At 60.8% G+C, this 112,496-nt stretch carries 112 protein-coding genes, 2 pseudogenes and 1 riboswitch (2 of these 115 running past the window's edge); of the genes and pseudogenes, 56 read left to right on the top strand and 58 right to left on the bottom strand.

Going from position 1 to position 112,496, the window contains the following annotated elements; genetic code table 11:
* The 4 genes in view from atpA to DSOUD_RS17565 are tightly spaced (at most 59 nt apart) and all read left to right on the top strand, a layout consistent with a single transcriptional unit that may run on beyond the window.
* A protein-coding gene (gene atpA, locus DSOUD_RS17580) for a F0F1 ATP synthase subunit alpha (RefSeq protein WP_053552222.1) crosses the window boundary here: on the top strand, positions 1 to 648 show its 3' end. The gene continues 864 nt to the left of window position 1, outside the view; the window shows 648 of its 1,512 coding nt (coding positions 865-1,512); its start codon lies off the left edge, out of view; it ends in the stop codon at positions 646 to 648.
* Between the two features lie 23 nt (positions 649 to 671).
* Positions 672 to 1,538 (top strand): ATP synthase F1 subunit gamma, encoded by an 867-nt coding sequence (gene atpG / locus DSOUD_RS17575; RefSeq protein WP_053552221.1) that lies wholly within the window; start codon positions 672 to 674, stop codon positions 1,536 to 1,538.
* Positions 1,539 to 1,597: 59 nt separating this feature from the next.
* Positions 1,598 to 3,004, top strand: coding sequence for a F0F1 ATP synthase subunit beta (gene atpD, locus DSOUD_RS17570; RefSeq protein ID WP_053552220.1), 1,407 nt, complete (start codon positions 1,598 to 1,600; stop codon positions 3,002 to 3,004).
* A gap of 58 nt (positions 3,005 to 3,062) precedes the next feature.
* The gene (locus DSOUD_RS17565) at positions 3,063 to 3,485 is read left to right on the top strand and encodes a F0F1 ATP synthase subunit epsilon (RefSeq protein ID WP_053552219.1); all 423 of its coding nucleotides are present in this window, start codon (positions 3,063 to 3,065) and stop codon (positions 3,483 to 3,485) included.
* A gap of 136 nt (positions 3,486 to 3,621) precedes the next feature.
* On the opposite strand, the gene DSOUD_RS17560 is transcribed toward DSOUD_RS17565, so the two are convergent.
* Entirely contained in the window at positions 3,622 to 4,347 is a 726-nt protein-coding gene (locus DSOUD_RS17560; RefSeq protein WP_053552218.1) for a FadR/GntR family transcriptional regulator, read from the bottom strand.
* Positions 4,348 to 4,449: 102 nt separating this feature from the next.
* Between DSOUD_RS17560 and dinB the strand changes: the two genes are divergently transcribed.
* Positions 4,450 to 5,649, top strand: a complete 1,200-nt coding sequence (dinB, locus tag DSOUD_RS17555; protein ID WP_053552217.1) for a DNA polymerase IV — start codon at positions 4,450 to 4,452, stop codon at positions 5,647 to 5,649.
* A 114-nt stretch (positions 5,650 to 5,763) separates the two neighbouring features.
* Here dinB and DSOUD_RS17550 read toward each other — a convergent pair whose 3' ends face one another.
* Entirely contained in the window at positions 5,764 to 6,777 is a 1,014-nt protein-coding gene (locus DSOUD_RS17550; RefSeq protein ID WP_053552216.1) for a potassium channel family protein, read from the bottom strand.
* A gap of 160 nt (positions 6,778 to 6,937) precedes the next feature.
* Between DSOUD_RS17550 and DSOUD_RS17545 the strand changes: the two genes are divergently transcribed.
* Positions 6,938 to 7,648, top strand: a complete 711-nt coding sequence (locus tag DSOUD_RS17545) for a GntR family transcriptional regulator (RefSeq protein ID WP_053552215.1) — start codon at positions 6,938 to 6,940, stop codon at positions 7,646 to 7,648.
* 87 nt (positions 7,649 to 7,735) lie between these two features.
* On the opposite strand, the gene DSOUD_RS17540 is transcribed toward DSOUD_RS17545, so the two are convergent.
* Positions 7,736 to 10,126 (bottom strand): penicillin-binding protein 1A, encoded by a 2,391-nt coding sequence (locus DSOUD_RS17540; protein WP_053552214.1) that lies wholly within the window; start codon positions 10,124 to 10,126, stop codon positions 7,736 to 7,738.
* A gap of 203 nt (positions 10,127 to 10,329) precedes the next feature.
* Here DSOUD_RS17540 and DSOUD_RS17535 point away from each other — a divergent pair, with 203 nt between their 5' ends.
* From DSOUD_RS17535 to DSOUD_RS17515, 5 genes are all read left to right on the top strand, one after another.
* Entirely contained in the window at positions 10,330 to 10,653 is a 324-nt protein-coding gene (locus DSOUD_RS17535; protein ID WP_053552213.1) for a hypothetical protein, read from the top strand.
* A gap of 83 nt (positions 10,654 to 10,736) precedes the next feature.
* A complete protein-coding gene (gene pyk / locus DSOUD_RS17530; RefSeq protein ID WP_053552212.1) occupies positions 10,737 to 12,185 on the top strand; it encodes a pyruvate kinase in 1,449 nt (482 codons plus the stop codon).
* 47 nt (positions 12,186 to 12,232) lie between these two features.
* Entirely contained in the window at positions 12,233 to 12,913 is a 681-nt protein-coding gene (gene queC, locus DSOUD_RS17525; RefSeq protein WP_053552211.1) for a 7-cyano-7-deazaguanine synthase QueC, read from the top strand.
* Between the two features lie 54 nt (positions 12,914 to 12,967).
* Positions 12,968 to 13,747 (top strand): GTP cyclohydrolase FolE2, encoded by a 780-nt coding sequence (gene folE2 / locus DSOUD_RS17520; protein WP_053552210.1) that lies wholly within the window; start codon positions 12,968 to 12,970, stop codon positions 13,745 to 13,747.
* A 46-nt stretch (positions 13,748 to 13,793) separates the two neighbouring features.
* Entirely contained in the window at positions 13,794 to 14,498 is a 705-nt protein-coding gene (locus tag DSOUD_RS17515) for a TIGR04282 family arsenosugar biosynthesis glycosyltransferase (protein ID WP_053552209.1), read from the top strand.
* Here DSOUD_RS17515 and DSOUD_RS17510 read toward each other — a convergent pair.
* Positions 14,452 to 15,174 carry a hypothetical protein gene (locus tag DSOUD_RS17510; RefSeq protein ID WP_053552208.1) on the bottom strand — a complete coding sequence of 241 codons (723 nt, stop codon included), beginning with the start codon at positions 15,172 to 15,174 and terminating at the stop codon, positions 14,452 to 14,454. The genes DSOUD_RS17515 and DSOUD_RS17510 overlap by 47 nt on opposite strands.
* Before the next feature lie 22 nt (positions 15,175 to 15,196).
* Positions 15,197 to 16,405, bottom strand: a complete 1,209-nt coding sequence (gene ilvA / locus DSOUD_RS17505) for a threonine ammonia-lyase (RefSeq protein WP_053552207.1) — start codon at positions 16,403 to 16,405, stop codon at positions 15,197 to 15,199.
* Positions 16,406 to 16,579: 174 nt separating this feature from the next.
* On the opposite strand from ilvA, the gene tolQ reads away from it, so the two are divergent.
* The 23 genes from tolQ (at position 16,580) to DSOUD_RS17390 (ending at position 37,299) form a co-directional block, all read left to right on the top strand.
* Positions 16,580 to 17,248 carry a protein TolQ gene (gene tolQ / locus DSOUD_RS17500; protein ID WP_053552206.1) on the top strand — a complete coding sequence of 223 codons (669 nt, stop codon included), beginning with the start codon at positions 16,580 to 16,582 and terminating at the stop codon, positions 17,246 to 17,248.
* On the top strand, positions 17,249 to 17,671 hold the full coding sequence (gene tolR / locus DSOUD_RS17495) for a protein TolR (RefSeq protein WP_053552205.1): 423 nt from the start codon (positions 17,249 to 17,251) through the stop codon (positions 17,669 to 17,671).
* A 36-nt stretch (positions 17,672 to 17,707) separates the two neighbouring features.
* Positions 17,708 to 18,511, top strand: a complete 804-nt coding sequence (locus DSOUD_RS17490; RefSeq protein WP_053552204.1) for a TonB C-terminal domain-containing protein — start codon at positions 17,708 to 17,710, stop codon at positions 18,509 to 18,511.
* A gap of 1 nt (position 18,512) precedes the next feature.
* Positions 18,513 to 19,805, top strand: a complete 1,293-nt coding sequence (gene tolB, locus DSOUD_RS17485) for a Tol-Pal system beta propeller repeat protein TolB (protein WP_053552203.1) — start codon at positions 18,513 to 18,515, stop codon at positions 19,803 to 19,805.
* Positions 19,806 to 19,917: 112 nt separating this feature from the next.
* Positions 19,918 to 20,457 carry a peptidoglycan-associated lipoprotein Pal gene (gene pal, locus DSOUD_RS17480; protein WP_082351368.1) on the top strand — a complete coding sequence of 180 codons (540 nt, stop codon included), beginning with the start codon at positions 19,918 to 19,920 and terminating at the stop codon, positions 20,455 to 20,457.
* Positions 20,458 to 20,539: 82 nt separating this feature from the next.
* The gene (gene ybgF, locus DSOUD_RS17475; RefSeq protein ID WP_053552202.1) at positions 20,540 to 21,322 is read left to right on the top strand and encodes a tol-pal system protein YbgF; all 783 of its coding nucleotides are present in this window, start codon (positions 20,540 to 20,542) and stop codon (positions 21,320 to 21,322) included.
* Positions 21,323 to 21,474: 152 nt separating this feature from the next.
* Positions 21,475 to 22,254: an NRDE family protein gene (locus DSOUD_RS17470; RefSeq protein ID WP_053552201.1), complete on the top strand. Its 780-nt coding sequence runs from the start codon at positions 21,475 to 21,477 to the stop codon at positions 22,252 to 22,254.
* A 185-nt stretch (positions 22,255 to 22,439) separates the two neighbouring features.
* Positions 22,440 to 24,788 carry an endopeptidase La gene (gene lon / locus DSOUD_RS17465; protein WP_053552200.1) on the top strand — a complete coding sequence of 783 codons (2,349 nt, stop codon included), beginning with the start codon at positions 22,440 to 22,442 and terminating at the stop codon, positions 24,786 to 24,788.
* Positions 24,785 to 25,795, top strand: a complete 1,011-nt coding sequence (thiL, locus tag DSOUD_RS17460) for a thiamine-phosphate kinase (RefSeq protein ID WP_053552199.1) — start codon at positions 24,785 to 24,787, stop codon at positions 25,793 to 25,795. The genes lon and thiL overlap by 4 nt, the downstream gene beginning before the upstream one ends.
* A 54-nt stretch (positions 25,796 to 25,849) precedes the next feature.
* Positions 25,850 to 26,701 carry a CheR family methyltransferase gene (locus tag DSOUD_RS17455; RefSeq protein ID WP_053552198.1) on the top strand — a complete coding sequence of 284 codons (852 nt, stop codon included), beginning with the start codon at positions 25,850 to 25,852 and terminating at the stop codon, positions 26,699 to 26,701.
* A gap of 92 nt (positions 26,702 to 26,793) precedes the next feature.
* Entirely contained in the window at positions 26,794 to 28,065 is a 1,272-nt protein-coding gene (locus DSOUD_RS17450; RefSeq protein WP_053552197.1) for a methyl-accepting chemotaxis protein, read from the top strand.
* Positions 28,066 to 28,072: 7 nt separating this feature from the next.
* Positions 28,073 to 28,489, top strand: coding sequence for a chemotaxis protein CheW (locus tag DSOUD_RS17445; RefSeq protein ID WP_053552196.1), 417 nt, complete (start codon positions 28,073 to 28,075; stop codon positions 28,487 to 28,489).
* A 21-nt stretch (positions 28,490 to 28,510) separates the two neighbouring features.
* Positions 28,511 to 28,879 carry a response regulator gene (locus DSOUD_RS17440; protein ID WP_053552195.1) on the top strand — a complete coding sequence of 123 codons (369 nt, stop codon included), beginning with the start codon at positions 28,511 to 28,513 and terminating at the stop codon, positions 28,877 to 28,879.
* Between the two features lie 60 nt (positions 28,880 to 28,939).
* Positions 28,940 to 30,856, top strand: coding sequence for a chemotaxis protein CheA (locus DSOUD_RS17435; RefSeq protein ID WP_053552194.1), 1,917 nt, complete (start codon positions 28,940 to 28,942; stop codon positions 30,854 to 30,856).
* Positions 30,853 to 31,473: a chemotaxis protein CheC gene (locus DSOUD_RS17430; RefSeq protein ID WP_053552193.1), complete on the top strand. Its 621-nt coding sequence runs from the start codon at positions 30,853 to 30,855 to the stop codon at positions 31,471 to 31,473. Before DSOUD_RS17435 ends, DSOUD_RS17430 begins: the two co-directional genes overlap by 4 nt.
* Positions 31,470 to 31,961: a chemotaxis protein CheD gene (locus tag DSOUD_RS17425; RefSeq protein WP_053552192.1), complete on the top strand. Its 492-nt coding sequence runs from the start codon at positions 31,470 to 31,472 to the stop codon at positions 31,959 to 31,961. Before DSOUD_RS17430 ends, DSOUD_RS17425 begins: the two co-directional genes overlap by 4 nt.
* An 18-nt stretch (positions 31,962 to 31,979) precedes the next feature.
* Positions 31,980 to 32,768, top strand: coding sequence for a LolA family protein (locus DSOUD_RS17420; RefSeq protein WP_053552191.1), 789 nt, complete (start codon positions 31,980 to 31,982; stop codon positions 32,766 to 32,768).
* A gap of 131 nt (positions 32,769 to 32,899) precedes the next feature.
* A complete protein-coding gene (locus DSOUD_RS17415; RefSeq protein WP_053552190.1) occupies positions 32,900 to 33,385 on the top strand; it encodes a YajQ family cyclic di-GMP-binding protein in 486 nt (161 codons plus the stop codon).
* A 58-nt stretch (positions 33,386 to 33,443) separates the two neighbouring features.
* On the top strand, positions 33,444 to 34,802 hold the full coding sequence (gene rimO, locus DSOUD_RS17410) for a 30S ribosomal protein S12 methylthiotransferase RimO (protein ID WP_053552189.1): 1,359 nt from the start codon (positions 33,444 to 33,446) through the stop codon (positions 34,800 to 34,802).
* A complete protein-coding gene (locus DSOUD_RS17405) occupies positions 34,799 to 35,842 on the top strand; it encodes an FAD:protein FMN transferase (protein WP_053552188.1) in 1,044 nt (347 codons plus the stop codon). Before rimO ends, DSOUD_RS17405 begins: the two co-directional genes overlap by 4 nt.
* Positions 35,833 to 36,225, top strand: a complete 393-nt coding sequence (locus tag DSOUD_RS17400) for a NusG domain II-containing protein (protein ID WP_053552187.1) — start codon at positions 35,833 to 35,835, stop codon at positions 36,223 to 36,225. Before DSOUD_RS17405 ends, DSOUD_RS17400 begins: the two co-directional genes overlap by 10 nt.
* A complete protein-coding gene (locus tag DSOUD_RS17395) occupies positions 36,197 to 36,811 on the top strand; it encodes a Gx transporter family protein (RefSeq protein ID WP_082351363.1) in 615 nt (204 codons plus the stop codon). Before DSOUD_RS17400 ends, DSOUD_RS17395 begins: the two co-directional genes overlap by 29 nt.
* On the top strand, positions 36,808 to 37,299 hold the full coding sequence (locus DSOUD_RS17390) for a hypothetical protein (protein ID WP_053552186.1): 492 nt from the start codon (positions 36,808 to 36,810) through the stop codon (positions 37,297 to 37,299). The genes DSOUD_RS17395 and DSOUD_RS17390 overlap by 4 nt, the downstream gene beginning before the upstream one ends.
* Here DSOUD_RS17390 and hslO read toward each other — a convergent pair.
* Positions 37,257 to 38,123, bottom strand: coding sequence for an Hsp33 family molecular chaperone HslO (gene hslO, locus DSOUD_RS17385; protein WP_053552185.1), 867 nt, complete (start codon positions 38,121 to 38,123; stop codon positions 37,257 to 37,259). The genes DSOUD_RS17390 and hslO overlap by 43 nt on opposite strands.
* Positions 38,124 to 38,266: 143 nt before the next feature.
* Between hslO and DSOUD_RS17380 the strand changes: the two genes are divergently transcribed.
* A complete protein-coding gene (locus tag DSOUD_RS17380) occupies positions 38,267 to 39,265 on the top strand; it encodes a sugar nucleotidyltransferase (RefSeq protein WP_053552184.1) in 999 nt (332 codons plus the stop codon).
* On the opposite strand, the gene DSOUD_RS17375 is transcribed toward DSOUD_RS17380, so the two are convergent.
* Both DSOUD_RS17375 and DSOUD_RS17370 read right to left on the bottom strand, forming a co-directional pair.
* Entirely contained in the window at positions 39,243 to 40,415 is a 1,173-nt protein-coding gene (locus tag DSOUD_RS17375) for a M20 family metallopeptidase (protein ID WP_053552183.1), read from the bottom strand. The two genes, DSOUD_RS17380 and DSOUD_RS17375, sit on opposite strands and share 23 nt — an antisense overlap.
* On the bottom strand, positions 40,412 to 40,879 hold the full coding sequence (locus tag DSOUD_RS17370) for a GNAT family N-acetyltransferase (protein WP_053552445.1): 468 nt from the start codon (positions 40,877 to 40,879) through the stop codon (positions 40,412 to 40,414). The genes DSOUD_RS17375 and DSOUD_RS17370 overlap by 4 nt, the downstream gene beginning before the upstream one ends.
* 194 nt (positions 40,880 to 41,073) lie before the next feature.
* On the opposite strand from DSOUD_RS17370, the gene DSOUD_RS17365 reads away from it, so the two are divergent.
* From DSOUD_RS17365 to DSOUD_RS17345, 5 genes are all read left to right on the top strand, one after another.
* Positions 41,074 to 42,669 (top strand): DUF445 family protein, encoded by a 1,596-nt coding sequence (locus DSOUD_RS17365; protein WP_053552182.1) that lies wholly within the window; start codon positions 41,074 to 41,076, stop codon positions 42,667 to 42,669.
* A gap of 108 nt (positions 42,670 to 42,777) precedes the next feature.
* On the top strand, positions 42,778 to 43,893 hold the full coding sequence (locus DSOUD_RS17360; RefSeq protein WP_053550358.1) for an IS110 family RNA-guided transposase: 1,116 nt from the start codon (positions 42,778 to 42,780) through the stop codon (positions 43,891 to 43,893).
* A 603-nt stretch (positions 43,894 to 44,496) separates the two neighbouring features.
* Positions 44,497 to 47,007 carry a glycogen/starch/alpha-glucan phosphorylase gene (locus tag DSOUD_RS17355; RefSeq protein WP_053552181.1) on the top strand — a complete coding sequence of 837 codons (2,511 nt, stop codon included), beginning with the start codon at positions 44,497 to 44,499 and terminating at the stop codon, positions 47,005 to 47,007.
* Between the two features lie 138 nt (positions 47,008 to 47,145).
* On the top strand, positions 47,146 to 48,018 hold the full coding sequence (locus DSOUD_RS17350) for a response regulator (protein ID WP_053552180.1): 873 nt from the start codon (positions 47,146 to 47,148) through the stop codon (positions 48,016 to 48,018).
* A 105-nt stretch (positions 48,019 to 48,123) separates the two neighbouring features.
* The gene (locus DSOUD_RS17345; protein WP_053552444.1) at positions 48,124 to 49,008 is read left to right on the top strand and encodes an ATP-binding protein; all 885 of its coding nucleotides are present in this window, start codon (positions 48,124 to 48,126) and stop codon (positions 49,006 to 49,008) included.
* Between the two features lie 12 nt (positions 49,009 to 49,020).
* On the opposite strand, the gene DSOUD_RS17340 is transcribed toward DSOUD_RS17345, so the two are convergent.
* From DSOUD_RS17340 to DSOUD_RS17330, 3 genes are all read right to left on the bottom strand, one after another.
* On the bottom strand, positions 49,021 to 49,551 hold the full coding sequence (locus DSOUD_RS17340; RefSeq protein ID WP_053552179.1) for a permease: 531 nt from the start codon (positions 49,549 to 49,551) through the stop codon (positions 49,021 to 49,023).
* Positions 49,548 to 50,030: a permease gene (locus tag DSOUD_RS17335; RefSeq protein WP_053552178.1), complete on the bottom strand. Its 483-nt coding sequence runs from the start codon at positions 50,028 to 50,030 to the stop codon at positions 49,548 to 49,550. The genes DSOUD_RS17340 and DSOUD_RS17335 overlap by 4 nt, the downstream gene beginning before the upstream one ends.
* A gap of 74 nt (positions 50,031 to 50,104) precedes the next feature.
* Positions 50,105 to 50,338: a hypothetical protein gene (locus DSOUD_RS17330; protein WP_053552177.1), complete on the bottom strand. Its 234-nt coding sequence runs from the start codon at positions 50,336 to 50,338 to the stop codon at positions 50,105 to 50,107.
* 170 nt (positions 50,339 to 50,508) lie between these two features.
* On the opposite strand from DSOUD_RS17330, the gene DSOUD_RS17325 reads away from it, so the two are divergent.
* Both DSOUD_RS17325 and DSOUD_RS19105 read left to right on the top strand, forming a co-directional pair.
* Positions 50,509 to 51,186 (top strand): YkgJ family cysteine cluster protein, encoded by a 678-nt coding sequence (locus tag DSOUD_RS17325; RefSeq protein ID WP_053552176.1) that lies wholly within the window; start codon positions 50,509 to 50,511, stop codon positions 51,184 to 51,186.
* 78 nt (positions 51,187 to 51,264) lie between these two features.
* Positions 51,265 to 51,552, top strand: coding sequence for a HesB/IscA family protein (locus DSOUD_RS19105; protein ID WP_341475713.1), 288 nt, complete (start codon positions 51,265 to 51,267; stop codon positions 51,550 to 51,552).
* An 81-nt stretch (positions 51,553 to 51,633) separates the two neighbouring features.
* On the opposite strand, the gene DSOUD_RS17320 is transcribed toward DSOUD_RS19105, so the two are convergent.
* The 12 genes from DSOUD_RS17320 to DSOUD_RS18645 all read right to left on the bottom strand — a co-directional run bounded on the left by DSOUD_RS17320 (position 51,634) and on the right by DSOUD_RS18645 (position 65,827).
* Positions 51,634 to 52,203 carry a LemA family protein gene (locus DSOUD_RS17320; protein WP_053552175.1) on the bottom strand — a complete coding sequence of 190 codons (570 nt, stop codon included), beginning with the start codon at positions 52,201 to 52,203 and terminating at the stop codon, positions 51,634 to 51,636.
* A 44-nt stretch (positions 52,204 to 52,247) separates the two neighbouring features.
* Positions 52,248 to 54,272, bottom strand: a complete 2,025-nt coding sequence (locus DSOUD_RS17315; RefSeq protein WP_053552174.1) for a GIDE domain-containing protein — start codon at positions 54,270 to 54,272, stop codon at positions 52,248 to 52,250.
* Positions 54,273 to 54,300: 28 nt separating this feature from the next.
* A complete protein-coding gene (locus tag DSOUD_RS17310; RefSeq protein ID WP_053552173.1) occupies positions 54,301 to 56,682 on the bottom strand; it encodes a peptidase U32 family protein in 2,382 nt (793 codons plus the stop codon).
* Between the two features lie 305 nt (positions 56,683 to 56,987).
* Entirely contained in the window at positions 56,988 to 57,674 is a 687-nt protein-coding gene (gene radC, locus DSOUD_RS17305; RefSeq protein WP_053552172.1) for a RadC family protein, read from the bottom strand.
* Positions 57,675 to 57,824: 150 nt separating this feature from the next.
* Entirely contained in the window at positions 57,825 to 58,169 is a 345-nt protein-coding gene (locus DSOUD_RS17300; RefSeq protein WP_053552171.1) for a hypothetical protein, read from the bottom strand.
* Positions 58,156 to 58,653 carry a ferritin-like domain-containing protein gene (locus tag DSOUD_RS17295; RefSeq protein WP_053552170.1) on the bottom strand — a complete coding sequence of 166 codons (498 nt, stop codon included), beginning with the start codon at positions 58,651 to 58,653 and terminating at the stop codon, positions 58,156 to 58,158. The genes DSOUD_RS17300 and DSOUD_RS17295 overlap by 14 nt, the downstream gene beginning before the upstream one ends.
* 171 nt (positions 58,654 to 58,824) lie before the next feature.
* A complete protein-coding gene (locus DSOUD_RS17290; RefSeq protein WP_053552169.1) occupies positions 58,825 to 60,138 on the bottom strand; it encodes a M23 family metallopeptidase in 1,314 nt (437 codons plus the stop codon).
* A 117-nt stretch (positions 60,139 to 60,255) separates the two neighbouring features.
* On the bottom strand, positions 60,256 to 60,954 hold the full coding sequence (locus DSOUD_RS17285) for an SDR family oxidoreductase (RefSeq protein WP_053552168.1): 699 nt from the start codon (positions 60,952 to 60,954) through the stop codon (positions 60,256 to 60,258).
* A 105-nt stretch (positions 60,955 to 61,059) separates the two neighbouring features.
* The gene (locus DSOUD_RS17280) at positions 61,060 to 61,278 is read right to left on the bottom strand and encodes a dodecin (protein ID WP_053552167.1); all 219 of its coding nucleotides are present in this window, start codon (positions 61,276 to 61,278) and stop codon (positions 61,060 to 61,062) included.
* A gap of 77 nt (positions 61,279 to 61,355) precedes the next feature.
* Positions 61,356 to 62,231, bottom strand: a complete 876-nt coding sequence (locus DSOUD_RS17275) for an SDR family oxidoreductase (RefSeq protein WP_053552166.1) — start codon at positions 62,229 to 62,231, stop codon at positions 61,356 to 61,358.
* Positions 62,232 to 62,365: 134 nt separating this feature from the next.
* A complete protein-coding gene (pepN, locus tag DSOUD_RS17270) occupies positions 62,366 to 65,002 on the bottom strand; it encodes an aminopeptidase N (RefSeq protein WP_053552165.1) in 2,637 nt (878 codons plus the stop codon).
* A gap of 327 nt (positions 65,003 to 65,329) precedes the next feature.
* The gene (locus DSOUD_RS18645) at positions 65,330 to 65,827 is read right to left on the bottom strand and encodes a DUF4388 domain-containing protein (RefSeq protein ID WP_053552164.1); all 498 of its coding nucleotides are present in this window, start codon (positions 65,825 to 65,827) and stop codon (positions 65,330 to 65,332) included.
* A gap of 172 nt (positions 65,828 to 65,999) precedes the next feature.
* Between DSOUD_RS18645 and DSOUD_RS17260 the strand changes: the two genes are divergently transcribed.
* On the top strand, positions 66,000 to 66,521 hold the full coding sequence (locus DSOUD_RS17260) for a C40 family peptidase (protein WP_053552163.1): 522 nt from the start codon (positions 66,000 to 66,002) through the stop codon (positions 66,519 to 66,521).
* 298 nt (positions 66,522 to 66,819) lie between these two features.
* Here the strand turns inward: DSOUD_RS17260 and DSOUD_RS17255 are convergent, their stop codons facing one another.
* On the bottom strand, positions 66,820 to 67,170 hold the full coding sequence (locus DSOUD_RS17255; protein WP_053552162.1) for a hypothetical protein: 351 nt from the start codon (positions 67,168 to 67,170) through the stop codon (positions 66,820 to 66,822).
* Positions 67,171 to 67,410: 240 nt separating this feature from the next.
* Between DSOUD_RS17255 and DSOUD_RS17250 the strand changes: the two genes are divergently transcribed.
* Complete coding sequence (locus DSOUD_RS17250; RefSeq protein WP_053552161.1) at positions 67,411 to 68,136, top strand: response regulator; 726 nt, start codon at positions 67,411 to 67,413, stop codon at positions 68,134 to 68,136.
* Positions 68,137 to 68,235: 99 nt separating this feature from the next.
* Here DSOUD_RS17250 and DSOUD_RS17245 read toward each other — a convergent pair whose 3' ends face one another.
* The 3 genes from DSOUD_RS17245 to DSOUD_RS17235 form a co-directional block, all read right to left on the bottom strand.
* Complete coding sequence (locus DSOUD_RS17245; protein WP_053552160.1) at positions 68,236 to 69,132, bottom strand: patatin-like phospholipase family protein; 897 nt, start codon at positions 69,130 to 69,132, stop codon at positions 68,236 to 68,238.
* A 139-nt stretch (positions 69,133 to 69,271) separates the two neighbouring features.
* Complete coding sequence (locus tag DSOUD_RS17240) at positions 69,272 to 70,408, bottom strand: HD-GYP domain-containing protein (RefSeq protein WP_053552159.1); 1,137 nt, start codon at positions 70,406 to 70,408, stop codon at positions 69,272 to 69,274.
* Positions 70,405 to 72,591, bottom strand: coding sequence for a HEAT repeat domain-containing protein (locus tag DSOUD_RS17235; protein WP_053552158.1), 2,187 nt, complete (start codon positions 72,589 to 72,591; stop codon positions 70,405 to 70,407). The genes DSOUD_RS17240 and DSOUD_RS17235 overlap by 4 nt, the downstream gene beginning before the upstream one ends.
* A gap of 355 nt (positions 72,592 to 72,946) precedes the next feature.
* On the opposite strand from DSOUD_RS17235, the gene DSOUD_RS17230 reads away from it, so the two are divergent.
* Together DSOUD_RS17230 and DSOUD_RS17225 are read left to right on the top strand one after the other, a co-directional pair.
* Complete coding sequence (locus DSOUD_RS17230) at positions 72,947 to 74,317, top strand: HD domain-containing phosphohydrolase (RefSeq protein WP_053552157.1); 1,371 nt, start codon at positions 72,947 to 72,949, stop codon at positions 74,315 to 74,317.
* Positions 74,314 to 74,901, top strand: coding sequence for a hypothetical protein (locus tag DSOUD_RS17225; protein ID WP_053552156.1), 588 nt, complete (start codon positions 74,314 to 74,316; stop codon positions 74,899 to 74,901). Before DSOUD_RS17230 ends, DSOUD_RS17225 begins: the two co-directional genes overlap by 4 nt.
* A gap of 15 nt (positions 74,902 to 74,916) precedes the next feature.
* Here the strand turns inward: DSOUD_RS17225 and DSOUD_RS17220 are convergent, their stop codons facing one another.
* Complete coding sequence (locus tag DSOUD_RS17220; protein WP_053552155.1) at positions 74,917 to 77,703, bottom strand: phosphoenolpyruvate carboxylase; 2,787 nt, start codon at positions 77,701 to 77,703, stop codon at positions 74,917 to 74,919.
* Positions 77,704 to 77,803: 100 nt separating this feature from the next.
* Here DSOUD_RS17220 and DSOUD_RS17215 point away from each other — a divergent pair, with 100 nt between their 5' ends.
* The 3 genes from DSOUD_RS17215 to DSOUD_RS17205 all read left to right on the top strand — a co-directional run bounded on the left by DSOUD_RS17215 (position 77,804) and on the right by DSOUD_RS17205 (position 80,538).
* Positions 77,804 to 78,562 (top strand): glucose 1-dehydrogenase, encoded by a 759-nt coding sequence (locus DSOUD_RS17215; RefSeq protein ID WP_053552154.1) that lies wholly within the window; start codon positions 77,804 to 77,806, stop codon positions 78,560 to 78,562.
* Between the two features lie 310 nt (positions 78,563 to 78,872).
* Complete coding sequence (locus DSOUD_RS17210) at positions 78,873 to 79,679, top strand: hypothetical protein (protein WP_053552153.1); 807 nt, start codon at positions 78,873 to 78,875, stop codon at positions 79,677 to 79,679.
* A gap of 67 nt (positions 79,680 to 79,746) precedes the next feature.
* Positions 79,747 to 80,538 carry a hypothetical protein gene (locus tag DSOUD_RS17205; protein WP_157671917.1) on the top strand — a complete coding sequence of 264 codons (792 nt, stop codon included), beginning with the start codon at positions 79,747 to 79,749 and terminating at the stop codon, positions 80,536 to 80,538.
* Between the two features lie 204 nt (positions 80,539 to 80,742).
* Here DSOUD_RS17205 and DSOUD_RS17200 read toward each other — a convergent pair whose 3' ends face one another.
* Positions 80,743 to 82,224, bottom strand: coding sequence for a B12-binding domain-containing radical SAM protein (locus DSOUD_RS17200; RefSeq protein ID WP_053552443.1), 1,482 nt, complete (start codon positions 82,222 to 82,224; stop codon positions 80,743 to 80,745).
* 347 nt (positions 82,225 to 82,571) lie between these two features.
* Here DSOUD_RS17200 and DSOUD_RS17195 point away from each other — a divergent pair, with 347 nt between their 5' ends.
* The 3 genes from DSOUD_RS17195 (at position 82,572) to DSOUD_RS17190 (ending at position 84,514) form a co-directional block, all read left to right on the top strand.
* Complete coding sequence (locus DSOUD_RS17195) at positions 82,572 to 82,772, top strand: cold-shock protein (RefSeq protein WP_053552151.1); 201 nt, start codon at positions 82,572 to 82,574, stop codon at positions 82,770 to 82,772.
* 138 nt (positions 82,773 to 82,910) lie between these two features.
* Complete coding sequence (locus tag DSOUD_RS18755; protein WP_198300338.1) at positions 82,911 to 83,072, top strand: hypothetical protein; 162 nt, start codon at positions 82,911 to 82,913, stop codon at positions 83,070 to 83,072.
* Between the two features lie 359 nt (positions 83,073 to 83,431).
* On the top strand, positions 83,432 to 84,514 hold the full coding sequence (locus tag DSOUD_RS17190; protein WP_053552150.1) for a GTP pyrophosphokinase: 1,083 nt from the start codon (positions 83,432 to 83,434) through the stop codon (positions 84,512 to 84,514).
* Between the two features lie 95 nt (positions 84,515 to 84,609).
* Here the strand turns inward: DSOUD_RS17190 and DSOUD_RS17185 are convergent, their stop codons facing one another.
* Positions 84,610 to 84,822, bottom strand: coding sequence for a hypothetical protein (locus tag DSOUD_RS17185; RefSeq protein ID WP_053552149.1), 213 nt, complete (start codon positions 84,820 to 84,822; stop codon positions 84,610 to 84,612).
* Between the two features lie 84 nt (positions 84,823 to 84,906).
* Positions 84,907 to 85,311, bottom strand: coding sequence for a hypothetical protein (locus DSOUD_RS17180; RefSeq protein WP_053552148.1), 405 nt, complete (start codon positions 85,309 to 85,311; stop codon positions 84,907 to 84,909).
* 464 nt (positions 85,312 to 85,775) lie between these two features.
* On the opposite strand from DSOUD_RS17180, the gene DSOUD_RS17175 reads away from it, so the two are divergent.
* Positions 85,776 to 86,069: a c-type cytochrome gene (locus tag DSOUD_RS17175; RefSeq protein ID WP_157671916.1), complete on the top strand. Its 294-nt coding sequence runs from the start codon at positions 85,776 to 85,778 to the stop codon at positions 86,067 to 86,069.
* 57 nt (positions 86,070 to 86,126) lie between these two features.
* On the opposite strand, the gene DSOUD_RS17170 is transcribed toward DSOUD_RS17175, so the two are convergent.
* Positions 86,127 to 86,381, bottom strand: a complete 255-nt coding sequence (locus tag DSOUD_RS17170) for a hypothetical protein (protein WP_053552146.1) — start codon at positions 86,379 to 86,381, stop codon at positions 86,127 to 86,129.
* Positions 86,382 to 86,750: 369 nt separating this feature from the next.
* Positions 86,751 to 87,155: a MauE/DoxX family redox-associated membrane protein gene (locus tag DSOUD_RS17165; RefSeq protein ID WP_053552145.1), complete on the bottom strand. Its 405-nt coding sequence runs from the start codon at positions 87,153 to 87,155 to the stop codon at positions 86,751 to 86,753.
* 380 nt (positions 87,156 to 87,535) lie between these two features.
* Here DSOUD_RS17165 and DSOUD_RS18750 point away from each other — a divergent pair, with 380 nt between their 5' ends.
* Positions 87,536 to 87,739, top strand: a complete 204-nt coding sequence (locus tag DSOUD_RS18750; RefSeq protein ID WP_198300337.1) for a hypothetical protein — start codon at positions 87,536 to 87,538, stop codon at positions 87,737 to 87,739.
* Positions 87,740 to 87,756: 17 nt separating this feature from the next.
* Entirely contained in the window at positions 87,757 to 89,523 is a 1,767-nt protein-coding gene (locus DSOUD_RS17160; RefSeq protein WP_198300336.1) for a MopE-related protein, read from the top strand.
* Between the two features lie 198 nt (positions 89,524 to 89,721).
* Here DSOUD_RS17160 and DSOUD_RS17155 read toward each other — a convergent pair whose 3' ends face one another.
* The 15 genes and pseudogenes from DSOUD_RS17155 to DSOUD_RS19220 form a co-directional block, all read right to left on the bottom strand.
* Complete coding sequence (locus tag DSOUD_RS17155) at positions 89,722 to 90,468, bottom strand: SAM-dependent methyltransferase (protein WP_053552143.1); 747 nt, start codon at positions 90,466 to 90,468, stop codon at positions 89,722 to 89,724.
* Between the two features lie 1,369 nt (positions 90,469 to 91,837).
* The gene (locus DSOUD_RS17150; RefSeq protein ID WP_053552142.1) at positions 91,838 to 92,116 is read right to left on the bottom strand and encodes a hypothetical protein; all 279 of its coding nucleotides are present in this window, start codon (positions 92,114 to 92,116) and stop codon (positions 91,838 to 91,840) included.
* A gap of 774 nt (positions 92,117 to 92,890) precedes the next feature.
* Positions 92,891 to 94,003 (bottom strand): HEAT repeat domain-containing protein, encoded by a 1,113-nt coding sequence (locus tag DSOUD_RS17145; RefSeq protein WP_053552141.1) that lies wholly within the window; start codon positions 94,001 to 94,003, stop codon positions 92,891 to 92,893.
* A 117-nt stretch (positions 94,004 to 94,120) separates the two neighbouring features.
* A complete protein-coding gene (locus DSOUD_RS17140) occupies positions 94,121 to 94,603 on the bottom strand; it encodes a transposase (protein ID WP_232426468.1) in 483 nt (160 codons plus the stop codon).
* A gap of 66 nt (positions 94,604 to 94,669) precedes the next feature.
* Positions 94,670 to 95,704 (bottom strand): tyrosine-type recombinase/integrase, encoded by a 1,035-nt coding sequence (locus tag DSOUD_RS17135; RefSeq protein WP_053550355.1) that lies wholly within the window; start codon positions 95,702 to 95,704, stop codon positions 94,670 to 94,672.
* Positions 95,701 to 96,342, bottom strand: a complete 642-nt coding sequence (locus DSOUD_RS17130; protein ID WP_269745876.1) for a tyrosine-type recombinase/integrase — start codon at positions 96,340 to 96,342, stop codon at positions 95,701 to 95,703. Before DSOUD_RS17130 ends, DSOUD_RS17135 begins: the two co-directional genes overlap by 4 nt.
* A gap of 105 nt (positions 96,343 to 96,447) precedes the next feature.
* Entirely contained in the window at positions 96,448 to 97,209 is a 762-nt protein-coding gene (gene istB, locus DSOUD_RS17125; protein ID WP_423739492.1) for an IS21-like element helper ATPase IstB, read from the bottom strand.
* A 19-nt stretch (positions 97,210 to 97,228) separates the two neighbouring features.
* Positions 97,229 to 98,527, bottom strand: coding sequence for an IS21 family transposase (gene istA / locus DSOUD_RS17120; protein WP_053551154.1), 1,299 nt, complete (start codon positions 98,525 to 98,527; stop codon positions 97,229 to 97,231).
* A gap of 15 nt (positions 98,528 to 98,542) precedes the next feature.
* Positions 98,543 to 98,887 carry a hypothetical protein gene (locus DSOUD_RS17115; protein ID WP_053552139.1) on the bottom strand — a complete coding sequence of 115 codons (345 nt, stop codon included), beginning with the start codon at positions 98,885 to 98,887 and terminating at the stop codon, positions 98,543 to 98,545.
* The gene (locus DSOUD_RS17110; protein ID WP_082351111.1) at positions 98,884 to 100,149 is read right to left on the bottom strand and encodes a site-specific integrase; all 1,266 of its coding nucleotides are present in this window, start codon (positions 100,147 to 100,149) and stop codon (positions 98,884 to 98,886) included. Before DSOUD_RS17110 ends, DSOUD_RS17115 begins: the two co-directional genes overlap by 4 nt.
* Positions 100,150 to 100,287: 138 nt before the next feature.
* A complete protein-coding gene (locus DSOUD_RS18110) occupies positions 100,288 to 100,521 on the bottom strand; it encodes a hypothetical protein (protein ID WP_198300335.1) in 234 nt (77 codons plus the stop codon).
* Between the two features lie 399 nt (positions 100,522 to 100,920).
* Positions 100,921 to 101,544, bottom strand: coding sequence for a superinfection exclusion B family protein (locus DSOUD_RS18105; RefSeq protein ID WP_157671915.1), 624 nt, complete (start codon positions 101,542 to 101,544; stop codon positions 100,921 to 100,923).
* Positions 101,545 to 101,979: 435 nt separating this feature from the next.
* Positions 101,980 to 103,149 carry an IS4 family transposase gene (locus DSOUD_RS17100; RefSeq protein WP_053549677.1) on the bottom strand — a complete coding sequence of 390 codons (1,170 nt, stop codon included), beginning with the start codon at positions 103,147 to 103,149 and terminating at the stop codon, positions 101,980 to 101,982.
* A 105-nt stretch (positions 103,150 to 103,254) separates the two neighbouring features.
* On the bottom strand, positions 103,255 to 103,701 hold the full coding sequence (locus DSOUD_RS18635; RefSeq protein WP_157671913.1) for a hypothetical protein: 447 nt from the start codon (positions 103,699 to 103,701) through the stop codon (positions 103,255 to 103,257).
* A 356-nt stretch (positions 103,702 to 104,057) separates the two neighbouring features.
* Positions 104,058 to 104,138 (bottom strand): annotated as a pseudogene (locus DSOUD_RS19220) (transposase); the annotation flags it as partial.
* Positions 104,139 to 104,146: 8 nt separating this feature from the next.
* Here DSOUD_RS19220 and DSOUD_RS18940 point away from each other — a divergent pair.
* A pseudogene (locus tag DSOUD_RS18940) lies at positions 104,147 to 104,320 on the top strand (IS30 family transposase); the annotation flags it as partial.
* 317 nt (positions 104,321 to 104,637) lie between these two features.
* Here the strand turns inward: DSOUD_RS18940 and DSOUD_RS18100 are convergent.
* The 10 genes from DSOUD_RS18100 to DSOUD_RS17045 all read right to left on the bottom strand — a co-directional run.
* A protein-coding gene (locus tag DSOUD_RS18100; RefSeq protein WP_423739489.1) for an IS3 family transposase occupies positions 104,638 to 105,818 on the bottom strand; the annotation gives its coding sequence in 2 pieces (ribosomal slippage) (positions 104,638 to 105,542 and positions 105,542 to 105,818; 1,182 coding nt in all).
* A 53-nt stretch (positions 105,819 to 105,871) separates the two neighbouring features.
* Positions 105,872 to 106,480 (bottom strand): hypothetical protein, encoded by a 609-nt coding sequence (locus DSOUD_RS17080; protein ID WP_053552136.1) that lies wholly within the window; start codon positions 106,478 to 106,480, stop codon positions 105,872 to 105,874.
* A 48-nt stretch (positions 106,481 to 106,528) separates the two neighbouring features.
* Positions 106,529 to 106,948, bottom strand: a complete 420-nt coding sequence (locus tag DSOUD_RS18625) for a hypothetical protein (RefSeq protein ID WP_157671911.1) — start codon at positions 106,946 to 106,948, stop codon at positions 106,529 to 106,531.
* 101 nt (positions 106,949 to 107,049) lie between these two features.
* On the bottom strand, positions 107,050 to 107,241 hold the full coding sequence (locus DSOUD_RS17075) for a hypothetical protein (RefSeq protein WP_053552135.1): 192 nt from the start codon (positions 107,239 to 107,241) through the stop codon (positions 107,050 to 107,052).
* On the bottom strand, positions 107,238 to 107,435 hold the full coding sequence (locus DSOUD_RS17070) for a VOC family protein (RefSeq protein ID WP_053552134.1): 198 nt from the start codon (positions 107,433 to 107,435) through the stop codon (positions 107,238 to 107,240). Before DSOUD_RS17070 ends, DSOUD_RS17075 begins: the two co-directional genes overlap by 4 nt.
* Positions 107,436 to 107,538: 103 nt before the next feature.
* Positions 107,539 to 108,348, bottom strand: coding sequence for an alpha/beta fold hydrolase (locus DSOUD_RS17065; protein WP_198300333.1), 810 nt, complete (start codon positions 108,346 to 108,348; stop codon positions 107,539 to 107,541).
* A 189-nt stretch (positions 108,349 to 108,537) separates the two neighbouring features.
* Complete coding sequence (locus DSOUD_RS17060) at positions 108,538 to 109,056, bottom strand: DUF1579 domain-containing protein (RefSeq protein WP_053552133.1); 519 nt, start codon at positions 109,054 to 109,056, stop codon at positions 108,538 to 108,540.
* A gap of 146 nt (positions 109,057 to 109,202) precedes the next feature.
* Positions 109,203 to 109,283, bottom strand: a riboswitch (cyclic di-GMP riboswitch).
* Between the two features lie 62 nt (positions 109,284 to 109,345).
* A complete protein-coding gene (locus DSOUD_RS17055; RefSeq protein WP_053552132.1) occupies positions 109,346 to 110,047 on the bottom strand; it encodes a response regulator transcription factor in 702 nt (233 codons plus the stop codon).
* Positions 110,044 to 111,723 (bottom strand): sensor histidine kinase, encoded by a 1,680-nt coding sequence (locus tag DSOUD_RS17050; protein ID WP_053552131.1) that lies wholly within the window; start codon positions 111,721 to 111,723, stop codon positions 110,044 to 110,046. Before DSOUD_RS17050 ends, DSOUD_RS17055 begins: the two co-directional genes overlap by 4 nt.
* A gap of 273 nt (positions 111,724 to 111,996) precedes the next feature.
* On the bottom strand, positions 111,997 to 112,496 hold the end of the coding sequence (locus DSOUD_RS17045) for a vWA domain-containing protein (protein ID WP_053552130.1). 838 nt of this gene lie beyond the right edge of the window; 500 of the gene's 1,338 nt are visible here — the last part of the coding sequence; the start codon falls outside the window, past its right edge — the gene reads right to left on this strand; the stop codon is at positions 111,997 to 111,999.

Genomic DNA, 112,496 nt, shown 5'->3' with positions numbered 1-112,496 from the left:
GACGTCTTTTACCTGCACAGCCGCCTTCTCGAGCGGGCCTGCAAGCTCAACGACGAACTCGGCGCCGGAAGCCTCACCGCCCTGCCGATCATTGAGACCCAGGCCGGTGACGTTTCTGCTTATATCCCGACCAACGTCATCTCCATCACCGACGGTCAGATCTTCCTCGAAACCGACCTTTTCTATTCCGGCGTTCGTCCTGCCATCAACGTCGGTCTCTCCGTTTCCCGCGTCGGCGGAAGCGCCCAGATCAAGGCGATGAAGCAGGTTGCCGGCACCTTGCGTCTGGCCCTGGCTCAGTACCGCGAGATGGCCGCCTTCGCCCAGTTCGGTTCCGACCTCGATGCGGCGACCCAGCGTCAGCTCGCCCGCGGCGCCCGCCTGGTGGAAATTCTCAAGCAGGGACAATACCAGCCTCTCCCCGTCGAGAAGCAGGTTGTGGTTATCTATGCCGCCAACAACGGCTTTATCGACCAGTACGAAGTGAACGACATCTGTCGCTACGAGTCGGAACTCCTCTCCTTTCTGGAGGCCAAGCAGGGGCAGCTGCTGACCGATCTGCGCGAGAAAAAGGCGATCGACGCCGATCTCGACGGCCGCATCAAGGCCGCCCTTGAGGATTTCAAAGGGCAGTTCGCGACCGCATAAACCGCAAGCAAAGGTAAGGACAGATGGCAAATCTCAAGGATATAAAAAAGCGAATCAGCTCGGTAAAAAATACCCAGCAGATCACCAAGGCGATGAAGATGGTTTCCGCCTCCAAGCTCCGGCGAGCCCAAAGCGCCGTGGTCGCGGCCCGACCTTATGCCGACAAGATGCTCGACGTCCTCTCCAGTCTTGCTGCCCGAGAGGACCAGAGCGCTCATCCTCTTCTTCAGGAACGGGGAATGGGACGGGCCCTGGTGGTGCTGATGACAGCCGACCGCGGACTCTGCGGCGGTTTCAACGGCAATGTCTCCAAGGGTGCCGAGCGTTTTATCCGCGCCAACAGCGCCGGGTTTGAGGGGTATGATCTTCTGATCATCGGCCGCAAGGGGAAGGAGCTTCTTAAACACCGCTCCGGCCTGACCATCACCAAGGTTTACGAGAACATCACCGGCAGCATTACCTACAGCACGGCGGCGCTGCTCGGCCAGGAGATCGTCGAGGGGTACATCGGTGACCGGTATGATGCCGTATTTCTGGTCTACAACGCTTTCCGAAGCGCCATCTGCCAGGAAGTAACCATTGACAAACTCCTTCCCATCGTTCCGAAGACGATCGAAGAAGGGGAGCAGGTGACCGAATACCTCTACGAGCCGAATCGCGGCGAGGTTCTCGCGCAGCTGTTGCCGAAACATGTCGAGGTGCAGGTCTTCCGGGCGCTGCTCGAATCGGTAGCGTCCGAACTCGGGGCCCGGATGAGTGCCATGGACAGTGCCAGCAAGAATGCGGCGGAAATGATCGGCAAGCTGACGCTGCAGTATAACAGGGCGCGCCAGGCGGCGATCACCAAGGAGCTGATGGAAATCATCTCCGGATCCGAATCCATTAAGTAACAACACGAACGATGATCCACACCTGGTGAGGGGTGGGAAAAAAGGAGGAATGGTTCATCATGAATAAAGGAAAGATCACTCAGGTTATCGGTCCCGTCGTCGACGTGGAATTCGAGGCCGGTAAACTCCCCGAGATTTATTACGCTCTGAAAATCACCAACCCCTCCCTCGGTGAAGGCGAATGGAACCTGGTCGTCGAGGTTGCCCAGCACCTCGGCGAGAATACGGTCCGGGCCATCGCCATGGATTCCACCGACGGCCTGGTCCGCGGTCAGGAGGTTTTGGACACGGGCAAGCAGATCCTTATGCCTGTCGGTCGCGGCACCCTGGGGCGCATCCTCAACGTCGTCGGCGAGCCGGTGGACGAGATGGGTCCGGTCAAGACCGATAAAAACTGGGAAATCCATCGTCCGGCCCCCGACTTCATCGACCAGTCGACCAAGGTTGAAGCCTTCGAAACCGGAATCAAGGTTGTCGACCTTCTGGCGCCCTACGCCCGCGGCGGCAAAATCGGCCTCTTCGGCGGAGCCGGCGTCGGCAAAACCGTTCTGATCATGGAACTGATCCATAACATCGGCAAGCAGCATGGCGGCTTTTCGGTCTTCGCCGGCGTCGGCGAGCGGACACGGGAAGGAAACGACCTGTGGCACGAGATGAAGGAGTCGGGGGTTCTCGAGAAGACCGCCCTGATTTACGGCCAGATGAACGAGCCCCCCGGGGCCCGGGCCCGCGTCGCCCTTTCCGCCCTGACCGTCGCCGAATACTTCCGCGATGAGGAAGGACAGGACGTCCTCCTTTTCATCGACAATATTTTCCGGTTTACCCAGGCCGGGTCGGAAGTTTCGGCCCTCCTTGGCCGTATCCCCTCGGCCGTCGGCTACCAGCCGACCCTGTCGACGGAAATGGGTGAGCTTCAGGAGCGGATCACCACCACACACAAGGGTTCCATTACCTCGGTTCAGGCTATTTATGTTCCCGCCGACGACCTGACGGACCCGGCTCCGGCCACCGCCTTCGCCCATCTCGATGCGACAACCGTTCTCTCCCGACAGATTGCCGAACTCGGGATCTATCCCGCCGTCGATCCGCTCGACTCCACCAGCCGCATCCTCGACCCCCAGGTCGTCGGCGCGGAGCATTATAAAATCGCCCGCGACGTTCAGTATGTTCTGCAGCGTTACAAAGACCTCCAGGACATCATCGCCATCCTCGGCATGGACGAACTCTCCGAGGAAGACAAGCTGGTCGTGGCCCGTGCCCGCAAGATTCAGCGTTTCCTGTCCCAGCCGTTCCACGTGGCCGAGGTTTTTACCGGGTCTCCCGGCAAGTATGTCGAACTCAAGGACACCATTCGCGGCTTTCAGGAAATCGTCGAAGGCAAGCACGACGACCTTCCCGAGCAGGCCTTCTACCTGGTGGGCACCATCGAAGAGGCCATCGAAAAGGCCAAGAAGCTGGCGGCCTGATAGACGAAGCAACGGCGGGTCCTGACGGGGCCCGCCATCGCGCCAAAGGACGTTCGTAATGGCAGAAAAGCTCAGACTGGAAATGGTCACACCCTACAAGAAAGTTCTCTCCCAGGAGGTCGACGAGATTGTCGCGCCTGGCGTCATCGGTGAGTTCGGCGTGCTTCCCGGGCATACTCCGATGTTGACCACCCTCAAGATCGGCGAACTGACCTATCGTCAGGGTGCCGAGTCCTATCACGTCGCCGTGAACTGGGGGTACGTGGAGGTGGAAAACGATACCGTGACCGTGCTGGTGGAAACGGCCGAGCCGGCCGATGAAATCGACCTGGATCGGGCCAAGCTGGCACTCGGTCGCGCCGAAGAGGCTCTCAAGCGTCTCGGACCGGAGGACAAGGAATTTATCGTCATGCAGGCCGCACTCGAGCGGGCCATGATAAGGATCATGGTTGCCGGGCGCAAGGCACAGCGCGGCCACTGAGAGTCAGGTACAAGACATGAAGAGGGAAAAGGGGCGGACCTTCAGGTCCGCCCCTTTTTTCTGTGGTGTCTGCCGTGTTAAACCAGGGATGTTTAAATGCCGAGGCGGGACAGGGTCGAGGCGTTGAATCGGACGATCAGTGTCCCCGTTCCTCAAGGAGCTGTGAAAGTTTCTGCTCGACAATGGTGAGGTGTTCCACCATCCTCAGGCGGGCCTCTTCGGGCTCGCGGCGGGCGATGGCGTCGACGATCGCCTCATGTTGCCGGAGGAGGAGTTCGGCATACCCCTCTTTGCGGTAAAATTCGAAAAGGGCCACCTCGATGGTGGCCTTGAACAGACCGTGGATGGTGTTGAGGACGTGCTGCTGGATGGTGTTGTGGCTGGCGGCGGTGATGGTGTAGTGGAAGCGGGTATCGATTTCGGCTCCCCAGCCACCCGACGGGACTTTTTTCCGCATCTCTTCGAGGAGAGCGCGAAGCTCGGCAATCTCTTCTTCGGTGGCGTTCCTGGCGGCGAGGTAGGAGGACCATCCCTCAAGACCCATGCGGACTTCGGCGAGGGCATGAAGAAGGTTGGGGTCCCGCTCGACCAGGTTGCTCAGGGGGTCGGCGAGGGCTTTGTCGGCGACGGAACGGACGTAGGTCCCACCCCCCTGGCGGGATTCCACCAGACCCAGCGCCTCGAGAACCATGATCGCTTCGCGTACGGAGGGACGGCTGACTCCGAGGGCCGTGGCGAGATCCCGCTCGGAGGGGATACGCTCGCCGGGTTTGAGTTGTCCCTGGGATATGTGCTGGATGATCTGTTCGACGATTTCTTCAGAAATCTTTTTTGGCCGGATCGGTTTGAACATGGTGGTCATGCCATTTCCCCTCTTGGCGTAGTGGTATGACCAGGTATCTAGCATGCCGGAGGGAAAAGGTCAAGTGACGGAATTCGTTCCCCGGGGATAGGGTCTGCGATCATGGGTCGAGCCATCATACATCTCGATATGGATGCCTTTTTCGCGGCGGTGGAGCAGCGCGACTTTCCTGAACTGCGGGGCAAACCGGTCATTGTCGGCGGCAGCCCGGAGCGAGGGGTCGTTTGCGCCTGTTCCTATGAAGCCCGTCCCTTCGGGGTTCGATCCGCCATGGGGATGTCCAGGGCCTTGCGCCTCTGTCCCCAGGCGCTGGTCCGGCCGGTGCGAATGGGTCGTTACCGGGAGATTTCCCTGGCGGTTTTCGCCATTTTCCGCCGATACACGGACCGTGTCGAGCCGCTGTCCATCGACGAAGCCTTTCTCGATGTCACCGGCTGCGAACGGCTCTTCGGCACCCCTGTGGAGATCGCAGCCAGGATTCGCCGCGAGGTCCGGGAACAACTCGGCCTGGTGGTCAGTGCCGGGATCGCCCCCAACAAGCTTTTGGCCAAACTCGCCTCCGAACAGGGGAAACCCGACGGTCTCTACGCCATCCGGGAGGAGGAAGTTGAGTCCTTCCTGCACCCTCTCCCCGTCGGCCGCCTCTGGGGAGTCGGTCCCGTCGCCTCCCGGCGTCTGGAGAACGGCGGGATCAAAACCGTGGGCGATCTGCAATCCCTTTCCCGTGAGTATCTGGAGCGTCACTTCGGGTCCTTCGGCCCGACCCTCTTCGAAATGGCCCGGGGGCACGACGATCGGGAGGTGGTCTCCGGCGGCACAGCCCAGTCGCTCGGTCATGAAGAAACCTTCGATTGCGACCTTTGGCAGCCGGAGGATATGGAGCGGGAACTGCTGGGCATTGCCGAGAGGGTCGCCCGCCGCCTGCGGCGCCTGGGATTCAGCGGCCGCTGCATTACGCTTCGGGTCAAGTATTCCGACCACATCTCCGTGACCAGGAGCCATACCCTGGCCCGCGGGGAGGAGAGCTCCGGCGAAATCCACAGGATCGCCGTCGAGCTTCTCCAGCGGACGGAAGCCGGGAGCCGGGCGGTGCGTCTTCTCGGCATCACGCTGAGTCAGCTCGGTCAGAGGGGGTCGGGACAGGAGAGTCTCTTCGATGAGGACGACAGGCGGCGCCGGGAGACATTGAACCGGACCCTCGACGGCTTGCAGGAGCGCTTTGGTGAATGGGGAATTTGCCGGGGGTCGCTCCTTGCACCTCCAGGGAGAAGGGAAGGGGGCGACGGCGACCAGGGGTCTTAGCAGGGCTCCGGCCCAGAGGGGTCCGGGGGGCTCTGATATCAGGTCGCCTGGTGAACCGGCGGGCCGAGCATTCCGGGATGGAGATTGATGAAGGGGATGCGAAAAGAGGAGGGGTCATGCATCGCCGGTTGAGCCGCCGGCGATGTTTTCCAGATTCTGGGTCGCTGTCGGCTCGCCGAGGGTGATGAGAACATCCCCCGCTTCGATGAGGATGGACGGGGGGGGGTTGAACAGCATCTGTCCATCGACCTTCTTGATGCCGACAATGATTATGCCCAGGTCGCGGCGGATCCCCGAGGTCACCAGCGTCTTGTTGACCAGAGACGATTTGAGGGTGACCCGGATTTCTTCGAGCTGCAATTCAAGATTTCGGCTGGCCGTGGCGATCTCGATGAAATCGACCACCGAGGGACGGAGGATGGCCTGGGCCATCCTGCTGGCACCGATGGTATAGGGGGAAACGACCTTGGTCGCACCGGCGCGGCGCAGCTTCTTTTCCGAACCTTCTTCCCCGGAGCGGGCGAGGATGAAGAGATCGGGGTTGAGGCCCCTGGCCGTGAGGGTAATATAGACGTTTTCCGTGTCGGAGGTCACAGCGGTAATCAGCCCCTTGGCGCGGCGGATGCCGGCGGCAATCAGGGTGTCGTCGTCGGTGGCGTCGCCGCGTACGTAGAGCACTCCGTCGCCTGCCAGTTTTTCCACCAGGGTCGGGTCCTTTTCCACGACGACGAAGGGAAGAGGGCGGGCATGGAATTCCTTGCAGATGAGGGTCCCGATCCGCCCGTAGCCGCAGATGATGTAATGCCCCTGGAGTTTGCTGATCTGATTTTCCAACTTCTTCCTCCCGAGAATGAGCCGCAGTTGTCCCTCGACCATGAACTGGACGAGACTCCCCACCGCATAGGCGATAATCCCCGCGCCAAAAATAATCAGGGCGATGGTGAAGGCCTTCCCCTGGTCGGAGAGATCGTGGACCTCGCGGAAGCCGACGGTGGCCAGGGTAATGACCGTCATGTAGAGGGCTTCGAAGGGGGTCCAGCCCTCGATGAGTGTATACCCCAGAGTGCCGCAGCCGACGACAATGACAAGAATAGACAGGGAAAAACGGAGATGGCGGACGGGATCCATAAATTATCAGTCCTGGGTAAAAATCCAGATACTATCGATGCACAGCAAAAAAATCAAGGAGATATGGTGACTTGGCTCGCGGTCGCGGGAGAGAAAAATCTTGACATGATATGTATACTGTATACAATTTGACCAAAATATACTCTATGGAGAAACCAGTTTGCGAAGAAAGCCGATCGAACGCCACCAGACCCTGCGAGAGAAGATACTGGAAACAATACGCGAAGCGATTCTCAAGGGTTCGCTCAAGCCGGGGGAGAAGGTGGCCGAGCCCGAACTTGCCGAGCGCTTCGGGATCAGCCGCACCCCGATTCGGGAGGCCTTTCGGCAGCTGGAGTCGGAGGGATACCTGACCGTCATCCCCCGCAAGGGGGCGGTGGTGACGTCCCTGTCCGAACGGGATGTGGAGGAGTTTTATGCCATCAAAAGCATTCTCGAAGGGTATGCCGCGCGCATTGCCGCAGAACGGCTGACCGATCGCGACATCGAACGTCTCGAGGGAATCAACAATCGGCTGGAACAGCTCGCCCGGGACGGCGATGTGAAAACCTTTTTCCGTGTGCACAACGAGTTCCACGAACTCTTCATTCGTGCGGCGGGAAACGAAAAGCTCTTCGATCTGATCAGTCACCTGATGATGAAGTTCAACCGGCCGCGCATGGCCTCCCTGGCGCTGCCGGGTCGGATGGAAATTTCCGTTCAGGAGCACCACAAGATCATTGAAGCCTTCAAGGCCCACGACGGTGAACGGGCTGACAACCTGGTGCGCAAGACCGCCGCCTACGGCGGGCAGGTTCTGATCCAGAGTCTGGCCAAGGAAGAGGGGCGTCGCGTCGAAAAATCGGTGTTGCGACGATCCATCGACGTCTGACCGAGGTGGATGAAGTTCAACGGGGAGCAGGATCTGACCCGGCGGCCCTTCCGGGCGCGCCGGGTTTTTTTTGGGGAGGGAGGGGGATCAGCGGTCTTCCATGTCGAGTTTAAAGAAGTCCCGGGCCCGGGGCTTCTTGTCGTCGAGGGCGTAATGGGTTGGCGCGGTCCCGGGGGCAAAAACTTCAATGATGGAGTCGGCGTTATCTTCGGGAGCCAGAAGGCCGGTCTGGGGATCGATGGCGCGAAACTCGATGGAGTCGGGAACCGGGAATTCCAGGGGTTCGAAATTGGCCACGGCAGCCGTCATGAAATCAACCCAGGCCGGGGCCGCCGCCTTGGAGCCTGTCTCGTCCTCGCCGAGAGGGCGTTCCTGATCGTAGCCGACCCAGGAGACGGCCGCCAGTTGAGGGACGTAACCGGCGAACCAGGCGTCCTTGAGGTCGTTGGTGGTGCCGGTTTTGGCGGCGACGGGACGGTGCAGCGCCTTGGCGCGCCAGCCGGTGCCGTTTTGCACCACGCTCTCCATCAGATTGGAAATCAGATAGGCCGTTTCCGGGGAGATCACCCGTTCGGGGGACTGACGGATGAGTTTTTGTCCGGGGCCGATTCCATCGGGAAAATCGGCGGGATCCGTCGATTCGAGGACCTGGCCGTCCCGGTCGAGAATCCGGGTGATGTAGGTCGGGGCGAGGCGGACACCGCCATTGGCGAAGACGCTGTAGGCGGTGGCGAGTTCGAGGGGGGTGAGTGCCGAGGATCCAAGGGCCAGGGTCAGGTCCTTGTCCATCGGCGAGACGATACCCAGCTTGTGAGCGTAGTTGGCGGCGTAGCCGACGCCGATATCCTCGAGCACCCGGATGGTGATGACGTTGTGCGAGTGCGTCAAGGCGGTGCGCAGAGAGGTGGCGCCGTAGAACTTGTCGCCGTAGTTCTTCGGTTTCCATTCCGTTTCCTCCCCGGCGCCGGATTTTTCCTTGAAAATCAAAGGCGTATCGAGGAGGACGGTACCGGGGGTGTATCCCTTGTCGAGGGCGGCCGCGTAGATCAGCGGTTTGAAGGCCGAGCCGGGGAGACGGTGGGCCTGAATCACCCGGTTGAACTGGCTCCTGGTGAAATCGTATCCGCCGATCATCGCCTTGACTTCGCCGTTGCGAGGGTCGAGGGCGATCAGCGCCCCCTGGGCGAGGGGTTCCTGGTCGAGGGCCAGAAGGAGTGAGCCGTCGGGGCGAACTTCCTGGACCCGCACCTGGAGAACGGAGCCGATGGGGAGTTGAGAGACAGAGGTCGGAGTGGCGGTGGCGGAAATGACGCGCAGGGACCCGGCCCACCGGCTCAGTTCAGCGGGGATCTGTCCCCGGAAGGACCCGAGCTGCAGAGAGAGGCCCTCCTTGGTGGCACCGGTCAGAAGGGCGTCGAAATAGGCACCGGCCTCCGGCGGGGTCTCGCTGAAGGCCGAGGTCTGTTCGGCGAGAAAGGTTTCGGCCTCTTCGCCGTGGAGGACCCGGAGAGGGCCTCGGAAACCCTGGCGCTTGTCGTGAGCGCGCAGATTTTCGCGGACGGCCTTTTGCGCCTCCTGCTGCATGGAGAGATTCATGGTGGTCTGAATCTCCAGGCCGGCGGTATAGAGGCGGTCCTCCCCGAAGGTTTCCTCGAGGTAGCGGCGAACCTGTTCGGTGAAGTAGGCGGCTTCGGTGATGTGGGTGTTCACCCGGGGGTGAATGACCAGGGTCTCCGCCATGGCCGCGGTCGCCTGGTCGTTGGTGATGTACCCCTCCTCGACCATGCGGCCGAGGACGTATTTCTGGCGCTCCTTGGCGCGATCCAGGTGGCGGTAGGGGGAGTAACGGCTCGGGGCCTGGGGAAGTCCGGCGAGGAGGGACAGTTCGCCGAGCGTGAGGTCCTCTATGTTTTTGTCGAAATAGTTTTCTGCCGCCGCCTGGACCCCGTAGGCCCCGTGGCCGAGATAGATCTGGTTGAGGTAGAGGTAGAGGATATCGTCCTTGGAGAGTTTTTTCTCCATGCGCCGGGCGAGAATCGCTTCCTTGAATTTTCTCTCGAATTTCTTCTCCGGGGAAAGAAGGAGGCTTTTGGCCACCTGCTGGGTTATGGTGCTCCCCCCTTGGACGATCCCTCCGGCTTTCAGGTTCTTGAGGGCGGCGCGGAGGATGGAGGGGAGGTCGATCCCCTGGTGCTGGAAAAAGTTGGAATCTTCGGCGGCGACGAAGGCCTCGATGAGCTGCCGCGGCATGGTGGCTACGGGGACGACGATGCGTCGCTCCTTGTAGAATTCGGCGATGATCGCTCCGTCCTCGCTGTAGACCCGGGTGATGATCGGCGGACGGTAGTCGGCCAGGGTATCGACCCGTGGCAGGGTTCGGGAAACATAGAGGTAGGCACCGGCCCCGGTCAGAATTCCGACCAGGGCCAGGGCGCCTCCGGACAGCAGGAGGATGCGCAACGGCTTAGGTATAGTCATGGTAGCTTCAAGTGCTCCCTTGGTAAAAGAATCAATTAATACCACAATTCGGTGGAGACCGGCAACCGTTTTGCCGTTTGCCGGCCTCTGCCCCTGTGCTATAGTGACCGGGTAAAATCCTTGGTTCAAAACAATTTTTCCCTCCCCGACGGCAGTTCCACGCCGTTCCGGGGCCGGGTCCCATCCACAGGAGATCGTCATTGATGAAGAAAACGCTCCTACTTGTCTCCCTGATCGTTTTCTGCGGCTGGGGATGCACCATGTTCGCATCCTGGAAGTCGATACCCCCTCCCGGAGGGTGTGACAGCTGCCACACCCAGGCGATCAGCGCCAACTGGCAGCTGGCCTATGCACCGGTGACACTTACGGACGAGACGGGAAAATATTCCTGGCAGACTCCCGCTGCAGTCATGCCCGGCGATTCCTCGCCGCTGGAACAGCAGAAGGTGACGGAAGAGCGCTGTTTTCGCTGTCACAAGGGACCCGACAAGGCCCATGCCGAGCGCCAGGGGCGCTACCACCACTAGGCCTTGCGCCCAGGGGTTCGGAACGCAATCCTCTTCCGCCCCGAAGAGGGCTTTTTACCGGGGCTTCCCGGTCAGGAGGCGTCATGTTCTGTCGCACCAAGATTGTCGCTACAATCGGACCGGCCTGCGACTCGGAAGAAATGTTGCGGGCACTGATGGAGGCGGGGGCCGAAGTTTTCCGACTCAATTTCTCTCACGGCGCCCAGGAGGGAAAGGGGGAGCTGATCCGGCGGATCCGCGAGATTTCCCGGCTGCGCCAGCGGGCGGTGGCGATCCTCGGCGATCTGCAGGGTCCCAAGATCCGGGCCGGCCAGATGGATGGTGGTGAAGTCTCTTTGCGCACCGGCGAGGAAGTGACCATCACCACCCGGAACGTCCTGGGGACCCGCACCCTCATCCCGACCACCTATGACAAACTCCCCGGCGACGTCCTGGTCGGCGACCGGATACTCCTCGACGACGGACTCCTGGAGCTTGCCGTTCTGGCGATTTCCGGAGACGAGGTGCGCTGCCGCATCGTCGAGGGGGGGGTGCTCAAGGACCGCAAGGGGATCAATCTCCCCGGGGTCAAGGTCTCGTCGCCGGCCTTGACCGCCAAGGACCGGGACGACCTGCAATTCTGCATCGGCGAGGGGATCGATTACGTCGCCCTCTCCTTTGTGCGCAGTGCGACGGATGTCCAGGAGTTGAGGGATCTTCTGCAGGCGGCGGGGTCGGAGATCCGGATAATTTCCAAGATCGAAAAACCCGAGGCGGTGGCCGATTTCGACGCCATCCTTGAAGCCAGCGACGGAATCATGGTGGCCCGCGGCGACCTCGGTGTCGAGATGAGCCCGGAGAAGGTTCCCCTGATCCAGAAGCGGATCATCCGCAAATGCAACGCCGCCGGCAAGCCGGTGATCACCGCCACCCAGATGCTCGAAAGCATGATCGAGCATCCCCGGCCGACCCGGGCGGAAATCTCCGATGTGGCCAACGCCATTCTCGACGGCACCGATGCCGTCATGCTCTCGGCGGAGACCGCCTCGGGGAAATATCCCGTGGAGGCCGTTTCCGTCATGGTCCGGGTCGCCACGGACATCGAGGGAGATCGGACTCTTCACGAGGGTTATTATCACCCGAGTCCCCTGGTTCAGCGCTTCCCCAGCCTTCCCGAGGCCATCGGTCAGGCGGCCTGCCGGGTGGCGGAAAATACCGGCGCCGCAGCGATCCTGGCCTTTACCCAGACGGGGAGCACGGCAGCGCTGGTCGCCAAGTACCGTCCGGCTCTGCCGATCTATGCCGTCACCCCCTCGCAGCGGGTCCGCAGGCAGTTGGCCCTCTACGCCGGAGTCCGGTCGCTTCGCGTCGACATCGAGGGGGATACGGAGGCGCAGATTCGTGCGGTGGAAGAAGCCGTTCTCGCCGCCGGAGTTTTGCAGCGAGGGGATGTGGTGGTCATCACCATGGGGAGTCCGGTCTCGGCGCCGGGAACCACCAACCTCCTGAAGGTTCACCGGCTGGGGACCGCGCCGTTCTACGAAGTCCATTAGCCCGCCGGGTCGCAGTGCGCCACCGGCCCGAATAAGGAAATCAAGCCATGAGCAAGAAAGCCGTCATCCTCTACAGCGGCGGACTCGACTCCACCACCTGTCTTGCGATCGCCCGCGCCGAAGGATTTACCCCCTACGCCATGAGCTTCGCCTATGGCCAGCGCCACTCCATCGAGATTGAAAAAGCCCGCCATAACGCCCCCCTGATCGGCGCCGCGGAACACCAGCTGGTGGAGATCGACCTGCGGCGCATCGGCGGCAGCGCCCTGACCAGTGACGCGGCCGTCCCCAAGGGGCGCGACATCGACGCATCGATCCCGGTGACCTATGTCCCGGCGCGCAACACGATTTTTCTCTCCTTCGCCCTCGCCTGGGCCGAGGTCCTCGGCGCCTTCGACATTTACATCGGCGTCAATGCCCTCGACTACTCCGGCTATCCGGACTGCCGCCCCGAATATATCGCCGCCTTCGAGGCGATGGCCAACCTCGCCACCAAAGCGGCGGTCGAGGGGGAGGGACGCTACCTCATCCACACGCCGCTCATCGCCCAGAGCAAGGGGGAAATTATCCGCAGGGGGCTGGCTCTCGGGGTCGATTACGCCCTGACCCATTCCTGCTACGACCCGACCCCCGAGGGATTGGCCTGCGGCGAATGCGATTCCTGTGTCCTGCGACTCAAGGGTTTTGCCGAGATCGGGATGGCCGACCCGGCCGCCTATCTCCGTTAGAACAACCCGCCCGCCTTTTTTCGCCTTCAGCAACATTTTCCCGGGGAAAAAAACATGACCGTCATGCCTGACCTGCAGAAATCCCTCGACAGCCGCAATATCGCCATCGACAAGGTCGGCGTCAAGGATATCCGCTATCCGATCGTCGTCATGGACAGGAGCAAGGTCCATCAGCACACCGTGGCCCGGATCAACATGTATGTGGACCTCCCCCACCACTTCAAGGGGACCCACATGAGCCGCTTCATCGAAATTCTCAACCAGTACCACGGCGAAATCAGCATCGAGAGTCTCGACACCATTCTCGTGGAGATGAAGGAGCGCCTGGAGGCCTCCAGTGCCCACCTGGAGATGGAGTTCCCCTATTTCATCGAGAAAACGGCGCCGGTTTCCGGCTCGCGCGGCCTCATGGAATACCAGTGCCGGATGACCGGTTCCCTCGGCAAGGAGTCCGATTTCGTGCTCGGCGTGACCGTTCCCGTCACCTCCCTGTGCCCCTGCTCCAAGGAGATCAGCGCCCGTGGCGCCCACAACCAGCGCAGCGCCATCAGCGTACAGATTCGCTATACCGGGCACATCTGGCTGGAGGATCTCATCGCCTGGGTGGAGTCCTGCGCCAGCGCCCCGGTCTATTCCCTCCTTAAGCGCGAGGACGAAAAGGCGGTCACCGAGCAGGCCTACGACAATCCGATGTTTGTCGAAGATCTGGTCCGAGGGGTGACGGAGCGTCTGAGCGAGGTTCCCGAGATCGTCTGGTTCAAGGTCGAGTGCGAGAACTTCGAATCGATCCACAACCATTCGGCCTTCGCCCTCGTGGAAAGGGACCGGCGGTAAAACGCCTGCTGTGGACAAGTCTGTGGAAACGGTGGATAAGTTGCGGATGGATGAGAAAAAAATACTCCTGGGGATCTTCGCCAAGGAGCCGCTGCCGGGGAAGGTGAAGACCCGCCTCACTCCCCCCCTGTCGGCGACACAGGCCGCGGAACTTTATCGCCTTTCCCTTAAGGAGACGGTCGAAGCCCTGTCCGGGGGGTCCTTTTCGCCGGTGATCTTCTATGCCGGAGATCCCGAGTACTTCCGTACCGCCTTTCCGCAGGTGCCGCTCGTCTCCCAGGGCCCGGGGGATCTCGGGATGCGCCTGTCCCGGGCCCTTGGCGCCCTTCTGGGCGCAGGGGAGGGGGCGGCCCTGGTCGGATCGGACAGTCCGGACCTCCCGGCGACCCTGGTCAAAGAGGCCCTCTCCGCGCTCTCCCGGGCCGAGGTGGTGACCATCCCTGCCCGGGACGGCGGCTATGTGCTCATCGGGGAGCGCCGCCATCATCCAGAGCTCTTCCGCCAGATCCCCTGGAGTACCGCCGCAGTCCTTTCGGAAACCCGGGCGCGGGCCGAGGCCTGCGGTCTTTCCTACCTGGAGGTGGGAGCGTGGGAGGACATCGATGACCGGCCATCGCTGGAGCGCTTCCTTCGGCGCTCCCCGGATTCGGCGACGGCGCGCTTTGCCGCACCGATTTTGGCCGGGGCGGCGGAGGGACGCCCGGTCATTCGAGGAGAAGGCGGCGCGGCTGCAGATCGTCCAGGAGGCTGAAGAGCGTCTCCCCCAGGGGGTCTTCCATCAGATGCACCCAGCCGCCGATGTGCGCCAAAGGACCCCTTGCGCCCCCCTCCAGTTGCCTGCGGATTTCCTCTGCCATGCCCCGGTCGCGCCCCCCGATTCCTTCCCGCCCCCGTCTTCCCTGAAGATAGGCCAGGTTTAAGGGGGGGTCGAAGGGACCGAAAATCAATTGTTTGGCCGTCTGGTATCCTTCGCTTCTGTGGTCGGAAGCGGTCGAGGGGAGCCCCACGAGAATCCTCAGGTTGCAAGGGGTGATCAACTCGCTCTCCACCTTCTTCAGTTTGGCGGTCGAGATGGCCGAATCGTCGATGAGGGCGAGGGAGGCGCCTCTGCGCTCTGCGAAATCGACGGCGGCACGGTATTCGAAGGGGAGGGCGAGAAGGGTGCGGATTGAAGTCACCGTCGGATGCTCATCGAGCTCCTTTCGGCTGCGGCCCAGTTCGTCGGCGAGATCATTGAGAATCGTTTCGAGGCGTATCGACAGGAGACCCGCTCTCTTCTGACGATAGAGGAGGGCGGCCGGGCTCATCTCCAGGGTGAGGCGTCGGGGACGCAGCCTTTCGAGGAGGGCCGACAGCCGCTCATACCCCCGGGGGTCGCGGTGAACGGTGCCGATCAGGGTCAGGTTGGCTCGCCTGCGGTCGCTCATGGGGGTTCCTGCACAAGACGGCTCAGCGCACCAGGCGTGCGCCGTATCCCTGCTCGTGGAGATTTTCGAGGATGTCCCGGATATGCTCCGGCCCCCGGGTTTCCAGTTCGAGATGAACCTCGACCCGGCCGAGGGGGAGCGCGGCGCTGCGCCGGTCGTGGCTGATGTGAAAGATGTTGGCTCCTATCCGGGCGACAAGTTCGGCGAGGCGGGCCAGGGCTCCCGGCGAGTCCTCCAGTTCGATGCAGACCTTCAAAAAACGCCCTTCCCCGATCATGGCTCTTTCCACCACCCGGGCCAGGGTCTGGACATCGATGTTTCCCCCCGAAAGGAGGCAGACGGTCCGCCCGGTCCGCAGTGCCCGGTTGCCGAAGAGGAGGGCCGCCAGGGAGACGGCTCCGGCGCCCTCCGTCACGAGCTTGGCCTTTTCCATCAGGCTGACGATCGCCTGGGCGATGGCATCCTCCTCGACGGTCACGATCTCGTCCACCAGCGCTTCGATGATCGGAAAGGTCTGTTCGCCCACCCGCTTGATGACGATGCCGTCGGCCAGGGAGGCTGCGGCGGCCAGGGTGACCGGCGCCCCCTGCCGGCGGGCGAGGAGGGCCGCCGGCGAGCCTGCGGCCTCGACGCCGACGATGCGGATATTTGGTTTGAGCGCCCGGGCCGCCACGGCGATGCCGGCGATCAGTCCGCCGCCGCCGATGGGGACGATGAGGGTCTCGGCCTCGGGGAGGTCTTCAAGGATCTCCAGTCCCACCGTCCCCTGGCCGGCCATCACCGCCGGATCGTCGAAGGCCGGAACGAGGAGCATCCCCCGCTCCGACGCCAGTTCCCTGGCCCGGGAGAGGGCGTCGTCAAAGTTTGCGCCATGAAGAACGACCTCGGCGCCGTAGTCCTGCGTGGCCAGGAGCTTGGCCAGGGGGGTGCTCTCGGGCATCACCATCAGGGCGGGGATCCCCAGGAGGGCGGCGGCATGGGCCACCCCCTGGGCATGGTTGCCGGCGGAGGCGGCGACGACTCCGGAGCGCAGCTCCTTTACCGTCTGCCGGGAGAGAAAGTTGCAGGCGCCGCGGATTTTGAAGGAGCCGGTGCGTTGCAGGTTTTCGCACTTGAAGTGGACGGGGATGCCGGTCCGCGCGGTAAAGTAATGGGAGTGGATCAGCGGGGTGCGGTGAATGCGCCCCCTGAGGGTGTCGGCTGCAGCGCGGATCTGGTCCAGGTCGAGCATGACGGCTCCTTCCGGCGAATCTGTCGCCTGAAAAAAGGATAGCCCTCCCGGGCCTCCTTGACAACCGCCCCCCCCCGCTCGCCGGAGACCCCTGGGGCGAAGGCGGTTGACTTGTCCTGGTTCCTGGCCGATAATCGACGCCGCAAATAGATAACACCAACAGGGAGGAACACCTTGGACCTCATTCTCAATGCCGGCCTGGTCGTCAAACTGGTCCTGCTGATTCTCGTCTATTTCTCCGTGGTCTCCTGGGCCATCATATTTCACAAGCTGCGGGTCATCCACCGCGCCGCCAGCGACTCGGAGCGCTTTCTCGAGTTCTTCTGGAGCAAAAAGCGCTTCGATGTCATCGGCCAGGGACTCAAGGACTATGCCCATTCCCCCCTCGCCGTCCTCTTCCGCGAGGGATATCAGGAAATGGTCAAGGGACAGCGCCCCCGCGAAGGGGAAGAATCCGCCTTCCATGCCGAGGGGGCGAGCGCCGAGAATGTGAGCCGCGCTCTGCGGCGGGCCATGACCCAGGAAACCCACCGCCTGGAAAAATATCTGACCTTTCTCGCCACCACCGGATCGACCGCCCCCTTCATCGGCCTCTTCGGGACCGTCTGGGGGATCATGGACTCCTTTCACGGCATCGGCAAGACCGGCAGCGCCTCTCTGGCGGTGGTCGCTCCGGGGATCTCCGAGGCGCTGGTGGCCACGGCCATCGGCCTGGTGGCGGCGATTCCGGCGGTGGTGGCCTACAACCACTTCCTCAACAAGGTCAATGTTCTGACGGGGGAGATGGATAACTTCAGCCAGGAATTTCTCAACATCGTCCAGCGCATGGTGCGGAGGGGATAGATGGAGGTCGGCCGTCGCGACACCCGGGGGCGCAGCTCCCTTTCCCAGATCAACGTCACCCCCTTCGTCGACGTCATGCTGGTGCTCCTGATCATTTTCATGGTCACCGCGCCGATGATGGAGCGCGGGGTCGAGGTCAACCTCCCCGAAGTCCAGGACGCCCCCAACCTCGCCGCCATCAAGGAACCGCTCATCGTCACCGTCGACAAAAAGGGGCGAATCACCATCGGCAAGTCGAAGGTGGAGAGCGCCGCCAAGCTCGGCCCGGTGCTCAAGCAGATCCTTTCCGAGCGCGAAAGCAAAGAGGTCTTCCTCGAAGCCGACCGCGACGTTCCCTATGGGCGGGTCATCGAGGTGATGGCCGCCGTCAAGGGGGCGGGGGTGGAAAAGCTGGGGATGGTTGCTGAAACACCCGAACCCTGAGACGGAAAGTAGATCCGCTACGAAACGATGCTTCCTATGGTAAATACACGGCAGGGAATCCGGTCGGGCAGCGATCCCGGCATCGGCAGGACGCTCCTCGGGTCCCTGGGATTACACCTCCTGATCATCTTCTTTTTCGCCGGCTCCCTCCTTCCCCGTTTCGAGGAGGAGCGCCGCCCCGTCTACTACGTCGATCTCGCCAATCTTCCGGTCAAGGCTCCCCGGGCCGGCCGTCCCGATGCTCCTCCGATCAAGCCGGCAACTCCGGTCAAGCCGGCGCCGCTTCCGGCGAAGGCGCCGCCCCCCCCGGTAAAAACCAGGACGGAGCCGGTCAAGGTCTCCCCGCCGGCCGCAAAAACGACCCCACCTGCCAAGGCGACCGCGCCGGCGGCGAGAACCACAAAAGCCGACGATTCCCCGTCCTCGGCGATCGACGATATGCGCCGGAAAAAGGAGATTGCCGATCTCAAGGCGACCCTGGCGGCCCTGGCCGACGATCGCCGCGCCCGGGCACCCGACGATGCGCCCGTCGGCATGCCGGACGGCCGCGGCAGCGAGTCCGGGGTTTCCTACGACGCCTGGGTTCAGTCCGCCTATAAACAGGCGTGGACCCTCTCCCGCTATCAGGTCGGCCGTCTCGACCTGGAGGCGAAGGTGCGGGTGACCTTCGATGCCGAAGGGAACCTCAGGGACTATAAAATCGACGCCGAATCCGGGGATGCCCGATTCGACGATTCGGTCAAAAGCGCCATACTCCAGATCAAGAAACTTCCCACCGCTCCGGGGGAGAGGCTTGAACTGGAGGTCGTTTTCAATCTCAAGGATCTTCTTAAGGACTAATATGCGCCGTACCCTGTTGTTGATCAGTCTCTGCCTTATCCTCGCCGCGCCCCTTGCGGCGGCACCCATCGAGATCCGCGCCCCGGGACAGCAGACCATTCCCCTGGCCCTGACGCGGATTCTCCCTCTCGACGGCGTCGTCCGCCCCGAAGTGGCAACGGAAATCGACGAGGTGCTGAGGGGCGACCTCGACCTCAGCGGCCTCTTCACTCTGGTCGATCCCGCCGCATTTCTCGACGACGCCGGGCGCCTCGGCCTTTCCAGCACCGAGGTCGACTTCGAGCAGTGGCGCCTTCTCGGCGCCCAGGCTGTGGTCAAGGGGGCCTATTCCCTGCGCGGCGAGGAGCTTTCCCTGGAAATGCGCATCTACGACGTTCCCGGCCGGCGCCTCCTCGTCGGCCGGCGCTATCTCGGCAAGCGCGCCGATCTGCGGCGCATGGCCCATTCCTTCGCCGACCAGATTCTCAAGGGGCTCACCGGCGAGGAAGGTCCCTTCAACACCCGCATCGCTTACATCTCCCGCCGCAGCGGACACAAGGAACTCTACCTGATGGAGGTGGACGGCCACAATCCGCAGCGGATCACCGATCACCGCTCCATCGTGCTCAACCCCGACTTCTCCCCCCTCGGCAAAGAGCTGATCTTCACCTCCTACAAGGCGGGAAATCCCGATCTCTATCGCAAGGAGATCTACTCCGGGGCCGAGGCTCGCCTCTCCTATCGCCAGGGGCTCAATATTTCCGGGCGCTACAGTCCCGGCGGGCGGGAGATCGCCCTGACCCTCTCCAAGGACGGCAACAGCGAGCTCTACCTCATCGGCACCGACGGCACCTTGCACAAGCGGCTGACCAACCAGTGGGGGATCGATGTCGATGCCAGCTGGAGCCCTCGGGGGGACGCGATGGCCTTCGTTTCCGACCGACTCGGCAACCCCCACATCTTCGTTGTCGACGTCGTCAGCGGCGCGGTGCGCCGCCTGACGGCCGAAGGGAAATACAACGCCACCCCCGCCTGGAGCCCCAAGGGGGACCGCATCGTCTTCAGTCGCCTCGAGGAGGGGCGTTTTGATCTCTACTCCCTCCGTCCGGACGGCAGCGACGAACGGCGTCTGACCTTCGGGCCCGGGAACAAGGAGCATCCCCGGTGGAGCCCCGACGGCCGTTTTATCGTCTATTCCTCCGACGCCAGCGGCGAGAAGGCGATCCACGTCATGCGCGCCGACGGCAGCGGTTCCCGGCTCATTTCGGCCGACGGGGGGAGCGCCAGCCACCCGGCCTGGTCGGGACCCTGGTAATTGAGTTTGTTTTTTCATCAGGTTGTAGTAGAGTTAAATGCGTTTTATTTCAGGAAACCTGTGCATTGAATCCGCGGTGAGACATCCGCCAATACCAAAGGAGTGGAAGAGTATGAAGAACATGATCATTCTACGTTTGCTGCTTGTCGTCGCCCTGAGTGCCCTGCTTGTCACCGGTTGCGCGAAGAAACCGGCGCCTGCTCCTGAGGCCCCTGTGGCCCAGGCCGATGAGGCACCCGCCGGAATGACCGGCATGCAGGACGGGTCCATGACCGAGGCACCGGTGAGCGAGAGCGCGACCCAGGCTGATGCGGTCGTTGCAACTCTGCAGAGAATCTTTTTTGAATTCGACCAGTACACCCTCACCGATGAGGCTCGGGCGACCCTGGCCGGCAACGCCGCCTACTTGAAGGCCAACTCTTCGGTTCAACTGCGCATCGAAGGTCATTGCGACGAGCGCGGCTCGGACGAGTACAACCTGGCACTCGGCGAGCGCCGGGCGATGGCGGCCAAAAGCTACCTCGAAACCCTCGGCGTTGCGGCCAACCGCCTGTCGATCATCTCCTACGGCGAAGAGATGCCTCTCGATCCCGGTCACGGGGAAGAGGCCTGGGCCAAGAACCGGCGGGCCGAGTTCAAACCCCTTCGCTAAGAAAAACGGTTGACCGAGGCCGCGCTCCGGCGCGGCCTCATTTTTTTGGAGGATGCCGGTGCAAAAGGGATGGAAAAGGTTCATGCTGGCCGCAGGTCTGCTGGGGATTCTCTCGGGATGTATCCCGACCCAGAACGAACTGCGCCTGGAGCGCGATCTCGAGGAGATGAAGCGGCGACTGGCCGCGGTGGAGCGGGATCTGAGCGCTCAGCGCAGTGCCGGACCGGATGACCGGTTGCTGCAGATGGCGCGCAGTCAGGCCGACCTGCAGGCCGGAGTCGATGCGCTGCGGGTCGAGCTTCAGTCCGTTGGGGGGCGCTTCGAGGACATGACCCGGAAGCAGCGGGAGCTTCACGACGACCTCTCCATGGTGCGGGAAGACCTCGGGCTCAAGGTCGGCGCCATCGAAGCGCGCATTGACCGTCTGGAGAAACGATCCTCGTCTCAGAGCCTGAATGCGGAGACCCTGTCGCCGCAGGGCGATTCAGCTGCGGCCCTCTATGAGCAGGGTCTGGATCTGATCCAGAAGAAATCGGCCTTTGCCGAAGGGCGCAAGCTTCTCCAGGACTTTGTCAAGCGCTATCCGAAGGATCCCCTGGCGGTCAATGCCCAGTACTGGGTCGGCGAATCCTATTACGGGGAAAAAAAATACGAGGATGCGATCCTGCAGTTCCAGGAGGTCATTCAACAGTATGGCGACCACCCCAAGGTCGCTGCCGCCCTTCTCAAGCAGGGTCTGGCCTTCAAGGCCCTCGGCGACGACAAGAATAGCCGGTTGATTCTGCAGAAGGTGGTCGACACCTTCCCCCTCTCCGACGAGGCGAAAAAGGCCCGGGAGCGCCTGGCGGAGGGACGCGGCAAGTAGCCGTGAAACGATTCCAGCGCCGAGACAGCAATAAATCGGGGGCCGGCCGGCAGGTCGTCCCCTTTTTTATTCGCCGTTGTGCCTCGCCGAGACCCTGCCCATGAAAAGCCGGAAAATTCTCGCACCGAAGAAGTGGAGTTGATTCTGCCCCCATGTGTCTTATTCTCCTTGCTTACCGCAGCCATCCCGACTATCCGCTGATCCTCGCCGCCAATCGCGACGAGTTCTACGACCGCCCGACCGCTCCGGCGCGCTTCTGGCCGGAGTCGCCGCGCCTGCTGGCCGGGCGCGACCTGCGAAGAGGCGGGACCTGGCTGGGGGTGACCCGGGACGGTCGTTGGTCGGCGGTGACCAATGTCCGCGAGGCGGACCGGACCATGACGGGGGGCCGTTCCCGGGGGGAGCTGGTGAAGGGATTTCTGGCCGGGGAAGAGAGCCCCGAGGACTTTCTCTCGCAGTTGAACGCCGAGGCGGGGACCTATCCCGGCTTCAATCTCCTGGCCGGTACGCCGGAGAATCTCTGGTATCTCTCCAATCGCGTCGACGGCGTCCGCCTCCTGTCCCCTGGACTCTACGGCCTGAGCAACGCCCTTCTGGATACCCCCTGGCCGAAGGTCGTCCGCTGCCGGAGGGCCCTCGCCTCCGCCCTTGCCCTTTCGGGATCTTCCCTGGAGGCCGATCTCTTCGCCCTCCTGGCCGACCGGAACGTCCCCCCGGACAGCGAACTCCCCGACACCGGCTTCGGCCTCCCCTGGGAGCGCCTCCTCTCGCCCCCTTTCATCCTCTCCCCGGCCTACGGTACCCGGTCTTCGACCGTCCTGATGGTCTCCGGCGACGGCCAGGCGTCTCTGATTGAGCGTACCTTTTCTCCCGGGGAGGGTCCGGATCACTTTAAAGAGATCCGCCATGTTTTTCCCATCAAGGGGGGGTGAAAAAGGGAGAGGGAACCCCGCTTGCCGGCAAGGGACCGAGGCTCTGAGCGCCTTTTCCGGCTGGACATTCCCGGTAAGCTCCAGTATGTTAAAGCCGTCGCCGGCACTCCCCCTATCGGAGCGTCTTCAGGGGCGCAGCGACCGGTTAATCCATCCAGAGTCTGATCAGCCCCGCCGGAGGAATCTTGGCCCAACCCACCGAAAACCGCGATTTGAATATTCCGAATGAACTCCCCCTTTTGCCCGTGCGGGATGTGGTTATCTTCCCCTATATGATTCTCCCCCTCTTCGTCGGACGGGAGAAATCGATCGCCGCCGTGGAGGCCGCTCTTTCCCGGGACCGGATGATCTTTCTCGCCACGCAGAGGGAGATGGGGGAGGAAGAACCGCAGCCCGAAGACATCTTTACCGTCGGCACGGTGGCGATGATCATGCGTATGCTCAAACTCCCCGACGGGCGGGTCAAGATTCTGGTGCAGGGGCTGGCCAAGGGTCGCCTCGAGGCATTCACGTCCGAGGCCCCCTTCTTTACCGCCCGGATCGAGCGCCTGGTCGAGCCCCGCCTCAGCGAGCTCCCCCTCGAGGTCGAAGCCCTGATGCGCACCGTGCGGGACCAGCTCGCCGAGCTGCTCAATATGGGAAGGACCCTCGCTCCCGAGGTCATGGTGGTGGTGGAGAATATCGAAGACCCGGGGAGCCTCGCCGACCTTGTGGCCAGCAACATGGGTCTCAAGGTCGCCAGCGCCCAGGAGCTGATCGAAGTTCTCGACCCCCTCGAGCGGCTGCGGAGGGTCAAGGATCTCCTGGCCAAGGAGCTGGAGCTGATGTCGGTGCAAAACCGTATCCAGAGCCAGGCCAAGGAGGAGATGGGAAAATCGCAGCGGGAATATTTTCTCCGGGAGCAGCTGCGGGCCATTCAGTCCGAGCTGGGGGAAGCCGACGCCCGCGCCGAGGAGATCGCCGAGCTCCGGCAGAAGCTGGAGGCGGCCGGTCTCCCCGAGACGGCCAGGGGTGAGGCCGAAAAACAACTCAAGCGCCTGGAAACCATGCACCCGGAGGCCGCCGAGTATTCTATCCTGCGTACCTACATGGACTGGCTGGTGGAGCTCCCCTGGAGCAGGACGACCCGGGACAACCTCGATCTGAAGAAGGCGCGCAAGGTCCTCGACGAGGACCACTATAATCTGGAGAAGGTCAAGGAGCGCATCCTCGAATTCCTCGCCGTGCGCAAACTCAAGAAGGAGCTCAAGGGGCCGGTGCTCTGTTTCGTCGGCCCCCCGGGGGTCGGCAAAACGAGTCTCGGCCGCTCCATCGCCCGCGCCCTCGGGCGGGAGTTCGTCCGGCTCTCCCTGGGCGGAGTTCGGGATGAGGCCGAGATCCGCGGCCATCGCCGCACCTACGTCGGGGCGCTTCCGGGGCGGATCATCCAGGGAATCAAGCAGGCCGGGACCAGCAACCCGGTCTTCATGCTCGACGAACTCGACAAGATCGGCGCCGATTTCCGCGGCGATCCCTCCTCGGCCCTCCTCGAACTTCTCGACCCCGAGCAGAATCACGCCTTTTCCGACCACTACATCAATCTCCCCTTTGACCTCTCCAACGTGATGTTTATCGCCACGGCCAACGTCATGGACCCGATCCCCTCGGCCCTCAAGGACCGTCTCGAGGTGATTCGCCTGGCGGGGTATACGGCGGAGGAAAAACTCTCCATTGCCCGGCAGTACCTGGTCCCCCGCCAGCAGAAGGCCAACGGACTCAAGAAGGGGAACGTGCGTTTCTCCGACAATGCGATCATGAAACTGATTACCGGGTACACCGCCGAATCGGGGCTACGCAACCTGGAGCGGGAGCTGGGGAGTATCTGCCGCAAGGTGGCCCGCCGGGTCGCCGAGGGGCGCAAAGACCCGGTGCTGGTCACCGAGACGGCCGTGACCCGTTTCCTCGGAGCGCCCCGCTACCTCCCCGAGGAGGAGCGCCGGGAGGACGAGATCGGCGTGGCCACCGGCCTGGCCTGGACGGAAGTCGGCGGCGAAATCCTCTATATCGAGGTCAGCACCATGAAGGGGAAGGGGAACCTGACGCTCACCGGTCAGCTCGGCGACGTCATGAAGGAGAGTGCCCAGGCCGCCCTCTCCTATGCCCGGGCGCACGCCGTGGAGCTGGGGATCGATCCCGATATTTTCGAAACGATCGATCTGCATGTCCATGTCCCCGCCGGGGCGATCCCCAAGGACGGCCCGAGCGCCGGGGTGACCATGGCCACGGCGCTGATCTCGGCCCTTTCCGGCCGCCGGGTCAGCAAGGACGTGGCGATGACCGGCGAGATCACCCTGCGCGGGAAGGTTCTTCCCATCGGCGGCCTCAAGGAAAAGGTCCTGGCGGCGGTGCAGGCCCACATCGGCACCATCATCATTCCCCGGCGCAACGAGAAGGATCTCGAGGATATTCCCCGTCACCTGCGCAAGAAGGTCGAATTCGTTCTGGCCCGCACCATGGACGAGGTTCTGGCCGCGGCGCTGAAGGGGACCGCGTGAATCTCGCCGCCCTCGGCGAGTTCGGTTTTATCGAGCGGATCCGCCGTCGGGCCGCAAGCGTTCCGGCCGTCCGGGTCGCCATCGGCGACGATTGCGCCGCTCTGTCCCTGCCGGCCGGGGAGCTCCTCCTGACCACCACCGATCTGCTGATCGAGGACGTCCATTTCCGCCGCGCCTTTACGGACCTCAAAACGCTCGGACGCAAGAGCGTTGCGGTAAATGTCAGTGATATCGCAGCAATGGGCGGTGTTCCCCGCTATCTTTACCTCGGACTGGGAGTCCCCGCCGATCTTGGTCTTGAGGATCTCGACGCCTTCATCGACGGTTTTCTCGAGTCTGCCGCCGCCTATGGCGCGGTCCTGGCGGGGGGGGACACCTGCCGATCCCCCGGCCCGTTGCTCATTTCCGTCACCGCCGAAGGGAGCGTGGCCGAGGGGGAGTTGGTGCGCCGGAGCGGCGCCGTCGTCGGCGACGGCATCTACCTTTCCGGGACCGTCGGCGACAGTGCCCTGGCCCTGCATCTTCTCCAGAGAGGAGAGGTTCCGGCTCCGGCACTGGCCGCACGCCACCATGATCCGACGGCCCGCACCCTTCTCGGACGGGCCCTGGCCGAGGCCAAGCTCCCTTCGGCGATGATTGACGTCTCCGACGGTGTCCTTGCCGACCTCGGCCATCTCCTCGAGGCCTCAGGCGTCGGTGCCCTCCTCGAGGAGGAAGCGCTCCCCCTCTCCGCGCTCTTTCGAGAGGGTCTGTCTGCCGATCCCTCCCGGATCGAGCTGGCCTGGAGCGGCGGCGAGGATTACGAACTCCTCTTTACCGCCCCGGCCGGGCAAAAGGAGGCTCTTTGCGCCCTGGCCCGCCGCCTCGACCTCCCCCTGACGCGCATCGGAACGGTGACAGCAAATGCCGAGGGACTCTCCGTCAGGACCGGCGACGGCCGTCTCCTTCACCCGGCTCCGGCGGGATTTAATCATTTCGCTTCCGGTGGCCAGCCGTCCGGGAATTGATCAGCGATCTTCGTATTTTGGACCGAAAATTGCTTAATACCAGGCGGGGTTTGCGTGGACCGGAGAGCTTCGGGGACACAACATCCGGCTCCTTTTGTCGGGAGCGATTTTACCGAGGAGGATTTTGAGGCCGTTCGCCTCCATCTCTTGCAGGAGCGGGGGATCGACCTCGGCATGTACAAGGACCGTTGCATCAAGCGGCGGATTGCCACCCGGGTGCGGGCGCGGGGGTTTCATGCCCCGGGCCCCTACCTGGAGGTGCTGCGCCGGGAGCCCGAGGAAGTCACGGCGCTCCTGGCGGCCCTGACGATTCATGTCTCCCAGTTCTTCCGCAATCCCTCGACCTTCGCCGTCCTTGAGGGGGTGGTTCTCCCCGAATTGGTCGCTCGGGCCAGCGAGGAGGGTCGACGGGAGGTGCGGCTGTGGAGTCTCGGCTGCGCCGCCGGCGAAGAGCCCTATTCCCTGGCCCTTCTCGCCGAGTCTTTGGCTCCGGAGGTGCAGATATCCATTCTCGGCACCGACCTGAGCCCGGCGGTCCTGGAGAGGGCCCGGGAAGGACTCTATGACGCCCAGCGCCTCGTCGAGGTTCCCGAAGCGGTCCTGAATCGTTATTTTTCCGAGGAAGGTCGCGAATTCCGGCTCAGCCGGTCGATCCGCGAGAAGGTGCGTTTCGAGTGCCGGAACATCCTCGATTCCGGGGCCTATCCGCCGGCGGATCTGATCCTCTGTCGCAATGTGCTGATTTACTTCGGCCGTCGGGACCAGGAAACGATCCTTTCCAGAGTCGCCGCCGTCCTTCCTTCCGGGGGCTATCTGGTGCTGGGGAGAGCCGAGACGTTGCCGGGCGAGGTCAGAGGGCTGTTTCACGTCGCCTTTCCCGCCGAGCGCATCTACCGGAAGCTCTAGGGTCTTTCAGGTTCCTGGACCTTCGGGGGACGAATCCTCAGCTGAAATCGATCAATTGTCAATTTTTCCGGGATTGCAAAAGGAGTGGGCCAATGCGCATAGACATCAGCTATAAGTTCATCATGGGCTTCATTATTGTGGTGGCCTCCATCGTGCTGCTGAACGTTGTCGCACCCCATCTGGGGATACCCGAGGAGTGGCAGCAGCTGGTGACGGTGAGCGTCGCCATCCTGGTCGGGCTTATCCTCGGGTCGATCTTTTCCAAGGCCTTTACCGCCAACATCCGCCACCTCACCGAGGCCGCAGAAAATCTCAGCAACGGCAACCTTTCGCGGGTGGTGCGCCTGCGCAGCACGCTCTTTCCCGATGAGACCCATGATCTGGCCCTGTCGCTGAACCGGGTGGTGGAGAGCCTGCGCGAACTGGTCGGCTACATCCGCACCTCCTCGACCAAGGTTGCCGAGTCGTCCCAGAACCTTTCGGCGACTTCTCAGCAGATCACCGCCTCGGCTCACGAGGTCACCAACACCATCGAGCAGGTCAGTCGCGGGGCCGAAACCCAGGCGGAGATGATCGAGCGCTGCTCGCATCTGATCAAGGAGATGGCGACCTCCATCGACATGGTCGCCGCCTCGGCCGACAGGGTGGAGGATTCGGCCCGGGATACGGCCGACAATGCGCAGCGCGGCGGAGATCTCGCCCGGGCGGCGATGAAGAAGATGAAGCAGGTCCTCGGCGAAGTCGAGCAGAACGGAGCGCAGATCGTCTCCTTCGGCACCCAGGTCCAGAAGATCGGCAAGATCGTCGAGGTCATCACCGGCATCGCCCAGAAGACCAACCTGCTGGCCCTCAATGCCACCATCGAGGCGGCCCGGGCCGGGGAATACGGCCGCGGCTTCGCCGTGGTCGCCGAGGAGATCAGCAAGCTCGCCGACTCCACAGGGCGCTCGGCCGGGGAGATCACCGACCTCATCGGCGCCATTCGCGAGGAAAATCAGAAGGTCCAGGCCTCGATGAAGGAGAGCATCGGCGAGATGGATGCCGGCCGGGAGGCTCTCGACAGCACCGGTCAGGCCTTCGAGGCGATCATTCAGACCGCCCTCGGCACCCAGGTCAAGGCGACGGGAATCGCCGAGCTCTCCCAGAAGCAGACCGACGGGGCCAGGGAGCTGGTGGTGGCCATCGACGAGATTTCCAAGGTGGTAACCGACAACGCGGCCGCCACCGAGGAGGTTTCTGCGGCGTCCGAACAGCAGGCGGCATCCATGGAGGATATGGCCCATTCGGCGCAGGCCCTCTCGGCCCTGGCCGAAAATCTCCTCGATGTGGTCAAGCGTTTCCAGGTGGGGACAGAGAAGGGCTGAGGGGATCATGGAACAGGTTCTGATCTTTCAACTGGGGGAGGAGACCTTCGGACTGGAGGTGGCTCTCATCCAGGAGGTCGTCGAATCGCCGCTCCTCCATTACATCCCCCGGGCTCCGAATCACGTCCTCGGCGCCATCAATTTTCACGGCAACATCCTTCCGGTTCTCGATCTGGCCTCCTACCTCGGTTTTCCTTCCGGGGGAAGGGATCACCGGGTCGTCGTGCTCCCGCCGGAGGTCTGCTCCCTGGCCCTGGCCGTGGCCTCCATTCGCCGAATCATCCCCATGGATGCCGAGGCGCTCCTCCCCTTCCCGAGGGAGCAGCAGGAGCAGCTCTACATCCGGGCGGTGCTCAATTACCAGGGAACGATGATCAATCTGCTGGATACCACGCGGCTGCTGGCCAGCCTGGAAACCGTTTAGGACTTTGACAGGAGGAAAATAATGGGGCCCAAGGTGCTGATCGTAGATGATGCCTTGTTCATGCGCAACATGCTCAGGGACATCTTCGTCAAGGGGGGCTACTCCATTGTCGGCGAAGCCGCCAACGGCGTCGAGGCGGTGGAAAAATTCCAGGAATTCAAGCCGGACCTGGTGACCATGGATATCGTTATGCCCCTGAAGAGCGGAATCGAGGCTCTTCAGGAGATCAACCTCATCGATCCCAACGCCCGGGTCGTGATGTGCAGCGCACTCGGACAGGACGCCCTGGTGGTGGAGGCGGTGGAGGCCGGCGCAAGGGATTTCATTGTCAAGCCGTTTCAGGAACAGCGAGTCCTCGACGTAGTGCGGCGGGTTCTCGGTCAGGGCTGAGAAAGGTTCGGTCTCCGCCCGGTCCTTTTGCCTCCGTCCTTCGCCCGCAAAGGTTCGCCCATGGATATGTCCAAATACAAGGGGATGTTCCTCTCCGAGTCCAAAGAACATCTCCGGAGCATGAGCACCCTCCTCATCAACCTGGAGAAGAATCCCTCCGACCGCGAGGGGATCGATTCCCTCTTCCGTGAAGCCCATTCGGTCAAGGGGATGGCGGCTTCCATGGGGTACGACCGCACCACCGAACTCGCCCATCACCTCGAAGACTACATGGATGGTTTTCGCAAGAGCGGCGCCGTCCCTTCGGCCGCCGTCGACCGGCTCCTCGGCGGAATAGACCTCCTCGAGGGGCTTCTGGCCGACATCGAGGCCGACCGGGTCGAACGACCGATCGCCGCCTTCCTCGCCGCCGGCAAGGAACAGGGGACGGAAGAATTCGACGCCGAACTCGAACTCATTTCCGACCCCCCTCCGGTCGGGGAATCGTTTCCCGCCGGCGATGCTGTTGAAACCTCCCCCCTCTCCGTCGACCCTTCCTCCCTCCGCCTGGTGGTTGAACTGACTCCGGAGGCGATGGCCCCCTCGGCTCGCTTTCTCCTCCTCCTTCGGGAAGCGGGTCGCCTCGGCACCCTGGTGATGAGCGTTCCCAGCGAGGCGCAGTTGCGCAAAGGGGGGGAAATACGGCGCATGGAACTGACCCTGGATTCGGAGTTGGACCCGGACCGGGTCGTCGAACTCCTCTCGGGGGTCAGCGACGTCGCCCGGGTCTTTCGCCCCGCCTCCTCCGTCGCGCCGCCGAAAAGGGTCCGCCGGGAGGCGCAGCCTCAGACGGTGCGGGTGCGAACCGACCTCCTCGACCACTTCATCAATCTGACCGGGGAGTTGATCACGCAACGCTATATGTTGCAGACGGCCTCCCGCCAGGAACGCTGGTCCGATGTCCAGGGGGGGCTCGATCACCTGGCCCGCCTGATCAGCGCCCTGCACCACAACGTGCTGCAGGTGAGGATGATGCCGCTGGAGAGCATCACCGGCCATCTGCCGCGCCTGGTGCGGGATCTTTCCCGCAAGACCGGCAAGGAGGTGGTGCTGCGGGTGGAAGGGGAGGAGGTGGAACTGGACCGGGCGATTCTCGAGGGCCTGGCCGATCCCCTGGTGCACATGGTGCGCAATGCCGTTGACCACGGAATCGAGGAGCAGGGGGAGGTCGTTGTCCGTGCCTGGCGGGAAAGGGACATGGTCCTTCTCGAGGTCGCCGACAACGGACGGGGGATCGATGCCCTGGTCATCCGCCAGAAGGCGGTCGCCAAAGGGCTGATCTCTCCTGCCCAGGCCCGGTCCCTGCGGGATCGCGAGGCCCTGCAGCTGGTGTGCATCCCGGGCTTTTCCACGGCAACCGAAATTACGGAAACCTCCGGTCGCGGAGTCGGCATGGATGTCGTCAAATCGGCGGTGGAAAACCTCGGCGGCGGGCTGGAGATCCTTTCCGAACCGGGAAAGGGGACCCGCATGCGTCTCAAGCTCCCCCTGTCGGTGGCCATTATCCAGATCCTCCTCGTGGAGTGCTCCGGTCGCACCATCGGCATACCCATTACCAAGGTCGAACGGACTCTCGACCTTCCCCGGGAGGGAATCCAGACCTCGGGGCGCAAGGCGGTGATCCAGCTCGGCGAGGAAATGGTCCCCCTGTTGTCGCTGCACAAGATCCTCGGGCTCCCCAAGAACCCCTCCGAGGGGTCGATTTCGGTAGTGATCACCGAGGGTCGGGGACGCCGGGTCGGCCTGGTGGTCGACCGATTCTGCGGGCAGCGCGAGGCCTTCGTCAAGACCCTCGCCTTTCCCCTCGATTCCCTGGCCGGGGTCAGCGGCGCCACCGTCATTGGCGACGGCAGCATCATTTTCATTATCGATCCCCAGTACCTCCTCGAGGAGCGCACCGTCGCTCCCCTCTCCAGGGTCCCAGGAGACAGCCGATGACCTATGCCAGCATGACGGAAGGGCAGCTCGATGCCCTCAAGGAAATCAGCAACATCGGGATGGGCCATGCGGCGACCGCCCTCTCCCAGCTGATCGGCGAGACCGTCTACCTGCGGGTGCCGCGCATCACCGTGACCGACATCGGACAGGTCCCCGAACTCCTGGGGGGAGCAGAGCGGGTCGTCGCCGGCGTCACCCTGCAGATCCTCGGTGACGCCCGGGGGAATATTCTTCTGATTTTCCCGGCGGAGTCCGCCCTTCGGCTCATTTCCCGTCTCCTGGGGAAGGAGGCGGAGGGGATGGCCCTCGACGAGCTCGGGGAGTCGACGCTCAAGGAGGTCGGCAACATCCTGGCCTCGGCCTATCTCAGCGCCATGGGGAGCCTGCTGCACATAACCCTGATCCCCTCCATCCCCCTGCTGGCCTTCGACATGGCCGGGGCGGTGGTCGACTGTGTCCTGATCGAACTGAGTCAGGCCAGCGATCTGGCGCTGATGGTCGAGACCGAGTTTCACGGCAAGGAACCGAATCTGGAGCCGATCAAGGGGCATTTCTTTCTCCTCCCCGATCCCGGTTCCCTCGACGTTCTCCTGCGGGCGGTGGGGGGGAAGGAATGAATTCCAGGATCCGCGTCGGCATCTCCGAGTTTCATGTCGCCAGGGCGCCCGCCGTTCTGGTGACCTACGGCCTGGGGAGCTGTCTGGGCATCGTCCTGTGCGACCGGGAAAACGGGGTGGGGGGACTCGCCCACACCCTTCTCCCCTCCCTGCGGCCGGGAATCAGGGAGGTGCGGATGAGCAAGTTCGTCGACACCGCCATTCGCCTGATGGTCGAGGAGATGCTCCTTCAGGGGGCGCTTCGCGAGCGGATCGTCGCGGTGATCGTCGGCGGTGCCAACATGTTCGAGCCTCCCGGCGGCGTCCCGGCCAATGCCATCGGCACCCGAAATATCTCCGCCGCCCGCGACACCCTGCAGGCCCTCAACCTCCCCCTCCTGGCGGAGGATGTCGGCGGAAATTACGGGCGCACCGTCGAATTCGATCTGGCCACCTGGCAGGTGGCGGTGCGTTCGGTGCGAACTGGTGATAGAATCATTTCCATCTAAGCCCTAAGGAGAGACCCTATGAGACAGATTGCTGCTATTTTGCTGGTCCTGCTGCTGATTTCCGCAAACGCCTGCCTGGCCGCCGACGAGCGGATCGGCCTCAGCGACGTGATCAAGACGCTGGAAACCCCCTTCAGGATCGATGCGGTCGGTGCCCGCGGCACCGCATCCTCGGCCATTGTCGATTTCGAGGCCGATTTTTTTCAGGAGTCGCGCCTGGAGTCCCTCGACCGAATTCAGCGCGGCCGGGGGCGGGTGTCGGTCCTCTTCGACCGCACCCTGACCGACCGGGTCCCTTTGACCATGTTTTACTGGGAGTACGACCAGCCCACCACCCAGGAGATCATCTCCGACGGCAAAACCCTCTGGGTCTATCTGCCGGAGAACGCCCAGGTGATCGAGTCGCAGATCGATTTTACCAGCCGCGAGCGGGCCGACGACCCGACGACCTTCCTCACCGGCCTCGGAAACATTTCCCGGGATTTCCTCATCACCTGGGCCGAGCCGAATCAGGATGTGGAGGGGAACTATATCCTTGAGCTCCGTCCGCGGCGGACCTCGGCGATGATGCAGCAGATGCAGATCGTCGTCGACCGGGACGCCGTCCTGGCCTACACCCGAAGCGGGGTCACCGGCAACATCCTGCCGATCCTCTCCTCGACCGTCACCGACCCCAACGGCAACCGCACCACCATCGAATTCAGCAACGTCCGCGTCAACCGCGGCCTGAGCAGCAGCCGGTTCCGCTTCATTCTGCCGGCCGGCGTCGAGGTGCTCCGCCCCACCGGCGGCGAAATGGGCTTTTAGACCTTTTCTCCGACAGCAGGAAGTGGCCGCCCCGGAATCGGACTTTTCAGCCGGGGCGTTTCTGTGTTACAAGTGATTGATTCAATGGGGTTTGTGTCCCCCGACTCCCCCGAAGGCCATGGAGGTTTTTGATGCCCAGTTTCGATGTCGTATCCAAGGTGGACATGCAGGAAGTCGATAACGCGGTCAACCAGGCTCTCAAGGAGATTGAGCAGCGCTTTGATTTCAAGGGGAGCCACAACGAAGTCACCCTCGAAAAGGACGCCATCGTCCTCCTCGGGGCCGACGACTACAAACTGCAGGCGGTCATCGATATTCTCAAGGGGAAGCTGGTCCGGCGCAATGTCTCTCCCAAATGTCTCGATTTCGGCAAGAAGGAGCCGGCTTCGGGCGGGGCGGTGCGGCAGCGGGTGACCATCGTCCAGGGGATTCCCACGGAAAAGGCCAAGGAGATCATCAAGCTGATCAAGGAGGCCAAGCTCAAGGTTCAGGCGCAGATCATGGAGGAACAGGTGCGGGTCACCTCGAAAAACATCGATGATCTGCAGGACGTCATTCAACTGCTCAAGGGGAAAGACCTCGACGTCGAACTGCAATTCGTCAACATGCGTTCCTGATCCGGGAACCGAGCGTACCGCCTCCGCTGCGAGGCGATTTCATCTGAGGACCGCGAATTTGGACAAGCAGAAAGTCAGCCTGGTCAGCCTGGGCTGCCCGAAAAACCTGGTCGATGCCGAAGTCATGCTCGGCCATCTCCCCACCGACCGCTTCGAAATCATCACCGACGAATCGAAGGCCGACATTATCATCGTCAATACCTGCTCCTTCATTCAGGACGCCAAGGAGGAGTCGGTGGAGACGATCCTCGAGGTCGCCGACTACAAGAAGACCGGGCGCTGCAGGCTCCTGGTCGTCTCGGGATGTCTGCCGCAGCGCTACCGCGAGGAGCTGTTGCGCGAACTGCCGGAGGTCGATCTCTTCATGGGGACGGGGGACGCGGCGCGGATCGTCGAACTCCTCGATGCCCATGTCCCCGGCCAGGCGCCCCGCCATGAGGTCGGCCTCCCCGACTTCCTCTACGACCACACCACCCCCCGGGTCAAGTCGTCCCCCTTCTATTCGACCTACGTCAAGATCGCCGACGGCTGCTCCAACCACTGCTCCTACTGCATCATCCCCCAGTTGCGCGGGACTCTGCGCTCCCGGTCCATCGACTCCCTCGTCTCCGAGGTGCGGACCCTGACGGCGGAAGGGGTGAAGGAGATCAACCTGATCGCCCAGGACATCACCGCCTACGGTCGGGATCGGGAAGACGGCGCCTCCCTCGAGGATCTCCTGCGCGCCCTGGTGAAGATCGAGGATCTGCAATGGCTGCGTCTCCTCTATGCCTACCCCGACGCCATCGGTCCCGAGCTCATCGAGCTGATGGCCAGCGAAGAGAAGATCTGCAACTACCTCGACATCCCGCTTCAGCACATCGACGACACCATCCTCAAGAAGATGAATCGTCGGGTCGACGAACAAACGATCCGCGCCCTGCTTGCTCGGGTGCGGCAGAGAATTCCCGACGTCACCCTGCGCACCTCCTTTATCGTCGGTTTTCCCGGCGAAACCGAAGAGCAGTTTGCCGCCCTCCTCTCCTTCGTCAACGAGGGGCATTTCGAGAGGGTCGGCGTCTTCCGCTATTCGCGGGAGGAGGGAACCGCCGCGGCGGCTCTCGAGGAGCAGATTCCCGAGCGGGTCAAAAAGAGCCGTTACCAGAAGCTGATGAAAGCCCAGAGCCGGGTTTCCTTTCGCAAGAACCGGGCCCTGGTCGGACGCATCGAGCCGGTGCTGGTGGAGGGGGTCAGCGAAGAGACCGATCTGCTGCTGCGGGGGCGAAGCATCCGCCAGGCTCCCGACGTCGACGGCCAGGTCTACATCACCGCCGGCCAGGCGGAAATCGGCGCCATCGTCCCCTTGAGGATCACTGATTCCTCCGAATACGACCTGATCGGCGAGATCTGTCAGGACGAAACCGCCGGCGAGGCATGAAGCCCTCGCCGCCGCCGGAAGAGGCGAGGCGCACCCCGGCGTGGTTCCTTCGCCCTCCTCTCCTCCTCGCCGTCCTGGTCCTGGTCGCTCTCTTCTGCACCCAGCGCTGTACCGGCAAAAGAGAGGAGGACCTGAGCCGCAGTCGCATCATCATGGGGACGGTGGTGGAAATCACCGTTCTGGGAAAGACGGCAGGGGAGGCGTCGGCGGCCATCGATGAGGCCTTTGCCGTAATGGCCCGCATCGAGGCGCTGATGACCCCCCACGACCCGGCAAGCGATGTCGCCAGGCTCTCGGGGGCGCTCAGCGCTCTCGAGGTTTCGGCCGAGACGGCGGAGGTTGTCGCCCTCGGGGAGAGGGTCGCCGCAGCCAGTGACGGCGCCTTCGATATGGCCCTCGGTCGCCTCAAGGAGTTGTGGGGGGTCGAAGGAGAGGCGCCGCGGGTTCCGACGTCCGCCGAAATTGACGCTGCCCTCGAAGGGACGGGGGTCGGAGACCTGATCCGGGATGGGCAGACCATCGTCAAGCGCTCCCCGGACCTTGCCGTTGATCTCGGCGGCATCGCCAAGGGCTACGCCGTCGACCGGGCCGCGGCCGTTCTGCGCAGAGCGGGGGTAAAAAGCGCAGCGATCAATGCCGGAGGGGACATCCGTCTGCTCGGCGATCGAAATGGGCGCCCCTGGCGCATCGGCATCCAGCATCCCCGGGAGGACGGCAGGCTCCTGGCCACCCTTTCCCTCGGCCCGACGGCGGTGGTGACCTCGGGGGATTACGAACGGTATTTCGAGGTCGGGGGAGTGCGATATCATCACCTCTTCGACCCGGCCACCGGTTACCCGTCCCGCCGCTGCCAGAGCGTGACGGTGGTGGCCGAGAGCGCGGCCCTGGCTGACGCCCTGGCGACCGCCGCCTTCGTTCTCGGTCCCGAGGGGGGACTGAGGCTTCTTGAAAAATTCCCCGGAGCCGAGGTGATTCTGGTGGCCGCAGACGGTTCCCGGCACGTAAGTCCCGGGTTGCAGGGAGCCGTGACGTGGCCCTAGCAGACCTGCTGAGGCGGACCACGCTCCTCGACCGGGTCCTGGTTCTGGCCCTCTTTTCCGCCGCCCTCCTCTCTCTTCTCCTGTTGCGACCGGGGGAGAGGGGGGAGTTAGTCATCGTCGAGCAGGGGGGGCGGATCGTTTACCGGGCGCCCCTGGAGCAGGAGCGCACTCTTCGCCTCTCCGGGCCGCGAGGAGAGACGGTTCTGAATATCGCCGGCGGTCACGCCTGCATTGTCTCCGCCTCCTGTCCCCACAAGGTCTGCATGGGGATGGGGGAGATCGCCCGTCACGGCGAGCTCCTCGCCTGCGTCCCCAACAATCTGCTGGTGCGCATCGAGGGGGGAAAGAAAAGGGATGGGGACTTTGATCTCCTCAGTCGCTGAAGCCGAAGAGCTGGAAAGGATGCGGCGCCGGATCTTTCTCGGGCTCTTCGCCGCCCTGGCCGTGGCCCTGCATACCCTGGAAGCCCTCCTCCCTTCCCCGGCCCCCTGGTTCCGCCTCGGATTCGCCAATATCCTGACCCTGACGGCTCTCTTCCTCTACGGGGGGCGGGCCGCCTGGAGTCTGACCCTGACCCGCATCGGTGTCGGGTCCCTGGTCCTGGGATCCCTTTTTTCTCCCGGATTCTTCCTTTCCCTGGCCGGAGGGACCCTGGCGACGGCCCTGATGGTCGGAGCCAAAGCCCTGTTCGGACAACGAATCGGCCCGGTGGGAGTCTCCGCGCTCGGAGCCTGCGGCCACGCCGCCGGTCAACTGCTGGTCGCCTGGCTCCTGCTGGTACGCCACCCGGGGCTGCTCAATCTCTTTCCCCTCTTTTTTCTCTTCGCTCTCGGTACCGGCATCGCCAACGGCATCGCCGCAAGTCTCCTCCTCGACCTGCTGCGCAGCCATCGGGCCTTCGGCGGCTCCACCGAAAGGAGCACCGGAAATCCCCCTCTTCCGGAAAAAAACGAAAGGACGCCGACATGATCCTGCGCACTGCCCCCCTTCTCCTTTTTTTCTCTCTCTTTGCCTGCGTCCCGGCCGGTCCTCCGGCTCCGGTCCCTCTCGACGTCGCCGCTATTTCGGCGGCGGCCGCGGCGCTTCCCGGTGTTCGGATCGATTCCGTCGACCCGCTGTCCCTGAGCTATCCGGGAGAAATTCTTTTCGCCCGGGGAGCCGTCCTCCCCCTCCCCGGCGGCCCCGCTCTTCTCGATCCCCTGGCGGCCCTGATTGCCGCCGAGCCCCGGAGTCGGTGGCGGGGGACGGTGCGAAGTGCCGGCGGGGAGTCTCCCCCCTACGACCTCGCCCTGGCGGAAAAGCGTCGGGAGCTGCTCGAACGCTATCTGCAGGGTCGAGGGGTTCAGACCGGGCTCGTAACACTTGTCGCGGTTGCGGAGGAGGGTCCCCCCCTGGAGCTGACGTTGCTGGGGGATCAGGGGATGAACGCGGCAATTTCTTCCGGAGTGAAGCCGTAGCGTTCCTTGCAGAACTCGCAGGTGACCGTAGTCTCCTCGCTGCCGGCGGCCATCTCCCGCAGTTCCTTCTCCCCCAGGGACCGCAGCATCCCCGCGACCTGCTCGCGGCTGCAGTTGCAGCGGAAACTCAAGGGTATCTCGTCCTTGACGGAAAAGGGGATGCCGGTAAAGATCCGCTGCAGGATCTCGACCGGACCCTCCCCCTGGCGCAGCAGCTCGGTCGTTGCCGGCAGTGCCGCCAGATTCGCCTCTATGAGGGGGATCAGCGATTCGTCCCCGCCGGGGAGGAGCTGGATGAGAAAACCGCCCGCCACCGCCACGCCGAGTTCGGGGTCGAGATAGACTCCGAGGCCCACCGTCGAGGGGACCTGCTCGGAGGTCGTCAGATAGTAGGCGAGATCCTCGGCAATCTCTCCGCTTTGCAGCTGCACCATGCCGCGGTAGGGTTCCTTGAGACCGAGATCCTTGATGACGTGAAGGAATCCGGCCCGGCCGACGGCCGCGGCCACGTCGAACTTCCCCTGTCGCAGCGGCAGGGCGCTGACGGGTTCCTTGATCGAAGCGCGCACCTGTCCGCAGGCATCGGTTTCGGCGTGGAGTTTCTTGAGGGGGCCGTTCCCCTCGATCATCAGTGCCAGGCGCTGCTCCCCCTTGAGGAGGCTCCCCATGAGGGCCGCTCCGGTGGCCAGGCGTCCGAGAGCGACGGTGGCGGTGGGATCGGTGTCCTGGCGGCGCCGGCACTCCTCGACCAGATCGGTGGTGACGGCGGCGACGGCGCGCAGTGAGCCGTCCTCGGTCATGATGCGGGTCATGCGGTCGCTCATGGTTTCTCTCCCTGGTGGAACGCCGTCGCGCACGCACCCCTTGCCGTCCGGCGGTTTATGGTTATCATCAAATATCGGCAAAACGGGACCGACTAAAAAAAGGGTCCCCGAACAAGAATCCTGGCAACGTCTCCGGAGGAAACATGAAGATCATTTTGCCGGTGGCCGGCAAGGGAACCCGCCTGCGCCCCCACACCCATACCAAGGCCAAATCGCTGGTGCACGTCGCCGGCAAAACCGTCCTCGAGCACATCATCGGCCGCCTTGCCCCCCTGGTGGCGTCCGAATACATCTTCATCACCGACGAAAACAGCGCCCAGATCGAAGGCTTCATGAAGGAGAAATTTCCGCAAATCCCCTGCCGCTACACGGTGCAGAAGCAGCGCCTCGGTCCGGCCCACGCCGTGGCTCTGGCCGCCCCGTTCATTGAGAAGGGGGACGATGTTCTGGTCGTCTTCAACGATACCATTTTCGTCGCCGATCTAACGGCCATCCCCCGACTCTGCGCCGACGCCGACGGGCTGATCTATTCCAAGGAGGTGGAGGACTACCAGCGTTTCGGGGTCAATGTCGTCAACGACGGCTACATCACCGGCATGGTGGAGAAACCGGACACCCCCATCTCCCGTCTGGCCCAGGTCGGGCTCTACTATCTCAAGGATGGTCGGGGCTTCATGGATTACCTCGAGCGCACCATCGCCGCCGGGGAGACGGTGAAGGGGGAATATTACCTGCCGCCGGTCTTCATGCGCATGATCCGCGACGGCCTCAGGTTCCGGGCCCCGGAAATCGACGCCTGGCTCGACTGCGGCAAGCCGGAAACCCTCCTCGAGACTAACCGCTATCTGCTGCGGGGGCGCCATCACGTGCACGGGGAGGCGATCAACACCGTTCTCGTCGAACCGGTGCACATCGCCGCCGGGGCGAAGGTGAGAAACTGCATTCTCGGCCCCAACGTCTCTATCGCTCCGGGGTGCGTTATCGCCGAGAGCATCATTCGCGACTCGATTGTCAACGTCGACAGCGAAGTGCGCGACCTGGTTCTGCATTCGACGATTCTCGGCGATTCGGTGCGCCTGATCGGAGCGCCGCAGCGAATGAACATCGGAGATCACTCGCTCATTGAGATGGAAGGGGCGTAGAAAGCGCCCCCTCTCCGTCCGGAGGCGGACAGAGGGCGATGGCGGCGTAGATCCTGGCGGCGGCGACGACCTCGGCCAGCGAGGTCTGCTCGTCGGCGGTATGGGCGGTTTCCAGGGACCCGGGGCCGAGGATCAGAGGGCGCACCCCGGCCTGGAAAAAAAGATTGCCGTCCGAATGGGAACGAAAGGCGTCGAGGCGCAGGGGCATTCCCAGTTTGTGATAAATCCTGTCCAGTTCCCCGGCGATGGGGTTTTCCTCCCCGAGGCGGTACCCCTGGGAGGCGAAATCGAAGCTGACTTCGAGGTTGAGATCGGCGATGAAGTTTTTCCCCTCTCCGGCCCGCAGGCGGATCGCCTCCTGGACGGCCCCCGGCTGCATTTCCGGCGGGAGGTGCAGGTCGATCCAGGCTTCGCAGCGGTCGGGGACGACAAAGCCGGCCCGAGCCGAACTCAGCTCGCGGATCGAATAGACCAGACCGGAGGTCTCCCGGTCGAAGAGGGGGTCCTTGCCGAGGTGCAGCAGGACCCGCAGCATCGACTCCACGGCGTTGTGGCCCAGTTCCGGCAAGGAGGAATGGATCCTCCAGCCGCGGGTGACGAATCCGGCCTCGAGATAGCCGTAGTGGGCGAAACAGGCGGAAAGGGAGGTCGGTTCGCCGATCACCACCCAGGGAGGGCGGCGCTTCTGCAAAAAAGCGGCGCTGCCGTCGCCGTTTTCTTCTTCCCCCACCACCAGCAGCAGCCCAACCGACGGCCGCTGGTCGGCGGGGAGGGCGGTCGCCAGGGCGACAAAGGCCTCGACCATCGCCGCACACCCCCCCTTCATGTCGGCGCTGCCGAGGCCGGCAATGATACCGGCTTCCTCCTTCGGTCCGTATTCATCCAGATCCCAGGCGGCGACGGTATCGACGTGCCCCACCAGGTAGAGCCAGGGCTCCCCCTCCCCCATGGTCACTTCGAGGTTGTAGCGGTCCTCTTCCACCACCTGCCGGGTGACGGCGAAACCTGCGGCCGTGAGGTGTTCTTCCAGGTAGAGCTGCAGATCCTCCTCTTTTCCCGAAGGCGAATAGATGTCGAGCATCTCCAGAAACATCGTGCGCAGCCGTTCGGGGTCGATGGCCCTCCAGACCTCCTTGAGCAGGGGGTTCATATCTTTTTCCCGGTCTTCCGTCGCGCCTGACGCGAGAGATTGAGAGTCATGTAGACATGCTCCTGGATGTTGTCGAAGCCCTGTTTTTTAAAGAAGCGGATCGCCCCTTCGTTGTCGGCGGCGGTGTCGATGATGATCATGCGCACCGCCTGCTCTTGCATGCGGCGGCGGATCTCGGTGAAGAGCCGCTGGCCGACCTGCCCCTTCTGCAGCCCCTTGCGCACCCCGAGCCAGACCAGATACCCGTATTTCCACGGCGAGTTGTGCTTGGTGACCGTGGTGCCGAGGGCAAACCCGAGGATGGAGCCGTCCTCACCCTCGGCGACGAGGCAGAGTTCGCTGTCGCTGTTGAACAGGGTGGTGATCTCGTATTCATCCCAGGTGCGGTAGAGGCTCTGGGAAAATTCGGCGGTGAAGATTTCTTCGCCGATGTGGAAGACGTCGGAGAAGTCATCAATGGTCATTTCGCGAATCTGCGGTTTTTCATCGGCTCTGGATGGAAAGTCGGACACGGTTCACCTCGAAAACGTAGGGGTTGGCATTGAGAATTACTATAGCAAATTCGGTGTATTGTGCGAAGAACCAATTGCAGCTATATTAGAGGACTGGCCGCCCGGCGGCCCCTGGACTCCCCACCCGAAAAAACGACAGGGAAACAATGACCGCCATCGAACAGTTTCTCCCTTATCTCCTCCCCCCTCTCCTCGGCGCCTTCATCGGCTACGTGACCAACTACATCGCCATCCGCATGCTCTTTCGCCCCCTCAAGCCCTGGCATCTCTTCGGGGTGCGCCTCCCCCTGACTCCGGGAATCATCCCGGCCAAGCGCGGCGAGCTGGCGGTGCGGATGGGCGCCATGGTCGGCTCCCACCTGCTGACGTCCGACGATGTCGGCCGCACCCTGGAGAAGGAGGGGTTCCGCCGCGAATTGCGCGGGGCGGTGGACGAAAAGCTCGGCGGCTTCCTCGACCGCGAACTCGGCCCCCTGGCCTCCCTGGTCCCCGCCGAATTCCGCGGCCGCTTCCGGGAACTCACCGATCTGCTGCGCTGGAAGGTCTGCAAGGCGCTCTATACTTACATGGACAGCCCCGAGTTCGAGGAGCGGCTCCGGGGTTACCTGCAGCGCAAGGGGGACGAGCTGCTGGCCCGGGACCTGGAGAGCTTTCTCACCCCTGAGCGCTACGAAGCCCTGCGGGGGCATCTCGAGGGGCGCATCGGCGACTTTCTCCGCTCCGCGGAGGTCGCCCGGGCCGTGGCCGGGTTCGTCGATGCCCGGACCGAGCAATGGCTGAGTTCCGAGCGAACCATCCGCGCCCTGCTCCCCGCCGATCTGGTGGAGGTGATCCTCGCCCAGCTGGAGAAGGAGGTCCCGCCCCTTCTGGAAAAATTCGGCGGCATGCTCTACGACCCCGAATTCCGCGAGCGCCTGGTGGCGAAGGGGAAGGAGGGGATCGAGGCCTTTCTCGATTCCCTCGGGGGGCTCTCGGGGCTGTTGGCGGGGTTTATCAATATCGACAAGATCTACGGCCGAATTCCCGAATTTCTCGACAAGGCCGGGGACGAGCTCGCCCGCTGGCTGCGGGAGGAGAAGACCCAGGCTCAGGTCTCGGCGATGCTGCGCGAGCGTATCGACGCCCTTCTCGACCGCCCCTTGAGCGTCTATCTGGAGAAAGTCCCCTACGAGAAGGTTGCCGGAGTCCGGCGCTTCGTGCGGGAGCGGGCGGTGGCGGCGGTGCAGGGGCGGCGGGCCGTGGAGACGGCGCTGGCCCTGGTGGAGGGGGGGATCGGCGGTGTCAAGGACCGCTCCTTTGCTTCGCTGCTGACAAAGGCTCTCCCCGAGGGGGGGGTGGATCGGGTGCGCACCTTCCTTTGCCAGCGGCTGCTGGCGACCCTGCGCGCTCCCGAAGCCCGTCAATCCCTGGAACGTCTGGTCGCCGAAAAGACCGAGCGCTACCTTTTCAGCGTTTCCCTCGGCAAGCTGGCGGCACGCCTCCCCGCCGATGTGCGGGAAGAGCTCGAGGAGGGGATCTGCCGCCTCCTCGGCGAGATCCTTAAAAAGGAAGTTCCGCCGCTGGTGGAGACCCTCAACGTGGCGCGAATGGTCGAGGACAAGGTCAATACCCTCGACATCCTCGAGGTGGAGGGGCTGCTGATGGGAATCATGCAGGAGCAGTTCAAATATATCAATATCTTCGGCGCCTTGCTCGGCGCCCTCATCGGCCTCCTCAACCTGCTGCTGCTGGGGATGTTCTAGACATAATGGCTGACAGTTAGAGACAAAAAAAGACCTGCCCCTTGCAAACGTGGGTTATGTTGGAAGCTCTTGAACCCCAACACAGAGCCAAAATCAAGGAGGCAGGTCATGAAGAAGTCTAGCATGTTTATCGGGTTGGACGTCCACAAAAACTCCATTGAGATCGCTATCGCCGAGGAGGGTCGCACCGGCGAAATTCGACACTATGGGAAAATTGACGGGAGTTTGGTTGCTCTCGACAAGGTTGTTAGGAAACTGGTTTCGAGAGGCTGCGAACTCCATTTCGTCTACGAAGCTGGCCCTTGTGGCTATGATGTTTACCGACACCTTACATTTCAGGGGTTCGATTGTGTGGTGGTAGCGCCCTCAAAGATCCCCAAGAAAAGCGGCGACCGTATTAAGAATGACCGCCGGGATGCCCAAATGCTTGCCCGCCTGCATCGAGCCGGTGAACTGTCTCCCGTTTTTGTGCCTCTTACCGAAGATGAAGCCATGCGGGACCTTACCCGATCAAGGGAGGATGCCAAGGCGTCGGAGAAAAAAGCCAAGCAGCACATTCTGGCATTTCTTCTTCGACACGGTCACCGATTCAGTGGACGAACCCCCTGGAGCCAGGCACATATGCGCTGGATCGCTGGAATCAAAATGCCTCATCCGGCCCAGCAGATTACCCTTCAGGAATATGTCGGCGCGCTTACTGAAAGCACTCGGCGGGTGGAGCGGCTGACTGAGCAGATTCAACAACTCTTGCCCCAGTGGCGGATGTTTCCGGTAGCTAAAGCCTACCAATCCCTGCGAGGCGTCTCCTTGATTGTCGCAGCCACAACCGTTGCTGAAATAGGAGATTTGAAGCGCTTTAAGAGCCCCGTTGAACTGATGTCCTATCTCGGACTGGTTCCATCGGAACATTCCAGTGGCGAGACAACGAAACGAGGTTCAATTACCAAAGCAGGCAATGGACATGTGCGCCGGGTCCTGGTGGAAGCCTCCTGGGCTTACCGCCTTCCTGCCCGGGTCAGTCGGGAGTTACGCAGACGACAAGAAGGCCTGTCGCAAGCAATTTGCGATATCTCCTGGAAAGCTCAACTCCGATTATGTGCCCGCTACAAACGTATGCTGGCGAAGGGTAAATCCAAACAGGTGATCGTGACGGCTATAGCTCGAGAACTCTGTGCTTTTATGTGGGCAATAGCCCATGAAGTTGAAATCCCGGCCATGGCATAACAAACCACAAACAACTCAATCACCTCAAAAACCTGTTGGAGAAAGCATATTGAAGCAAAACTAACATTCCAGGGCAGTTACAGGGGCGCAACCGCGGTCAGGAGAACCCTCGAGGACACTATTGGATAAGGCCTTGGCCGAACTCACGTTACTAGAGAGAGGCAGCTCCGCGACGAAGACAAGTCTGGCGGTACCCAACCCGCGAATATCAGTCTGATTAGCCGTCGCAATACAGGTTCCGCCCCTGCAAGTGCCCTGGAACATAACGCACGAAAAACCGCTGAAAATCAGTTGGGCAGTGAGCGTTTCTTCTATTGACAACTGTCAGCCATATCAGTGTCCCGATTGGTTACTTCCGTCCATTAATTCTGGTCCTTTTGGCCGCTCCCTGCGTTGGGTCTTCTCGGCTTAAGCCCGGCTAGGCCTGCGTCGACCCGCCTTGGCAGCGACCAAAATGCCTCAGAATTATCTGAATGGACTAACCAAACGGGACACTGGCCCGTGTCTTCCGCCACTCGACAGGGGGGATTTGGACGCTAGACTCAAGAAATCACCTGTTGCCGCATCCCTCTCCCCTCGCCGTGCAAAGATAAGGACGCCGCCATGTCAGCCGATTCTCCGGACAAGAATCAACTGAGCGCCACCCTCACCGATCTTCCGCCGCTGGGCACCGATGTGCTCAGTCTGGTGGACGATTTCCGCAGTTACTATACCTATCACCTGGGGCGTGACCGCCACTGCACCTCCAATCACTACGCCTACCAGGCGCTGGTGCTGATTCTGCGCAACCGGCTGATGGAGCGCTGGAAGAACACCCGCTACGCCTATGAGGGGGTCGATTCCCGCCACGCCTACTACCTCTCCCTCGAGTTCCTCATGGGGCGCGCTCTCGGCAACGCCACCCTCAACCTCGGCCTCGAAGAGTCCACGACTCTGGCTCTGCAGTGTCTCGGCTTCGAACTCGAGGATCTCGCCGAGGCCGAACAGGACGCCGGGCTCGGCAACGGCGGTCTCGGTCGGTTGGCCGCCTGTTTTCTCGACAGCTGCGCCACTCTGCAGCTGCCGGTCACCGGCTACGGGATCCGCTACGAGTACGGGATGTTCCGCCAGGAGATCGTCGACGGGCACCAGGTGGAGGAACCGGACCACTGGCTGCGCGCCGGCAACCCCTGGGAGATCGAGCGCCCCGAGTACACCCAGCGCATCCATTTCGGCGGCCGCAGTGAATTCTACCGCGACCACGCCGGGGCCCTGCGGGGGCGCTGGGTCGGTACCAGCGATGTGCTCGCCGTCCCCTATGATCTGCCGGTGCCCGGCTTTCAGAACGGCACTGTCAACACCCTGCGACTGTGGAAGGCGGCGGCCACCGACGAGTTCGACCTCGGCGAGTTCAATGCCGGCTTTTATCCCGAATCGGTCGCCGCCAAGAACGTCGCCGAGTTGATCACCCTCGTCCTCTACCCCAACGATTCCAGCGAGAACGGCAAGGAGCTCAGACTCCATCAACAGTATTTTCTCGCTTCGGCCAGTCTCCAGGACGTTCTCGCCCGCTGGATCGGCACTCACGGTCGGGATTTCTCGACCTTTGCCGAGAAGAACGTCTTCCAGCTCAACGACACCCATCCGAGCTGCTGCGTCCCGGAACTGATCCGTTTGCTGATGGACGAGCACGCCCTTTCCTGGGACGAAGCCTGGGAGATCGTCCGCCGGACCATGGCCTACACCAACCACACCCTCCTCCCCGAGGCCCTGGAGAAATGGCCGGTGCGCATCTTCCGCCAATTTCTGCCGCGGCTGCTGGAGATCATCTACGAAATCAATGCCCGCTTTCTCGAGGAGGTCGCCCGACGCTGGCCCGGGGACAGGGAGCGCCAGCGGCGCATGTCTCTCATCGAGGAGGGGGACGAGCCGAAGGTGCGCATGGCCTACCTGGCCATCGTCGGCTCCTTTTCCGTCAACGGCGTCGCCGCTCTCCACTCCCGCCTCCTGCAGGAAGGGCTGTTCCGGGATTTCTTCGAGCTGTGGCCGGAGAAATTCAACAACAAGACCAACGGCGTCACCCCTCGCCGCTGGCTCGCCTGGTGCAATCCTGGACTGCGGGGGCTGCTCAACGAAACGATCGGCGAAGGGTGGGTTGCCGACCTCGAAGAGTTGCGCCGTCTCGAGGCCCATGCCGGGGACCGGGGATTCAGGGAGCGCTGGCAGAAGGTCAAGAGGGTGAACAAGGAGCGACTTGCGGCCCTCGTTGAAAGGGAATGCGGCGTCTCCTTTGATCCGGCGGCCCTCTTCGACGTCCAGGTCAAGCGCATCCACGAATACAAGAGGCAGCTGCTCAATATCCTCCACGTCATTCATCTCTACGACCGGATCAAGCGGGGGGAGACCGCCGGCTGGACGCCGCGCTGCGTCCTTCTCGGCGGGAAGGCGGCGCCCGGCTACGTCATGGCCAAGAGCATCATCAAGCTGGCCAGCAACGTGTCCCGTGTGGTGAATGCCGAGCCGGCGGCCGCGGGGCTGCTGAAGATGGCCTTCTTCCCCAATTACCGGGTTTCAGCCATGGAGGTCATCTGTCCGGGGACCGATCTCTCCGAGCAGATTTCCACCGCCGGGAAGGAGGCCTCGGGGACCGGAAACATGAAGTTCATGATGAACGGCGCCCTGACCATCGGCACCCTCGACGGCGCCAATATCGAGATCCGCGAGGAGGTCGGCGACGAAAACTTCTTCCTTTTCGGCCTTACCGCCGAGGAGGTGGCGGACACCCGCGCCCATTACGATCCGGCAGCGATCATCGCCGCCGATCCCGATCTGGCCCGGGTGATGCAGCTCCTTGAAAGCGGCCATTTCAACCAGTTCGAACCGGGAATCTTCGATTCCGTCGTCCGGGCCCTCCTCAGCCCCGGCGACCCCTGGCTCGTCCTGGGGGATTTCGCCTCCTACGCCGAGGCCCAGCGCCGCGCCGCGACGGCCTACAGGGATCCGGAGGAATGGACAAGGATGAGTATTTTGAACACCGCCGCCAGCGGCAAGTTTTCCACCGACAGAACGATGCGTCAGTACGCCGGGGAGATCTGGCAGCTGGCGCCGGTCCCGGTCCTGGAGCCCGGGGGGTAGGAAGAAGAGGGAACCGCCCTGCTGCAGCGCTTGCAATCGGACTTTTTTGTGGCACTCTTTTAATCATGTGCGATTAATTCTTTGCAGCAGGAGCCGCCGCCGGTTTTGGGTGCAGCGGCAAGGGAGGCGGCGGGGAAGATGACCGATCTCGTGCAGTGGGTCTCCGGTGTCGAGGAGACGGCAGCCAAATTTTACTCGGGCGCCTCGCAACGTTTTCAGGCCGACCCGGTGCTGGCGAAATTTTTCGCCGACATGGCCGAGGAGGAAGAGGGGCACCGCCGTCTGCTGCAAAAGGCCGAGATTGCCCGCGGTGAAAGGGGGTTGGCCCATCCCGCCGTCGCCATCGACCAGATGACCCGTCGACGGGTGGAGGGGCGTCTGACGACGGCCCTGGAGGAGCTGAACCGGGGACGGCTCGACCGCAGCCGGGTACTCGAGCTGATGGTCGAGGTGGAATTTTCCGAATGGAACGACCTTTTTCTCTACGTCATGGAGGCGATAAAGGGGGGCGGCCGGGAATTCCAGCGCACCGTCGCCGAGATCGATCGGCACAAGAGGGGGATCGAACGTTTTCTCGCCAACCTCCCCGACGGGGGGAAGCCCCTGGCGCAGCTGCAGCGGATCTCTCCCCTGTGGCAGACCCGGATTCTTGTGGTCGAGGACGATCCCGCGGCCAATCGCCTGCTGCAGCAAACCCTCTCCCGTCTCGGGCATGTGGAGACGGCGGCCAACGGGGAGGAGGGTCTGGAGAAGGTCAAGGGGGGGTACTTCGACGTGATCCTCTCCGACGTGAAGATGCCCCTGATGAGCGGCATCGAATTCTACCTCCAGGCCCTGCTCGTCGAACCGGATATCGGTGAGCGTTTCCTCTTCTTCACCGGGATCGTTCAGGGAGAACACCAGGACTTTTTCCGCACCACCGCCGTTTCCCGCCTCAACAAACCCGCCTCCATTCTGAGCATCCGCCGGGCGGTCGACGACATCGCCCACCGCCGCCGCACCTGCCACTGATTTCCTCCCCTCAGGGGTGCCGCTCGCACCAATCCTTGCCGGACGCCTCCAATGCCGTTTAAGATGGAGCCTCACCGGGGAATGATCCCCTGCAAGCGGAGGTCTATCGTGAATCTGAAACCGGAATTGATCGGCCAGATGGAAAGGGTGCTGACATCCCTCGAGCAGCTCCTTCCCCGTCCTGTCCCCAGAATCGACTGGGGGACCTGTTATGCCGCCAACTTGCGGCGTCACTCCTTTACCGGCACGCTCGAGCCAATTCCTGCAGTGAGCGCCACCACCCTCGACGAACTTCTCGGTATCGATGAACAGAAGCGCCTCGTCGAGAACAACACCCGGCAGTTCCTCGCCGGGCTCCCCGCCAACAATGTCCTTCTCTGGGGGACCCGCGGCACCGGCAAATCCTCTCTGGTGCGGGCCATTCTCAACGCCTATGCGGCGCGGGGCCTGCGGGTCATCCAGGTCGACAAGAACGATCTTGTGCATCTCCCCGATATCTTCGCCGCCGTTGCGGCGCAGCCCTACCGTTTCATTCTGCTGTGCGACGATCTCTCCTTCGAGCCGGGGGAACTCGGTTACAAGATGCTTAAGAGCGCTCTCGACGGCTCGGTCTACGCGGCGCCGGACAACGTCCTCATCTACGTCACCTCCAACCGTCGCCATCTCCTCCCCGAATATCCCACCGACAACCTCGGTGCCAAGATGGTCAACAACGAGATACACCATGGCGAGGGGATCGAGGAAAAGATTTCCCTCTCCGACCGCTTCGGCCTCTGGGTCCCTTTTCACGCCTTCTCCCAGGAGCATTATCTGCGGGTCGTACGGCAGTGCATCGAAACGCTCGGTCGCCGACAGGGCGCGATCATCCCCTGGACCGAGGAGCTCAGCCTCGAGGCGATTGCCTGGTCCCACGACAAGAGCAAACGCTGCGGCCGAACCGCTCTGCAGTTCGCCAGTCACTGGGTGGGGCAGACTCTGCTCGGAGACTGAAAAAAAGGGACCTCAGGGGGGGCGGATGGCGGCGGGGCGTTCCATGATGGCTTCGACGGCAAGGCCGATGGGGATGGCAAAGAGGATGGTGAGGAGAGAGCGTGTGAGGGAGAAGCCCCAGCCGAGGTACTGGACCTCCAGGGGAATCATGGGGATTTTTACCGCGTAGGCGGCCAGGACCGTGACGATCACTCCCCAGCGCGCCCCCTGGGCGCGGATGCTCATCAGCAGCGGAAATATGATGTAGGCCGGGCCGATGAGGACGGTGCCGCAGGCGGCGGCGATGAAAAAGGCGCGAAAACCCCCTTGGCGACCGAGGAGGCGGGAAATCAGATCGCGGCTGATCCAGACCTGGATCACTCCGACGAGCCCCATGACGGCCACGATGAGCAGCAGCACCGAGGAAAAGGAGGTGCCGGCCACCGTCAGGGCCTCGAGGGCCCGATCGGGGGTGACGGAAAAGGCCCAGCCGTAGAGGACGATGGCCAGCAACAGAAGCCACTGGCTGCGTAGCAGCGTCCAGAGGGTTCCCTTCAGCTTCATGCCACCACCCCGACCAGCAGTCCGATCAGGAGGGCGGCGAGAAAGGCGATGCCGTTGCGCGCCAGGGCGAAGCGGAGCCCGAAGACTTCGGCCTCCACCGGCAGGGAAATGACTCCCACGGAGACCCAGGAGACGATGAAGGCGGCAATGGCCGGCGGCCAGGCCCCGGCCGCCAGGAGCGACCCCGCCAGGGGGAAGGCGGCCACGGGTGGGCCGATGGCCACCGCGCCGAGGAGGCCGCCGCTCACCAGGGCACTCCAGCCCGAGGCGGCGCCGAGGCGCTGCTGGATCGCTTCGGGGGGGAGGTAGACCTGGAAGAGGCCGATGAGGGCGAAGACGGCAATGAGAAGAGGGAAGAGCCGCCCCAGGGATTGGCCGGCGACGGCCAGGCTCTGTCGGGTACGGCCCGGGGAGATTCTGAAGAGGACGCCGTAGGTGATGACGATCAAAAGGAGGTAGGTCAGGCCGACGTTGGTCACAGGGGAGGCTCCATGGCGGGGGATGCGCCATCTTAGCCTGCGCCCGGGCCGGGGGAAAGGGATTTTTATGCCGGCTAGCGCTTGCGGCGCTTCGATTCCCAGAGGGTCGGCTCGACCTCGGCGCTGTAGCGGGCCACGAACTCGCCGATTTCCTCCCGGGTCAGTTCGATTTCCTCGCCGCTGAGCTCGATGCGGTCGCGACGTTCGGCAATCAGTGTATTAAACAACTTCTCCGCATGGTCCGGACCGAGATGGCAGTAACGAATCAGGCGGGTGACGACGTCTTCCTGGTGCTGGCGGTCGGTCATGGGGGTCTCCTTGGAAAAATGGGGGCTGGCTTGCGCCGGTCCCTGTGGCCGGCTCTGCCGAACCTGCTTCAATTTTATTCCATTTCTCCCTTCTGGCAAGGGACACCTTTACTGCCGATGGCTCGTCGTGGGACAATAGGGGCCTGAAACCTGTTTTCCCGGGAGTATTCATGGATTTGCTTGTCCGCTACCGCCTTCTTCTGGAGTCGATCGACGCCTGGTTTGCCGGCGCCCAGGCTCTCTACAGCGACCGCATGGCCTGCGCCCGGGGCTGCACCGGCTGCTGCCGCGGGCTATTCGACATCACCCTCCTCGATGGCGCCCTCCTCAAGAGCGGATTCGACCGCCTTCCCGCCGCCCTGCGCTCCCCGGTTCTGAAGAAGGCCGAAGCGCGCCTCGCCGAACTGCAGGGCCGCTGGCCCGAGTTTGCTCATCCCTACCTGCTCAACGCCATGGCCGACGAAGAGTGGACGGAGATGCCCGAGGAGGACGAGACTCCCTGCCCCCTCCTCGACGGCGACGGCTCCTGCCTGATCTATGCCTTTCGCCCCATGACCTGCCGCCTCCACGGCCTCCCCAACATCGACGGCAGCGGCGAGTCCTTCTCCGACCTCTGGTGCACCCGCAACTTCACCGGCGGCGAGAGCCCCCTGACCCTGACTCCCTTGCGCTGGGAGTTCCGGCGCGCCTTCGAGGAGGAGATGGCCCTCTTCGGCGAATTCACCGCCCGACGCTTCGGCCAACGCCGCAGAGAACTCGACACCTTTATTCCCACCGCCCTCCTCATCGATTTTCCCTCCCTGACCGCCGCCGACCTCCCTCTCCTTCCGGGAGGAATTAGCCGTTGACAACAGAGGTTCTCTATATATAAAATTCACGATGTCCATTGGTGGACGTCCGGGCCTTGGGCCAGAGGGGAGCCGCGCATGAAAATTACCGATTCCGCCAGGGAGAAGCTGCAGATCCTTCTCGGAGAAAACCCCGGGAAGAAACTGCGCCTCGTCTTCGAGGGGTTTGGCTGAGGGGGGCCCAAACTGGGCCTGGCTCTGGATGAGCCAAACGACAAGGAAAAAACGGTTAACCTGGGCGGTCTCGAGATCCTGATCGCCGAGGAGGTCGCCCCCTACACCGCCGAGCAGGTGGTCGATTACGTCGACTCCCGGCTGGGAAAAGGATTTGTCATCCGCAGGGCCTCCGGCGCCGCCGGTTGCTGAGGGGGCGGATCGCCAAATGCAAAGGGGCCGGTTTTGCTTAGCAAAACCGGCCCCTTTTTTTACTGACTCCTCGATCAAAGATCAGGCGCGTTGAAAACCGACAGCGACATCCTGGCGGTGAGCGGCGTCGATCTTCCACAACTCCCGGCCGTTGAAACGGAACTGGTTGGCGATCAGGACGTCGGGAAACTGCTCGATGCGGATGTTGTAAATATTGACCGCATCGTTGTAGAACTCGCGGCGGTCGGCGATCATGTCCTCGAGTTCGGAGATCCGCAGGCTCAGACGCATGAAGGCGGCGTCGGCCTTGAGCTCGGGGTAGCGCTCGACCACCATGAAGAGAGACTTGAGGGTCTCGGTGATGGCGTTTTGCCCCTGCAGCTTTTCGCTTTCGCTCGTGGCGTTGTTAACCATGGAACGGGCCTTGATCACCGCCTCGAGGGTTTCCCTCTCATGCTGCATGTACCCTTCGCAGACCTTGACCAGCTTGGGGAGTTCGTCGAAACGCTGCTTGAGAAGGACGTCGATGTTGCTCCAGTCCCGGGCCACGTTGTTGCGCAGCTGCACCAGGCCGTTGTAGATGGTGACGCCGTAGGTGATGAGCACCAGCAGAGCCAGAAGCAGTCCTGCCAAAACGATCCAGCCGATCATGTTTGACCTCCTTGGTGATAAAGTCGAAGTTTTTGCCGCTAAGGTTATTTGAGAATCCTGAGTATCTGGACGACAGCCCAGAGTGCCGAGACGAAGGCACCGGTCAGCAAGGGGAAAATGATTCGCGCGTAGTTGCGGGTCAAATGCGCTTCCGATTCGGTTTCGGCAATGACGAAGGGGAGGCCTTTGCTCTGCGGACGGGCAATGACGATCCGGTCCCCCTGGAGAGAAGCTTGAGGTGTTTTGCTCAGGCTGCGCCGGACCACCTCCGCCTCAATTTGCGCCCGGGCCCCTTCCCACTCCTCCGGACTGATACGTCCGTCGCCATCGGTGTCGAATCGTTTCAATTTCAGCGGCTCGCTCTTGAGACTGCGCAGGGCGGCAATCGTTTGTTCCCTGAGAGAGAGCTGAGTTTTCTCCCCGGAGCGGGCAAAACCGAGGACATAGAGATAAGTCCCCTCGGCGATGACCTCTTCAACCCACTTTTCGTTGGCGTCGGTTATGCCCGATGTCGCCATAAGGAGTCCCATCCTCCCCGGGAGCCCTTCACTCCTGGTCCGGGGTCTGACCGTCGCCCCCTCGGGGTTGACTTGGACCCGTCCCGTTTCGTCCTGGAGGAAGAAGGGGACCTGACCACTCTCGGTTTCGCTCGACAGGCGCCAGTTGCCCTTATCTCCTCGGACGTATTTTCGCACCCGGTAAAAGACGCAGGCCAACTGGGACATGGGTGAGACCAGAGCATACTGGCGCACCGCTCGCCCCTGCACCTCCACCATGCCCATGGCGACGGAGCGGGTCTTGCTCGTCGGCGTATTCTCCACCAGGCGCTTGAGGCGCAGGAAATAAAAGCCCCCTCCGAAGAGGCCGCCGGCGGCGATCGCCGGAAGTATGCCGGTGCGTATTCCCTGGTACAGAGCTGACCACATCCAGGCGCTGCCGTTGGCCAGCAGGGGCAGAAGAATGGCGGCAGCGGCCCCGCCGGTGCCGAGCCATATTCTGCCCACGGAGAAGCGCCCGGACCTCTTTTGTGGCGGCGGCAGAGGGAGCCCTTCCCTTTTTTCTGGGATCCTGGTGGCGGCAGGTCCTTCGGACGAGCCGACCGTCCCGACGGGGAAAAGCATTTCCTGGAGGAGGAGACCTGCCGGGCCTGCAGCAAGACCGGTCGTCGCCGAGAAAGCCGCCGCCCCGTCGCCTGCCGGGTCCTTGCGGGAGCGAAGCTCTTCTTTTCGCAGATCGACCATCAGGGAGCCGAAACGGGAGAGACGAAGAAGGTTGGCCCGTTGGCGTTCTTCCTCTCCCCCCTCCACCTGAAGCAGGCATCCGGGGAGGTGGGCCAGGCCAAAATCCGTGCGCAGGGTAAAATCTCCGGCGTATTCGCGAGTCAGATGGAGCAGTCCCTCAAGGTTGCCGGCGGAGCTGTAGGTTGCTCTCGTCCCCAATCCTGCAGGATTGAATTTGCCGGGGAAAACCCGCAGGACAGAGACGACGGCGCCCTCTGCATCGAGAAGATAGAGGTCGAGGACGGGGGAGGCCCGGAGAATGGCCTGATATTGCTCGTCTTCATTGATTTCCGTGGCATGATCGACGCCGCGGTAGGCATTTTGCACCAAGAGGCGCCGCAGACCTTTTTCTATGACCTTGCCGGAAAGATCGGCCAGGACCGCCAGGACCGCCTCGCCTCGTCCCAGGGTCACCTTTTCCCGGTGCGTCTCGAAGGAAATGCCGTCTTCACCTGCGGAGAGGCTGCGAAGGATCGGCGGGGAGAAACGGGGGGGGGAGGGGAGCAGAAGCCAGGATTTGAAGCCGTGACGGCGGAGTCGTCGGGCGGGTTTCTCCAGGTCGGGGCGCTGCCCCTTGGCAAAAAGAACCAGCCCCCTCCCGGTGAGACGCTGTCGGGTGGTAAAGGCGTCCAACGAGTCGCTGACGGAACCTTCGGCCAACAGAAGACCCAATCGGTCGTCGATGCCGACCTCCTTTTCGACAATGAGGTAGAGTTCCTGATCCATGAATTCCGTGGTCCGGGCGACGATGACAAGAGCCGGGTGGCCGATACGGAGAGGACGATGCAATCCGCATGCCCACAGCGGTAATGAGTCCCTATTCCATCGCCGACTCATAATTGAAGATCGAGGTCCCCGGGACGGAGGTGTCGCGGCGCAGGGCATCGAGAACCCTCTTGCCCCCCTCGGAGAAAGGGCCGAGGTGGGAGAGGTCGGCGGTAAAACGGCCGCAGCCGAGGCTATGCAGTTCGCCGAGACGGCCGATGAGGGAGAAGTCGTTCTCCGGGGTGACGACGGAGAGGCCGCTGCGGCTGTCGACGCGGTAGCCGTCGCCGCGGTCGGAGACGACCGGGGTGTCGGAGCGCACGTTGCGGATCGGGATGCGCGAGGTGATCAGGGCCACCGTCGAATAGACGGTGAGAGCCGGCGTGATGCCGGCGTCCCGCCGCAAAATGGCGCCGAGGTTCTCCCTGTCGTCCTCGATGTAGAGGGTCGCCTCCGTGGCGCCGAGTTCCCGCCAGGCCAGGAGCGCCTGGCTGTTGAGGGAAAAGAGGCGGTAACCGGTGATCAGGGTGAGCCCGGAAAGGCCGTCGAAAAGGGCGAAGTGACCGAGATTGTTGAGGCGGAATGTGGTGAAACCGGCCTGGGTCAGGGTGCGGATCGCCTCCCGGTAATCCCCCAATTGGCCGTCGGTGAGAAAGAAGGGGAGGTCCCAGACCAGGCTCGCCTCCTTGCCGGCCAGGCGCCGGCCGAGGCGGTAGAACCCCTGCAGGTTGCCGGGCGTCAGGGGGAGGAGAACCCGGTCGATCCCCGGGTCGTTGACGATCTGGACGTCGCGGATGTCGCGGATGCCGACGGTGAACTGGCGTTCCCGGGCCGGACGCGGGGTGGCGGCGGGGAGGAGCGCACCCAGGGCGGCCTCGACCTGGTGGCGCCGCTCCTTCTTTTCCCGGGTTTCCTCGGCCAGGAGGAGATCGGCGTAGAAATCGCGGCGAATCTCCTTGAGTCGGCTGGGGGGGATGACGACTGCAGGGAGCTCGCCGGTGGAAAGGTCCTCCAGGACAAAGGGGGAGCCGCCGGTCTTTTCGAAAACGGCGCGCAGCGTCGCGGCGTTCAACGGGCTGTCGCTGGCGGGGTAGGACGCGACGGCATAGCGGCGTTCGAAGCCTTCCGCTCCGTTTTCGGCACGGACGGTAAGAAGGTCGTCCTGCAGAGCGACGAAGAGGCGCGCCGGCCGCGGAGCGGGGGGGACGTGGGCGAGCTTGCGGCGGCAGGCGGGTTCGCTCATGTTGAAGGCCTGCTCGGAGGAGACCTTGAAGACGGTGTCGCCGACCTGGAAGACCCCCCTGAAGGTCGAGGGGGCGGTCACCAGACTCCCTGCCTGGGCGACCTTCACCGGGCGCTGGCCGACAAGGAGTTCCTTGACGGTGAAGGCCGTCCCGGCCCGGTCGGTCTTCGGTTGGATCCGGATGCGGTCGCCGACGTGGATTCGGTCCCGGGTCTTGAAGCTGACCGCTCCCCCCTTGACCGCCGTCACGTCGCCGAGAAAGCGCCCCGTCGCCCCTTTGAGGGCCGGGATGGCGATGTCGGTGGGGATCCCGCCGGGGAGAAAGCCCTTGGTCGGCAGGCGGCCGAAGGAGAGCTTCAAGAGCTCCTTGGCCTCGCGCAGCGCCTCCGCGCGCTGCGGAAGGGGCGCGTCGAGGACCTTGCGGTAGGCGCCGACGACGCTGGCCACATACTCGGCGCTCTTCATCCGCCCCTCGATCTTGAAGCTCATCACCCCGGCGGCGGAGAGCTCGGGGAGGAGGTCGATGGCCGAGAGGTCGTTGGTGGAGAAATAATAGCCCTCCTGCTGGCGGTAGCGGTAGCGGCGCCGGCAAGGCTGGGCGCAGCGCCCCCGGTTGCCGCTTTTTCCCCCGAGCCAGGAGGAGAAGTAGCACTGGCCGGAAAAGGAGAAGCAGAGGGCGCCGTGGATGAAGTGTTCGAGGTCGATGGTCGTCTCTTTGCGGATGGCGGCGATTTCGGTCAGGGAGAGTTCCCGGGCGAGGACGGCCCGGGAAAAGCCCATGCGCTCGAGCATCCGCACCCCGGCGGCGTTGTGCACCGTCATCTGGGTCGAGGCGTGCAGCTCGAGGGCGGGAAAATGCTCCCGGGCCAGGCGCCATACGGCGAGGTCCTGCAGGATCACCCCGCCGACCGCCATTTTTTCCAGGGCCGAGAGGGTCTCCACCAGCAGCGGCAACTCCCCCTCCTTGACCAGGGTGTTGAGGGTGACAAAGACCTTGCGTCCGAGGGGGCGGGCGTAGCCGACCATCTTCTCCAACTCTTCGAGAGAGACGTTCTTGGCCTTGGCCCGGGCGGAGAACTCCTTGAGCCCGGTATAGACGGCGTCGGCTCCGGCTTCCATGGCGGCGAAAAACGCTTCGGGGCTTCCGGCGGGGGCGAGAAGTTCGGGACGGGCTGCAGGGTGTTTCGACATCGGTGCTCCGGGGGGGTCCGCCGCGGCGGATCCGGGAAATAAAGGGGCCGGGTTCAAAAAGACCCCGGCCCTTAATTTATCAGGACTTGTTGTAAAAATACCATGCCCCGTCGCGCGGAGGCAACCGCAAACTCAGAGGGCAAGGAGCCTGTCGGACTATCCATGAGCCGGCTGCAAAATCGCCTATTTGGGCCATATCCGAGCTCCTTTTCGACCAATAGAGACGGCTATTGGCTCTCAAACGAGCTCGAATCTGTCCTCAAATATCCAATTTTTCGCTTCGGCCCGTATAATCCGACAGGCTCCTAGCCCATCAGGCCGCGGTCGACGAAGCTGACGTATTCGCCGCTGCCGATGATGATGTGATCGAGGACCCGCACCCCCATCAGTTCGCCTGCCTGGCGCAGGCGCCCTGTGATGTCGATATCCTCGCGGCTCGGGGTGGGGTCGCCGGAGGGGTGATTGTGAACAAAGAGAACGGCCGCCGCCGAGTCGCGGACCACCGGGGCGAAGACCTCGCGAGGGTGGACGATGCTTGCCGAAAGGCTTCCCTCGGAGATGCGCACTTCGCGGATCACCCGGTTCTTGCCGTCGAGAAGGAGGGCGAAGAAGACCTCCCGCTTGCAGTCGCGCAGCCGTTCGTGATAGTGGGCAAAGACGTCGGCGGAACTGGTGAAGCGATCTCCGGGGCGCAGCTCCTCGGTGGCAAAGCGCCGGGCGATCTGGAAGACCGCCTGCAACTCCGCCGCCTTGGCGGGACCGATCCCCTTGAGTTCGCAGAGTTCGGCCGTGTTGGCCCGGGCCAGCTCCCGCAGGGAGCCGAAGCGGTTCAACAGTTGCCGCGCGTGATCGAGGGCGCTGGTGGCCGTGGCGGCATCGCCGGTGCGCAGCACCAGGGCGAGAAGTTCGGCGCTGCTCAAGGTCTCGGCTCCGTTCTGTAGCAGCTTTTCCCGGGGGCGCTCCTCCTTTGGCCAGTCCTTGATCCGTTGCATGGTCTCTCTCCCGACAGGCGTTGTTATTTTGTCGGGCGATTCTAGCACGAAGCTTTCGGAATGGTGAGGATAAAGTTAACGAAGGCCAATGAAAAAGCCGGGGCACCCTTTTTGGGGTGCCCCGGCTTTTCTTACGTTTGCCCGGGAATGTTATTTCAGCGTCTCGATTTCGTGGGGGGGGAGTTCGGTGGTCCTCTCCTTGAGGGGACTTCCCCAGAAGGTGCCGAGGACCTTTCTGTCCCGCTCGCTCAGAACCGCACCCTTGCCCACCATGCGTTTCTGGAGATTTTCCAGGGCGGCGCGCTTCTTGATGGCCTCATCGACCCGTTCCCGGGTATGACAGACGGTGCAGCGGAGGTCGATCACCCGCTGGAACTCCTCCATGCCGCCAACGCGGTGAGCGCCCAGGTCTTCCACGGCCCGGGCCGTGCCCGGGAGGACCACCAGAAGGACCAGAAGGAGAGTTGAGACGAAGAGGGGGCTATTCGCGAACAAAGATGTCGATATCCGTTTCATGAACCATCCCCATGAGGTGCGCGTACTCCGACTCGATCAGCGCATAGTGATCGCTGGTCTCCTTGGCCATTTTTTCGAAGATGGAGCGCACCACCGGATCGACGATCTTGGCGGCGGTAAGGCGGAGGTTTTTCGCCAGATCCTCCTCTTCGCGAAGGGCGATCTCCATCGCCTTGCGCTCATGAACCTTGTCGTCGATGGCCTTTTTCAGATCGTGAAGCATGGCCGTATCCTTGCCGGGGGGGGTCGCCATGAATTCATCGAAGGTACCCAGGTCCTTCCCCTTGTAGAGATCGAAGAAGTGGCCGGCGTGCTCCCGCTCCTCGCCGGCGAGGAGGGTGAAAACCTTCTTCCCCCGGGGATTTTTGGTGATTTCGGCGGCCATGGTGTAGAAATCCATGACGTTTTTTTCGGTCTGGATCGCCAGTTTCAGGGCCTGCTGGACGTTGAATTCCTGGGGCATGCGCTTCTTCTCCTTTTCATCAGGCAAAGTATCGAATATCGCTTGTCTTTCCCCAATTATTACCGAAAACATCCCCATGTCAAATGGTGCTCCGGCAAATTCTCGCCGCCGGGGCGGACAGGCGAATCACCCGCCGGATGAAGGGCTGGACGGACCGGTGGCTTCCTCGGATCAGAGCGCCTTGCCGGCCGCCTGCCACTTGTCGCCGATATTGTTTTTCAGCCAGGAGGCGTCCCACCACTCCAGGGGATTGACCGGAACTCCGGAGACGATCATTCCGAAGTGGAGATGGTCCCCTCCGGCCATTCCCGACATCCCCGAGCGTCCGAGCAATTCTCCCTTTTTCACCTCATCCCCTTCCTTGACCCCGATCTGGCTGAGGTGGCCGTAGAGGCTCTGCAGCCCCAGGCCGTGGTCAAGGATGACGCACTTGCCGTAGATTCCCAGGGTTCCGGCAAAGACCACCTTGCCGTTGTTGGCCGCCTGGACCGGGGCGTGGGAGACGGAGGCGAGGTCGATGCCGAGATGAACCTGCTCGTCGACGACGGTCTTGTCGTGGATATAGCTGCGGCGCTCGCCGAAGAGGCCGCGGGTTTGCGTCCCGGGCTGGCGCAGAAAAGGGCCCTGCCAAAGGGGAGTGGTCGCCGTTTGCCGGCCGTAGTCGAGAAGGGAGGCGCGGTTGGCCGTCCGCAGTTCGCGGTTGAACCTGAGAAAGAGGTCCAGGGGATTGTCGGTTTCGGGAAAGCTGAGTTTGAATTCGGGAGCCTTGGTCTCGAGAAAGAGCGCGTCGAGAACAATGGGGGTCTTGGCAAAAGTGCGTGAATTGGCGCGGTAGTAAAAGGGACCGAGTCCCCGGTTTCCGGCCCGGTCGACGGCGACCAGCCGCGGTTTGAATTCGTCCGTTGCCAGGTCGTGGGGGAGGGCGAAGAGGGCGGCGTAGAAACCCTCCGGCTGTTTGTATCCGGGGAAGAAGCGTTCGCCGAGCTCGATGCCGCTTTTTTCCACCTCTTCGGAGAGGGTATAGAGTATCAGTCCCGCTCCCCCCTGGTTGAAATTGTGGGAGGTGCTCAACACCGTCACCTCGGGGGGTGCGCTGTCCCATTCCAGGGGGACGCGGATCGAGGTGGTGTTGCCGGAACCGAAATGGTAGATCGAGCGGTCGACGGCGGTGATCAGGAGTTCGAAGGGGCCTTCCTCGAGTCCGGCCTTCTCCAGGGTGAAGGTCATCTCCTGAGGGGGACTGTCCACGGCGGGTGCCTCATCGACGAGGACGACCGTCTTCCCCTTCTGAATGGCTTCCACCCTGAGAGAGCGCAGCCCCGATCCCGGGTCGCTTGCCGAAAGTCGCAGGGACCGGCCGGGGGCGACGGAGCCGCTATCGGGGTTCAGGAGGATCTGCGGCCCCCGGGTGTCGCTGAAATAATAGAAGGCACCGGTGGCCAGGGCGATCACCAGAACGGTCATGAGCAGAATCGGTTTTTTCATATTCCAAGTCCTTGTGGGGTGTTTCGATCTTCAGGGGGGCACCGGCAGAATGGGTGGCTATCCTATCCCCATTGACCTCCGGAGGCAATATGTCTCGAGAGGTCCCCGGCCTTTTTCCTACCAGGGGAGCTGACTGCCGTCCCAGCTCCAGAGTTTGCCGCTGTCTTCCGGGGTCAGGGTCGCCAACACCCGGTAAAGGCCGGCGGCGCTCTCGGCGGGGGAGACGGGGGCCTGGGGTCCTCCCATCTCTGTTTTCACCCAGCCGGGGTGGAGAGCCACCGAGGTGATGCGGCGATCGGCCAGATCGGCGGCGAGGCCCTTCATCACCATATGCACCGCCGCCTTGGAGGTGCGGTAGGCGTAGCGCCCCCCCGAGGTGTTGTCGGCGATGCTGCCGAGCTGGCTGCCGACGGTGGCAATGATCCGGCGGCTGCTGCGCGCCACCTGCTCGACGAAGGCCACGGCCATCTGGTAGGGGGCGAGGGTGTTGATGCGCAGCGTCTCCAGCCACTCCCCGGTGTCGATGGGGCCGAACCTCTGGGGGGAGGGGCCGGCGATGCCGGCGTTGTTGAAGAGGATGTCGATGCTCAGGTCGCCACAGGTCTCGGCCAGGGCGCGAATCTGCTCGCTGTCAGCGACGTCCAGAGGGTGGATCGTCACTCTCCCGCCGCTCTTTTCGGCTATAGCGGAAAGTTCGACGGCCTGCTGCGGCCGCCGGCAACAGGCGAGGACGTGCCAGTTGTGGTCGGCAAAGGTGCGCACCAGCTCGAGGCCGATCCCGCGGTTGCTGCCGGTGATCAATATGGTCGATGTCATGATCGCCTCCCGGACGGTTTTTAATAATAGTGTCCTGTCCGCGCGTCAATGACGGCCGACAAGACTTCGGTTTGGTTTGGTGGATTGCGTCCCTGAAGGCCGGGATTACTTGAGCTGGAAGGCGACCTTGATCACCACCTGGTATTCGCAGACCCGGCCGTCCGTATCGACGTGACCGCGCATTTCCATGACCTCGAACCAGGAGATGGCTTCCAGGCTCTTATGGGCCTTGGCGATCGCCACCTGGATGGCGTCCTCGAATCCCGACTTGGAAACGCCGATGATTTCAACCTTCTTGTAGATCCGGTCTTCGCCGTAAGTCATGATTTTCTCCCTTTTCAAAGGTGGACGTCGCTTTCAATACTAGCACCGGCCCCCGGGGTGTAAAGGGAGGAAGGGGTTCACTCCTGCGCCCGGATCGCCGAGAGCCCGGCGGCCAGGGTCGGATAGAGGAGCTCGACCCCGAGTTCCTCGCGCATCCTGCGGTTGTCGATGCGCCGCGATTCGCTGTTGTAGGAGAAGAGGAGGGGGTTCATGACCTCGCGGGCCTCCTGGCGGGAGACCTGCGGGGGGGCAGGGAGTCCGTAGGCGGCGGCGACGGCGTTGAAGTAATCGGTCATCGTCCCCTCTTCCCCGTCGCAGACGTTGTAGATGGCTCCCGCCCGCCCCCGTTCCGCCGCCGCAAGGCAGACCCGCGCCAGGTCGTCGGCGTGAATCCGGTTGCTGCAGGGGGCCTCGGACTCCCTGAGGACCGGCTGACCCGATCGGAGCTTGTCGAGGGGGAGCCGTCCGGGGCCGTATATCCCCGCCACCCGCAGGATCGTCACCCCGATGTTTCGCCCCTCTCCCCAGGCAGACAGGAGCTTTTCGGCGTCGAGACGGCGCCTGCCGCGGGCGGTCTCGGGGTTGACCGGGGATTCCTCGTCGATCCGGGCGCCGCCGCAGTCGCCGTAGACGCCGGTGGTGCTGAGATAGATCAGCCGGGCCGGTTCTTCTCCGGGCTCGACGGAGGCTCCGAAGACCCGGACCCGCGGATCGCTGTCGCCCCCGCCGGGAGGGGGGGCGAGGTAGAAGACCGTCGCCCCCCTGGTCGGCAACGAGGGGACGGGGAGGCCGCCGTCGAGATCGCCGATTACCGGATGGATGCCGAGGGACCGGAGGCGCTCGGCGTGCTCCGGGGAGCGGGTCAGGGCGGCAACGCGGGATCCCTGTTCGAGGGCCAGGGCGGCGACCCGGCGACCGATGTCGCCGCAGCCGATGATCAGAACCTGTTCCATGGAGCGTTCTCCTTGATGGCAATGGGACCGGTGGCGGCCCAGGGGGATTTCCTCCCCCCCCCGGCCCTTTTCCTGAAGTTGATTCCCCGGCTCAGGAGGGCTCGGCCCCGCCGGAGAGTTCGCCGCTCGGCCTGTCAGGCGAGGCTCTTCATAACAATTTCGTAAACATCCCTGGAGATGCCGGCGACGGCGGCGATCCGCTCGAGCTCCTCCTTCATCAGCGCCTGGCGTTTCGGATCGAAGCGGCGCCAGTTGCTGAAGGCGCCGGCGAGGCGGGCGGCGACCTGGGGATTGACGGGGTCAAGGGCCAGAACCTGATCGGCGCAGAAGGCGTATCCGGCTCCCGAGGGGTCGTGGAAGCGGGCGGGATTCCCCTGGCAGAAGGCGCCGACCAGGGCCCGGACCTTGTTGGGGTTTTTGCCGTTGTAGGCCGGGTGCCCGAGGAGGCGCCTGACTTCGGCGAGGGTGTCGGTCCGTCTTGAGGTGGCCTGCAGAGAGAGCCACTTGTCGAGGACCAGCGGATCGTTCTGCCAGCGGAGGTAGAAATCCTCCAGAGCCGCCGTCCCCTCTTCCGTGGCGCTTCCGGCCAGAGCGCCGAGAGCGGCGATGACGTCGGTCATGTTGTCGGCGCGCTTGAATTGCCTGAGGCAGAGGGACCGCAGCGCCGGGTCGTCGAGGGTCATCAGGTAGGAGAGAGCGAGATTTTTCAGGGCCCTTCGGCCGACGGCGGCCGGATCGGGGGTGTAGGGCCCGTCCTCCTGCTGGTCGGTGTAGACGGCCAAAAGGAGCTGGCGCAGGTCCGTGGCCAGTTGTCGCCGGAAGAATTCCCGCACCTCGTGGATGGCCGAAGGGTCGATGACCGGCATCTGCTCGGCGAGAAAGGTCTCGCTCGGCAGGGTCAGGGCCAGGGCGATCAGGGCCGGGTCGGCATCGGAATCGCCGAGGAGGGCGCGGAAGGCGCCGGGAAGGAGGGGGTCGAGGACGAGGGTCTCGCCGCGGCCGAAGGCCTCGACCTGGCGCAGCAGAAGGCGGGTGGAAAGCTGCTGGCCGGCTTCCCAGCGATTGAAGGGGTCGTTGTCGCAAGCCATGAGAAAGGCGAGGTCGTTGTCGTCGAGATCGGTCTTCAGGCGCACCGGGGCCGAGAAATTGCGCAGCAGCGAGGGGACCGGGGCCTCGGGGAGGTTGATGAAGCAAAAGGTCTCCTCTTCATTGTGCAGGGACAACACTCGGGTGCCGGTCGTCGCCTCCGTCTCTCCTTCAAGCTGCAGGGGGAGATCGCATCCGTTGCGGCCGACGAGCCCCAGGGCCAGGGGGATGTGGAAGGGGGCCTTCTCTGCCTCCCCGGGGGTCGGCGGGCAGGACTGGCGGACGGTGAGGGTGAGGGTGCGCCTCTCCTCGTCGTAGACGCATTTCACGGCGAGCTCGGGAGTCCCGGCCTGGCTGTACCAGAGGCGGAACTGCTCGAGGTCGATCTGTCCCGCCTCGGCCATCGCCGCCAGGAAGTCGTCGGTGGTGACGGCCTGGCCGTCGTGGCGCCGGAGGTAGAGGGCGAGGCCGCGGCAAAAGGCGGCGTCGCCGAGGAGCGTATGGTACATGCGGATCACCTCGGCCCCCTTGTTGTAGACCGTGGCGGTGTAGAAGTTGTTGATCTCCACGTAGGAGGCGGGCCGGACCGGGTGGGCCATGGGGCCGGCGTCCTCGGGGAACTGGGTGTTGCGCAGCAGGCGCACCTCCTCGATGCGCTTCACCGGGCGCGAGGTCATGTCGGCGGAGAACTCCTGGTCGCGGAAGACCGTCAGCCCCTCCTTGAGGCTGAGCTGGAACCAGTCGCGGCAGGTGACGCGGTTGCCGGTCCAGTTGTGGAAATATTCGTGCCCGATCACCCCCTCGATCCCCTGGTAGTCCGCGTCGGTGGCGGTGTCGGGGCGGGCGAGGACGTACTTGGAATTGAAGATGTTGAGCCCCTTGTTCTCCATCGCCCCGAAGTTGAAATCGTCGACGGCGACGATCATGTAGATATCGAGGTCGTATTCGAGGCCGTAGATCTCCTCGTCCCAGGCCATCGCCTTCTGCAGGGAGGCCATGGCGTGGGCGCAGCGGTCGGCGTTGCGCGCCTCGACATAGATCTGCAGGGTCACCTCCCGCCCCGAGCGGGTGCGGAAGCGGTCCTCGATCTTCACCAGATCGCCGGCGACCAGGGCAAAGAGGTAGGACGGCTTCTTGAAGGGGTCCTCCCAGCGGGCGAAGTGTCGACCCCCTTCGAGATCCCCTTTCTCCACCAGATTGCCGTTGGCGAGGAGAACCGGAAAGCGCCGGTCGGCGACGAGGGTGGTGGTGAAGCGGGCCATGACGTCGGAACGGTCGGGGTAGTAGGTGATCTTGCGGAATCCCTGGGGTTCGCACTGGGTGCAGAAATTGCCGCTCGACTGGTAGAGCCCCTCCAGGGAGGTATTCTCCCGGGGGCGGATCGCCGTCTCCACCTCGAGGACAAAGGCCTCGGGGACGCCGGCAAGGGTCAGGGTTTCGTCGTCGAGTCGGTAGTCCTCGGCGGCCAGGGTGCGGCCGTCGAGGCGTAGCGACCTCAGTTCGAGACATCGTCCCTGGAGAACCAGGGCGTTTTCCCCGCGGCAAAGGTCGGGATTGCGCCGCAGGGCCAGGCGGGAGCGGACGAGGGTGAGGTCGTCGCCGAGGTCGAAATGGAGGTCGACGGTCTCGACCAGATAGGCCGGGGGGGAATAGTCCCGGAGATAAATAGCCTGGGGTGTAGTCATGGGAAGCGTCCTGTCGTAGTATGGGCTCGTTATCCCTTTCTTCGGCGGGAAGAAAGAGGAGGCAATGCCAGGGGAGACGATACTAGAAAACGGGGAAATAATCAAAAGGAGAGGCTCCCCTTCAGGAGACCGGTTTCCTGGCCGAAGGGCGCCGAGGCTCCCCTTTTCGGTGAGAGCGGTGCAATATCGGCAGGTTAGCTTCGGGGGGGTCTCGGGACGGGGGTCTGGCAGAAATGGAGAGAGGGTCAGGTGGGGAGGAATCGTTTCCTGGAGGACGGCTGGGACCGGGGGACTTGAAAGGTTTTCCCCTTGCCGCAACGGAGTTTCCTAGGGGACCTCGTGGCGGGATGCCGTGGCCCTGAGCCGCTGCGCCTGGCCGAGGGCGTGGGGGACCCGGATGGTCACCGGCCCGGAGAGAATTCCCGGGGGGAGGTCGGGGTGGAGCTCAAAGCTCCCCTCCTCCCAGCTCAGGGCGTCGGCCAGAGCCCGGACCACCAGCTGGCAGAGGGCGCTCTCCAGTTCCTTGCGCTCGAAGACCTTTGCCGTCAGGAGATCGGCGGTAAAGCGCTCTCCCCGGCGGCGGCTCTCCGCCAGCAGCGATTCCATCCGCGCCAGATCGAGACAGCCGATGGCGCTGAGGAACTCTCCCAAACGCTCTCCCGGACGGGTTGAGGTAACGAAAACCATCGCACCCTCCTCAAAGAAGAACGTCTTGGCAATTCCGGCCCGGGCGACACCCAGGCGCCCGGTCTTCCCCTGGACCTCGACCGCCTCCACAATATTGTAGAGCGAGATCGTTTTCAGATCGCCGACAATGGTCTTCATTCCCTCGCTCCCCTGTTTCTTCCCTCCCGGCGTCCGCAGCAAGGGGAGGAAGTGACGTGAAAAACCGTAAAGGCAATGAAAGATTCGTGCCGGAGTTCTTCTCCTCGGGAAAATTGCCTCCCCGTGACTCTTGGAACGCCCCTTGCTGTTTCTATCGGAAAGAGGTGCCCTTATGACCATAAACAAAAAAATCTGTCGCCTGCTGGCTCTGGCCCTTCTCCTCGGCGGGTGCGGAATCGAGGTGCCGGCGCTGCCGCCGGGGAGCCGTTCAGTAGCCGTTGACGGCAGCATCGATGGGCTTGTGCAGCGGCAGGTCGATGCCGATGGCGGGATCTCCACCCTGGCCCGGGAGTGCGTCGGCGCACCCTATCGTTACGGCGGCGACGGTCCGGAAGGCTTTGATTGCAGCGGCCTGGTCCATTACGTCTTCGGCCGCTCGGGACTCCGGGTCCCCCGCACCTCGACGGAGCAGTACCTTCAGGCGCAGAGGGTTCCCTTGGAGGAACTGCAGCCTGGCGACCTGTTGTTTTTCCGGGTCTCGCGACAAAAAGTGTCACATGTGGGCATTTACATCGAAGGGAACACCTTCATCCACGCCCCCTCCTCCGGCAGCGCGGTCTGTTACGCCACCCTCGAAAACCCCTACTGGCAGACGCGTCTGCAGGGGGCCGGACGCTATCCGCGGAAACCCTGAGAAGGTCCAAAAAAAGGCGTCGTCCGAACAAGCATTGACGGCGGAGAAGAACTGCCTATCCATCCGACCGACCTGGCGGCATCTGCACAAACGCACAGTAAGGCACCGTCGAAGAGGAGCCGGTTTTTTACGGGGTTGACCATGGAAAGAGCCGCGCTCATCGGTTATATTGAAAGAAACAACAGGAGCGCGCATAATGCCGTGTCTCCGCAGCAACCGGAATCCACGCCTCCACACCTTGGCGCGTCGCACTTACCCTCCTGAGCGGCGCGTCTTTTTTTGCCCGCGCCGTACCGGGTCAGTCGATCACCGTTCCCCGCGACTCGACATTGAGAATCGTCATCAGGGAGGCGGGGTTGTAGGGGCACTCCTGGCTCTTGTCGGGGCGGTCCCAGACGATCACCTCCCGGCCGCTGGTGCGGGTTTCCCGGTGAATGTTCCCGAGTTCGCGTTCCTTGAGGAAGGCCCAGACCTGTTCCATATCGAGCAGTTCATACCCTTCGAACTCCTCGTCGGGGCCAGTCTTCTGGATGAACTCGTCGATCTCTTCAAAATTGAGAAAATCCTGCTCCTTGCGCCACCATTTGATGAAGCAGAGGCGCGGGTTGCGCTCTTCCTTGATCTGGCGGAGAATGTCGCTTCCTGTCATCGTGTCCCCCTTTCCCGGAGCCGCGCAAGGGAGGGCTCCCGTCGCGGTTCCACTTAAAGTATAGCGCCGGGGAGCGGACCTGCAATCGGCCGTTGGGCGGGCACGATTCTCGCAAATATGGAGAATGTTGCTGGAGGAAAGAGAACTTCGGCATGCGTCGGCCTTGATTTGTGTTAACCTTGCGGCACTGGACCCAACGATGCTGTCCGTTTTTGTTATGTGATGTTCGGGAGGAACTCCTTGATTTCAAAAAAAATCCTGCTGGTCGATGATGTGGAACTGTTCCTTGAGATGGAAAAGGATTTTTTTCGCAGGGAGAATTTTACCCTGCTGGTCGCCCGCAGTGGCCGCGAGGCCCTGGAGGTGATGCAGCGGGAGAGCCCCGACATGGTCTTTATGGATCTCTATATGCCCGAGGGGAACGGCGACGAGATCTGCCGGAAGATCAAGGAAAATCCCGAGACTCGGGGGATCCCGGTGGTCATTGTCACCAACAGTCGCGATGAGGCCGATTTTGACCGCTGCCGGCAGGCCGGCTGCGAGGAACTCCTGATGAAGCCCGTGGCCCGCGCCCCTTTTCTGGCTGCGGCCTATCGCATTCTCAAGGTCTCCGATACCGACACGCTGCGCATCCATACCCGACTGCCGGTGCGCTATGGCATCGACGGCGGCGAATCGACCTCCGGATACACCTATGATCTGAGTACCGGCGGGCTCTTCATCGAAACGGACAAGCCGCACCTCACCGACACCATCCTCCACCTGGAGATCAACCTCCTTCAGCCGGCAACCGTCCTGCACTGCCAGGGGCGGGTCGCCTGGGCAAACCATGCCGACTGGGTGCGCAAGGGGGATCTGCCCCCCGGCATGGCCATCCAGTTCCTTGCTCCGAGCCTTGCCACTCTAAGTGCACTCCGTTCTTTCGTCGCCCGGAAACGGTCGTTTCCGGCGGCGACATCCCTCTGAGATCCCCACCGCGGACCCTTCTCCCTCTCTGGTACCCTCCCCGCTTTCGGCAAACAAGACCAAGCCCCGCTCAGAAGATTTCCCTGCGAGGGGGAGCAATTACCAGGGGGGACGAAGCCAGGCCTTGAGCCGCCGGAAGCGCAGCAGGCGGGAAATTTCCTCAAAGCTGCTCTCCACCGCCTCCCGGCCGCAGGCGATGGCCTTCTCCGGCTGGGTGAAGTCCGCCCAGTGCAGGGTCTGCACCGCCGGCCGCAGGACGATGTCGGCCCGGGCCAGCTTCTCCCGGGCGAGGGCGTAGCGGCTGATGGTGTCGGCTCGGAAGATGATGTCGAGGGCGCGGCGGCCATGTTCGAGTTCGCTGATGTCCCGGGCGACATCGACGGCGATCACCAGGTCCGCCCCGAGATGCAGCGCCGGTTCGATGGGGACGGCGTCGATCCAGCCGCCGTCGATCAGCTGCATCTCCCCCCAGGGGACCGGCGGCAGGACTCCGGGGATCGCGCAACTGGCGGCGAGGGCGCGGCGCAGATTCCCCTGGTCGAGGACGAATTCCCTCCCCCCCCTGAGGTCCGTGGCCGCGGCGGCAAAGGGGAGGCGGGTCGACCTGATGTCGATGTCGTCGACGAGGGCGGCGAAGTTTCGCTCCACCGTTTCCTCGGAGATAAAAGAGCCGCGGGTCAGGGTGGCGGTAAAGAAGAGTCCTCGGCGGGCCAGGCGGCTAAAACGGTAATAGAGTCCCTCCCCTTCGAGGAGGTCCTTGTCCCGGATGAAGTCGAGACGGCCCTGGGCAAAGACATCGCTGGCGAGGTAGGCCAGGAGCTTCTCCCGCACCCTGCCGATGTCGGGGTCGATGGCGTACAGGGCGCCGATGATGGCGCCCATGCTGGTCCCGGTGACGACGTCGATGGGGATATCATGGGCAATCAGCGCCTCGATTACCCCGATGTGCGACAGCGCCCGTGCGGCGCCCCCTCCCAGAGCCAGTCCGATTTTCAATCGCGCCCCCAGTGCCCTTCTCCCTTTTTTGCTCCCTTGAAGGAGCAGCTTCCTCCTGCCGTTGCCTGTTGCCAGGCCAAGGCCTGTTCCATTTCTTGGCGGCGTCCTGACGACGAGGTTGTCAAAATAACGACAGGTGTCAAGATCCCGACCCCTCGAGGCTCAGCCGGGCGGTGAGGCGCAAAAAATTTTCCGTAAGGACCGGATTCAGTTCCGTTCCGGACAATTGGCGCATGATGGCGGTGATCCCCTCCATCTCCATCGGGTCATGGTAGGCGCGGCGGGTGCGCAGGGCGTCGAAGATATCAGAAACCATGGTCATCTGGCTGGCGAGGTTGAGCTCCCAGTTCGCGGCGACCCTCGGGTAGCCGCTGAGGTTGTACTTCATGTGGTGCTCGTAGGCGGTGAGAACCGCCAGGCGCGGAACACCGGGGGTGTCGAGAAGATACTGAGCCCCTCTGACGGGATGCTGTTTCATCACCGCCCATTCCTGCTCGTCGAGGGCGCCGTTTTTGTTGAGAATCTCCTCCGGGATGTAGAGCTTGCCGACATCGTGGAGCATGGCGGCGATGCCGATGTCATGGAGGAGCGCCCCGTCGATCCCCAGGGCCATGGCCTGGGCGAGATTGAGGATGCAGACGTTGGTCGAATGGGTGAAGGTGTAGTCGTCGACGGCGCGCAGCGGGGCCAGAGCCATCAGGGGATCGGCTTCGCGGCAGAAGGCCTCGACGAAGCCGTGAACGACTTCGGAGATCCCCGTCACCTGCAGCTTGCCGTGTTTTCTGACCCCTTCGCAGAGGTCCTGAAATCGGGCCCGCTCCTCTCCGGGGAGCTCGGCAAGGTCGAGACGCTTGATGCCGCCATCCTCTGCGGCCTCCTGGCGCACTTCCACCCGGCCGAAGCGCAGGTGTTCCGAGGAACGGATTTCTTCCCCCTGCCGAACCGGTCCGGCCAGCGCCTCGACCAGGGCGGCGACTTCGCCGTTCTCGATGCCGGCGACGAATCGGAGATGGCCGATGCCGTGGCGGCCGAGGGTCTGGGCGAAGCGGTTCAGATACATCCCGGCGGGGAGGGGGCTTCCGTCGGCCACCACTTCTCCCTCGATAATCAGCAGCGGGAGGGGGCCTTCTGCCAGAAGGGATTTGAGGGCCTTGCCGGCGCTCTCGGTGAGGTGCAGCACCTGGCGATGGCGAGGGGAATAGAGGGTGGCGTTGGCCACCGCCATGTCGAGCAGACGAATGAATCCGCAAATCTCCTCCCGGCGTGTATCGCTCATGCGCCCCTCCCCTGCAGATTCTTCAAGGTCTGTGCCGCCGTGCGGGCGAGGTCTCCCGACCCGGAACGGACCACCTCGGCGAGAATGATGGCGGCCTCTGCGGCGGGATAGTATTCCAGGGATTTAACGATCTCCAGCTTCAGCCGGGCGTGAAGTATGGGATGGAAGAGACTGTTTGATCGCAGGCGCCGCCCCAGTTCGGGGAGGGCCGCAGGGTTCCCCGTTTCGGCCAGCGCCTGAACCACCCCCCTCTTGAGTTCAAAGTTGCTGCCGGTGAGGATCCCCTGGTTCAGCAGCGCCAGCAGCGCCCGAAATACGGCGGGATAGGGGGTGCGGGGCGCCAGCAGCACGGCGCGGAGCTGCTCTGCCGGATCGTTGTCGCCAAGCATCTCAAGGAGGATACGGTCGGCTCCGGGGGCGCGAAAGTGGAGAAGGGTCGCAAAGGCCTCCTGACGGACCTTGGGATGGGGATGATTGAGGAGCGGCTTGATTTCCGCCGCGACGGCCGGATCGTTGAGGGTGCGCAGCATCATGATCAGGTTGCGGACGAAAAACCAGCGGCCGTCGCCGAGACGGGCACGAATCGCCGGAAGGGTCCGGTTACCGAAGGCCTGGAGGCGCTCCATGTAGTAGCGTCGCAGGGGGATGGTGTCGGCGGCCGCCAGCCGGTCGAGGAGGGGTTCGACAAAGGGGAGTCCGACGGCGGCGATCAGTGCCTCGATTTCCTCGAACTTCTCCTTCCCCCAGAGGCTGGGGGCGTTGAGGGTTCCCTCGAGGAAACGGGGGAGGGTAAAGGCGGCCAGGAGCTCCTGGTGGAGGGGGAGGGGAGCCTCCGCCCCGACGCCCCGGCGCAGCCCGGTGTGCATCAGCGACAGGGAGGCGAAATCCCCCATTTCGAGAAAATAGTCGAAGAGTTCCAATGTATTGCGTTTAAGGGATTGGGTTTGGGATTCCGAGGGAGCGTTGTTGAGGATCTCGAGGATGATGGCGCTCACCTTCGTCTCCACCCGGTGGCTGCCGAGAGTCTTCTTGAGCTCTTCGAGTTTGTCCCCTTCGTCCTTCCTTGGTTGTTCGACGGTGAGAATCTTGTCGAGTAAAACCTGATAGCCGGCGGGGACGAACTGATCGGCTTCGACTTCCCGAAAGATGAGGTCGAGGCTCTCGGAGGCATCTTCACCGGTGGACGGGGTCCCTCCGGTGACCTTCCCTCCCGGGTCGCCGCCGTGCCGGGAGAGTTTTTGGAGGATGCCGAAGATGGCCGGCGGCACGGACAGGCGGCGGTCGTTGATGTCGGCGAGGGTTTCGGCCACCCTGTCGGGAGAGAGCTTTTGGATAAATTCCGTTGCCAAAGACCCCTCGTCGGAAAGGGCGCCGAAGGTGCTGGAGAGGAACTGGCAGCGTAGTTCGGGGTTGAAGCGGCCGACCAGATCGGCGAGCTTCTCCAGGGCCAGACTGCGGGTTTCATCGTCCGATTGACCAGGTGCGAGACGGCGCAAAAAGGCGACGATGCTTGCGCCGTAGTTGGCGGGATTGGGGTCGAACTCGTCGTTGAGAAGGGCGGCGACGGCCCCTGCTCCCAGCTCCTCGAAGCCGCTCAGGGGAGCGCCTTCGGGATCGAGGCGGGCATGGAGAAGGGCGGTGATGAACCCTTCCCAAAGGGGGATGGCCGGTGGCGCGGCGGGGTTCTGGCCCGGGGGGAAAATCCGGAGCTCCTCCGTGGTGGCAAACGCCTGGTAATCGATCTCTTCGACGGCGATGTTGCGGATGCCGAGTCCCTCAAGAAGGAGGGCCAGGCCTCCGGCCTCCCGCACCTCCTCGCGGCTGTGGGAGAGGAGCTCGTTGAAGGTTATGATTTCCCCCCGGGTCAGGCCGCGGCTGAAGGTGAGGGAGGCGACCCCGAGGGCAAAGAGGTGACGCGCCAGATCCTGAAAGACGGGGTTTTTGCGTTCGAGGCAGGCCTCGCCGACCACCAGGACCTCCCGGGCGACGCCGAGGGTCACCTCGTCGCAGTTCTCGAGGAGGGAGGCGAAGATCTCCATGGTCTTCCCCGCCGCCGCGGCGATCACCGGGTGCCCCTTGGGATAGGCCGACATCTGGCGCCTGGCGATGTTGAATTCGTAGATGAACCGGCTCAGGACCAGGATGTCGGGGGGCCGGTCGGGGGTGGGGGGGAAAGACGGCAAGCAAACCTCCGTTGGACGGTGCCGGCCGGAGACCGGTCGATTTGCCGGATTATAGCAGAACGGCCCGACATTCCGGGAAAAATCCCTTTCCCCGGCGGCCGGGAGCTGGATCCCCTTAAAGATTGGTGGAATTTCAATGAAGAAAAGATAATCAGGACGGGTCCAAGGAAATCCCTTGCCAAGGAGAGCCCTTTGCGGGTATTTTGTTCGGCGAGAACAGAACCGATTGTTTTATAAAGGATCTGTGCGCAAAGACGCCACCCCCTGCGATCCGCCGCCCCTGAGAATTACGCCGCCGCTTTTTCCCTTATCCGAGGAGCTTCCTTTGCCCCAGGATCGCCCACGGACAATCAAGATGGTCGAGAAACTAAAAAAATTCCTCCAGGGGATCAGTCTCAAGCTGGCAATGGTGAGCCTGGTGCTGATCCTGTTCGTGACCACACTCTCTTCCCTGGTGGTGATCCGCCTCGTCGACAATTTTCTTCTCCGCGAGCTGGTGCACCGCGGACGGGCCATCTCCCTGAGTGCCGCCATTCCCGCCGGCTACAGCATCCTCGCCGGAGAGCGCCTGGCCCTGGATAATCTGGCCGTCAAAATCAGGGAATCCCAGCCCGACCTGGTCTATCTGGCCATCGTCGATATCAACGGGATCGTTGTCGCTCACGACGAGCTGGCCCTGGTCGGCACCCCCTATCAGGAGAAGAAGGGAACTCCGGTGCCGGCTGCTGAGGGGGCGGAAGTCTCCCTCGTCGAGCGCTCCGGTGAAGAAAACTATACCTTCAGGACGCCGATCGAGTTCGCCGGCCGGCGGGTGGGGGATGTCTATCTCGGGATCGATGCCGCCACCCTGCACCTCGCCCGACGGGCGGCGCGTCTGCAGCTCTTTCTCGTTTCGGCCCTCATGGTTATTCTCGGGGTCGGCGGCGCTTTTTTACTTTCCGGCTTTATTACCAATCCGGTCAAGCGTCTGGCGCGGGGAGTCTCGGCGATCAAGAACGGCGGTTACGGCGTGACCATAGAGGTCACCTCCCACGATGAACTGGGGGAGCTCACGCACAATTTCAACCAGATGTCCCAGATGATTCTCGAACAGAAGGAGAACCTGGAATGCACTGCGCGGGATCTGGAGCGCTCCTCCCTCTCCACGGTGCGGATTCTGGCCGCGGCCATCGACGCCCGGGATCAGTACACCTTTGGTCATTCGGCGCGGGTCGCCCGCCTTTCCCTGCGCATAGGGACGGCTCTGGGGCTCGAGGACGACCAGCTTACCGACCTGGAAATGGCCTGTTTCCTCCACGACGTGGGGAAGATCCGGGTCCCCGATCTGATCCTCAACAAAGAGGGGCCGCTGGACGACCGGGAATATCGGCTGGTGCGCTGTCATCCCGACCAGGGAGCGGAGATCCTGAGCATCGCCGAATCGCTGCACAAGTATATCCCCGTCGTCCTTCACCATCATGAATGGTACGACGGTAGCGGCTACCCCGCAGGTCTCCAGGGGGAGGATATTCCCCTCTATGCCCAGATCGTCGCCCTGGCCGATTGCTATGACGCCATCACCACCAGTCGTCCCTATCGCCCCGGAGCCAGCCGCGAGGAGGCCATCGCCGAGATCCGCCGGTTCCGGGGAACCCAGTTTTCGCCGGTTCTCACCGATCTTTTCAGCGACATCCTCGTCGATTACCAGCATGACGAGGAACTCTCCTTCATGGTGAAGGCGGTATGAAAAGACTCCCCCGTTTCTGCCTCCGGGCGGCTCTTTTGCTCCCGGTCCTCTCCTCCTGCACCTACGCCCCCCCCGGGACCGCCTTATTCGGCCCCAAAGCCGCCGCGGTTTCGGAGCGGCAGGGAATCGACCGAAACCTGAGAAAGGGGGCCTATCCCGAAGCCCTGGCCCTCATCGACGGAGAGCGCCGGCGGGGAGCGTCGAAGAGTCTGGTTGCCAAAGACTATCTTGCTGCCGTTGCCGGATCGCTCAAGAGCGCTGCGGCCGCCCAGGCCGAAGACGACTATCGGGGGGCGGGGCTCCTCTATCGCGCCATTCTCGACTACTACCCCGCCAATCTCCCCCTGGATCAGGAACTCAAGACGTCACGGCACTCCATCGAACTGAACCTGCGCTTCTGTTCCGATCGTCTCATGGAGCAGGGGCTCCATGCCTACCGCAGGGGGGACCTCGACGGCGCCATCGGCGCCTGGAGCCAGCTCCTCGACTTCGATCCCGGCCACGAACCCGCCGGCAACGCCCTCGCCACCGCCGTCCGCCAGCGCGACGCCCTGCGCACCCTCGAAAAAGTTTCCCGCCCCTGATTCATCCCCCTTGTTTCACCCCGTATTGCGCAGCCCGGCGGCGATGCCGTTGATGGTTGCCGCCAGCACATAGTCGAGCTCGTCGCTCTCCTCCCCGAGGCGCTTGCGGCGCAACAGCTCGATCTGGATCAGGCTCAGGGGGTCGACATAGGGATTGCGCAGCCGCAGGGAATGGGCGAGCCCCGGGTTTGTTTCCAGCAGCGTCTTCTGGGAGCTGACTGCCAGGATCATCTTGCGGGTGCGCCGGAATTCCTCGACGACCATGGAAAAGACCCGTTCCCGCAGGGCCGCATCGGAGACGAGTTCGGCATAGCGCCTTGCCAGGGGGAGGTCGACCTTGGTCAGCGCCAGTTCGACGTTGCGCATCAGGTCGCGGAAAAAGGGGAAGTGGCCCATCATCTCTTTGAGCCGCCCCAGTCGTTCCTCGCCCCCCGCGGCATAGCGCTCCAGGGCGTGGCCGACTCCGAACCAGCCGGGGATCATGTGCCGGCTCTGGATCCAGCCGAATCCCCAGGGGATGGCTCGCAGGTCGTCGAGGGAGCGGCTCTGCCTCCGTCGCGCCGGACGGGAGCCGAGCTTGGCCAGCTCGAACTCGAGGACCGGGGTGGCCTGCTCGAAGTAAGGGAGGATATCGGGATTGTCGACGATCTGCTTGCGGTAGCAGGCGAAGGCGGTCGCCGAGAGCTCCTCGAGGGTCTCCTCCCAGGCCTCCCCGTCGTCGCCGACGGCCGGCGGGGCGGCAAGGGCCTCGAGGGAGGCGGCGACCATGAGTTCAAGGTTGCGAAGGGCCAGGGCCGGGTCGGCATACTTGAAGTTGATCACCTCCCCCTGCTCGGTGATTTTCAGGGAGCCGGTAAAGGCCCCGGGGGGCTGGGCGAGGATGGAGCGGTGGGTCGGCCCGCCGCCGCGGCCGACGGTGCCGCCGCGGCCGTGAAAGAGGGTCAGGCGGACATTGCATTCGGCCGCCACCCGGTGCAGGGCGCGGTGGGCCTTGTAGGTCTCCCAGGTGCTGGTGAGCATCCCGCCGTCCTTGTTCGAGTCGGAGTAGCCGAGCATCACCTCCTGACGCCGCCCCCAGGAGTCGAGGAGGGGGGCGTAGCCCGGATCGCTCCAGAGGGTGCGGCAGACTTCCGGCGCCCGGCGCAGATCGTCGATGTACTCGAAGAGGGGGACCGGCATCAGGCCCGGATCTTCACCCTCCCCCGAGACCTGGATGCCGCAGAGTTCCATGAGCCAGACCAGAGCGTAGACGTCCTCCTCGGAAGAGGCACCGCTGATGATGTAGCTGCGGATGGATGCGGGGGGATAGGTTGTCTTGAGGGCGGCGATTTCTCGCAGCGTCCTCAGGAGCTCGGTGGTCTCCTCGGAGGGGGACGCGGCCCGTCCCCGCCCCCCCGCGCCGCTCCCTTCGGCACCGGCGCCGAGCTCCCGCAGCGCCAGGGAATGAACCCGGGCATGCTGGCGGATGTCGAGGGTGTGGAGATGGAAGCCGAAGGTCCCCAGGCGGCGCAGGAGCGGATCGAGGTAGCGCCGGGCGAGATGGGCGCCGCCGTGGGTAAGGAGGCTCTCCCGCACCAGCTCGAGATCGACGACGAGTTCGCCGGCCTTCCCGTACCCCTCGGGACCCTGCGGCTCTTCGCGGAGGGAGCGGCGGATCCGGTGGAGGACGAAGCGCAGGAAGCGCCGGTACGGTTCGCAGGGGGGATAACCTTCCGCCTCGGCCGCCACCGCCGGCAGGAGGGCGGCGTAGCGTTCGCAGGCCCGGAGAAGCTCGGGGGAGGCTTCGCGGCGGCAGGTCGAGGGGGTCAGAAGCTCCTTGAGCTCTTCGACGGAGGCGAGGTAGGCGGCGAGGATCGTCTCCCGTCCCTTCTGCAGCGCCTCCCGGGTGACCTCGGCGGTGACGAAGGGGTTGCCGTCGCGGTCGCCGCCGATCCAGGAGCCAAAGCGGACCAGCGTCGGCAGGCCCGCCGGGTCGGTGACGCCGCCGTAGGTCTCGTCCAGGGCCCGGGCCACGTCCCGGTAAAGGTCGGGGAGAGGAGCGATGAGGGCGCCGGGGTAGTGCTCGAGTCCCATGCGGATCTCGTCGGCCACCGTCGGCTGGCGGCGCCGGACCTCGTCGGTCTGCCAGAGGGCGGTCACCTCGGCGAGAATCCCCTCCTGGCCGTCGGCGGCCTCGGCGTCGGTAAGGGGGAGGCGGTCGAGCTCCTCGAGAACGCCGGCGACGCGCCGCCGCTTGGTGCGCACCACCCGCCGGGCGACCTCCGTCGGATGGGCCGTGAAGACGGGGACCGCCGTCACTTCCCCGAGAAGGCGCAGGATCTCCTCCCGGTCGACCCCGGCCTTGCGCAGCCGCTCCAGGGTGCCGCGCATCGATCCCGGCTTGTCTCCCCCCTGCGGGTTCAGCTCCAGGGCGCGGCGGCGGCGTTTGCGGTGGTTTGTCTCCGCCAGGTTGGTGAGCTCGAAATAGGTGGAGAAGGCCTTGACGATCTGGTAGGCCTCCGCCGGGGTCATCCCGGCGATGAGGGAGACGGCTTTTCCGGAGAGGCGCCGCTCTTCGTCGGTGTCGAGAGGCTCCCCCCCTTCCCCCTGCTCGAGCTCGCGGTGGCTGATCGCCAGGCGGCGCAGCTCCTCCTCGGTCTCGTAGACCTTCTCTCCCGCCTGCTCGCGGATGACCTCTCCCAGGACCTTGCCGAGAGAGCGCACGTCGCGACGCAGCGGCAGGTCCTTGCGCTTTGCCTCGCAGGTGGTCAGTTCGTCCAGGCGTTCCCGCTGGTCTTCGGCCCTCCAAAAGAGCTCCTTCATGATGGCTCACCCCTTGTTCCTGTGATATTAATCTGTTGCCTTGCCTTGAAAGTATAACGAAGCGGCGTACCTTGTATAGGGCGAACATCGGGAGGGAACCATGGAAGAGAAGAGAAGGGTCGCGGTGATCACCGGCGGCGCTCAGGGGATCGGCCGGGGGTCGGCGCAGGCCTTTCTGGCCGCAGGGTATCGGGTGGTGATCGCCGATTGCGATGGCGAGGCAGGGGAGGAGGCGGTGCGGGAGCTGGCCGGTGGGGAAAGGGTCCGCTTTGTCGAGACCGACGTCGCCTCGGAAAAGGCGGTGGAGCGCCTGGTCGAGACGACCCTGACGGAGTTCGGCGTCCTCGACGTCCTGATCAACAACGCCGGAATCATGGTCCGTTCTCCCCTGGCGGAGTTGACCCAGGAGGCCTGGCAGAAGGTCCTCGCCGTCAACCTCACCGGCCCGATGCTCTGCGCCCGATACGCCGCCCCCCATCTGCGGGAAGGGGGGGGCGCGATCGTCAACATCGCCTCGACCCGGGCCCTCATGTCGGAACCGGACACCGAGGCTTACTCCGCCAGCAAGGGGGGGCTCCTCGCCCTGACCCACGCCCTTTCCGTCAGTCTCGGTCCGGAAATCCGCGTCAACGCCATCAGCCCGGGGTGGATCGACGTCGGACCCTGGCAAAAGTCCTCCTCCAGAACGACAGACGTCCCCGGCGCCGCCGATCATCGCCAGCACCCCGCCGGCCGGGTCGGAACACCCGAGGACGTGGCGAACCTGGCGCTCTTTCTCGCCGATCCCGTCAACGGATTCATCACTGGTCAGAATTTTGTGGTCGACGGCGGGATGACAAAAAAGATGATCTATGCCTGATAAAAGGCATTGACGAAAAGGGGTTGGCCGGGTCGGCAACCCTTTCCGCGGTATCCAATGTCCAGGCTGGATGGCACCATCTCTGGGCTCTCCTGGCGGGATATCCTCCCGGCGAAAGGGCGGGTTTAGTTTTTTGAATTGGAATTTAAAATTTTCATTGACCTTTAAATTACAAAAACGGTACACAGCAAACATACCGTGAATGATTGCAAATCACAGAAAACAAATGTCGGTGTGGGGGAAGTGCCTGACATGAAAAAAGCACTGAGCCGCCGACAGTTATGGGAGATTGTGAATAAAGGGACATTTTATGTTTGATAAAATACTCGTTGCCATTTTTTGCGTAATGTCGGTATCCATCACTAACGTATACTGTGAGGTTGGCGACTTGCCACAAAGGGTTGAAATAATCACAAGAGATTCCGCTAACTATACCACTCCGGAAAATACGCTGGCAGCAAGACGTTCAGCGCTGTTATTGGGGAACCTCGAGTGGGCCGATGAAACGATGACCCGGGAGTCGCTGGAGAAGGAAATTCGAGACTACCTGGCCTCAGGTATCGACCGCTCGCGGTTGTTCGATTTGGAAAAAAACGTAAAAGAAGCGTACATCGTCAATAAGGTCAACTATCAGGACGCTGTCCTCCTCATCGTTGACGGAACAGGGTATGATGGCAGCGTTCGACAAGTTCCTTTTCCTTATGTATTGGAAAACGGATTGTGGAAATTTACCAACAAGTTTGCTTCAGACGAGATCCTGCTCGATTATCTGCATTTTATTCCACCGCTGTTCGACGGCAAGGGCCAGAGTCCAGAGGAGATCAATTCCTTTCTGGGCTACGAAAAACCAAACCAGGTTCAGAGCGAGCTTGAGTCCGGGACGGTCAGCTATGCAGTGCATATCTATTATGGTAAGTCGGTGGTGCCGAAAACTTTCTCGGCCACCTTGAATAAGAACGACATAAGCACGAAATTCTCTCCAGAACCGTTTACGGATGAGGAGGTGGTTATCCCGCTTCAGCAGGGGAGGAGTGTCCTTCTTCTTTCGGTTGAGGGCATAAAGACCAACGGAAAAAAGGCTAAGGATTCGGACCGATTGGTCTTTGTTGTCCCATAAATAACCATAAATAAATGTGATAGTCGTTTGATCCCAAAGCAATCCAACCTCTGATTTTTGAGTAGAAATGGTCAAATTTACGATTTTTTTGTTTTTAAGCAGTTTTTTGCCACTTAATGTAGCGGCAGCTACAATGCAAATTCATTTTGTGGATAAAAAGGTAGCCCGTTACGAATCTCCCGAGAGTGCACTCGCTGCATTTTTCTCCGCCTATATGGCTGGAGATCTAGCCTGGCACTTTGAGACCTTGACGGCTGAAAGCGCGGCAGAGGAAAGGAGTGTCTTTGCAGAAAACGACATCGACCCGATGGCAGGAATCGAGAATTTCAGGGCAGGATATGTAGAAAGTTATATTGACAGTAAATTCAGCTATGTCGATTCCGTTGTCCTTGTCGTCCGCATAAAGGATGTCGCCGGCGACATCAGCGTATTGCCTTATACACTTGTTCAGGAGGACGAAAAGTGGAAGGTGACCAATAAATATTCTGCATCGGAGGAGCTGCTTAAGTACGTCGGATTTGAGCCGAAACTCTTCTTCGGGCATGGCCAGAGGTCGGCCGACGTTAATGCCTTTCTCGCCTATCACTACCCTCAGGAGGCCACGACGGCGCTTCCGTCTGGGACCTCGACCTTCGACCTTCACATATTCTACGGAGCGACCATCGATCCTTCCTCCTTTTCCGCCCGCCTGGACGGGCAGGACCTCTCCGGCCTCTTCTCGCCCTCACCGGAGGCGGACCAGATGTTGACCCTTTCCCTCAAGCCGGGGCGCAATGTCCTCCTCCTTTCGGTGGAGGGGAAACGATCGGACGGGAAAACGGCCACCGATGCCGATCGCCTGGTCTTTGACGTCCCTTAAAAGGCTTCATTCATTCGCCGTGGGGGAACCTGCACCGAAATTCATGGCCGGGATTCGTCCCGAGAGAAAAGGTTGGCCGGGGTCGAACATCGGGAGGGAATCCTGGAAGGGGAGAGGCGGGTCGCGGTATTCACCGGCGGGGCCCGGGGGATCGGCAGGGGGACGGCGCAGGCAAATCAGGCAAAAGCCCTTTTCCTGACGAAGTCACCCCAGAATATATCGTTCGCTGATGGTGCGGAAATGATAGCCGTAAATGGCCAGGGTGACGGCCTGCGGGAACAATCGGGGGCGATGGAACAGGGTCCAGAGGAGGACTCTCCAAAAATAGAGACGCTCCTTCCCCAGGACCCCCAGGCGGTAAAAGGAATGGAACAACGCCAACTGGTAGCGAAGGCTCTTGGCGGACTTGATCTTCGGTGGGCGGTATTCCTGCAGGAAGGCTTTGAGACGCTGATAGTAGCGTTCGGGCGAGTAAATCGTCCGAATGATTTTTTTGTAACCCTCCTGCAGAGTCTCCAGCTTCATGGCCGGAATGATGTTGGTTGAAATACCGACGTTGTCCCCCGTCGAATCGGCGAGGAGGCGGTCCTCCCGTTTCATGCGGTCGTAGAGCCGGGTTCCCGGCAGGGCCTGCAGGAGACCGACCATCGCCGTGACGATCCCGCTGTTCTGAATAAAATCGATCTGGCGCTGGAAGGTGTCGGGAGTGTCGCTGTCGAAGCCGACAATAAAGCCTCCCTGCACCTGCAGCCCCGCCCGCTGCAGGCGTTTGATGTCCGCGATCAGATTTCGCTTCTGGTTCTGCACCTTCCCCGATTCCGCTAGGCATGCCTCGTCGGACGTTTCGATGCCGACAAAGACGGTGTCGAAGCCGGCCTCGACCATCATCTCCATGAGTTGGGGATCGTCGGCGAGGTTTATGGAGCCTTCGGTATAAAAGGAGAGACCGCCCCTCCTCTTCTGCCAGTCGATGAGGGCCGGGAGAAGATCGGTCTTGAGCTGCCTTTTGTTGCCGATAAAATTATCGTCGACGAAAAAAATACTCCCCCGCCATCCCCGGTCGTAGAGGCCATCGAGTTCGGCAAGGACCTGGGGGGTGCTCTTGGTGCGGGGCTGATGACCGAAGAGGGCCGTGACGTTGCAGAATTCGCATTGGAAGGGGCAACCCCGCGAATATTGGATGCTCATGGCGGCATAGTGGCGCATGTTTACCAAATCCCACTGGGGGACAGGCGATTTCCGGATATCAGCAAAGGCGGAGGTTCGGTAGACGCGGCGGGCTTTGCCCCGCTCCCAATCGGACAGAAACGGCGGAAGGGTCAATTCCCCTTCGTTGAGGACGAAATGGTCGACGTCGGGGAATTGCTCAAACTCGCTGGTAAAAAGCGGTCCGCCGGCGATGACCCGGACGCCGGCCTGGCGGCAAAGGGAAATCACCTGGCGGGCCGATTCCTTTTGCACCAGCATGGAGCTGACAAAGACGGCCTCGGCCCAGGCCAGGTCTTTGGCCGTGAGCCGGGTGATGTTGAGGTCGAGCAGACGCTTCTCCCACTCCGGAGGGAGAAGCGCCGCAACGGTGAGGAGACCCAGGGGAGGGGATGAGGCTCTCTTGTGAGCCAGCTTCAGGGCGTGTTTGAAACTCCAGAAGGTATCGGGAAATTCGGGATAGATTAAGAGAATATTCATTTCAAGGGCCTCCAAGGATGTCTCTAGGATACCAAAAGACACCGGTTCTTCAATTCCGCGCCATCCAGGGGGGGGAAGGGCCGAGGATGTCGGCGCGTCCCCCTTTCTCCCTGGGGGAGGGCATTCTATGTTCCGGGGGCCTTTCCATTTAGACCTTGCTTTTCCAAAGTCGACTGTGCTAGAGTAGAAAAACTTAAGCAAGTTTGTGTAGATTTTTTGTCGCTCACCAGGTTAACAAGGTGTTAGCTTGGATCAAAAACACAGGCCCCTTGGGCGTGTGTTTTTTAATTTTGGGCGATCAGAGTCGGCACAAAAAAGTTCCCAGAGAGGGAACATGGAGAAAAGACATGGCAGAAGGCACCGTGAAGTGGTTTAACGACGCAAAGGGTTTTGGTTTTATCGAGCAGGAAAATGGCCCCGACGTATTTGTCCATTTTTCCGAAATCCAGGGTGATGGATTCAAATCTCTCGCCGAAGGTGATCGCGTGAGCTTTGAAGTCACTCAGGGTCAGAAGGGCCCTCAGTCGGCTAATGTGCGCAGAATTTAAGTAAGATTTGCATATATTCGCAAAGGGGCCCCGCGGAATCTCGTGGGGCTCTTTTTTCTAACTGCAGTTTGCCCGCGGAAATGGACCTCCGGTTGTGTGCCTGAGGGCGGGTCAGACGCCAGCCTGAAAGGAAAAGAGATGGCCAGAAAACCGAATTACGGCTTCGAAAAGCGCCAGAAGGAACTCGCAAAAAAGGCCAAAAAAGACGAAAAGAAAAAGAACAAACTGGAGGAGGGCGCCGTGGAAACACCGGAAGAGGCTCCGGAGGAATCCCCCCTGGACTCTCCGGACCAGGTCTAACCGTAAAAATTATTGCAGGACTTCCCGGCGGAATCCCCGCAAGATAACGGCCTCGATTTTTCTTCTCTTCCGCCGATTGGGGGAGGTTGCCCAGGGAGTCACGGGTGCGGAATTCAGCTCTATCTGCACCGGTTGTTTGGCCCTGGAGACCTCCGGCCTTTCGGCAAAGAGAGTCTCTTGCGACCGGCGTATGCCTTAAGGAAATGCACTAGGAGGTCCTTGAGGGTCGAAGGCTTCGATCCAAGGCACACCGCGTCCGAAGAAGTCTCCCCCCGTCGGCATTCCTTCCGAATCCTCCCGCACACCTCAGTTTTCTAACTTCCGACTGTTTCAATTTCATATTTTAAAAGGAGCTGCCCTTGGCCTCTCTGGATTTCGAACTCGAAAAGCGCAATTTCAGAAAATTTTACGATAACAACAAGCCTCTTTTTGAAGAGGCCAAGAACGCCTATATCCGCGCCATCAATATCCTGATAAAACAGTCGGATGTGGGCGAGGTGACGAAAATAGAAGGGCGGGTCAAGGACAAAGAGGAGTGCATTAAGAAGTTTCACCGAAAATACCAGAGCAAGCTTGAAGGCGACGAACAACCCTACGAGATCAAAAACTATCTCTCCGACATAATCGGCATTCGCATCATCTGCCTCTATGAAGACCAGATTGCCGTGGTGTCGGAGGTTTTGAAGAGTCATTTCAGGACCATCGACGTCACTGACAAGATCGCCGCCGTGGAGAGTACCGAGGATTCCTTCGGCTATAAAGGGCTGCACATGGACATGGCGCCGAGCGAGGAGATGGCTTCTTCGACAAAATACCAAGCGTTTGCCGTTCATCATTTTGAAGTTCAGATCCGGTCTTTGATCCAGGATGCCTGGAGCGTGCTGGACCACAAAATAAAATATAAAAAATCGATTCCCAATGACCTCAAGCGGCGGATCAATGTGCTCTCTGCCCTCTTCGAGCTCGCCGACCGGGAATTCAAGGAAATACGCAATGCCACCAGGGAATTAATCGAGCAGGCCACGGTGGATCCGATCCGTGAACCCCTGATTGACAATAACGAAAGCGGAGGAGAAACATCGTCCCCGGCCAGCCCCAAAAACGTCAATGCCTTCAACTTTCAGCGAGTCGCCGGACATTTTTTCAAGGATTTCGAATTCGAAGACTACAAGGTGGACAACTTCGTTCAGGACATCCTGAAGCTGGAGAACGGTTTTAAAAGGTCCGATCTGCACAAAAGTCTGATCGAGAATTTAAAAACGGTCAAAGATTACCGCGATGAATTCATGGTGGAAAACCCCGAAAACACCTTCAGTCCCTATACCACGATACGGCACTGTCTGTACCTCTACGATCAGGAAACCTTCGATCGAATATTATCCAAGGGGCCAAGGGATCGTTTTGCCGGATGGTTAAAAGGGCATGGCGCAGTCCAACGGTAATTCACCTCTGGCGACATTCATAAAAAAGGGGGGCTGCCTTGCAAAAGGCAGCCCCCCTTTATTATTTCGCAACCCTTGAGCCGAAGGCCCGTGCGCTATCCCTGCCACAGAGTCCAGGCCAGATCATTCTTGTCGGTACTCCTGGTGAACTTCGCCTGGCAGGTCAGGCATTGAAAATCCTGCTCTTCAAAACCACGGGGATTGTCCCCTTTGAAAATACGCGCTTCGTCCACTTTGGACAGATATTCATGGGGCTTCCCGTTCCGTGTTTTTTTCGATTGCTCTTCACAAAGATCGCAGATTTTCATTCTCATCTCTTTCCATCTGTTCTCTGGCAAACCCAAGCTCCGGTCCCCTCCGCAGAGGGAAGCCGGCCGTCGGGTCGGTCAGAATTATTTGCAGCGCATCGTTTTCTTGCCATCCTCGAAGAGGACTTCGACCTTTTGCGAGCCGACGACGCGCTGGACAAGACCGAGGCCGAAAAGCGGATGGTTTATCAGGGCCTTGACCTTGTAGGCATCGGTCATGGAATAGTCCGTCGCTTTATCGCAGTTCATGTTCGGCCGCAGAACTTCCCATTCTTTTCTCTCGGTGTCCTTGGGGTTGACGGTTCGCCGCACGGCCGGTTTTTTTGCCGCCGTGGGGGGGCGAAACTTGTGCTGGCGACTGCAACTGGAGCATTGCACCTCGTCGGGGCCCTCTTCGGTCAGGGTGACGACGATGTGGTCGGTATTTTTGCGGCATTTGGTGCAGCGGGCTTCGATTTGGGCACCGGGCGAAAGCGTGGCGCTTTTCATGGCAGTACTCCCTTTTTTGGGGCGAGGCCAAAGATGGCCCGGCAATACCAGGGAAACCGCTGGAATCGACGGGGCCGGCTCGGCAACGCATGAGCTGGAAAATCGCCGCGGGACCCTGGGAATTCTCCCCTCCGTAACGGCATCTCCATACGGATTGAGGGGCGACGGTGAATTGAGAGGGGCGGTTGGGGTGGGTGAATACTTTGCCATCATACACCTTCCCCGGAGTAAAAGATACCGGAGGGGAGGATATTTCACAGAACCGTCACTCTGAAGGTGAACAGATGTGAACGGTAAGGCAGGTTTGATCCGTTTTCATCAGGAATGCGACCCCCAAAATCCTTCCTCCGGGGGGACGAGGTCCAAATAGAAAATAAGTTAAGTTGACAGTTGCGGGGGTGAAGGATAAAAAAGGTTCAATTTTAGTTCTTTGCCAACGGCGTCATGAATCTTCGGTGTCCGACATGAAACAGCTTCCGTCACTCGTTCTTCTTTGCGGCATGGTTCTGGCCTTGCTTCTGCTTACTCCCCTCGACTCTGCGGCCGAAGAGGCCTTGGCCCCCGAGGGCGCGGCCCTCTATGCCAGCTACTGCGCCGACTGCCACAAACCGCTGGGGAAATCAACCAAAGCCGGTCGCAGCCTGGTGCGGGTTCGTTCGGCGATTCGCCACTTCGCCATCATGAACCACCTCAAGGTTCTCTCCGACGCTGAACTCCAGGCGATCGTCCAAGCCCTGGCCATCCCTCGCGGGAACTGAGCCCGCCGTCCCTTCCCCTCCCGGTTCTGCCCTGCCTGAAGAGAGGCTGTGCCCAGGTCAGTTAAGTTTACGGTAACAGATACCGGAATCGGCCATGAAATCGCAATCCTCCTCCGGAGCCTCCTCCAGGTCGATGATCCGATAAACATCCTGCGGGGCCTCGGCAATCAGGGCGAGAATCTCCTCCCTGCCGTATTTGCCATCGAAGATAAGCAGGTTGTTGCTGCTGTCTCTCGTTTTCAGATGCGCTCCCAGATTCGCCGACCAGCGGTCGAGCCAGCGGATTTCATCCTCGATCAGCAAGCCTTTCATCGTCACCTCCATTCCTGAAAGAGATAGCTTTTCTTCGAATTATTCAGGCACCTTGGAACTGCCGGATTTCATCGCCCACTCAGAGTCGTATCGGTTGGAACGACGGTCCGCGACAGGTTCCCTCTTTTCCTTCCCACTGACTACATTTTAGCACTTTCCCCCCAGAAAATTCGCCGCCTCCTGCGTAGCGCCTCTGGCTCTCGCATTTCCTCACCGAAGCAAAAAATGAAGTTCCAGAACAGGATGCCCCTCTTTTCGGGGGCTTTCATCTCGAAAGGAGCCTCAGCCACACTGGGATCCGAGATTGGACAAGCCCGTATACAGAAGGAGTTCTTTTTCCCTTCGTAACCGTTCAGATCAAGGACGGTTTCAATTGTTGGCGTGTTCGAATTTTGGGTCGCTCAGGGCCGCGCAGGCCAGGGTGAGGACCAGGAACTGCCAGTTGCCGACCACCTCGGGCTTCATGAGGATCGTCTGGCCGAGGGTCAAAAGGAACATGAGGAGGGCCGTCAGCGTCCATGCCCGCCGCGGACTTTTGCCGGAGAGCAGGAGGAGGGCCAGGAGGGGCTCGGCGATCAGGATCAGCCAGGCGAGGAAGACGTTCAAAAGGTGCGGCGACCAGGTCTTGTCGAAGTCGGTGGTGATGAGGCCGACGAAGGCCTCGGGGCCGATGAGGAGCCATTTTGTCAGGCCGACGTAGAGGAACCAGGTCCCGAAGAAAAAGCGCATGCCGAAGAGGAAGAAGCGGCGGGAGTTGTACGCGAAGGGGTTCACGGGATCTCCTTTTCCTCCCCTGGTGGGGGGCTGTGAGGATAATTCCAGTCTATCCCGGTCTGGGAAGGAGGCAAGGGGCAAGGGAGAAGGGAGAGGGGAGAGGGGAGAGGGGAGAGGGGAGAGGGGGTTGATTCGAATCAGGTACGGCTTTCGGTCGCTGTTCTTCGCGGCATCGGGAGCAAGAAGAACGCCGCGACGAGTAGAGGGCAAAAAGTTGCGACATGCGCGTGGCATTTCCCCCTCCCCCTAGAAACGGCATTTTATAGCCAAAATGGGCCCTTTAAGGCCCGGAACAGTGCATCAATTCAATGGTTTTTGGCCTATTTTCGACTACTTGGGCTGATCCGACCCGGCTGTGGCATTTGATGAGGGAGTGCAGGGTGAAACCTGCTCTCTCCTCTACCCGAAATGCGAAAACATTTGACGGTTTTTATAAATGTGTGTATATTTTCGACGTTGGTCGTGGCGCCCGGTTCATGGGCACCGGTCGTCAAAGTTGGGGGATGCGAGCCACCCTGGAAGGGGTGGTTTTTTTGTTGGGCTGGCGATTGCCGGATCGGATTTTGTTGACGATTGCACCGTAATTAGAGCAGGGGGGCTTATGAAGTCTGAAGCACAAGGTTTTCATGAGGGAATGGCGGGGCCGCGGAAGAAAATTCTGCTTGGCATTATTCTGGCCGTTGTCACGGTGCTGGCATGGCAGGTGCCGGTCATGGCTGATCCGATGGCCTATCTGGGCAACAAGGATGCGGGAACGATCACCATCCTCAATCTGGAGAGCGGCGAGGTGCTCGGCATCTACGGTACGGGCGTGTTCCCGGAGGGGATGGCCTTGGCCCCGAATGGCGAGAAGGTTTATGTCGCCTCTTTCGGTGCCGGGACGGTTGATGCGTTCGACGCGCTGAATCACGTGCCGCTCGACAGAAAGGTACTGGGGGGGGCGCTGATGGACGTGGCGGTTACTCCTGACGGCACGAAACTGTATGTCAGCGATTTCCAGTCGGATCGGATCCGGGTTCTGGATACGGCCACATTCGCCGAAGTTGCAGAAATCGGTGGCGTAGGTCCCGACCCTTTCACCTTGGCCGTTCAGGCGGATGGTTCGCGTCTCCTGGTCTGCAACTACAGGGGCGATTCCGTTTCTGTCATCGATACGGCAAGCAATGCCGTCGTCGCCACCATCCCCGTCGGGCGCGTACCGGTTGCCGTGGCCATCACCCCTGACGACGCGCTGGCGTTTGTCGTTAATCAGGGCAGCGCGAATATCACGGTTATCGATCTTGCGACACTCAAAGCCGTGGGGACGCCGATCAAGGTCGCCTTTACCCCGAGCGCGATCGCGTTTACCCCCGATGGCACGCAGGCATACGTCGTCCATCAGGGCGGCGGAGGTCTGTCCCGGATCGCCCTGAACAGCGGCACCTTCAGCACCACGTTCACCGCCACGGGCACGGCACTGTACGACATCGCCATCGACCCGGACGGGAAACGCGCGATTGTCACCGGCTTTTACTCGAAAGAGGTCTACGTCTACGACATCGACCCGCACAGCCTGACCTTCCGCAGCGTGCTCAAGGCGTTTCCCGTGGCAGAAAAACCCTATTCCCTGGTTGTTATCCCCCCTCCCGCACCCGAAGAGGATTCGGATCTGGACAACGACGGGATCGCTTACGCTCAGGACAACTGCCCGGACGTGTTCAACCCGGCACAACTCGATGCCGACACGGATACCCGCGGGGATGTCTGCGACAACTGCCCGGACAGTGTGAACCCGGATCAGCTGGATAGAGATGGCGACGGCGTCGGCGATCGCTGCGACAATTGCCCGGATGTCAACAACGCGTCGCAACTGGATGCGGACGGCGACGGGATCGACGACGTCTGCGAAGTCGACAGCGATGGCGACGGGTGGGACACCCCCCAGGATTGCAACGATTCACGCGCTTCCGTCTATCCCGGCGCCAGGGAGATATGCGACCGGCTGGACAACGACTGTAACGGCTTGACGGATGAAGACGACAGCGACGGTGACGGCATTCTGATCTGCCAGGACAAGTGCCCGAACGAAAACTCATCAATGTTCGATGCCGACTCCAACGGGTGCATCGACAGCCTGGTCGGTTCGATCATGCTGGTGAATTCGTTGCAGGTGCAGGGAGCGCTTGATCCGCAGATGGCGACGGTCATCCGTACCAAGATCAACAATGCCACGGCGCAGCATGAAAAGGGTAATGCCGTTTCGGCGTCAAATATCATGGAGGCCGCGGCCCACTTTGTTTCGGCGAAAAGCGGAAAGGAGTTCAGTGCTGCAACCGGAGATCTGCTGGTGCACTATCTCAATAATGTCGCCATTAAGCTGGCAGAATGACCGGTGCGTCGCGACCAGGCTGTACCGGGTGAGTGTGCCGGGTCATGCCGGCGATCGCGGCGGATTTTGTGAGGCAAGAGCGTAACGGAAGAAGGGCGAACATGGGTTCGCCCTTCTTTTTTAGGTAATTCCGGGGACACCACACTTAATTCATGGATGTCTCAATTAAGTGCGGTGTCCCCGGAACTCCATCGCGCTTCACCGTGGCATCAGCGCGAACACACCCCAGCCCAGGTATTCACGCGTGTAGGCGGCGTAGCGCTCGGGTTCCGAAGTCAGTTCGGCTCGAACCTCTTTGGCGAGCTCGTCGTCGGGATTGGCTTCAAGCCATCGGCGCATGGTGAGCCATTTAGCTGCCTCGTATCTGTCCCAGCCGTCTTGGTCAGCCAGAACCATTTCAACGACGTCATAGCCAAGGTGGCCGAAAGACGCGAGAAGTTCGGGAAGGATGAGAAAGTCAGAGATTGAGTTGGCAAGACACCCCTTGGCAACAGCTTCCGTCGGCGGTGACTGCCGCCAGTAGGGCTCGCCGATGAGGATGATCCCTCCGGTGCGCAAGCTCCGCGCCAGAAGCTCGATAGTGCCTCCAACGCCCCCGCCGATCCAGGTGGCACCGACACAGGCTACTACATCGGCCTTCTCGTCAGAGACATAGCCGGCAGCGTCGCCATGGATGAACTTGACTCGATCGGCGACGCCGAGTTCTTCAGCACGTCGCTTGGCTTGCTCGGTGAACAACTGGCTCATGTCGATGCCGGTGCCGATGACACCGTGATCGCGTGCCCAGGTGCACAGCATCTCCCCCGAACCGCTGCCGAGGTCGAGCACGCGGGCCCCCGATTCCAGACGCAGCGCCGCGCCGAGAGTGGCGAGCTTCTCGGGTGTGATCGGGTTGTGGATGCGGTGAGCACTTTCAGTGATATTGAATATTCGCGGGATGTCCACTGTGGAAAATCTCCTTACTGGTGTGGAGGAATTCCGGGGACACCGCACTTAATTCATGGATGTCTCAATTAAGTGAGGTGTCCCCGGAACTCCCGAGATAAGACCGTCGGGTCGCGCCCCGACAGGCGCCTTACTTTTTGTCCAGACGGCAACAAAAAAGTAAGCAAAAAGTGCCTGGCACCTGCGGTGGGCATGGCTTGGAGGGTTTGTTCAGTAAATTGCTGAGGTGCTAAGAGTCGGTCGGTGTTGTCTTGTACCTCAGCTTCGATTCCAGGTTGCCGGTTTTCCGTTTGCAGGGGTTGTATCAACATTTTAGTAAAGGGCTTCTGGTTTGAAAGGCCAGGAGCAAAGAGAGAATCCACGGCCACTGCGATCTAGGATTCGTCCTTGTTTTTACCGGTTTTGATTTTCAACCAGAAGCCCCTCAACAAAATGCCCGCGGCAGCGACGGTGATCGCACTGCCGTGGGCCAGGGCACCCGGTGGTCGAGCCGCCGCGCCGGACGTCTCTGCATCAAAGGGACATTGCTTCCCGATCCGTTACGACCCATGCCGACCGCAGGTCAAGCGCTTTTCTGCCTACTCTTTAGTCGCTTTACAAAAGAGTAGGGCGGCGTCGGGGGCCGCGACCCCCGGGTCTTGTCCTTGAATTAAGCCCATGACCTTCGCACTGATTTTTGCTTGCTGCAGCCCAAGTTCCAGATTCGTTATGGTGCCGTGATAAAACCGTCGGGACTCGCCCCGACAGCCGACCTACTTTTTCGCCAGGCCCCCAAAAAGTAGGCAAAAAGTGGCCTCTCCTGCGGAGGGCATGGCTTGGAGGGTTGGTTCGTTAATTGCTGAGGTGCTAAGAGGCGGTCGGTGTTGTCTTGTACCTCAGCTTCGATTCCAGGTTGCCGGTTTTCCGTTTGCAGGGGTTGTATCAACATTTTAGTAAAGGGCTTCTGGTTTGAAAGGCCAGGAGCAAAGAGAGAATCCACGGCCACTGCGATCTAGGATTCGTCCTTGTTTTTACCGGTTTTGATTTTCAACCAGAAGCCCCTCAACAAAATGCCCGCGGCAGCGACGGTGATCGCACTGCCGTGGGCCAGGGCACCCGGTGGTCGAGCCGCCGCGCCGGACGTCTCTGCATCAAAGGGACATTGCTTCCCGATCCGTTACGACCCATGCCGACCGCAGGTCAAGCGCTTTTCTGCCTACTCTTTAGTCGCTTTACAAAAGAGTAGGGCGGCGTCGGGGGCCGCGACCCCCGGGTCTTGTCCTTGAATTAAGCCCATGACCTTCGCACTGATTTTTGCTTGCTGCAGCACAAGCTCCAAATTCGTTATGGTGCCGGGATAAAACCGTCGGGACTCGCCCCTACAGGCGACCTACTTTTTCGCCAGGCCCCCAAAAAGTAGGCAAAAAGTGGCCTCTCCTGCGGTGGGCATGGCTTGGAGGGTTGGTTCAGTTAATTGCTGAGGTGCTAAGAGTCGGTCGGTGTTGTCTTGTACCTCAGCTTCGATTCCAGGTTGCCGGTTTTCCGTTTGCAGGGGTTGCATCAACTTTTCAGTAAAGGGCTTCTGGTTTGAAAAGCCAGGAGCAAAGAGAGAATCCACGGCAACTGCGATCGAGGATTCGTCCTTGTTTTTCCCGGTTTTGCTTTTCAACAAGAAGCCCCTCAACAAAATGTTCGCGGGAGCGGCGGTGATTGCACTGCCGTTGGCAGGGGCACCCGGTGGTTGAGCCGTCGTGCGGGACGTCTCTGCATCAAATGGAGATTGCTTCCCGATCCGTTACGACCCATGCCGACCGCAGGTCAAGCGCTTTTCTGCCTACTCTTTAGGGCCTGTGGGAAAATAAGATGGCCAATATTGCGCTCAGATTTGGGTCAGATTCGGTTGCTGCGATTGAGCTGCGACCAAAGATGGCCCGAAGATGAGATGCAAGATGGTCATGTTATTTTCCTACAGGCCCTTATCGCTTTACAAAAGAGTAGGGCGGCGTCGGGGGCCGCGACCCCCGGGTCTTGTCCCTGAATTAAGCCCATGACTTAAACGGCAAATCCTACGGCCACAGCGGCAAGAAGATCGGCAGCGCCCACCTGCGCTGGCCCCTTGGATCATCGCCGGATTCTGCCCCTCCCCCGATCCCGCACCTGACTGCGGCCATCGAAGAGGATGGGCCACGATTTTTTGAATGGGACGGCATGAGGGTACGTGCGTGATTCCAGGCGGCAGGGAGGACTCGAAACCAGAGCCCCTGCATCAAGAGCCTCGATAAGTGTTTGGAGCAGAATTCGTCTGCAGCCAGAAGTAATCCCAAGTCAGGAACCGGATGACCCTGGGTTGATCAGTCGCTTTTCAAGGAACGAAGGAGATCAATCTTTTTCGTACGCGGGGTATTTTACCTATTGACGGCCGGGCCTGATAAGTGTTAGGCGTTCAAATGGCTGCCAAGCGGTTTCGAATGATGATGTCGTTGATTTTCTGATAGTCGTAAAATGCCTCGTCTGAATCGCGTTGGAGGATTCTCTCGCGCAGGGCTTTCAACTTTTGTTCGTCATTTTTCGTACTGTAAACACCAATTGCCTCATAATTCCCTTCTTTGCCAGCGGAGTTGAACAATTTTGCATATTCGCTCTGGAAAACTTCGGCCGACGATTTTTTCTTCTTGGCAAAATCTGCAATGGCAGTCTTCATCATTTCCATGTTGTTCAGAGTCTCGCGTGAAAACGCCAAAAGCTGATCGTTTTTTTCTTTTGTCACAATTTGGTCGAAAACACTCTTCATCTTCGCCAAGTCCGGAATAGTTTTTTCCAGAGAACTCAAGATCGTGCCTTTCAGTTCGATGTCATCTTCGACCCAGTAGCGACTTTCCATGTTGGGTGCAGCTTCTGGGGCGATGAGCCATTGGCCCAAAACATTTATTGCATTTGCGCGCACATTGCGGTCCTTGCTGTTGATACGCTCGACCAAAAAAGGAATTGCGCGGTCGCCCATTTTCCCGAAGACAAAAATCGACTGCCAGTAATACGTCATCGGATCTTGCTTGAGAATTTCTTCTGCTGCTGGCAAGGCGGCATCACATTGCATCTGGCCCAACAAATTCAACAGATCAAATCGCCCCTCTTTGTCCGATGTGCCACGCAATTCCGATAGCAGAAAATCCTCCGATGGCTTGCCACCGATCATTACAAGGGCACGCAGACAGTTGCCCTTAACAAGCTCCGACTTGCTCTGGCGGTAAAGTCCCTGGACAGAGGTTGCCGCTGATGGATTTTTCGTCAACCCCAATGCCCAGACATATACCGCCAACTGTCTGTCGCTAAGATTCTTATTGCTGATTTTTGGGAGAAGGTCCGCTGAGATGTCCGCCGAATATTTACCAACATCTTCCGTGACAGTTTTGCTAAGTGACGGATCAATATCCCCTTCACTTGTCGCCATGACTTCAATCTTGGCCAATATATCGCTGGCCGTGTTGGCTGGGATGGCAGATAGAGGCATGACACCCATCAATAACAGTGCGATAGCAACGGCAAAATATCGCTTCATTTCATCTTCTCCTTTAGCGCCCAACGAGTCTGTAGAAAAAGCATCATCACAGGGGCTGAATTATCCCTAGTCACGAATTTTCGAAACCTTCAGGTCTTAATTCCGGGGACACCGCACTTAATTCCCGTCTGCCTTGGGCCCCGGCTTTCTCCTCCGCAACCCTCGGCCAAGCATTTCTTCCAGTTTGAAAATGAAATCCGCATCACCCAAAGGCCGCCCGGATCTCTCTGCTCGGCCGATCGCCGCCCTGCTCTCGGCATCCACATCGCAAGACAGAAAAGTCTGCCAATCATCCACCATGGCGCACAGCGGCGACTGCTGTATCAGCGGATCGATATGCTGCCCCAGGTAATGGCGGGCGCTGCTCCAGAGATAAGCGCCTGGAGAGTTGACGATGCCGGCTTCCACGGGATTCCTCTCGACGTAACGTGCGGCGGCAAGAAGATAGCGTTCATCCATCGGGCAAGAGGCAAACCGCCCTTGCCAGAGATGCCCGCGCCAGCCCATGCGAAAATTGATTCGCCGCGAGTAACGGCGGTGGGTTTCACCAATGGCCAGCTTCAGTCCCTCTTCTTCCTTGGGAACGGCGATCAGATGCACGTGTTATGTGAAGCGCGAACTTATGTGAAGTTCATTTCTGGACACTCCCTCATTCTCTACCCCAGATCAAGGTTTTACTGCACATAATTTAGGTGATTTTTCGAGCGCAGCGAGCCACTGCAAGACGTCGGGCTTCTGCCATGGCAGGTCGTGGCTGACGACCGGTGCTGTTGTTTTTTCGAGCATTCTCCGTTTCATGTCCATATCGATTTCGACGTAGACATGCGTGGTGTTGATGTCGGCGTGCCCCAACCAATAACTGACCATATTGATATCGTTGCCGGCCCGCAGCAGATGCATGGCCGTGGTATGCCTGATAGTGTGTGGATTTACGGCCCTGCTCCTCATCGATGGGCATTGATTCCGGGCTGAGGCCGCATATTTGCTCAGGATTTGGCGAATGCCGAAACGGGTGATGGGAACTCCGTTGGCGTTGAGGAAGAGCTGCTCAGCGGCCGGATCATGGGGATTGCGAACTTTGAGGTAAGCCTGAAGGGCTTGTGCCATTTCGGGCCACAGCGGACAGCTGCGGTGCTTTTTACCCTTGCCCAGAAGCGAGATCTGAGCGGTGGCACCCTGCAGGCGCAGATCTGGGATTTTGATGCCCACAATTTCACTGACGCGAGCCCCGGTGTTGTAGAGCAGGAGCAGCAAAGCCTTGTCGCGCGCGGCGGTGCGTGCATTGACATTCACCGCATCGAGCAGCGCCTGCATCTCGTCCTGCTCCATGTACTTGACCGTCTTGTGCTGCGTACGTTTCAGAGGGATGGTGCGAATCCTCTGGCACTGGAGCAGCAAGACCGGCTCCTCTCGGGCGATGAAACCGAAGAAGACACGGATGGCCGCCAATCGGGCATTACGGGTTCGCGGCGTGCAGCCGCGAACGTTTTCAAGATGATCGAGGAACGCCAACACAAGCGCTTCGTCGATCTCTTCGACGCTCAACTCGTCGGCGCTCTTGCGCAGGGTGTCCGCAGCAAAGCACAACAGCAGCTTGATCGCGTCGCGGTACGCCAGCAGGGTATTGGTCGCGAGGCCTTTCTGGATCGGCAGGTAGTGGCTGAAGAAGGGTTTCATGAACTTGGCCAGCAACTGTTTCATGACTGTCCTCCGTTGGTTTGGATCTGTTGGAGGTAGTAATCGTGGAAGCGCCGGGCCACCTCTTCGGTCAGCTCCGGCGTGGCCCGAAGGTAGACCTGGGTGGAATGGATATCCACATGTCCCAGATAGGTTGCCAGCCAAGGCAGCCGCGCGTTTACATCCTGCCCGTCTCGATACCAGGCCAGCAGCCTGTGAACGGCAAAGGTGTGTCGCAGGTCGTGGATGCGGGGGCCGGCGTGCTCGTTGTGGGGGATGGCGCAGCGGCGCAGCAACTGCCGAAAGGTAAGGTTGACCGTGACATGATGCAAGCGCCGGGATCGTTGATTCAGCAGCAGCGGGGAGTCCGGCGAGCGCGGCTTGATGCGAAGGCGTCTGTCCAGATATTGCTGCAACGCCTGGCAGGTGGTCGTGCTCAAAGGCACCCAGCGGGCCTTGCGGAACTTGCCCTCGACGATGTAGAGCCGCTCTTCGGCGCAGAGAAAGTTCTCCAGGTTCAGGGCCAATGCTTCCCCGATACGGATGCCCGTGCTGTAGAGCAGGCCGAGGAGTGTCCGGTAGGTGAGTGGCCGCAGGGAGCCCGGCGGCCGCAATTCCGCGGCGGCGGCCAGCAAGGCGCCGACTTCCCTCTGGTTGTAGATGTACGGCTGATGAGCCGCCTGCGAGGCAATGACCCTTATGGGTTCGGGATGTCAATGGTCTTTGAAAATTCCCCCTTTTCGGTCATCGAAAATTCCCCCCTCGGGTTATTCTCTTGCCGCCTGTTTGGACAGGAGGCCGGCTTTGAGTTTCTCTTTTAGCCGGTAGCTCTCACCTTTGATGCTGATCGAAATGGCATGATGAAGCACCCGGTCTAGAATGGCGCTGGCGATGACCTGATCGCCGAAGATTTCGCCCCAATTCGAGTAGGGCTGGTTTGAGGTCATGATCATGGCCCCCTTCTCATAGCGGCGGGATATGAGCTGGAAGAAGAGATTGGCGCCCAGCCGATCAATAGGGATGTAGCCGATCTCGTCGATGATCAGCAGTTTGGGCTGGCAGTATTGCTTGAGTTTGTCCTCCAGCCGGTTTTCATTGTGTGCACGGGCAAGACTGGCGATCAGAGCCTGGGCTCCGATAAAGAGCGTTCGGTAACCGCGGCGAATAGCCTCAATCCCCAAGCCAACGGCCAAATGGGTTTTACCTACCCCGGGTGGCCCCAGCAGCAGGATGTTCTCGCCGTTGGCCACCCAGCGGCAGCAGGACAGTTCCTTGATGCGCTTGGCGTCGATGGACGGTTGATAGGCGAATTCGAAGGATTCCAGTGTCTTGACGAAGGGAAAACGCGCCATGCGCGTGCCCATCTCGGTGCGTTTATCCTGCTTGGATGCCAATTCCGCATCGATCAGTTGCCGCAGGAACTCGTCATAGCCCCACTGCTGCTTGGCGGCATCCTGCAGATAACCATCAATCTGATCGGAGAGACGCTGCAGCTTCAGTTGTTTTAAGCCATCGGAGAGGTCTGTTATCTGTGTCATCGTCACCTCCCTAAAGCCCGGCAACTTGGTCATAGATTGCCAAGTCCCGGATCATCACGTCGTCACCGGGCCACTGCGGATCAAAACGCGGCGGATGGGGAGCCGGGCGCTCGCAGGGGTTGCGAAACAGGCCTTGCAAGTGTGCCGGGTCGATACACCGTTGTCCGGAGCCTGCGAGCTTGGAATGACAAGCAATCGGCTCCCCCCGGAAGAGAAGCAGCACCTCGCTGCCGCGCACCTGGACTTCAACGGTTTCGCCGACATACCTCCAGGGAACCGAGTAGCGGTTGCCGCTGAAGTTCACCAGAACATCGGGAGGAACCACTCGGGTGACGACCGTCTCCAGGCGGTAGGGTGGCACGGCGCTGATTTCCACCAGACTTTCATGGGCGAAGCGGTCGATCGGTCTCTCGCCGGTAGTACCGTGGATGCGCAGGTCAGCAACTTCCGTCAGCCACCGCTCCAACTCCCGATTGAGATGCGCGAGATCCAGGAACCGGCGACCAGCCAGAAAGTTCCTCTTGAGGTATTTGACCCCTGACTCCACCTTTCCCTTAGTGCGGGCGCGGTACGGCTTGCAGAAGCGCGGGCGAAAGCCATAATGGGCAACGAAATCAGCAAAGGTCCCGTTCAGAATCACCTGGCCGCCTTCACGTCTAAGCACCGCGGTGCGCGGGTTGTCATAGAGCAATTCTCGAGGGCGGCCCCCGAACCAGGCGAATGACGCTTCGTGCCCGGCTAGAAAACTGGCCATCTTCTCATCGACAAAAGCCCGGGCGAAGGGCCGGCGCGAATACCCCAGGGTCAGGATGAAAAAATGCAGTCGGACTCTCTGTTCACCGAGCCAAACAGCGCTACTGCCCCAATCGACCTGCCCCTGCTGCCCTGGTGGTGTTTCGAAGCGTAGCGTGGCCTCGGCGATCTTTCGCTGCTCGGTTCGCAGGGGACGGACAAAACGCTTGAGTGTCTCGTACCCTCCCGGATAGCCCAGCAGCTTAGCCTCGCGGAACAGCACGGAGGCATTGTAATCAACTTCCGACGCTCGGTTTTTGATCCAGTCCTCGAAGCCAGAAAGAACCGTCCGGGTGGCAGGTTCTCTCCGATAGGAGACCCATTGCTCCTGTTCAAGGTACTTGCGCACGGTTTTGATATCCAACCCCAGCGCCCTGGAAATGGCCTTTTTGGCAATCCCCTGCTCGGCAAGTTCCCGGATTGCACCATACTTGTCCCTGTGGACCATTTGCACCTCCAGCATTGAAGTCTGCTGAAGGTGATTGTGCAAAATCTGTTCGCTTTCGTCTTGCTTCATCGTTATCTCCTGTGGTCAGGAGGGGGGAAATTTCAATGACCACAGGGGGGGATTATTCCATGACCGATGACAGGGAACGTAGGTGAGCGGGTCGTGCCGCAAGAGATACCGGCACAGCTGCTGCACCACGCAGAAGCGGTTTGACTGCACACGCGGTGCAAGGTGCGAAAGAGTCAGAAGATACCGGTCGGTGATCTGCGGGGTGATGCACGAAGCTTCAAATTTTTCTTCGACCAGGAAGCGGTCGAAGTAGCTCAACAGCAGCGCCTGGCTCTGATAATCGGTGCCGGAGAGCTGCCGCAAGCTGATGAAGTTCCGGATCTGAGGAGCCAGGGCGCTGTGAAATTCCAGGGTTCTCATCGCGTCACCTCCTGCGGCCACTCCAGGGCGACCTGCTTCAGGGCGTTAAAGTCGACCTTGGTGTAGATAAAGGTGGTGCCGAGATGGCGATGGCCCAGCACATCGGCAATCGCCTTGAACGGTTCTCCCTGCGCGAGCATCCGGGTCGCAAAGCCATGCCGAAAGGCGTGGGCGCCCTTGCTGGGAATCTCGATGCTTGCGGCTCGGATACGGCGCTCGATGATGACGGAAAGGGAACTGGAGCGGGGAAGCGGGTGGTAGGGGGCACGCGAGGTCAGAAACACCTGCGGGTTCGAACTGGATGGCCGGGCATTTTGCAAGTAGTTCAGCAGGCTCTCCCCCACCTCGACGGTGAGGGGAAGGCAGCTGTCCTTGCCGCCCTTGGAAGCTGCAAAGAAGATCCGGTTCTGCGCCCAGTCGATCTGCTCCAGCCGCAACGCCCGAACCTGGCCGCCTCGGACACCGTAGGTGTGAAGCAACTGAACGATGGCGTAATCCCGTCGGCCCACCGTGGTCTTGCGGTCGATCCCCTGAAGGACCTGCCGAGCCTGAGCCTCAGTCAAGCCGCGCGGGACCGAAGCCAGCTTGTAGGCTCTCAAGGTAGGAACCGCCAGGTCCAGGGGCTCCCGGACGTAGCCTCGATGCAGGCAGAAACGGAAGAAGGTCCGCAGGGTCGACTGCATCGATCGCCGCGCTGCTTTTCCGACCTTCTGCGCATAAGCCAGGAAGAACGCCTCGATGCTCTCCGGGCTCAGCTTGGCCAACCCTTGTAATGTCGCCTGCGGGCCGAGGTAGCGCAGGAAAACGGTGAGGTACTGAGCGCGCAACTCGCAGGTCCCGGCAGCGGCGTGCTGGTAATGCTGCATCCATTCGAGGTAGGCATCCAGAAGAGGCGCAAAGATCTCGCTTTGCGGCAACGGATTGAAAAACCCCTGTTCGCCAAGGTACTCGACGAAACGACTGAGCGAGTGGCGAACCCGCTTCAGATGACCTTCCAGTGGCCCGCGGTGCCGACACCGGGCAGGATATGCTTCGAAAAATCCATCAACGTCTTTGGGACAGAGGATTTGGCCGGGGACAACTCCTTGCCGGCCAAGATGCTGATTAAAATGAGAGACGTTCGATAGATGCTTGCGGATGGTCCCCTGACGGAAACCGTGCTCCATCAACCAGGTACAGAAACCGTCCAGAAGCGTTCCCAGTGGGCCGCTTCGCAACTTCTTCAGCGTTCCCGGACACGAAAATGCCTGTTCCAGTTCCATGACAACCTCCCTTCTTTGCCTCTATTATCGAGGCATTCGGGGATGGTCAGGGCGCAGAATTATGTGCAGCAATTATTGGCGAAAACCCAGGGGAGTGGCGAAAATGATGAGAGAATCAGAAGAGAGTTGAGGGCAACTTCACATAAGTTCGCGCTTCACATAACATTTTTTATGTGGAGCTCCACATAAATAATGGTTGGGCATCAGACAATAGGACCAGATCAAGACGTCATGACAGGCGCACCACTCTGTCAGTTGGTCGAGGTAATAACGATAGTCGTCAACGGTAAAAAAGGTGGTCTGTCGACGATTGCCTCGTTGCGTGACATGATGAGGCAATCCTGACGCAACAACTCGTGCGATACGCGCCATTTTCCCCTCCTGAAAAATGGATGTCTCAATTAATTAAGTGCGGTGTCCCCGGAACTCCCCCGCACCTGCGCTGGCCCCTTGGACCATCTCCGGATTCTGCCCCTCCCCCGATCCCGCACCTGACTGCGGCCATCGAAGAGGATGGACCACGATTTTTTGAATGGGACGGCATGAGGGTACGCGCGTGATTCCAGGCGGCAGGGAGGACTCGAAACCAGAGCCCCTGCATCAAGAGCCTCGATAAGTGTTTGGAGCAGAATTCGTCTGCAGCCAGAAGTAATCCCAAGCCAGGAACCGGATGACCCTGGGTTGACCAGTTGCTTTTCAAGGAACGAAGGAGATCAATCTTTTTCGTACGCGGGGTATTTTACCTATTGACGGCCGGGGGCCTGATAAGGGTTAGAGCCTGCTTCTATTCCAATGAGTGTGGAAAAGCTGTTGGTGATGCTCAATTTCATATAAAAATTCAGGCCTATTATCACGTAGCCAGTCAAAATCTGATTCTGTTGGCTCAGCCGGCAGGTCAATTGTTTGATAGGTTATGTGTTCGCTTATCAAAGGATTTATTTTTATCGGAATCAACATGCCAGCCAGAGACCGCTCCCCAACACTGCCAGCAAGCAAAAGAAAGCTTTTTTGGATTAAACCTGAAACTGTGGCCTGATCCATTGGAAGTTGGATTGTTTTTTTATCCTGTATGTAGAATTCGCGAAGTATCGATTTTTCTGATGGGTCTAGCTGAGTCAATGATTCGATTAGGTAAGCTTTGAGTTTCCTCTTAGAACAAAATTTAACAATTTTTGACCAAAAAATTGAAACTATCCTTACAAATACAAGCGATGCTGAAACAATCAGAACTGACCCTAACCAAGTCCTGTATTCAGTTTTCAGCTTCGTCAGTCCTAAATTGGAAAGCCAGTTATCAGGCGCAAATAATGTTATGCAAGTAAAAACAACAGCAACCCACATATATTTAATAGGTAGCCTAATGAAAGTGACTATTTTTTCGATCCAATCAGGCATATTTTTCCTTTTTAGCTCTAATGGTACCGATAACCGGCTGCGACGTGACGGGATACTCAGTAGAAACCTATTCGAGGACCTCTCCTGTATCCCCAGTCCGGTTGATTGAATTGTTAAATTCATTCAAAATTGGAATTAAAATATCTTTCACAAGTTTCTTTATTTCTGTTTTGTCTACGTTTTTAAGTTTTTTTCGCCGTCTTCTTATTACTATTATTGCCATAATATAATCCAAGATGCCGATTTCAAAACTTAGTATTTTTATGTCTTTTTCAAGGTCAGATAATGCATCTTCTCTTGTTTTTAAATGCATTTCATTGGCAAGACTGTGAACTACTTGTTTTTCACCAGTTTCGTTGAAAGGAGCAAGAGCATGTTCAAGATATTCATCAAGAAAACTGAATAGTTTTCTTATGCGACTTCACTACTGTCCGGTTAATAGCCGAATAAATTCAGCTGGTTATAATCTTGGGTGTCTGGAATCTGCTTGAGCGCTTCCGCAACCAACGATGAAATGGGCTTTTTCTCGAACAGATTGACCTCCAGGATCTGCAAAAAAGTGTAGAGAGTACATTTGATGCTAAGCTGCCTTTTAGCGATCGCCACAAGTAGATATATGCAAAGAGCTACCCATATCTGGCTCTTGACCGCATTGATAGAAGTCCCGTAGAACGCTTTTATTCGTAGATGCTGTTTGATCCACTTGAAGAATAGCTCCACTTGCCAGCGCTGTTTATAGATGTCTGCAACCGTTGTGGCTCCAATTTCAAAGTGGTTGGTGAGGAATACAAGCCGCTTGTTTCGCTCTTTATCAACATAACTGACCCGGCGCAATCTCTCCGGGTAACCCTTTTTCGATTTCTGGGTGACCAAGGCAATCACTTGGTCGGCTCGGACGCCGGCCTCCTTGTCCTTGGGCAAAGAGTACAACCGCTGGTAGCGTAGGTTGTCCTTGGCCCGCACCACGAAGAAGGCGCCCTGTCGGTGAATGGCATAGAGCCGGGCAAAATCTACGTAGCCGCGGTCCATCGTGTAGATGGCCTCTTCGGTGACGGGCATTTCGTCAAGCATCTTGACGTCATGTACTTTGCCGGTTGTCACGGCCACAAACGTGGGGATGATGCCGCGCAAGTCAATGAGCGTGTGCATCTTGACCGCTGCCTTGGTCGTGCGAAACTCGGCCCACGGAAACAGGGTGAGGCAGAGGTCAATGGTCGTCGAGTCAAAGGCGAACAGTGGCTGCTTCAACTCGATGGCCAAGGGCTCATCCCGGTACAGCTGCTGTGCCATGCCGATCAGGACTTGGCCGAAATCCTGAAAAATGCGCCAATCCCGGCGCTCGTTGGCGTCGGCAAGGGTGGAGCGGGAGACAGCGCCACGAAATCCGATGTGGTAGAGCTTCTCCCGATGAGAGTTCAGGCACGTTTCGATATCCCTCAAGCTCTCGCGACCCGATAGCTGGGCATAAGCCAGGCACAGGAACTGGTCAAATGCAGTAAAGCTTTTGGCCCGGTACTCGCCGCGATACCGTCGGGCACAGAGGTTGAACTCGTGACGCGGGAGAAACTGAAGTAGCTGTCTGAAAACGGTCTGGCCAGCGTTCATGGATGCCCTCCTGAAGTGTCAGGAAGATATCACTCGCGGGCGGGGTGAAGCGATTTCAAATCGAGAAAAGAACAGTTGAGCCAAAGTACTATAATTTTCAGTAGGTTATCGACGTACATTCAAAGTTAACCGGACAGTAGTGATGCGACTTGTTGAATTTATTCTGTATGCGAAAAAAGGTAAATCTTTCGATAATTTCAATACTGCCGAGTCAAATGCATCGGTATAAGTACCGAAGTCGCTGAGTGCAGTTTTGTGAGATTTTTCAATTAATATCGGCGTGAAGTATCTCTTTATTTCATTTTTTTGGTCTTCGTCGAGTTTAGCTTCGGGGAGTTGATTTGTAAGTTCATTAATTACTTCATCAAATTCTGGATCAAAGTTAAATTTTGCAAGGACCGAAAGTCTGTGCCAAATTTCCAGTAATAGGTATAAAGAAATGTTTAAATTTTCTTTCTTTTCTTTCCTTGCACGATAAACATACCCAATACAAGCACCGATTAGGGTGATTATGGTAATAGCAATTCCAGGATATTTTTCAAAAAATTCCATCATGTTTCCATTTCAAAATCTAATGAGGGTGTAGGGTTAGAATTCCGGGGACACCTCACTTAATTCATGGATGTCTCAATTAAGTGAGGTGTCCCCGGAACCCTGCAATAATTCCCAAAACCCACTTTGCTGTTATGTTTAATTCCATTTCTTTCTCTTCTTGTCTCTAACGAGTCTGTAGAAAAAGCATCATCACAGGGGCCGAATTATCCCTGGTCACGAATTTTTGAAACCTTCAGGCGCAAATCCGAGCTGGCAACATTTAACTTTACTGAATCATCCTTCTGCCTACTTTGTCCAAAAAAAGACCCTTTTCGGCCATCCCAAGGTCCTTTTCCTGCTTTTTCCTTCCACCATACCGCCCATCCGTAGCGATGAATCTTGAAGATGTTGTGAAGCATCGTCATCAACTTCCACTGGCCGTCGACCTTCTCTTTTTCCCCGTACCAATGGATTGCTACGCTTCTACTTCCCCAAGGGAACTAATTTTAAACGCATATCAGCAACGGCTTTGCAAAAGGCGGTAGATCGGCTCAACAACAGGCCAAGAAAGTGCCTTGGCTACCGGACTCCACAGGAAGTTTTCGCGGAAGCCCAAAGTGGTGCACTTGCAATGTGAATCTGCCCCGCAATAAGAAGTTGGACCTATGGGGGTCGTGTCTACACATTTCATTTTGTGAAAAGTGTAGACACGACCCCTTAAGCGACCCCTTAAGTTATTTTTGGTGTTTTTCAAATGTATCTACGAATTTCATTCTCATCCTGGAATTCCGGGGACACCTCAGGAGCAAAGAGAGAATCCACGGCAACTGCGATCGAGGATTCGTCCTTGTTTTTCCCGGTTTTGCTTTTCCACCAGAAGCCCCTCAACAAAATGTCCGCGGGAGCGGCGGTGATCGAACTGAGGTCGGTCGTCAATAGCGGACACCAAAGTTCCTATGCTACTCTTAGCTCTCTATAATATTCCTGTTCGTAGGCAGCAGGCGACAGGTAACCCAGCCGTTTCTGGCGCCTTTGGCGATTGTAGAAAATTTCGATGTACTCCGTGATTTCTCGCATCGCTTCCCACCGGGTGGCGTAACGACGATGGTGGACCAATTCGTTTTTCAGTGTCCCCCAAAAGCTCTCGATGGGGGCGTTGTCGTAGCAGTTGCCTCTGCGGCTCATCGAAGTCCGCATCTTGAACTGCTTCAGTAGTTGCTGGAACTCCAAGGCGCAATACTGGCTGCCCCGGTCCGAATGATGGATTAACCCGGTGGCCGGGCGCTTGACTGACACGGCACGGAAAAGGGATTGACTCACCAGATTCTTCGTCATTCTTTCGCCCATCGCATATCCCACGACCTCTCCGGTGAAGAGGTCTTTATGCCCTGCGAGATACAGCCAGCCTTCGGCGGTGGGGATGTAAGTAATGTCAGTTACCCAGACCTGGTTGGGGGCTTCGACTGCAAAGTTTTGGTCCAGAAGGTTCTCGGCGACAGGCAGTGAATGGTTGGAGTTTGTTGTCGCCTTGAACTTCTTCACCTGCTTGCAGCGAATCCCCTGTTTCTTGCGGATTCGCTTGATCCGATGGACCCCGACCTGAACGCCATGCTCGGCGAGATCGGTTTGTAATCGTTCGGGACCGTAGGTTTCCCGGTTTCTTTTGTGAGCCGCCTTGATTTCGATTGCGAGCCGTGCCTCCTCCTTCTGCCGGGGTGAGTCCGGGCGCTTCAGCCAGGTGTAATAACCACTGGGTGAAACCTCCAGGCTCTGGCAGAGCAGAGGGACAGAGAACTCAGGTCGAAGTTGATTTATTACCGCGTACCGGGCAGCGACTCCTTGGCAAAGTACGCGGCGGCTTTTTTTAGGATGTCGCGCTCCTGCTTGACCTGGGCCAGTTCTCGTTTAACCCTGTCAAGTTCCAGCTCGACTTCGGTCAGCGGGCGCTGTTGGCCTTTGCCACCGATATTGCTGAGCTTTCCGGCCTTGAACGCCCTTACCCAATTCTCAAGGGTGGATTTCGGCAGGGATAACTGGCGCGATGCCTCATAGACAGCGACACCTCCTTCAACCACCATTTTTACGGCCTCAATGCGAAATTCCTTCGAGTAGCGGCCATTAGAACCTCTTGTCATGTTGACACCTCCGTAAGATAGATTTCTTAACATTGGTGTCCGATTTTTTCAACTTACCTCAAATAATCTCTGTCGAACTCTTCAAGGAGGTGGATAATGTCAATATTAAAGATTCTTTTAAATTCGTTTCTGTCCGAACTTTTAACGCGATAGCGTGAGTCAAAGTAGTAGTTATTTGTCAAACCGTCGAAGATGCGTGTTAAACCAATTTTCCAAAGTATGTATTCTACTTTGTCACGCTGCTTGATGTTTATATTGAAGTTTAGGAGTTTATTTAGGTCGATTTCCAAAATATAGTAAAAAGTAGGAACGCAAGATCGCCCGTTTGGGGCACATGAGTGCGCGATTTCAAATTTGGTTTTATAACTAAAAATTTCTTCTTCAAAATTTTCGAGTTCGTGAGCGCCTTCAATTTTAAGCTCTTCTTTTTCAAGCCTGATGAACATGTGAAAAAGGGCATAGGCCGCATAGGCCAAGAAGGCTATTCCAGCAACTACTGCGGCTTTCCCTTCGAGAGAAATCGTTCCGTGCCGGCCAGCGAGTTCTCGAGATAAAATGGCATCGATTCCCCAGACTCCGAAGAAGGCAAAAACAATTGCCCATCCATAGAAGTTGCCGTTCTTTCTTATTTCACCTTTGGGGAATTTTTTGAACTCTGCCATTTTATTTCATTCTTTAGTAGCGGCCTATTCGGGAAGCACCCCTGTTTTTTAGCCCGTGTTCACCCTAGTGTTGGTTTTTTTTTCTGAATCATATGCTCCGTATTTTCCAATGTTTTTAGCCTTAAAATTATTTTGAGACCAAGAGCCTAGCAAAAGTATAAGCAAAAGTGGATTTAGAAAAATATTCGCTGGAACTTTTACCCAATAAAAAATGACTTTACTATTAGTTTTAACTGTATAAATCCACCACGACCAAAGCGTTATAATGGTCAGACAAAAGAAATAAAGCAATGCATTCAGGCCACCAGTAAATGCAAAGCCTAGAATTACAGCAATAAATGCAGTAGATCCAATTATTGTTTCCCGTTTGTAATTCACATAAAACCTAACAGGGAATGGGTTGTTATCACCATATCCGATATGAATGGTAAACGTGCCCTCGGTTGAAAAATCCAAAAAATTCAGCATATTGTTGTTTAGCAGTTTCTAAGGCTGAATTCAACGATTTTGAAGGGGGGCCTCATGCTAAACAGTTCAAGTCATCAATTTGACAACGCATTTTGGAAAACCTAAGCTGATTTTAACGCCAGCACTTCAAAATCTGGTGATTTCAGGTAACCAAAGAAGCCCAGCAAAAGGATCAGGCCGACTTGTTTCGGTCCCGCCCGGACCAGATTCCGGATTGCAATCCTCCGCTCTTCATCCGCCCACTTGCGCCCCTCGATGTCCGGCTTCCCCATCGTCAGCAGCGCCTGAATCACCCTCTTCGTCTTCCCTCCCCATCCCGTATCAGCTCGCCGAAAATTGCCGGGGCGAGGACGTAGGGGAGCCAGAAGGAATGGACCTCCGGCAGGGGATTTCTCATTATCCCGCCGCCGTCGATCATCGTGTATTCCATTACTGGTGCGTTCTCGAGTTTCCAGTCGAAGAGGTTGAGGTAGAACTTCTTTGCCACAGGGGGGGATTGTTGCTCTGCACTTCACTCCCTCGGCGAGTAGGACAAAGAGAAGGTAGGCTTCGACGTTCATGCCGGACTCCTCCTTCGGGTTGTCGTCTCTTCACCTTGGCAGCTTCGGCGGTTCCTCCGGAGCCCTGCCCGGACCCTGGGGCATCGGTGTGTCGAGAAATTCATCGATCATCGGCAGCAGCCAGGCGGAGCGTTTGACGACCGTCATGTGATCGGTCCCCGGCAGGATGGCGAGGCGGGCGTCGGGGAGGAGTCGGAACAGCGCCACGGCGTGCTCGGGGCGGACGATGTCGTGGTCGCCGATCACGACCAGGGTCGGCGCGGCGATCGAAGAGATCTCCGCCGCGGTCCAGCCCCTGAAATCGACCATCCTCTGCACGCTCTTGGCGAAGAAGGCGGGGAGGTCCTCCGGGCGGGGGGCCGTTGCGAGGTAGGCGGCCCGCAACTCCGCCGGCATCTCCTCGAGTTTCGCCCCCTGGAACGACTCCCAGAAGGCGGGGTCGGTCCCCTGCCGGTCGGACATGGCCGACTCGATGATTAGTTTGCGCACAGCCTCCGGATGGTCGAGGGCGATCTGCAGGGCGATGTGGCCGCCGTTGCTGTAGGCGAAGAGGTCGGCCGTGGCGATTTTGAGGTACCGGAGGAGGGCGACGGCGTCCGCTGCCGACTGGGCGAAGGTGAAGGGACGGCCGGGGATGTCGGCGGTGCGGCCGTGCCCCTGCTGTTCGAAGGCGATCACCTGCCTTCGCGCCGCCAGAAGCGGCAGCATCTCGCCGAAGGAGGTGTCGATGGTCGAGCCGCCGCCGTGCAGCAGGAGCAGCGGCACCTGGCGGGAGTCTTCCGGGCCGTGAATTTCGTAATAGATGCGCAGGCCGTTGACCGGCGCGTAGCCGCTCGTCATCGGGGCTGGACTCTCGGGCCCCGCGACCGCTCCGGCGGCCAGGACCGCCAGAAGCAGGGCGAGACCCGAAAGAATGAGACCTTTTCGGATGATCCTTGTCGGTATCGGCGAGCGGCCCCTGGCGGGCGGCCGGAAACTCCTGTTCATAGGCAAAAAGTCCCTCTCCCGGAATCGACCGGGGTCGGCGGGTTACTTCCGGCGGCGATAGTTCGCTGTCATGAAGCCGAACCACGCCCCGTCGCCGCCGAGCAGGTGCGAAGTCAGCACCCGGTGGTCGGCGCTTTTGAACTCGATAACATCCTTGAACTTGATCAATTTTCCTTCCTGATCGGGGCCCAGGGTATTCAGGGTCAGGACCGTGCCGCCGGCGTCGAGGGTGCCGTCATACACCCACAGGTGGGTCATCATCGAACCGACCCAGGTCCCCAAAAAACGATTTTTCTGGGGGTCGTAGCCGAGGGTCATCAGCGTCGTCGCCGTCCCGCACCCGGGCATTTCGCCCTCTCCTTCGGCGAGAATCCAGATCTCACCCAGCGAACGCACCTTTTCGCTCCCCCGGAATTCCACCGGCGCCTGGTCCGGTTCCATCGTCGCGGTCCCTTCAAAGGTCCACTCGCCGAGGAATTTGTGCAGCCACAGGTGCTCCTTCTGCGGCATCGCCGGACCCTGCGGCGATTCCTCGCCTTCCTTGTCTCTTTGTCTTTTCATTGCCTTTTCTCCTTCAATCCTGACGGCAGAAGGTCGAGGAAGGTGACGGCGTCTTTGCGGGGATCGAGCCGTTTTGTCCTGGATCATGACGAAATGCTTCCCCGAAAAAACAAAAGGCCGAAGTGCCCGGCAAGGATATAAAATCCTTCGGCAGCTCGGCCATCTTCTCCCTTCGGAGATCCGTCGCTTTCCGTCCCGGCCTCACGGCAGGTTTGGCGTTTTCGGGATTAACCCTTCTCTTGCGATTTCACTCTATCCCGTATTTTGGCCCCGTCAAGACCCCTTTCCCTCATCCTTCGAAACGATAGCCGACCCCGTGGACGGTGACGATCACCGTCGGCGCCTGCGGGTCGCACTCGATCTTCTTGCGCAGCTGGGCGACGTGCTGATCGAGGGTGCGGGTGGTGCCGAAGTAGTCGATCCCCCAGACCAGGTTGAGCAGCCGGTTGCGGCTGAGGACTTCGCCGGGGCGGGCGAAGAAGGTTTCGAGGAGCTGCATCTCCCGGGCGGTAAGGCTGAAGCGGAAGTCCCCCCGTCGCCCCTGATAGCCCTTGCGGTCGATTTCGGCGGCGCCGACATGGAGAATTTCCGGGAGCTGCGGGACGGAATCGGCGTCGACCGGCGCGGCGCGGCGCAGGACGGCAGAGATCCGGGCCCGCAACTCGTGGAGGCCGAAGGGTTTGGTGACGTAGTCGTCGGCGCCGAGTTCAAGGCCGAGGACCTTGTCGATTTCCTCTCCCTTGGCGGTGAGCATGATGATCGGCACGCGGCCTTCGGCCTTGCGGATGGCGCGGCAGACCTCGAAGCCGTTTTTCTGTGGCATCATAACGTCGAGAAGGAGGAGGTCGGGGCGCTCGGCGAAGTAGACCTCGATGGCTTCGGCACCGTCGACGGCGGTGAGAACGCGGTACCCTTCGGCCTCGAGGGTGTCGATCAGTCCCAGGCGCAGGTGGGCATCGTCTTCGGCGATGAGGATGGTGATCGACTTCATACGAGTGCTCCGGGTGAGGGGAGGGTGATTTCGAAGCAGGCGCCGATTTCGGCGGCGCAGCACATGAGCTCCCCCCCCTGGTCGAGGAGAAGCTGCCGGGCGATGCTCAGCCCCAGACCGCTGCCGGGCTGGCGGGCGGTGAGGGAGTCATCGACGCGGTGGAACTTGTCGAAGATCCGCTTTCGCTGCGCCGTGGGGATGCCGGGGCCGGAGTCGGCGATGCGGATGCGGCAGCCGTCCTTTGCGGCGGAGAGTTCGACCACGAGGACCTTGCCGTCGGCGGCGTATTTGATGGCATTGTCGATGAGGTTGAGAAGGACCTGCTCGAGAGCGTCGCGGTCGATCTTTACGGTCAGCGGCGGTGGCGGGATGTGCCGGAGAAGGGTCATCCCGGCTTCGGCGAGGCGCATCTGCTGGGTGTCGAGAATGCCGTGGAGATGGGCGGGAAGGTCGAGATCCTCGGGGAGGTAGCGCTTGCGGCCCTGTTCGAGGCGGCTGAATTCGAGGACGTTGGCGACCAGCCGGGAGAGGCGGGCGCTTTCGCCGATGATCACCTGCAGATAGTGGCGGCGCTTCTCCTGGCTGCGGATGGTCCCTTCGCCGAGGAGCTCGGCGTACATGCGGATGGTCGTCAGGGGGGTCCTGAGCTCGTGGGAGACGTTGGCGACGAAGGAGGTCTTCATCCGGGCGTTGCGCTGGTGCCGCCAGGCCTGCCAGAGGAGGAGGGAGCCGCCGAAGATGATGGCGGCGACGAAGGCGCCGACGAGGAGGGCGGAGAGGAGGAAGAAGCTCCCTCCTGCGCCCCCTCCCTCCCCGTCGCGGTAGACGGCCAGCTGCCAGTGGGGGAGGGCGCTCCCGGCGGCGACGGCGGCCAGGGGCTGCGTGCTGCCGTCGATGATCCCCGGGCCGCTCTGCTGGAAGACCCCCCCGGTGTCGTCGAGAAGAGCGTAGGTCTCCCCGGCCGGCGGCGTCGGGGGGAGGGCGGAAACGAGGCGGGAGAGGAGGGCCATCATCTCCACCTCGACGCCATAGCGCCTCCCCCCCGGGCTCTCCTCGATCCAGCCGAGGAGGGAGATGCGGTTGCCGGAAAACCAGGGGAGCCAGCCCCCTGTTTTTTCCGGTTTCGGCGTCGGTGCGGCCAGGGACGCCGGGGAGGAGGACGAGGCGGGGGCGGCGGGGCGCAGCAGGGCGAGGTCGCGGAGCGCCCGGCGCTCGCTGTAGAGATTTTCCGCAGCCTTCTGGGCCGCCGCCGTCTGCTCGAGGAGGGGGGGCTGCCAGGGAACGCCGCCGGAGAAGAGGTCGTCGTAGCGGCGCAGAAAAGAGGCTTCCTCGGCGTTGCCGGGGCTCGTCGGCGGCGGGAAGACGATCCCCTCCCCGGGAGCCCAGACGAAGACGTTGCGGATGAGGGGATTCTCGTCCTTCCAGGCTTCGAGCCGCCCGGCGAGCCCTTCGGCGGGGAGGGCGCGCAGGGTGTCGAGGAGCCCCTCCCGCACCTCGGTGACGGAGAGCTCCATCGATTCGACCACCCCTCGGGCCCGTTCTTCGGCGGCGGCACGGGCGCTGCCGGCGAGGCGCTCCCCCTCGTGGCGGAGGAGGCGCAGCGAGCCGAGGCCGATGAGGAGGGTCGGGATGAGGAGGAGGAGCCAGGCGGCGACGATCACTCGGGTTTTCTGCATGCGCCATCCCTTCGGCGGTTTTGCTGTATCGGATCTTGGACCTCTGGCCAGAGGCGAAATTTTTTTCCGCAGATGACGCAGATTCCCGCAGATGAAATCTGAAGCTATTTCGGTTGGGCCCTTATCTGCGCCCCTCTGCGTCATCTGCGGATAAGGGTTTTATTCTTTATCCTGATTTTTCCCCGTTCGGTTCCGGATTCCCCGCCATTTAACAACAAGGAGCGGCGGGAGGCAAGGTGCAATGGCGCCCTGTCTCCCGCCTTTCCTGGGAGCCTAGTAGTCCCGCTGCTGGCTGCGCACCTTGTAGCTCTCGGAGCGCAGGGCCTTCTTGGCCGGGCTGTCGAGTTTTTGCTCCTCGAAGGCGGCGGCGTCCGCCTCGAGGCCGGCGGCCGAGCCGGCGAGATCGGAGAAGCCGAGGGCCTCGTTCTTCTCCTGGAGTTCGTCTTTTTTCTGCCGCAATTCGAGGGCCGCGGCGGCGGGTTTGCCGGCGTTGTAGAGGTCGAGGGCCCTGTCGCGGGCGACGGCCATCTCGTTTTCCACCACCGCCTCCTGCACCTTGCGGTTGGCCCCCTTGCGAACCTCTTCGGCGCGGCCGCTGAAACGGGCGACGGCCTCGGCGCTCGACGATTCGCTCCTGTTGGTGAGGGCGTTGTCGTAGCGGCAGCTGACCCTGGCGAGGGCCAGGGTCTGTTCGGGGCGGGAGGGGGGGACGGTCACCTCGACGAGGGCGTACTTCTCCTGGCCGCCGTAGAGCTGGTTCATCTGCAGCTCCA

It is taken from the genome of Desulfuromonas soudanensis (assembly GCF_001278055.1).
Classification (GTDB): domain Bacteria; phylum Desulfobacterota; class Desulfuromonadia; order Desulfuromonadales; family WTL; genus Deferrimonas; species Deferrimonas soudanensis.
Note: the sequence above shows the minus strand (reverse complement) of the source record. Positions and strands in the feature narration are given on the sequence as shown.

Coding starts and splice junctions, on each gene's coding strand:
- DSOUD_RS17055 (WP_053552132.1), bottom strand. CDS start 110,047: ATGAAGTCGATCACCATCCTCATCGCCGAAGACGATGCCCACCTGCGC.
- DSOUD_RS18105 (WP_157671915.1), bottom strand. CDS start 101,544: ATGCCTGATTGGATCGAAAAAATAGTCACTTTCATTAGGCTACCTATT.
- DSOUD_RS17240 (WP_053552159.1), bottom strand. CDS start 70,408: ATGAGCGATACACGCCGGGAGGAGATTTGCGGATTCATTCGTCTGCTC.
- DSOUD_RS17510 (WP_053552208.1), bottom strand. CDS start 15,174: ATGAGCGACCGCAGGCGAGCCAACCTGACCCTGATCGGCACCGTTCAC.
- folE2 (WP_053552210.1), top strand. CDS start 12,968: ATGACCGTCATGCCTGACCTGCAGAAATCCCTCGACAGCCGCAATATC.
- DSOUD_RS17380 (WP_053552184.1), top strand. CDS start 38,267: ATGAAGATCATTTTGCCGGTGGCCGGCAAGGGAACCCGCCTGCGCCCC.
- DSOUD_RS17050 (WP_053552131.1), bottom strand. CDS start 111,723: ATGCAGAAAACCCGAGTGATCGTCGCCGCCTGGCTCCTCCTCCTCATC.
- DSOUD_RS17310 (WP_053552173.1), bottom strand. CDS start 56,682: ATGTCGAAACACCCTGCAGCCCGTCCCGAACTTCTCGCCCCCGCCGGA.
- DSOUD_RS17175 (WP_157671916.1), top strand. CDS start 85,776: ATGAAACAGCTTCCGTCACTCGTTCTTCTTTGCGGCATGGTTCTGGCC.
- DSOUD_RS17430 (WP_053552193.1), top strand. CDS start 30,853: ATGACCTATGCCAGCATGACGGAAGGGCAGCTCGATGCCCTCAAGGAA.
- DSOUD_RS17200 (WP_053552443.1), bottom strand. CDS start 82,224: ATGAATATTCTCTTAATCTATCCCGAATTTCCCGATACCTTCTGGAGT.
- radC (WP_053552172.1), bottom strand. CDS start 57,674: ATGCAACGGATCAAGGACTGGCCAAAGGAGGAGCGCCCCCGGGAAAAG.
- DSOUD_RS17450 (WP_053552197.1), top strand. CDS start 26,794: ATGCGCATAGACATCAGCTATAAGTTCATCATGGGCTTCATTATTGTG.
- DSOUD_RS18645 (WP_053552164.1), bottom strand. CDS start 65,827: ATGAAGACCATTGTCGGCGATCTGAAAACGATCTCGCTCTACAATATT.
- DSOUD_RS17325 (WP_053552176.1), top strand. CDS start 50,509: ATGGATTTGCTTGTCCGCTACCGCCTTCTTCTGGAGTCGATCGACGCC.
- DSOUD_RS17060 (WP_053552133.1), bottom strand. CDS start 109,056: ATGAAAAGACAAAGAGACAAGGAAGGCGAGGAATCGCCGCAGGGTCCG.
- pepN (WP_053552165.1), bottom strand. CDS start 65,002: ATGACTACACCCCAGGCTATTTATCTCCGGGACTATTCCCCCCCGGCC.
- DSOUD_RS17230 (WP_053552157.1), top strand. CDS start 72,947: ATGGTCGAGAAACTAAAAAAATTCCTCCAGGGGATCAGTCTCAAGCTG.
- DSOUD_RS17065 (WP_198300333.1), bottom strand. CDS start 108,348: ATGACGAGCGGCTACGCGCCGGTCAACGGCCTGCGCATCTATTACGAA.
- DSOUD_RS17225 (WP_053552156.1), top strand. CDS start 74,314: ATGAAAAGACTCCCCCGTTTCTGCCTCCGGGCGGCTCTTTTGCTCCCG.
- atpD (WP_053552220.1), top strand. CDS start 1,598: ATGAATAAAGGAAAGATCACTCAGGTTATCGGTCCCGTCGTCGACGTG.
- dinB (WP_053552217.1), top strand. CDS start 4,450: ATGGGTCGAGCCATCATACATCTCGATATGGATGCCTTTTTCGCGGCG.
- DSOUD_RS17160 (WP_198300336.1), top strand. CDS start 87,757: ATGAAGTCTGAAGCACAAGGTTTTCATGAGGGAATGGCGGGGCCGCGG.
- DSOUD_RS17110 (WP_082351111.1), bottom strand. CDS start 100,149: ATGGAACTGGAACAGGCATTTTCGTGTCCGGGAACGCTGAAGAAGTTG.
- tolB (WP_053552203.1), top strand. CDS start 18,513: ATGCGCCGTACCCTGTTGTTGATCAGTCTCTGCCTTATCCTCGCCGCG.
- DSOUD_RS17255 (WP_053552162.1), bottom strand. CDS start 67,170: ATGACAGGAAGCGACATTCTCCGCCAGATCAAGGAAGAGCGCAACCCG.
- DSOUD_RS17215 (WP_053552154.1), top strand. CDS start 77,804: ATGGAAGAGAAGAGAAGGGTCGCGGTGATCACCGGCGGCGCTCAGGGG.
- pyk (WP_053552212.1), top strand. CDS start 10,737: ATGTTCTGTCGCACCAAGATTGTCGCTACAATCGGACCGGCCTGCGAC.
- DSOUD_RS17490 (WP_053552204.1), top strand. CDS start 17,708: ATGGTAAATACACGGCAGGGAATCCGGTCGGGCAGCGATCCCGGCATC.
- istA (WP_053551154.1), bottom strand. CDS start 98,527: ATGAAGCAAGACGAAAGCGAACAGATTTTGCACAATCACCTTCAGCAG.
- ilvA (WP_053552207.1), bottom strand. CDS start 16,405: ATGCTCGACCTGGACCAGATCCGCGCTGCAGCCGACACCCTCAGGGGG.
- DSOUD_RS17330 (WP_053552177.1), bottom strand. CDS start 50,338: ATGACCGACCGCCAGCACCAGGAAGACGTCGTCACCCGCCTGATTCGT.
- DSOUD_RS17115 (WP_053552139.1), bottom strand. CDS start 98,887: ATGAGAACCCTGGAATTTCACAGCGCCCTGGCTCCTCAGATCCGGAAC.
- DSOUD_RS17275 (WP_053552166.1), bottom strand. CDS start 62,231: ATGGAACAGGTTCTGATCATCGGCTGCGGCGACATCGGTCGCCGGGTC.
- DSOUD_RS17320 (WP_053552175.1), bottom strand. CDS start 52,203: ATGATCGGCTGGATCGTTTTGGCAGGACTGCTTCTGGCTCTGCTGGTG.
- hslO (WP_053552185.1), bottom strand. CDS start 38,123: ATGAGCGACCGCATGACCCGCATCATGACCGAGGACGGCTCACTGCGC.
- DSOUD_RS17390 (WP_053552186.1), top strand. CDS start 36,808: ATGATCCTGCGCACTGCCCCCCTTCTCCTTTTTTTCTCTCTCTTTGCC.
- DSOUD_RS17360 (WP_053550358.1), top strand. CDS start 42,778: ATGAAGAAGTCTAGCATGTTTATCGGGTTGGACGTCCACAAAAACTCC.
- DSOUD_RS17375 (WP_053552183.1), bottom strand. CDS start 40,415: ATGAACCCCCTGCTCAAGGAGGTCTGGAGGGCCATCGACCCCGAACGG.
- DSOUD_RS17220 (WP_053552155.1), bottom strand. CDS start 77,703: ATGAAGGAGCTCTTTTGGAGGGCCGAAGACCAGCGGGAACGCCTGGAC.
- DSOUD_RS17565 (WP_053552219.1), top strand. CDS start 3,063: ATGGCAGAAAAGCTCAGACTGGAAATGGTCACACCCTACAAGAAAGTT.
- DSOUD_RS17370 (WP_053552445.1), bottom strand. CDS start 40,879: ATGACCATTGATGACTTCTCCGACGTCTTCCACATCGGCGAAGAAATC.
- DSOUD_RS17550 (WP_053552216.1), bottom strand. CDS start 6,777: ATGGATCCCGTCCGCCATCTCCGTTTTTCCCTGTCTATTCTTGTCATT.
- DSOUD_RS18635 (WP_157671913.1), bottom strand. CDS start 103,701: ATGGAATTTTTTGAAAAATATCCTGGAATTGCTATTACCATAATCACC.
- DSOUD_RS17135 (WP_053550355.1), bottom strand. CDS start 95,704: ATGAAACAGTTGCTGGCCAAGTTCATGAAACCCTTCTTCAGCCACTAC.
- atpG (WP_053552221.1), top strand. CDS start 672: ATGGCAAATCTCAAGGATATAAAAAAGCGAATCAGCTCGGTAAAAAAT.
- DSOUD_RS18625 (WP_157671911.1), bottom strand. CDS start 106,948: ATGCTGAATTTTTTGGATTTTTCAACCGAGGGCACGTTTACCATTCAT.
- DSOUD_RS17280 (WP_053552167.1), bottom strand. CDS start 61,278: ATGACTTACGGCGAAGACCGGATCTACAAGAAGGTTGAAATCATCGGC.
- DSOUD_RS17540 (WP_053552214.1), bottom strand. CDS start 10,126: ATGACTATACCTAAGCCGTTGCGCATCCTCCTGCTGTCCGGAGGCGCC.
- DSOUD_RS17340 (WP_053552179.1), bottom strand. CDS start 49,551: ATGAAGCTGAAGGGAACCCTCTGGACGCTGCTACGCAGCCAGTGGCTT.
- DSOUD_RS18755 (WP_198300338.1), top strand. CDS start 82,911: ATGGCCAGAAAACCGAATTACGGCTTCGAAAAGCGCCAGAAGGAACTC.
- DSOUD_RS17170 (WP_053552146.1), bottom strand. CDS start 86,381: ATGAAAGGCTTGCTGATCGAGGATGAAATCCGCTGGCTCGACCGCTGG.
- DSOUD_RS17100 (WP_053549677.1), bottom strand. CDS start 103,149: ATGAACGCTGGCCAGACCGTTTTCAGACAGCTACTTCAGTTTCTCCCG.
- DSOUD_RS17080 (WP_053552136.1), bottom strand. CDS start 106,480: ATGGCAGAGTTCAAAAAATTCCCCAAAGGTGAAATAAGAAAGAACGGC.
- DSOUD_RS17290 (WP_053552169.1), bottom strand. CDS start 60,138: ATGAAAAAACCGATTCTGCTCATGACCGTTCTGGTGATCGCCCTGGCC.
- DSOUD_RS17535 (WP_053552213.1), top strand. CDS start 10,330: ATGAAGAAAACGCTCCTACTTGTCTCCCTGATCGTTTTCTGCGGCTGG.
- pal (WP_082351368.1), top strand. CDS start 19,918: ATGAAGAACATGATCATTCTACGTTTGCTGCTTGTCGTCGCCCTGAGT.
- DSOUD_RS17560 (WP_053552218.1), bottom strand. CDS start 4,347: ATGACCACCATGTTCAAACCGATCCGGCCAAAAAAGATTTCTGAAGAA.
- DSOUD_RS17180 (WP_053552148.1), bottom strand. CDS start 85,311: ATGAAAAGCGCCACGCTTTCGCCCGGTGCCCAAATCGAAGCCCGCTGC.
- DSOUD_RS18110 (WP_198300335.1), bottom strand. CDS start 100,521: ATGGCGCGTATCGCACGAGTTGTTGCGTCAGGATTGCCTCATCATGTC.
- DSOUD_RS17205 (WP_157671917.1), top strand. CDS start 79,747: ATGGTCAAATTTACGATTTTTTTGTTTTTAAGCAGTTTTTTGCCACTT.
- DSOUD_RS17405 (WP_053552188.1), top strand. CDS start 34,799: ATGAAGCCCTCGCCGCCGCCGGAAGAGGCGAGGCGCACCCCGGCGTGG.
- DSOUD_RS17210 (WP_053552153.1), top strand. CDS start 78,873: ATGTTTGATAAAATACTCGTTGCCATTTTTTGCGTAATGTCGGTATCC.
- queC (WP_053552211.1), top strand. CDS start 12,233: ATGAGCAAGAAAGCCGTCATCCTCTACAGCGGCGGACTCGACTCCACC.
- DSOUD_RS17425 (WP_053552192.1), top strand. CDS start 31,470: ATGAATTCCAGGATCCGCGTCGGCATCTCCGAGTTTCATGTCGCCAGG.
- DSOUD_RS17435 (WP_053552194.1), top strand. CDS start 28,940: ATGGATATGTCCAAATACAAGGGGATGTTCCTCTCCGAGTCCAAAGAA.
- DSOUD_RS17420 (WP_053552191.1), top strand. CDS start 31,980: ATGAGACAGATTGCTGCTATTTTGCTGGTCCTGCTGCTGATTTCCGCA.
- DSOUD_RS17145 (WP_053552141.1), bottom strand. CDS start 94,003: ATGAAGCGATATTTTGCCGTTGCTATCGCACTGTTATTGATGGGTGTC.
- DSOUD_RS17445 (WP_053552196.1), top strand. CDS start 28,073: ATGGAACAGGTTCTGATCTTTCAACTGGGGGAGGAGACCTTCGGACTG.
- DSOUD_RS17285 (WP_053552168.1), bottom strand. CDS start 60,954: ATGACATCGACCATATTGATCACCGGCAGCAACCGCGGGATCGGCCTC.
- DSOUD_RS17470 (WP_053552201.1), top strand. CDS start 21,475: ATGTGTCTTATTCTCCTTGCTTACCGCAGCCATCCCGACTATCCGCTG.
- DSOUD_RS17260 (WP_053552163.1), top strand. CDS start 66,000: ATGACCATAAACAAAAAAATCTGTCGCCTGCTGGCTCTGGCCCTTCTC.
- DSOUD_RS17440 (WP_053552195.1), top strand. CDS start 28,511: ATGGGGCCCAAGGTGCTGATCGTAGATGATGCCTTGTTCATGCGCAAC.
- DSOUD_RS17395 (WP_082351363.1), top strand. CDS start 36,197: ATGGGGACTTTGATCTCCTCAGTCGCTGAAGCCGAAGAGCTGGAAAGG.
- DSOUD_RS17295 (WP_053552170.1), bottom strand. CDS start 58,653: ATGCCCCAGGAATTCAACGTCCAGCAGGCCCTGAAACTGGCGATCCAG.
- DSOUD_RS17355 (WP_053552181.1), top strand. CDS start 44,497: ATGTCAGCCGATTCTCCGGACAAGAATCAACTGAGCGCCACCCTCACC.
- DSOUD_RS17195 (WP_053552151.1), top strand. CDS start 82,572: ATGGCAGAAGGCACCGTGAAGTGGTTTAACGACGCAAAGGGTTTTGGT.
- DSOUD_RS17350 (WP_053552180.1), top strand. CDS start 47,146: ATGACCGATCTCGTGCAGTGGGTCTCCGGTGTCGAGGAGACGGCAGCC.
- DSOUD_RS17365 (WP_053552182.1), top strand. CDS start 41,074: ATGACCGCCATCGAACAGTTTCTCCCTTATCTCCTCCCCCCTCTCCTC.
- DSOUD_RS17185 (WP_053552149.1), bottom strand. CDS start 84,822: ATGAAAATCTGCGATCTTTGTGAAGAGCAATCGAAAAAAACACGGAAC.
- tolR (WP_053552205.1), top strand. CDS start 17,249: ATGGAGGTCGGCCGTCGCGACACCCGGGGGCGCAGCTCCCTTTCCCAG.
- DSOUD_RS17515 (WP_053552209.1), top strand. CDS start 13,794: ATGGATGAGAAAAAAATACTCCTGGGGATCTTCGCCAAGGAGCCGCTG.
- ybgF (WP_053552202.1), top strand. CDS start 20,540: ATGCTGGCCGCAGGTCTGCTGGGGATTCTCTCGGGATGTATCCCGACC.
- DSOUD_RS17415 (WP_053552190.1), top strand. CDS start 32,900: ATGCCCAGTTTCGATGTCGTATCCAAGGTGGACATGCAGGAAGTCGAT.